At 68.0% G+C, this 86,655-nt stretch carries 83 protein-coding genes, 2 pseudogenes and 1 riboswitch (1 of these 86 running past the window's edge); of the genes and pseudogenes, 42 read left to right on the top strand and 43 right to left on the bottom strand.

From position 1 onward, the window contains the following. The 7 genes from BLU62_RS26150 to BLU62_RS26130 all read right to left on the bottom strand — a co-directional run. A partial coding sequence (locus BLU62_RS26150) for a DUF7304 family protein (protein ID WP_425284594.1) occupies positions 1-260 on the bottom strand: 260 nt, incomplete at its 3' end. A gap of 101 nt (positions 261-361) precedes the next feature. Further along, entirely contained in the window at positions 362-694 is a 333-nt protein-coding gene (locus BLU62_RS34035; RefSeq protein WP_244278341.1) for a hypothetical protein, read from the bottom strand. Positions 695-743: 49 nt separating this feature from the next. Next, positions 744-986: a hypothetical protein gene (locus BLU62_RS34030; protein WP_244278340.1), complete on the bottom strand. Its 243-nt coding sequence runs from the start codon at positions 984-986 to the stop codon at positions 744-746. A gap of 331 nt (positions 987-1,317) precedes the next feature. Next, positions 1,318-1,575 carry a hypothetical protein gene (locus BLU62_RS26140; RefSeq protein ID WP_074852701.1) on the bottom strand — a complete coding sequence of 86 codons (258 nt, stop codon included), beginning with the start codon at positions 1,573-1,575 and terminating at the stop codon, positions 1,318-1,320. A gap of 32 nt (positions 1,576-1,607) precedes the next feature. Next, positions 1,608-1,958, bottom strand: coding sequence for a hypothetical protein (locus BLU62_RS26135; RefSeq protein WP_074852700.1), 351 nt, complete (start codon positions 1,956-1,958; stop codon positions 1,608-1,610). Further along, positions 1,955-2,134 (bottom strand): DUF7324 family protein, encoded by a 180-nt coding sequence (locus tag BLU62_RS34985; RefSeq protein WP_425284520.1) that lies wholly within the window; start codon positions 2,132-2,134, stop codon positions 1,955-1,957. Before BLU62_RS34985 ends, BLU62_RS26135 begins: the two co-directional genes overlap by 4 nt. Continuing rightward, positions 2,131-2,385, bottom strand: a complete 255-nt coding sequence (locus tag BLU62_RS26130) for a helix-turn-helix domain-containing protein (RefSeq protein WP_074847921.1) — start codon at positions 2,383-2,385, stop codon at positions 2,131-2,133. The genes BLU62_RS34985 and BLU62_RS26130 overlap by 4 nt, the downstream gene beginning before the upstream one ends. Positions 2,386-2,656: 271 nt before the next feature. Here BLU62_RS26130 and BLU62_RS26125 point away from each other — a divergent pair, with 271 nt between their 5' ends. The 4 genes from BLU62_RS26125 to BLU62_RS26110 are packed head-to-tail and all read left to right on the top strand — an operon-like array spanning position 2,657 to position 4,499. Beyond that, positions 2,657-3,418, top strand: coding sequence for a hypothetical protein (locus BLU62_RS26125; RefSeq protein WP_074847923.1), 762 nt, complete (start codon positions 2,657-2,659; stop codon positions 3,416-3,418). Positions 3,419-3,472: 54 nt separating this feature from the next. Continuing rightward, a complete protein-coding gene (locus BLU62_RS26120) occupies positions 3,473-3,889 on the top strand; it encodes a hypothetical protein (RefSeq protein WP_074847925.1) in 417 nt (138 codons plus the stop codon). After that, entirely contained in the window at positions 3,886-4,074 is a 189-nt protein-coding gene (locus BLU62_RS26115) for a DUF3263 domain-containing protein (RefSeq protein ID WP_074847949.1), read from the top strand. The genes BLU62_RS26120 and BLU62_RS26115 overlap by 4 nt, the downstream gene beginning before the upstream one ends. A gap of 20 nt (positions 4,075-4,094) precedes the next feature. After that, the gene (locus BLU62_RS26110; protein WP_074847958.1) at positions 4,095-4,499 is read left to right on the top strand and encodes a hypothetical protein; all 405 of its coding nucleotides are present in this window, start codon (positions 4,095-4,097) and stop codon (positions 4,497-4,499) included. Here the strand turns inward: BLU62_RS26110 and BLU62_RS26105 are convergent. The 3 genes from BLU62_RS26105 to BLU62_RS26095 all read right to left on the bottom strand — a co-directional run bounded on the left by BLU62_RS26105 (position 4,496) and on the right by BLU62_RS26095 (position 6,852). Continuing rightward, complete coding sequence (locus tag BLU62_RS26105; protein ID WP_244278062.1) at positions 4,496-5,719, bottom strand: tyrosine-type recombinase/integrase; 1,224 nt, start codon at positions 5,717-5,719, stop codon at positions 4,496-4,498. The two genes, BLU62_RS26110 and BLU62_RS26105, sit on opposite strands and share 4 nt — an antisense overlap. A 192-nt stretch (positions 5,720-5,911) precedes the next feature. Beyond that, a complete protein-coding gene (locus BLU62_RS34025; RefSeq protein WP_244278338.1) occupies positions 5,912-6,124 on the bottom strand; it encodes an alpha/beta fold hydrolase in 213 nt (70 codons plus the stop codon). A gap of 8 nt (positions 6,125-6,132) precedes the next feature. Continuing rightward, a complete protein-coding gene (locus BLU62_RS26095; RefSeq protein ID WP_074852698.1) occupies positions 6,133-6,852 on the bottom strand; it encodes an alpha/beta hydrolase in 720 nt (239 codons plus the stop codon). Between the two features lie 268 nt (positions 6,853-7,120). On the opposite strand from BLU62_RS26095, the gene BLU62_RS26090 reads away from it, so the two are divergent. Beyond that, on the top strand, positions 7,121-7,837 hold the full coding sequence (locus tag BLU62_RS26090; protein ID WP_074852697.1) for an endonuclease/exonuclease/phosphatase family protein: 717 nt from the start codon (positions 7,121-7,123) through the stop codon (positions 7,835-7,837). A 61-nt stretch (positions 7,838-7,898) separates the two neighbouring features. Then, positions 7,899-8,624, top strand: a complete 726-nt coding sequence (locus tag BLU62_RS26085; RefSeq protein WP_074852696.1) for an NADPH-dependent F420 reductase — start codon at positions 7,899-7,901, stop codon at positions 8,622-8,624. Positions 8,625-8,741: 117 nt separating this feature from the next. Here BLU62_RS26085 and BLU62_RS34980 read toward each other — a convergent pair whose 3' ends face one another. The 3 genes from BLU62_RS34980 to BLU62_RS26070 form a co-directional block, all read right to left on the bottom strand. Beyond that, on the bottom strand, positions 8,742-8,879 hold the full coding sequence (locus tag BLU62_RS34980; RefSeq protein WP_425284613.1) for a hypothetical protein: 138 nt from the start codon (positions 8,877-8,879) through the stop codon (positions 8,742-8,744). A 141-nt stretch (positions 8,880-9,020) separates the two neighbouring features. Further along, complete coding sequence (locus tag BLU62_RS26075; RefSeq protein WP_139180076.1) at positions 9,021-9,506, bottom strand: hypothetical protein; 486 nt, start codon at positions 9,504-9,506, stop codon at positions 9,021-9,023. A gap of 87 nt (positions 9,507-9,593) precedes the next feature. Then, on the bottom strand, positions 9,594-10,490 hold the full coding sequence (locus BLU62_RS26070; protein WP_074852694.1) for a LysR substrate-binding domain-containing protein: 897 nt from the start codon (positions 10,488-10,490) through the stop codon (positions 9,594-9,596). Positions 10,491-10,531: 41 nt separating this feature from the next. Between BLU62_RS26070 and BLU62_RS26065 the strand changes: the two genes are divergently transcribed. Then, positions 10,532-10,927, top strand: a complete 396-nt coding sequence (locus BLU62_RS26065; RefSeq protein ID WP_074853322.1) for a DUF5997 family protein — start codon at positions 10,532-10,534, stop codon at positions 10,925-10,927. Between the two features lie 9 nt (positions 10,928-10,936). Here the strand turns inward: BLU62_RS26065 and BLU62_RS26060 are convergent, their stop codons facing one another. From BLU62_RS26060 to BLU62_RS34020, 4 genes are read right to left on the bottom strand one after another with little or no spacing between them, the layout of a single operon-like run. Then, a complete protein-coding gene (locus tag BLU62_RS26060; RefSeq protein ID WP_074852693.1) occupies positions 10,937-11,617 on the bottom strand; it encodes a response regulator in 681 nt (226 codons plus the stop codon). After that, positions 11,550-12,629, bottom strand: coding sequence for a sensor histidine kinase (locus BLU62_RS31950; RefSeq protein WP_244278329.1), 1,080 nt, complete (start codon positions 12,627-12,629; stop codon positions 11,550-11,552). Before BLU62_RS31950 ends, BLU62_RS26060 begins: the two co-directional genes overlap by 68 nt. Next, positions 12,605-13,099 (bottom strand): MMPL family transporter, encoded by a 495-nt coding sequence (locus BLU62_RS31945; protein WP_074852692.1) that lies wholly within the window; start codon positions 13,097-13,099, stop codon positions 12,605-12,607. The genes BLU62_RS31950 and BLU62_RS31945 overlap by 25 nt, the downstream gene beginning before the upstream one ends. Then, positions 13,096-13,317 carry a hypothetical protein gene (locus tag BLU62_RS34020; RefSeq protein ID WP_074852691.1) on the bottom strand — a complete coding sequence of 74 codons (222 nt, stop codon included), beginning with the start codon at positions 13,315-13,317 and terminating at the stop codon, positions 13,096-13,098. Before BLU62_RS34020 ends, BLU62_RS31945 begins: the two co-directional genes overlap by 4 nt. Positions 13,318-13,705: 388 nt before the next feature. Between BLU62_RS34020 and BLU62_RS26040 the strand changes: the two genes are divergently transcribed. Beyond that, complete coding sequence (locus BLU62_RS26040) at positions 13,706-15,613, top strand: Vgb family protein (RefSeq protein ID WP_074852690.1); 1,908 nt, start codon at positions 13,706-13,708, stop codon at positions 15,611-15,613. Between the two features lie 84 nt (positions 15,614-15,697). On the opposite strand, the gene BLU62_RS26035 is transcribed toward BLU62_RS26040, so the two are convergent. The 3 genes from BLU62_RS26035 to BLU62_RS26025 all read right to left on the bottom strand — a co-directional run bounded on the left by BLU62_RS26035 (position 15,698) and on the right by BLU62_RS26025 (position 18,682). Next, a complete protein-coding gene (locus BLU62_RS26035) occupies positions 15,698-17,005 on the bottom strand; it encodes an amidohydrolase family protein (protein WP_244278328.1) in 1,308 nt (435 codons plus the stop codon). Continuing rightward, positions 17,002-17,997: a PDR/VanB family oxidoreductase gene (locus BLU62_RS26030; protein ID WP_084811892.1), complete on the bottom strand. Its 996-nt coding sequence runs from the start codon at positions 17,995-17,997 to the stop codon at positions 17,002-17,004. The genes BLU62_RS26035 and BLU62_RS26030 overlap by 4 nt, the downstream gene beginning before the upstream one ends. Positions 17,998-18,085: 88 nt before the next feature. Next, positions 18,086-18,682: a helix-turn-helix domain-containing protein gene (locus BLU62_RS26025; RefSeq protein WP_074852689.1), complete on the bottom strand. Its 597-nt coding sequence runs from the start codon at positions 18,680-18,682 to the stop codon at positions 18,086-18,088. Positions 18,683-18,938: 256 nt separating this feature from the next. Here BLU62_RS26025 and BLU62_RS26020 point away from each other — a divergent pair, with 256 nt between their 5' ends. From BLU62_RS26020 to BLU62_RS25935, 18 genes and pseudogenes are all read left to right on the top strand, one after another. Further along, a complete protein-coding gene (locus BLU62_RS26020; RefSeq protein ID WP_074852688.1) occupies positions 18,939-20,264 on the top strand; it encodes an amidohydrolase family protein in 1,326 nt (441 codons plus the stop codon). Continuing rightward, positions 20,261-21,040 (top strand): ABC transporter ATP-binding protein, encoded by a 780-nt coding sequence (locus BLU62_RS26015; protein WP_074852687.1) that lies wholly within the window; start codon positions 20,261-20,263, stop codon positions 21,038-21,040. The genes BLU62_RS26020 and BLU62_RS26015 overlap by 4 nt, the downstream gene beginning before the upstream one ends. Continuing rightward, on the top strand, positions 21,037-21,915 hold the full coding sequence (locus BLU62_RS26010) for an ABC transporter permease (RefSeq protein WP_074852686.1): 879 nt from the start codon (positions 21,037-21,039) through the stop codon (positions 21,913-21,915). Before BLU62_RS26015 ends, BLU62_RS26010 begins: the two co-directional genes overlap by 4 nt. 74 nt (positions 21,916-21,989) lie before the next feature. Next, entirely contained in the window at positions 21,990-23,165 is a 1,176-nt protein-coding gene (locus BLU62_RS26005) for a substrate-binding domain-containing protein (RefSeq protein ID WP_074852685.1), read from the top strand. Then, positions 23,162-24,492: pseudogene (locus tag BLU62_RS26000) on the top strand (FAD-binding oxidoreductase). The gene BLU62_RS26005 and the pseudogene BLU62_RS26000 overlap by 4 nt, the downstream one beginning before the upstream one ends. Beyond that, positions 24,489-25,268, top strand: coding sequence for a creatininase family protein (locus tag BLU62_RS25995; protein ID WP_074852684.1), 780 nt, complete (start codon positions 24,489-24,491; stop codon positions 25,266-25,268). Before BLU62_RS26000 ends, BLU62_RS25995 begins: the two are co-directional and overlap by 4 nt. A 62-nt stretch (positions 25,269-25,330) precedes the next feature. Beyond that, the gene (locus BLU62_RS25990; protein WP_342028653.1) at positions 25,331-25,876 is read left to right on the top strand and encodes a pyridoxamine 5'-phosphate oxidase family protein; all 546 of its coding nucleotides are present in this window, start codon (positions 25,331-25,333) and stop codon (positions 25,874-25,876) included. After that, positions 25,873-27,246, top strand: coding sequence for an amidohydrolase family protein (locus BLU62_RS25985; RefSeq protein WP_074852682.1), 1,374 nt, complete (start codon positions 25,873-25,875; stop codon positions 27,244-27,246). The genes BLU62_RS25990 and BLU62_RS25985 overlap by 4 nt, the downstream gene beginning before the upstream one ends. Before the next feature lie 272 nt (positions 27,247-27,518). Continuing rightward, positions 27,519-29,735: an MMPL family transporter gene (locus tag BLU62_RS25980; RefSeq protein ID WP_074852681.1), complete on the top strand. Its 2,217-nt coding sequence runs from the start codon at positions 27,519-27,521 to the stop codon at positions 29,733-29,735. A gap of 2 nt (positions 29,736-29,737) precedes the next feature. Next, positions 29,738-30,373: a TetR family transcriptional regulator gene (locus tag BLU62_RS25975; RefSeq protein ID WP_074852680.1), complete on the top strand. Its 636-nt coding sequence runs from the start codon at positions 29,738-29,740 to the stop codon at positions 30,371-30,373. A gap of 183 nt (positions 30,374-30,556) precedes the next feature. Continuing rightward, on the top strand, positions 30,557-31,840 hold the full coding sequence (locus tag BLU62_RS25970; protein WP_084811891.1) for a hypothetical protein: 1,284 nt from the start codon (positions 30,557-30,559) through the stop codon (positions 31,838-31,840). Positions 31,841-31,969: 129 nt separating this feature from the next. Further along, on the top strand, positions 31,970-33,133 hold the full coding sequence (locus tag BLU62_RS25965) for a phosphatase PAP2 family protein (protein ID WP_074853315.1): 1,164 nt from the start codon (positions 31,970-31,972) through the stop codon (positions 33,131-33,133). A 343-nt stretch (positions 33,134-33,476) separates the two neighbouring features. Further along, positions 33,477-34,745: an ABC transporter substrate-binding protein gene (locus BLU62_RS25960; RefSeq protein WP_084811890.1), complete on the top strand. Its 1,269-nt coding sequence runs from the start codon at positions 33,477-33,479 to the stop codon at positions 34,743-34,745. A 161-nt stretch (positions 34,746-34,906) separates the two neighbouring features. Further along, complete coding sequence (locus tag BLU62_RS25955) at positions 34,907-36,913, top strand: ABC transporter permease (protein ID WP_074852678.1); 2,007 nt, start codon at positions 34,907-34,909, stop codon at positions 36,911-36,913. Further along, a complete protein-coding gene (locus tag BLU62_RS25950) occupies positions 36,906-37,760 on the top strand; it encodes an ABC transporter ATP-binding protein (RefSeq protein WP_074853313.1) in 855 nt (284 codons plus the stop codon). Before BLU62_RS25955 ends, BLU62_RS25950 begins: the two co-directional genes overlap by 8 nt. Continuing rightward, positions 37,757-38,506, top strand: coding sequence for an ABC transporter ATP-binding protein (locus tag BLU62_RS25945; protein WP_074852677.1), 750 nt, complete (start codon positions 37,757-37,759; stop codon positions 38,504-38,506). Before BLU62_RS25950 ends, BLU62_RS25945 begins: the two co-directional genes overlap by 4 nt. A gap of 43 nt (positions 38,507-38,549) precedes the next feature. Further along, positions 38,550-39,248: a TetR/AcrR family transcriptional regulator gene (locus BLU62_RS25940; RefSeq protein WP_074852676.1), complete on the top strand. Its 699-nt coding sequence runs from the start codon at positions 38,550-38,552 to the stop codon at positions 39,246-39,248. 140 nt (positions 39,249-39,388) lie between these two features. Then, complete coding sequence (locus tag BLU62_RS25935) at positions 39,389-40,012, top strand: pyridine nucleotide-disulfide oxidoreductase (protein WP_074852675.1); 624 nt, start codon at positions 39,389-39,391, stop codon at positions 40,010-40,012. Here BLU62_RS25935 and BLU62_RS25930 read toward each other — a convergent pair. Then, positions 39,964-41,226 carry an oxygenase MpaB family protein gene (locus tag BLU62_RS25930; protein WP_074852674.1) on the bottom strand — a complete coding sequence of 421 codons (1,263 nt, stop codon included), beginning with the start codon at positions 41,224-41,226 and terminating at the stop codon, positions 39,964-39,966. The two genes, BLU62_RS25935 and BLU62_RS25930, sit on opposite strands and share 49 nt — an antisense overlap. A 120-nt stretch (positions 41,227-41,346) precedes the next feature. Here BLU62_RS25930 and BLU62_RS25925 point away from each other — a divergent pair, with 120 nt between their 5' ends. Further along, complete coding sequence (locus BLU62_RS25925) at positions 41,347-41,916, top strand: TetR/AcrR family transcriptional regulator (RefSeq protein WP_074852673.1); 570 nt, start codon at positions 41,347-41,349, stop codon at positions 41,914-41,916. 69 nt (positions 41,917-41,985) lie between these two features. Here BLU62_RS25925 and BLU62_RS25920 read toward each other — a convergent pair whose 3' ends face one another. The 3 genes from BLU62_RS25920 to BLU62_RS25910 all read right to left on the bottom strand — a co-directional run bounded on the left by BLU62_RS25920 (position 41,986) and on the right by BLU62_RS25910 (position 45,219). Then, positions 41,986-43,566: an MFS transporter gene (locus BLU62_RS25920; RefSeq protein WP_074852672.1), complete on the bottom strand. Its 1,581-nt coding sequence runs from the start codon at positions 43,564-43,566 to the stop codon at positions 41,986-41,988. Positions 43,567-43,676: 110 nt separating this feature from the next. Next, on the bottom strand, positions 43,677-43,880 hold the full coding sequence (locus tag BLU62_RS25915; protein ID WP_074852671.1) for a hypothetical protein: 204 nt from the start codon (positions 43,878-43,880) through the stop codon (positions 43,677-43,679). Between the two features lie 154 nt (positions 43,881-44,034). After that, positions 44,035-45,219: an ATP-grasp domain-containing protein gene (locus BLU62_RS25910; protein WP_074852670.1), complete on the bottom strand. Its 1,185-nt coding sequence runs from the start codon at positions 45,217-45,219 to the stop codon at positions 44,035-44,037. Between the two features lie 233 nt (positions 45,220-45,452). Here BLU62_RS25910 and BLU62_RS25905 point away from each other — a divergent pair, with 233 nt between their 5' ends. From BLU62_RS25905 to BLU62_RS25890, 4 genes are read left to right on the top strand one after another with little or no spacing between them, the layout of a single operon-like run. Further along, positions 45,453-46,541 carry a hypothetical protein gene (locus BLU62_RS25905; RefSeq protein WP_074852669.1) on the top strand — a complete coding sequence of 363 codons (1,089 nt, stop codon included), beginning with the start codon at positions 45,453-45,455 and terminating at the stop codon, positions 46,539-46,541. Positions 46,542-46,601: 60 nt separating this feature from the next. Beyond that, positions 46,602-47,468 (top strand): SCO6745 family protein, encoded by an 867-nt coding sequence (locus BLU62_RS25900; RefSeq protein ID WP_074852668.1) that lies wholly within the window; start codon positions 46,602-46,604, stop codon positions 47,466-47,468. Then, entirely contained in the window at positions 47,465-47,926 is a 462-nt protein-coding gene (locus tag BLU62_RS25895; RefSeq protein WP_074852667.1) for a nuclear transport factor 2 family protein, read from the top strand. Before BLU62_RS25900 ends, BLU62_RS25895 begins: the two co-directional genes overlap by 4 nt. A 9-nt stretch (positions 47,927-47,935) precedes the next feature. Continuing rightward, positions 47,936-48,604 carry a phosphoribosyltransferase gene (locus BLU62_RS25890; protein ID WP_074852666.1) on the top strand — a complete coding sequence of 223 codons (669 nt, stop codon included), beginning with the start codon at positions 47,936-47,938 and terminating at the stop codon, positions 48,602-48,604. On the opposite strand, the gene BLU62_RS25885 is transcribed toward BLU62_RS25890, so the two are convergent. The 6 genes from BLU62_RS25885 to thiO all read right to left on the bottom strand — a co-directional run bounded on the left by BLU62_RS25885 (position 48,546) and on the right by thiO (position 55,293). Beyond that, on the bottom strand, positions 48,546-51,185 hold the full coding sequence (locus BLU62_RS25885; RefSeq protein WP_074852665.1) for a LuxR C-terminal-related transcriptional regulator: 2,640 nt from the start codon (positions 51,183-51,185) through the stop codon (positions 48,546-48,548). The two genes, BLU62_RS25890 and BLU62_RS25885, sit on opposite strands and share 59 nt — an antisense overlap. 129 nt (positions 51,186-51,314) lie before the next feature. Beyond that, positions 51,315-52,073, bottom strand: a complete 759-nt coding sequence (locus tag BLU62_RS25880) for an ABC transporter permease (RefSeq protein WP_074852664.1) — start codon at positions 52,071-52,073, stop codon at positions 51,315-51,317. Beyond that, positions 52,070-53,038, bottom strand: a complete 969-nt coding sequence (locus BLU62_RS25875; RefSeq protein ID WP_074852663.1) for an ABC transporter ATP-binding protein — start codon at positions 53,036-53,038, stop codon at positions 52,070-52,072. Before BLU62_RS25875 ends, BLU62_RS25880 begins: the two co-directional genes overlap by 4 nt. Positions 53,039-53,217: 179 nt before the next feature. Then, positions 53,218-54,039 (bottom strand): thiazole synthase, encoded by an 822-nt coding sequence (thiG, locus tag BLU62_RS25870; RefSeq protein ID WP_074852662.1) that lies wholly within the window; start codon positions 54,037-54,039, stop codon positions 53,218-53,220. After that, positions 54,032-54,232: a sulfur carrier protein ThiS gene (thiS, locus tag BLU62_RS25865; protein ID WP_074852661.1), complete on the bottom strand. Its 201-nt coding sequence runs from the start codon at positions 54,230-54,232 to the stop codon at positions 54,032-54,034. The genes thiG and thiS overlap by 8 nt, the downstream gene beginning before the upstream one ends. Further along, complete coding sequence (gene thiO / locus BLU62_RS25860) at positions 54,229-55,293, bottom strand: glycine oxidase ThiO (protein ID WP_074852660.1); 1,065 nt, start codon at positions 55,291-55,293, stop codon at positions 54,229-54,231. Before thiO ends, thiS begins: the two co-directional genes overlap by 4 nt. Continuing rightward, positions 55,287-55,396, bottom strand: a riboswitch (TPP riboswitch). Its footprint overlaps the gene before it by 7 nt. Before the next feature lie 47 nt (positions 55,397-55,443). Here thiO and thiE point away from each other — a divergent pair. Next, a complete protein-coding gene (gene thiE, locus BLU62_RS25855) occupies positions 55,444-56,130 on the top strand; it encodes a thiamine phosphate synthase (protein WP_244278325.1) in 687 nt (228 codons plus the stop codon). Between the two features lie 418 nt (positions 56,131-56,548). Continuing rightward, a complete protein-coding gene (locus BLU62_RS25850; protein ID WP_074852659.1) occupies positions 56,549-56,926 on the top strand; it encodes a hypothetical protein in 378 nt (125 codons plus the stop codon). Between the two features lie 9 nt (positions 56,927-56,935). Here BLU62_RS25850 and BLU62_RS25845 read toward each other — a convergent pair whose 3' ends face one another. Both BLU62_RS25845 and BLU62_RS25840 read right to left on the bottom strand, forming a co-directional pair. Further along, a complete protein-coding gene (locus BLU62_RS25845; RefSeq protein ID WP_074853309.1) occupies positions 56,936-57,418 on the bottom strand; it encodes an NUDIX hydrolase in 483 nt (160 codons plus the stop codon). Between the two features lie 631 nt (positions 57,419-58,049). Beyond that, positions 58,050-58,361: a putative quinol monooxygenase gene (locus BLU62_RS25840; protein ID WP_003941073.1), complete on the bottom strand. Its 312-nt coding sequence runs from the start codon at positions 58,359-58,361 to the stop codon at positions 58,050-58,052. A 108-nt stretch (positions 58,362-58,469) separates the two neighbouring features. Between BLU62_RS25840 and BLU62_RS25835 the strand changes: the two genes are divergently transcribed. The 4 genes and pseudogenes from BLU62_RS25835 (at position 58,470) to BLU62_RS25815 (ending at position 65,080) form a co-directional block, all read left to right on the top strand. Further along, complete coding sequence (locus tag BLU62_RS25835; RefSeq protein ID WP_074852658.1) at positions 58,470-59,411, top strand: GlxA family transcriptional regulator; 942 nt, start codon at positions 58,470-58,472, stop codon at positions 59,409-59,411. Between the two features lie 617 nt (positions 59,412-60,028). Then, complete coding sequence (locus tag BLU62_RS25825; protein WP_074852657.1) at positions 60,029-61,474, top strand: hypothetical protein; 1,446 nt, start codon at positions 60,029-60,031, stop codon at positions 61,472-61,474. Then, a pseudogene (locus BLU62_RS25820) lies at positions 61,471-62,486 on the top strand (glutamate ABC transporter substrate-binding protein). Before BLU62_RS25825 ends, BLU62_RS25820 begins: the two are co-directional and overlap by 4 nt. Continuing rightward, entirely contained in the window at positions 62,486-65,080 is a 2,595-nt protein-coding gene (locus BLU62_RS25815; protein ID WP_074852656.1) for a serine/threonine-protein kinase, read from the top strand. Before BLU62_RS25820 ends, BLU62_RS25815 begins: the two are co-directional and overlap by 1 nt. Before the next feature lie 735 nt (positions 65,081-65,815). On the opposite strand, the gene BLU62_RS25810 is transcribed toward BLU62_RS25815, so the two are convergent. The 5 genes from BLU62_RS25810 to BLU62_RS25790 form a co-directional block, all read right to left on the bottom strand. Further along, positions 65,816-67,027 (bottom strand): acetate kinase, encoded by a 1,212-nt coding sequence (locus tag BLU62_RS25810; protein ID WP_074852655.1) that lies wholly within the window; start codon positions 67,025-67,027, stop codon positions 65,816-65,818. Continuing rightward, the gene (gene pta, locus BLU62_RS25805) at positions 67,024-69,234 is read right to left on the bottom strand and encodes a phosphate acetyltransferase (protein ID WP_074852654.1); all 2,211 of its coding nucleotides are present in this window, start codon (positions 69,232-69,234) and stop codon (positions 67,024-67,026) included. The genes BLU62_RS25810 and pta overlap by 4 nt, the downstream gene beginning before the upstream one ends. A gap of 31 nt (positions 69,235-69,265) precedes the next feature. Next, positions 69,266-70,873: an FAD-binding oxidoreductase gene (locus BLU62_RS25800; protein WP_074852653.1), complete on the bottom strand. Its 1,608-nt coding sequence runs from the start codon at positions 70,871-70,873 to the stop codon at positions 69,266-69,268. A 7-nt stretch (positions 70,874-70,880) separates the two neighbouring features. Further along, positions 70,881-71,438 (bottom strand): TetR/AcrR family transcriptional regulator, encoded by a 558-nt coding sequence (locus BLU62_RS25795; protein ID WP_074852652.1) that lies wholly within the window; start codon positions 71,436-71,438, stop codon positions 70,881-70,883. Positions 71,439-71,617: 179 nt separating this feature from the next. Beyond that, complete coding sequence (locus BLU62_RS25790) at positions 71,618-72,649, bottom strand: DMT family transporter (protein WP_074852651.1); 1,032 nt, start codon at positions 72,647-72,649, stop codon at positions 71,618-71,620. Between the two features lie 83 nt (positions 72,650-72,732). On the opposite strand from BLU62_RS25790, the gene BLU62_RS25785 reads away from it, so the two are divergent. Further along, positions 72,733-73,665, top strand: a complete 933-nt coding sequence (locus BLU62_RS25785; RefSeq protein WP_074852650.1) for a LysR family transcriptional regulator — start codon at positions 72,733-72,735, stop codon at positions 73,663-73,665. A 455-nt stretch (positions 73,666-74,120) separates the two neighbouring features. On the opposite strand, the gene fgd is transcribed toward BLU62_RS25785, so the two are convergent. Next, positions 74,121-75,131 (bottom strand): glucose-6-phosphate dehydrogenase (coenzyme-F420), encoded by a 1,011-nt coding sequence (fgd, locus tag BLU62_RS25780; RefSeq protein ID WP_074852649.1) that lies wholly within the window; start codon positions 75,129-75,131, stop codon positions 74,121-74,123. A gap of 187 nt (positions 75,132-75,318) precedes the next feature. Here fgd and BLU62_RS25775 point away from each other — a divergent pair, with 187 nt between their 5' ends. Continuing rightward, complete coding sequence (locus BLU62_RS25775) at positions 75,319-77,238, top strand: ABC transporter ATP-binding protein (protein WP_074852648.1); 1,920 nt, start codon at positions 75,319-75,321, stop codon at positions 77,236-77,238. Between the two features lie 228 nt (positions 77,239-77,466). Here BLU62_RS25775 and BLU62_RS25770 read toward each other — a convergent pair whose 3' ends face one another. From BLU62_RS25770 to BLU62_RS25760, 3 genes are read right to left on the bottom strand one after another with little or no spacing between them, the layout of a single operon-like run. Beyond that, the gene (locus tag BLU62_RS25770; RefSeq protein WP_074852647.1) at positions 77,467-77,751 is read right to left on the bottom strand and encodes a hypothetical protein; all 285 of its coding nucleotides are present in this window, start codon (positions 77,749-77,751) and stop codon (positions 77,467-77,469) included. A gap of 47 nt (positions 77,752-77,798) precedes the next feature. After that, positions 77,799-78,191, bottom strand: coding sequence for a YidH family protein (locus tag BLU62_RS25765; protein WP_074852646.1), 393 nt, complete (start codon positions 78,189-78,191; stop codon positions 77,799-77,801). 4 nt (positions 78,192-78,195) lie between these two features. Then, on the bottom strand, positions 78,196-79,170 hold the full coding sequence (locus BLU62_RS25760; RefSeq protein ID WP_074852645.1) for an alpha/beta hydrolase: 975 nt from the start codon (positions 79,168-79,170) through the stop codon (positions 78,196-78,198). 142 nt (positions 79,171-79,312) lie between these two features. Between BLU62_RS25760 and BLU62_RS25755 the strand changes: the two genes are divergently transcribed. Beyond that, positions 79,313-83,194 (top strand): Pls/PosA family non-ribosomal peptide synthetase, encoded by a 3,882-nt coding sequence (locus BLU62_RS25755; protein ID WP_074852644.1) that lies wholly within the window; start codon positions 79,313-79,315, stop codon positions 83,192-83,194. An 83-nt stretch (positions 83,195-83,277) separates the two neighbouring features. Here the strand turns inward: BLU62_RS25755 and BLU62_RS25750 are convergent, their stop codons facing one another. After that, the gene (locus BLU62_RS25750; RefSeq protein ID WP_074852643.1) at positions 83,278-83,859 is read right to left on the bottom strand and encodes an HdeD family acid-resistance protein; all 582 of its coding nucleotides are present in this window, start codon (positions 83,857-83,859) and stop codon (positions 83,278-83,280) included. 89 nt (positions 83,860-83,948) lie between these two features. Between BLU62_RS25750 and BLU62_RS25745 the strand changes: the two genes are divergently transcribed. Continuing rightward, positions 83,949-84,815 carry a thioesterase family protein gene (locus tag BLU62_RS25745; RefSeq protein WP_074852642.1) on the top strand — a complete coding sequence of 289 codons (867 nt, stop codon included), beginning with the start codon at positions 83,949-83,951 and terminating at the stop codon, positions 84,813-84,815. A gap of 70 nt (positions 84,816-84,885) precedes the next feature. Continuing rightward, on the top strand, positions 84,886-85,950 hold the full coding sequence (locus BLU62_RS25740; protein WP_074852641.1) for a glycoside hydrolase family 183 protein: 1,065 nt from the start codon (positions 84,886-84,888) through the stop codon (positions 85,948-85,950). Between the two features lie 65 nt (positions 85,951-86,015). Here BLU62_RS25740 and BLU62_RS25735 read toward each other — a convergent pair whose 3' ends face one another. After that, a protein-coding gene (locus tag BLU62_RS25735; protein WP_074852640.1) for a DUF305 domain-containing protein crosses the window boundary here: on the bottom strand, positions 86,016-86,655 show its 3' portion. Its footprint extends 50 nt past the window's final position; 640 of the gene's 690 nt are visible here — the last part of the coding sequence; its start codon lies off the right edge, out of view; the stop codon is at positions 86,016-86,018.

Below are 86,655 nucleotides of genomic sequence, written 5' to 3'. Positions count from 1 at the left end.
CCTTCGGGATAGCTCGTGATCGCAACTCGGTAGAGGTAGTAGCCGCCGCTGGGCTCACGCCAGTCCGGATCGGCCTCCTGCATTGCTCTGTACACGTCGCGTAGCTCGGCGAGCGTGAGAACCACTTCACCCCGGCCGGACGGGGACTCAACCGACAGGTACGCCAGGTCGAGGCCGCTCACCTCACCGAGCGATACGTGGACCTTCCTGTTTTCATCTGCTACTACAGGGACTGGATCTGCGTAGTGCGAGAAGGACATGAGTCAGACCGCCTCGGGGAAGGACTCGCGCGTCCAGGCCCCGCCTCTGGGCATCTGCAGCTTGGACGTGTTCCCACCACGGCGCCAGTGGTTCCAGGCCATCACGAAGTAACCAATGAGATCACGGTCGCTGACGTTGACTTTGCCTTCGCGGATACGATCGAGTCGGTCACGCAGGGCGAGAATGGGATTGCCGGACTGGAGCCCGGCGCCTGAGTAGAGTCCTTCGCTGAACTCGCGAGCCGCTTCGCCGCGATCAGTCGGAACTGCAGCAGCACTGCAAGGGTCACGCTGGGTCGGCACTTGACGCGCCGGAGACGCTGACTGGCAAGGTCCTGAAGGATGGCCATCTCGACCGGGTGCTCGGCGGCCCAGGCGACTACCTCCGGGTTGCTGATCTTGCTTGCGACCTTCTGATCGCCGAAGAACGCCATACGCTGCCACTCCAGGTAGACCCGGATGCCGCCTGCGACGATCCTCGAATCAGTCGAACCAAGAAGCCCTTCGAGACCAGTTGGTCGCCGGCCGTCCGGGTTGTCCCTTGATCCATCGTGCTTTGTGTGTCTGCGGGAGCCCGCGTACAACCAGGAAAGGAATGGCCGGAAAGTTGTCGTCCATCCGGGCGAGTGCAGTCAGCCGGTGCTGCCCATCGAGGAGGACATCATCGATCGACCACTTGATGGCTTCTCCGTTGTACTTCCAGCGTCCGGAAGTCATCTCGGCCATGAGACGCACTACCTGTGACTCTTTGATCGGTCGGTTGTGTGTGTTCTTCGCGAGTACACGACGCGCCATCGCCGGTCGACGAAGATGGTCGACGCCGACGGCTTCTGCGGTGTCACACCGACGGACGCGAGATGCTGGCTCTTACGGTGGAAGTCGCCTTCGGAAGTTTTCTGCCAGTTCGACATGGGCTATCCTTCTAGTTGTGTGATGACGCTGTTGAGTGCGTCGCGGACGCGGATCAGATCGCTGAGGTTGGACGCCTTGATCTGGTCCTTGTTCCTTTTCAGGCGGTCGTCGGCGGCGAGCCGGTTGACCGATTCGACAGCGCGCTTCAGGTTGAAAGTCGCGGAGTCGAAAGCATCTGTGATGGGCCGACGCTTCGGCGTGGCCGGTTGTGCCGGTGCGGGGTCGGCGTGGGAGCGTTGAGTTCAGCGAGGGCGGCATCGGTGAAGCCGGGGGCGATCTCGACCGGCTCGGCCTCAACCTCGGCATCGATGTCGGGTTCCGGATCGATCCGGCGGCTGCCGATCTCGCTACGGATCGCCGCCGCGGTCGGCCTACCCCCGGTGGCCTCGTTGACCTTCGCCATAACATCCACGGCTTCAGCGGGGTCAAGGCCTGTCAGCTCCCGCGCCTGCCCTCATTGGCCGGAAGTGCCGGTGTGTCACCAATTGGTGACGTCGCCATCTCCAGGGCGGCTTCCATGCCGTCAACAACGGTCGCCGCACTCATGAGGTCATAGGCCCGCTTACGGCTAAGGTTCCACCGGCTCTGGCAGTACACCTCGAACGACGCATACTCGTGCCGATAAAGGCGATCGTCACGGATCTTCGCCAGGGCGCGGCCTATCTCGATGAACGACTCGAGACCTCGCTCGATGACAGACTCTTGCTGCTCGAGGTCATCTCTCAGTGCTGACAACTGATCGGCAGCGGCGACCGGCTCGCCGGGCAGATAGCTCGGGTAGCTCATCGGTTCACTCCCTCTACTGGTTTGGTGACCGGGGCGGCTCCCCCCGCCCCGGCCTGCGCGGGCTCCTGCGAGAGGGAGGGGGCCTGCGCGCTCCCGCACCGGCAGCGGTCAGCACGGGAGTGATCTACGAAGTCGGCAACGAGTGCTCGGACAACCGACCGCGGGTGCTCGATCACGCGACCACCCGCCGTTGATTGCTATTACGTCCATTGCTAGCGGATGCGTGCTCCACGAAAAGGAGATGCAGAGGCACGTCGAGAGCCTCCGCGATGCGTTCGGCCAACTGCGGTGTGCACGTGGTCTTGTTCTCGGCGCAGAGGTGCCCAATGAAGCTCTTTGAGCATCCGGCATACCGCCCAAGCCTGGCCATCGAAAATCCGCGCTGGTTCATCAGTGCTCGGAGAGTGTCCCCGGATGTGAGTTTCATCCAACTGCCTTTCGGCCATCGTTTGTATGACGCCACTTCATCCTCCATGGTCAACGGGTTGGTGTCAACTGTCGATGGATAAAACATACGACACTGGTAGACGCTTACGCAAGTAATCACAGCGTTGTAGTTCCGCAGCCAGCGGATATGATGGCGTCCAACACTGGATGAAACGGTCAACGGCAAAACGCCAATTCCGGCCGTTGTGGGGTAGACGGATGGGTGAGCGAATGACTAGCGACGTTCATACTCGGACGGCAGGCTCTGAGTCGTGAGCAAATTGTGGGAGTTCGTCCAGGCCCACCTGGACAGGACGGGAGCATCCGAGGCGGCGTTCGCACGCCAGATCGGTAGCATCCCGCAGACTGTCAACTCGTGGAAGAAGCGCGGGTTGAAGCAGCTCCCCGAAGTCGCCACTCTCCGTGCGATCTCAGAGATCACCGGCGCCAACTACGCGGACATCATTTCGGCCGTACTAACTGACATCGGGTACATCGAGGACGGCGAGCTGCCTACGGAGGCGATTACACCGAACGACCATCGGCAGATCGCTTTAGCAGCTCACCTACTTGTCGAGGCGGTTCCGAATATCGACGAACTTGATATCCCATTCGAGGACGTCTTTACGTTCGTTGGACTGGTCGAGCAGTCCGCGGGACTTCTTGGGCGCACTGGTCTCCATCAGGTAGATGACGCGACGGCGCAGGAGATTGTGGCCGAAGCCCGGAAAGCCGCGAGCAAGTATCGGCGGCTAGCACGGAGGGTGGCGGCTTCGCTCACAGGTGATGACGCGTCGGCAGATCGCCGACCGTCCGAGAGCCTGGAGGATTCCGATGCCCTACCAACTGATTCGCCCGCGTCGCCGGGAGCACCGGGCGAAGCGAGTGAAGAGCAGAAGACCACAGCCGGCGGCAAGGTCACAGCCTTGCCTTCCCGGAATCAAGTCCCCAAACCTGAGCGGCCCGAGGATGCGAAGGCCGCCCGCAAGCGGAACCCACGGTTCAAACCCCAAGACCCTGACGAATCTCATTGATGTTATTCGAGGTCAGGGCCGTTTCTGTCAGAGGTGCATGTTCCTATTTCGGACATGAACTGGCATCCCTGGCGGTCAGCCCGCGATGACTACCCGCACATCGCGATCGACTGCACACAGCGACTCTCACCCGGAACGATGGGGCTCAACGGCGAGCGCACCATCTGGATTCACCGCGGCCTCACCCAAGCGGAGAGACGGTGCACCCTCACCCACGAGCTGCTGCACCGGGAGATGCCTGACGCTGATGAGGACACGATTGAGCGTGAGACGGCTCGCCGGCTGATCACACTCCCGCAGTTGGTGGACGCCTTCCGTTGGCTTCGTCACCCGTCACTGCCTGAGCTCGCTGAGCATCTGTGGGTGGACGAGCAGACGGCGTGGACGCGGATGCAACACCTGGACCCGATCGAGGTCGCCGAGATCGAAGCGGCGACCGAGGGTGACTGGTCGTGGAGTGACGTCGCATGACGGACGAAGAGAAGGCGATGCTCGACCTGGCCGGGCGGAGATGGAACTACGCCGGCAACCTCGAGCAGAAGGTGCGAGACGAGTTCGGCATCAGCCTCACCCGGTTCTGGCAGATTGTGAACCGCCTCCTGGACACTCAGGAAGCTTTAAGCTACTCACCGCAGGTGGTGAACCGTCTGCGGTGATTACGAACCCGGAGAACCCCATGAAACGCGCCATCGCCCTGGCAGCAGCAGCCCTCTTCACCACCACCCTCGGCGCAGGAGTAGCCGACGCCGCACCCCGCGACATCACCCCGACCATCGCCTTCCCCGGCGAACACGTCCGCTACTTCTTCTCCTCCGACACCCCACGCAACGACATCGCCTACTACGCGGCCGGCGGACGTCTCGTCGTCGCCAAAGATGTGGTGTTCCAGCCCACACTGATCAACATCGGGTCCGGGCCGCGCTACCACACCCACCGGGCGTTCACCTCACCCGGCCGTCAGCTCATCGGTTCGTCGATGCAGACGCGTGGATGGTCGGCGCAGTGTCAGGTGCAGTTGGATGGCCGGACTGTCGACTCGGCGTATGTGCCGGGTCGCCGATTCGCCAACGCCAACTGCTAGACGTCGGGAAGCGCGAGTAGTTTCTCGAGTTGCCCGAGGGCGGCGCGGGTGAGGTCGGTGGAGGTGTGCGCGTACTGCCGGTGCGACGTAGTGGTGGTGTGCCCCAAGATGGCCATTCGGGTGGCTTCCTCCACGCCGGCCTCCTGCAGGAGGGTGGCGACAGTGTGGCGGGCGGCGTGCTGATCCGGCGCGTCCTCCACCTTCCCCACTACCGCGGCTTGTACACACAGCTGCTTCCAAGCGAGGGTGTCGTCGCGGGGCTGGATGGCCGCCCCATCGTCCCGGGTGAACACCAACCCCTGCGACGGGTTGCCCTTCTGCTCCCACAATTCGGTGAGCGCAGCAACCACGGGCGGCAGCAAGGGCACCAGCCGACGCGACCCCGACGTCTTCGTGGGCACCAGGCACGCCGTCCAGTGCACCGGGGTGAAGGTGAAGGTGTCGGGGACGTCGAACGCTTCCCGCGGATACACGTCACCTTGCGGGCGAGGGCCTTTCTTCAACTTCAACCGGGCCAACTGCCACGAGATGTCAATGACACCCACACCGAGGTCGACACGATCCCAGGTGAGGCCCAAAGCTTCGGCTTGGCGGGCACCGGTCAGTAGGGCCAATGACCAGCGGGCTGCGTCTGTTGCGTCACGTGACGCCACATGCAGAAGCACTGCCCGTGCCTGCTCCACAGTGAGGGGAACGCGCTCCTCGGAGCGGGCCTGGGGGCGGTCCATACGCTCGCACGGGTTGTTGCCGATCTTCCCGTCTTTCACTGCATCCCCCAACGCTTTCGCCAACACTGAGTAGGCGGCTTGGGCGGTGCGGGTGGTGTGTGCGTCGGCGACGTGGTTGACCATGCGGCGAACATCAGTGGGGGTGAGCTTCCCCAGCTTCTTCGACCCGACATGCGGGATGAGTTGGTGTTTGATGGTGGACCGGTAGGTGGCGAGGGTGCGGGGTTTCAGGCGTGGCGCGGCGATCGTGTCCACCCAGTAGTCCAGCCACTGGGCGACGGTGATCTGGCCGGCGTTGGGGAGGATGCCGTTCGCGAGGTCTTTCCGCATGGCTGCGAGTTCGGCCACGGCGTCGGCGTATTTCTTGCGTCCACGTTGGTAGTACTTGCCGTCGGGGAGGAGGACTTGCGCCATCCACATGCCGTCGGCCCGTTGGTACAGTCCGCCTTCACCTTTCGCCCTACGGCGCTTCTTCGGGGCATATCGGCTCACTTACGTTTGTACTTACGTTTACCCCAGTCTATGCGCTGTCTAGACAAACTCGTGAAAACTTCAGTTACCTGCAGGTATTCGCTCAGCCTTGACAGTAGACCCACCATGAGCATACCCCTAAACACAGCTTCCCAAGCTGAATACGCGGGTTCGATTCCCGTCATCGGCTCCATGATCCGGTCACGCTCAGCCCTAAGCCTGGCCGTCGTCTCGACTCAACACCCGGTTCACCGCATCGACGACCGCGTCAGGTCGTTGCGTCTGGATGTAATGCGTCGTCCCCGGGACAGTGATCAGTTCTGCATCAGGCAAGCCCGCGACGAACGCGGCCTGCGCCCGAGGCTCGGCGTCGTGCAGGGTCTCGAGGTCGGCCGCCGACATGCCGGCCGGCAAATGGTCGGGCAACGGCTCGTTCACCCCGCGAACGAGGGCCACCACCGGCACCGGGGGCAGCGGAGGCCACCCTCGATCTCATCGAAAAGCTCATCCATCGAATAGGTTTCGGCGATGTACCCCTCCGGGTAGCTGCCAGGCGTCAACTGCGGATGGGCCATCAGCTCCCACTGTTCCGGGGTCACGCTGTCGCGCAGCACCGGCATCGGCGCGTCGACCAGGACAAGCCCGGCCACGTCAGACGGGTATGTGGCCGCGAACAGCGCCTGGAGCGGCCCTCCCATCGAATGCCCCACCAACACGTATGGTCCGGTTTCACCGGCCGACTCGAGCAGGTCGTGCAGCTCGTCGACCACCTCAGTCGGGTCCCGCGGCATCGCGACCTCGTCACTGCGACCAGGCGTCGGCTCTTCCGCGTCGACGACCACGCGGTCGCGGACCGTCGTGGTGGCGAGTGAGCCGGGCCGGTCGTAGGCGCACACCCGCGTCGACTCCGCGAGCGCGGGATGCACTGCCAGAGAATCTGATTCGCTCGAACTCCAGATGTCGCCTGCGTTCCCGAACCCGGATTGCAGTACCACAGTGGGACTTCCGGTTCCGCGACAGTCCAGGTACAGGTGGTGTCCGTCGCCGATGTCCACTCGCCCCGGCGTGTCACTGTTCTGGGTGTCCGTGTCGCAGGCACAGATCAGCGCCCCGACCACGAAGCCGACGCCCATACCGCGCCACATACCGATCATCACGCACCTCCGGAGATACCGATCGACCCCCGGACCGTTCTATCCGACCCTAGTCCCCCGCCGTTATGCATTTTTCGGATTCCGTTCGGTTCCGTTCTTCTCTTCAGCCGTGTGGCGGCGCCGCCGGTCGGCTACCGCCCCTGCCGTAGCGCAGGACGATCTCACGATCGCGCGGGTGCGAGCGTTGCTGACGGTGCGCTGATCCGCGGCGGTCACGTGTCGCCCACATGACGAGGTTTCTGCGACACGGCACACCTACACTGCCTATGTGACAACCGAACTGACAGTCGCGACGTGGAACGTCATGTGGGCCACCAGATCAAGTGCCCGTGGCCGGCGAGTCCGGAACATACTGCGTGAGGTCGACGCCGATCTGCTGATCGTCACCGAGGGCCAACGCGATCTGCTTCCCAAAGGTGGTCACATCGTCGACGCCGGGTCCGATTGGGGTTACGACATCACCAAGAGCCCGGAGCGTCGCAAGACGATGCTGTGGTCGCGCAAGCCACTCACCGACGTCACCACCGTGCCCAGCGGTGCTGGGGCAGGCCGCGCCCTCGTCGCACACACCGACACACCACTCGGTCAGGTCCGCGTCCTGGCAGTGTGCATCCCCTGGGCGAGTGCTCATGTGAGCACTGGTCGCCGCGACGCGTCGAACTGGTCCGAGCATCTCGAATGCTGCGACCACATCGAGGTGTTGACGGCAGGGTTCGACCCACGGATACCCACCATCGTGGCCGGAGACTTCAACCAGCGGCTACCGCGGGTGCGGCAGCCGATCCGGGTCCATGAGCGCCTCCTGGAAGTGCTGGATCGCTGGACCCTACATACCGCAGGCGACGTCCGGTACGGGCCGCTCATCGATCACATCGCCTCCGACCTGAGCTGCATCAACTTGCGAACCTGGTCCGGCACCGACGACGTGGGAAGGTTGAGCGATCACTCGGGAGTGACATGCACTCTTGTGCGCCGTGACAGTTAGCCCACGAGCCTGCCCTTCGTGACATATCACCCACTCCGTCCTAGAACCCCACCCCGGGGGAATGCACGTACCTCGACCACCGTTGCGCGAAGAGTCCACGAGATCATCGAAGAAGAGGTACAGCATGAAGATCGGGATCATCGGAGCAGGATTCATCGGCGGAACGCTGACCCGTCGGCTCACCGAACTGGGGCATGACGTCCGCGTATCCAATTCACGAGCACCCGAGACGCTTTCGGAGCTGGCCGCGGAGACCGGCGCCACGGCGGTGTGGGCCGACGAGGCCGCCCGGGACGCCGACCTCGTCATCGTGTCCATCCCGCAGAAGAACACCCCTGACCTGGCCGCGGGCATCGTCGACGCACGTAAACCGGGCGCGCCGGTCATCGAGACCAACAACTACTACCCGCAGCAGCGGGACGGGAAGATCGAGGCGATCGAGAACGGTACCCCGGAAAGCGTCTGGGTGTCCGAACACATCGGTGCGCCCGTGTACAAGGTCTTCAACGGGATCTACTGGAAGCACCTGCTCAAGAAGGGTGTCCCCGCCGGAGCCGAAGGTCGGATCGCACTGCCGGTCGCAGGCGACGACGCGGACGGCAAGAAGATCGTGTTCGGCATCGTCGACGAACTCGGTTTCGACCCGGTCGACGCCGGCCCGCTCGCCGAATCTTGGCGCCAGCAGCCGGGAACACCGGTGTACGGCAAGGACTTCGGCGTCGACGACACCCTCGCGGCACTCAAGGAGGCCTCGCCGGAACGAACGCCGGAGTGGCGCGCCGCCTGAATCCCTTACCGCGCAGGCGTCCACAACGCACGGGCGAGGGCCGGACGCATCTCGCGTCCGGCCACCTCGCCGTTTACGAGATCACCACGGCCCGAACGCCATCTCGGGCGTGAGCCATCAGTCGCGGAGCAACCCGTCGACGATCGCGCGCGCAGTCTCCAGAGCGGATTCATCACCGAAACGAGCGCCCGTGTTTGCCGCAGCGACGACGGCATCGAGTTGGAACGCGAGGCTGTGCGCATCACGCCCGGCCAGTTGCCCCTCATCCTGCGCACGCCGGATCTGGCTGAGCGCCGACCGGATTCACCTGACGAGGGCCGGCCACGCGGTGGTCGCCACCGAGGTCACCAGGATGCTGGGCCAGTTCATCCGAACACCGCACCCCCGGCAGCCAACTCAGTAGACGCGCAACACCTTCCGCTCCAGCACATGCGGCCGATCCGTGGTCAGCATGAATTCGACGGGGCCAGAGCCGGTCCGGACAACCCTGGACACCATCTCCTGCGGCGCAGGCGGAACGAGATTCCCGCTCGTCAACCCCGCGACGACCCCGGAGGCACCAGTCCACAGATTCCGCCAGCGCACCGTCGCCGTGACCCGGCAAGGCCGCCCGGGATGATCCGACACGCCGACGAAACCACCACCGGCGCTGATGTACACGACGCCACGACTGTCCTGCGCGGGAAGTCCCGGACCCGGATACGACACCCGCGTCGACACCATCTGTGCGAACACCTGGCCGACGCACGCCGGACCGTATGCGACGGTGGCCGTTCGCAGTTCGGCACGTCGTGGCCCGTCGGCGTTCGCCACTCCCGCCTGCACGCTTGTCGCGGCGGCCGCCGCCAATGTGACTGCTCCCGCAGTCCGTATCCAGCGCATGATGTTCCCCCGAACGTCGAGTGAGACCTCGTCGGCTCACCGGGATCATCGTTTCGGGCCGGCCGTGGGGTTACATCCGTCCGGCCGTCAGCGCCGCTTCGGACGTACCCCGGGCTTCTTCCGCGAACTCTTTCCCGGGATCTTGCCCGCCGCCTCGCGCGCGGCTCGTTTCGCCGCGGCCTTCTCCTTGGCCGATCGTTTCGGTGCCGGTTCGGACTGTCCCCGCGACGAAGTCGCCTTGCGACCGCGCACGATTCCGATGAACTCGTCGGCCAGTTCGGTGGTCGGAGCGGGCCACAACAGACCGACAGTGCCGGTCGGCGCGTCGGTCACCGGACGGAAGACGAGGTCCTTGCGGTGATGCAACCGCGCCAGAGACTGGGGAACGAGCAGGACACCTGTGCCGGCGGCCACGAGTTCGATTGCATCGCCGGTGGTTTCCGGGCGGTGCTCGACGGCGGTGCCGGGGTGACCTCGATACGCGGCGTCCTCGCTACGCTCGGCCGGCGCTACTCGGCCAGCAGAACCACCCACACCCTCACCCAACTCGGTCGGCGCTACTCGGCCAGCAGAACCACCCACACCCTCAGCAGGAGCGTCGAAGCCGGTGACCGGCTTGTCGAGCGGCCACAGGAACTGCTCGTCGGCGAGGTCGGCCAGGGTCAGCTCGTCACCCGCGGTGAGCACGTGATCCTTGGGGACCACGACGACGGTGGTCTCCTCGTAGAGCTCGATCGTGTGGTGCGGACCGGCGTCGCCGTGGCTCAGGGCGTCCGGCAGACGGGTGATCGCCACCTGCACGTCTCCCTGCCTGATGGCGTCCGCGCACTCGGCGACCTCGAGGGCCACGAGTTCCAGCGAGACGTCGGGCTGCCGCTCCTCCCAGATGCGGACCCACTTGCTCGGGGTCACACCGGGGACGTACGCCAGACGGAACGTCGAAGCCCGAAAATCGCCTGCGCGGTCGGGTGTGGTCACGACCAAAGGCTACCGCCCGATACCCTGGGGTGATGAGCTCGCAGTCGATGAAACCGGCAACCGCCGCCAAGAAGCTGGACGTGTACCTGCCGGCAACCCCCGCGGAGTTCCGCGACGGTTCCATCACCCGCGCCGAGCTCGCCGCCCTGCAGGCCGATCCGCCGGAGTGGTTGAAGACCCTTCGCGCCGAGGGACCGCACCCGAAGAACCTGGTCGCGGCCAAGCTCGGCGTCTCCAACTCCGCCCTGGTCCGCAACGGGATCACCGAGGCGCTGACCACCGCGCAGATCAACGAACTGCTGGCCGAGATGCCCGAGTGGCTGGTCGCCGAACGCGCCACCCAGGTGGAGGTCCGTCGCGAGGAGCGTCGCGTCAAGTCCCTGCACGAGGACCGTCGCCGGGACCGCGAGGAATCCGAGACCGCAGAGGACTCCGACTCCTGACCTTCCGGGTCACGGCACCGGACGCCGCCCCGGCACCACCAGTCCGCACTCATACGCGGCCACGACGAGCTGCGACCGGTCGCGCGCACCGAACTTCGTCATCGCCCTGTTCACATGGGTTTTCGCGGTCAGCACACTGATCTGCAGGCGGTCGGCGATCTCGGCGTTGCCGAATCCCTCGGCCACCAGCACCACGACCTCGCGTTCCCGCGGGGTCAGCGTCCCGACGACCGCCGACTCCACGCCCGGACCGGCCGACGGTCGGGACAGGAAGTGACTCACCAGCATCTGGGTGGCTGCCGGGGACATCAACGTATCCCCCTGCGCCACTGCGCGTATCGCGTCCAGCAGTTCCTGCGGGGAGGCGTCCTTGCCGATGAAACCGCTTGCGCCCGCGCGTAACGCGGCGGCGACGTTGTCGTCGTACTCGAAGGTCGTCAGCACCATGACCCGGGTCCCGCGCAGCAGCGGGTCGGACGTGATGGAGCGGGTGGCGGCGATGCCGTCGATCCCGGGCATCTGGAGATCGGCGACCACGACGTCGGGATGGAACCGGCGGGCCGCACGAACGGCCTCGCCGCCGTTGGTCGCCTCGGCGACCACCTCGAGGTCGGGTTCGGTGTCAACGAGTAACCGCAGGGTGCTGCGGAACAGCCCCTGGTCGTCGGCCAGCACGATCCGGATGGTCATCGACATCTCCTCTCGCGGTGAGCTCGCAGTCATCCGATTCGCCACCGGTCGGCAGGACGGCGTCGACGACGAACAGGTCGTCGACCCAGCGGACATCGAGAGTCCCGCCCACCGCGACGACCCGCTCGCGCATGCCGATCATCCCGAGTCCGTGGAGGCGCTGTTCATCCGCTCCGGCCCCGTCGTCGATCACGCGTTCACCGGACCGCACCCGGTTCTCGACGACGATCGCGACGGCACCGTCGTCGTAGTGGCATCGCACCGCGACCGGCATCCCCGGCGCATGCCGGACCGCGTTGGTGAGCGACTCCTGGATGACCCGGTAGGCAACCTGATCCACGTCGCCGGGCAGCGACCGCTGCTCACCGGCAACCGTCACGACGATGGACGCGCCGGCATTGCGGTACACCTCGACCATGCCCGGCATGCTCGACATCCCGGCGCCGGGTTCGGGCACCGTCAGGGAGTCGCGGCGGAGCATCCCCACCGTCGCCTTCACCTCGCTCAGCGCGGCACCGGCGATGTCGTGCATCTGCGCCAGCATCTGTTCGGCCACCTCCGGACGCGTGTGCACCAGTCGCTGCGCGGTCCCGATCTGCAGATTGATGGCGGTGAGATGGTGCGCCACCGCGTCGTGGATGTCGCGGGCGACGCGCATCCGCTCTGCGAGCACCGCCTGGGTGGCCTCCGCCTCCCGCTGCGATTCGGCCGCCTCGGCGCGTGCCTCCATCGCCTCCACGTACCCGCTGCGCGCCCGGCCGAGTGCCCCGATGCACGTGCCGAGCAAGAGCCAGCCGACGGCGGCGATCCGCTCGACGGGTAGCCAGTTGTCTCCCCAGATGAACGACGCCGCCAGGATCGACCCGGCCGCCGACACCGTCACGACCATCGCCCGGCGCATCGGGTACCGGCCGGCGATGGCGCACAGCGCGATCAGCGGGGGCAGGCTCAGCGCGGAGTTGAACGAACCGGTCGCGACGATGTAGATCACCGCTCCCGCAGTCGTGCCCACCACAGAGATCCCAGCTTGGCCAGCGACAGCACCGCGAACGCGCCGACGACGGTCAGCGCCGACGAGGCGACGACCTCGCCGACGATGGTCGTGGACCGTCCGATCGCGTCCCGGGGTTCGCGGCCGGCCCGCAGCTCCTCGCGATATCGGAAGAGCAGGAAGACGATGTAGTCGGTGCCCACGCCGAACAGGACGACGACCAGGATGGCGTCGAGCGATGAACTCACCTGGAAGTCGAAGAGCCCTGCGGCCGTGGCGGTCAGCCCGCGGGCGGCGGTGTAGACGATCCCGATGAGGAGAAGCGGCAGGACCGCGATGTCCGCGAGCTTGCCGTCCTTCGAGAGCGACTGAGGCCCGATGGTCGCCGACGACACCCCGGGTACCGATCCGTCGCCGAGATCGGCCGCCAGCTGTTGCGCCTGCTGCTGGTCGGACTGACCGAGCGGGGCGCCGTCGGACCGGGAGGTCACCAGGCTCCCCGACGCGCCGCTGTTCTGGGGAAGGCCTCGGTACCGATGGCCTGCGCCGACACCGACTCGAAGTCGTGGGGCAGGAACGACGCCTGGTTGCCGGTCGAGTAGTCGTCGAGATCCGGTGTCGCCATGATGATCACACCCATCGCGACCACCCAGGCCGCCAGGACGTACCACGGTTTCCCGAGTACGACACGCGAGATCGCAGCGAACATGGCGACACCCTCCCGGTAGCTCGTCCGTACCCCCGGCAAGCCACGTTCTGCCGGGCCCGGCGAAGTGTATGGACCGTGTCCACCGGGCGCCACAGCCGCGTGCGCGCCTCCCCTGGTCAGGCGAAGCACGACCACGCCGACCCGTCTCGGTCTCCTACACACCCACTAGCCGGAATTACGGCAATTGCGACATATGCGGTACCGGCCGCGTACTACGAACGCAGTAGGACACGACCGTTACCAGTCCAAACGGCCCCGGCATGCCGAGGCGGCGGACCACGACGGGCCGGACGGCACCCGATTGCGGATACGCTCCTCCGAGCGTCCCCGACCCCGGTGACACCACGGCCCGCAATTCGGCAGGTCTCGCTTCCCACAAGGAGTTTCCGTGCAACTTCGAAGGATTCCGGTCTCCCTTCTGGCGACGGTGGGCGCGGTCGCCTCGTTGTGCGTCGTGGGCGTCGCCGATGCCACGGCCGCGCCCGCAGGCGTCACCGGCACGGTCTCCACCGCGGGCCCCGACCGGGCCTGGGACGTGCGCGCCTGGATCACGGGCACCGACTCCTCGCCGGTACGCAGCGCCGGTGTCGCGCGGACGGACCGCGCGGGCCGATTCACCCTCCGGCCCACCTCGCAGCCCGGCGGCAACGAGGCCTTCTACGTGACGGCAACCCCGGTGGGACAACCGAACTCCTCCTTCACCACCCTCGCCGCGATCTCGCCGACCCTGCCCGGCCGTCTGACCGTGAACGAGCTGACCACCGTGGCAACGGGTTACGGGATGGCGCAGTTCGTCGACGGCCCGCGGATCAGTGGGCGCGCGCCGGGCGTGCGCAACGCGGCGTCGATGGCGGGCAACCTGGCCGACCCGAGCAGCGGCCGGATCGGTTCCACCCTGGCCTCCGCCCCGAACGGCGCACAGACGTCCACGCAGGCCGCATTCATCTCACTGACCGATGCGCTCGCCGCCTGCACGTCATCGGCCGACGGTTGCGCCGCATTGCGTTCGGCGACCACGACGCCGCTGAGCGGCCGGCCGTCGAACATGGTCGAGGCGATGGCGAACATGGCCAAGAGCCCGGAGCACAACCCGGCCGGGGTCTTCGGTGTCGCCCTGCGACGCCCCGCCCGCGCCGGCGGACTCCCCGTCCCGCCCGCCGCGTGGACCCTCGCCCTCCGATTCGACGGCGGTGGTGGGCTACTCGCCGGCCCCGGCAACTTCGTCATCGGCGACGGCGGCGACATCTGGGTCAACGCGAACTACGAGTACAACGCCGACCCGCGAACCCCGGTGTGCGGCAGCAAGTATCTCTTCCGCTTCGGGCCCGACGGCAAGCTCCGCGGCGGCCGCCCGATGACCGGCGGCGGCCTGTCGGGCGCCGGATACGGCATCACCCGCGATCGTTCGGGCAGCATCTGGGTGGCCAACTTCGGCTTCGCGGCCCCGGAACCCGGTTGCCCCGCCGACCGGCAGCCGCCACACAACTCGATGTCGAAGTTCAGTCCGCAAGGCGAAGCACTCTCGCCCGCACAAGGATTCACCCAGGGCGCGATGGACTGGCCGCAGGGCATGACCACCGACCGCACGGGATCGATCTGGACCGCCAACTGCGGCTCGGACTCCCTGACCGTCTACCCCGACAGCGACCCGAGCCGGGCCCGCAACATCAAGGTGGGCGTCAAGCAGCCGTTCCACCTCGTCGACAACGGCCGCGCGCTGTTCGTCAGCGGCGTCGAATCCAGTTCGATCGCGATGCTCGACCTGTCCGGCCGCCCGATCCGCACTCCGATCACCGGACCGCACGTCGACAATCCGCTCGGCCTGGCCACCGATGTCCGCGGCAACGTGTGGATCGCAAACTCCGGTGTCATCACAATGCCCTGCCCCGACCGCCCCAGCGGGACCGGCTCCTTCGGCTCGGTGTCGGCACTCGACCCGACGGGCAAGACCCTCGTCGGCCCGCTGCGCGGCGGCGGCATCACGATCCCGTGGGGAATCACGACCGACGGCGACGGCAACGTCTGGGTGGGCAACTTCGCCGGTAAGCGCGTCTCGAAGTTCTGTGGCGCGAACGCGTCGGCCTGCCCGCCTGGCAAGCGCACCGGCGACGCCATCTCCCCGGACGTCACCGGCTACTTCTTCGACGGACTGGCACGCAGCACCGGCATCATCGTCGACCCCGCCGGCAACGTGTGGACGACCAACAACTGGAAAGAGGTTCCGCTCCAGACCAATCCGGGCGGACTCCACATCGTCGCGCTCGTGGGTGCCGCGGCTCCGGTCCCGGTGCGCTGACCTCGATACGCGGCGTCCTCGCTGCGCTCGGTCGTCGCTACTCGGCCGACGGGGGCTTACCGGCACCCAGTCATGGTCCGCAGGTCAATTCGACAACCGTTGCCCGAGGATCGTCGTGAGGTCACGCGCCAACGCTCGGGAGTCCGCGGTCACCAGCGCCCCGTCGCGGACGACCCAGCGCCCGCCGACCATCACGTCGCGGGGTCGTCTGCCCGGCCCCGCCCAGAGCAGCCCGTCGAGTGCGTCCGGGACGCCCGCGTCGAAGACGTCGGAGCAGGCCCAGACGCAGAGATCCGCAGCCGCACCCGGACGTAGGTGTCCGAGCTCGGGGCGGCCGAGGCCGGTGGCGGACCCCTCGGTCGCCATCGCGAGACAGTCGCGGGCCGAGACGGGGTCGCCGATCAGTCCGGAGACCTGCATCGCCAGGCGTGCGTCCGCGAGGAGATGTCCGGCGTCGTTGCTACCGCCCCCGCTCGTACCGAGCCCGACGCGCGCACCGGCGCGGGCGAGGGCGGCCACCCGGGCGACACCCCAGCCCATCGGCACATCGCATCCGGGTGCGTGGGTGGCGTGGGCGCCCGACCGCGCCACCAGATCGACCTCGTCATCGGTGATCTCGCACAGGTGCGCGACGGTGACGTCCGGGGCCAGCCAGCCCCAGTCGTCCAGCAGTTCCAGAGGGCGCCGGCCGTACCTCTGGGCGGCGATCTCGACGTCGATCTGTTCGTTGGCCTGGGTCCGTCGACGCAGGCCGAGGCGCGCGGCGACGTCGGAGAGGGCTGCGAAGGTCTCCGGCCCGTCGGCGTGGACGCCCGACGGACCGACGGCGAGTTGGGTGAGGCCGTCGGGTGACACACCGTCGGTCGCCCCGGCCAGGTGAGCGTCGTGGATGTCGACGACCGACTGCGCGGCGGCATCCGGGTCGTCTCGGGCGGTGCCGCGTACGAACACGAGTCGTCCGCCCACGCGGCGGGCCGCGCCGATGGTCGCGCCCGCCATCGCGACCGGGTCCTGATCGCGCGGCCAGGTGAGATGGTGGTCGGCGACGGTGGTCACCCCGCACAACAGGGATTCCGCGACTCCGACCGCGGCAGCGGCGGCGGCCAGCTCAGGGTCCACCTCCGCGTCGGCGTAACGCTGCGCCATCCTGGCGAGCCATTCCCGCATCGGCAGGAACCGCCCGTCCGGACGGGACCGGAAGGCGCTCTGCAGCAGGTGATGGTGGGCGTTGACGAGGCCCGGCGTGATCACGCATCCCGAGGTGTCGACGACCTCGGCATCGGGTGACGGACCCGACGCGATCACCGCACCGTCGACGGCCACCGGGCCGCGCGTCACGGTACTGCCGTCCACCATCACCGCCCAGGCGCCGGCGAGGACCGTCCGCGTCACAGTTCGAGCACCAGACGACCACTGGTACAACGTGATACACAGATCATCATCGACTCGTTCTCGGAACGTTCCTCCGGGGAGAGCACCGCGTCCCGATGGTCGACCTCGCCGCTCACCACCCCGGTCTCGCAGGTGCCGCACATCCCTTCGCGACACGACGACGGCGCCACCACCCCGGCCCCGTCGAGAGCCTCGAGGATCGTGCGGTCCTCCGGAACCGTCAGCGTCACACCGGACATCGCCAGTGAGAGCTCGAATTCCTCACTGGGGACGCGGTCCGCGATCGCAGCCGTGAATCTCTCGGTGAACGAGTCCACCGCGGGCTGCGGTGCACAGGCATCGGCAACCGCGTCGAGCATCGTGGCCGGACCGCAGGCGTACACCGCCGTCCCCCGGGGCAGTCCAGCCAGCGCCTCACCCAGATTCAGCCGGCCCGACACCCGCGATTCATGCACGGTCACGTGATCGGGGTGGGCCGCGGCGAGTTCGTCCGCGTAGGCCATCTCGGCACGCGACCGCCCGATGTAGAGCAACCGCCACGGCCGGCCCGCAGCTCGCGCCTCGTCGATCAGAGCGAGTATCGGGGTGATGCCGATCCCGCCGGCGACGAACACGTATCCGAGAGCCCGGGTGAGCGCGAAATGATTCCGCGGCACACTGATCCACGCCTCGTCGGCGACCGCGAGATCATCGTGCACCGACATCGATCCGCCCCGGCCGTCGGCTCGGCGCTCGACGACGACACGGTAGGAGCCGGCGCCGGCCGGACACAACGAGTACTGGCGGACCACACCCGACGGCGCGACGAGGTCGACATGGGAACCCGCCGACCAGGCGGGCAACGGTTCACCGGACGCGGAGCTCAGGACGAACTCGTCGACACGGTCGGCGACCGGCCTGCGGGCGGTCACCCGCACACGGACCGGTTGCGCGATCGCAGGGGATGACTGTGCAACATCATCGGAAGACAGGGGCTCGGAAGACAGGGACATGGGGGTGTGGACTCCTCGATTCGGCGAGGCCCGTCCGGCTCCCAGCCACAGGAACCACCCCTCGCCGGCGCGGCCACGCGGACCACCGCTACAGCGACGCCTGCACCACGATCAGGTGCGCGACATCAGGGCCGACGAGTCGCCACCGATGAGGAATGCCGCCAGCGTAGTAAAGGCTGTCGCCGGTCCGCAATTCGACGATGCGCCCGTCGGACAGGTCGACCTCGATCTCGCCGGAGACGACGTGCAACCACTCATCCTGCTCATGACGGTAGAAATCGCCGAATTCCCTTGTGCCCAGGGCATGCTCTTGCGGGTAGAACGCCGCGTCGCCGTTCACCAGCAGACGGGCATGCCCGGCGTCGTCTCCCGATTGCGGGAGCACGGCGCCCTGATCGGCCCGCACGATCTGCGCGCCCGGGGGCGCGTCGGTCGGAGCGTCGGCAGCCCGTCCGGGGTCGGCGGCGAGCATGAGACTCACCTGCGTCGTTCCCAGTGCGCGAGCTATCTTCTCCAGCGTCGTCATACTCGGCCGGGCGTAACCGCGTTCCAACTGCGACAGAAACGAGTGCGAGATTCCCGCCTGCGCAGCGAGATTCGCGAGAGTCGTGTCCAGCTGTTTGCGTCGCCGCCGGATCTCGGCACCCAGCGACACCTGCGCGGCATCCGGTTCCTCCAGTGCCATCCGAAGCACCTTTCACACTCGGGTGTTGGTTACACATTTGCAGCCGTGGTTAACAGCGAGGCAACAACACGTTCCTATATTCAGGGCTGTTGACGTGGTCAACAAATATCACGAACACACCGACTCCCGCCGACCCCAGCCCCGGCGGAACCACCGCTCGGCGCGACGAGGCGCCGGATTCGATCCCTGCCGCACAGCCCACGGGTGCAACGTCGCATTCGCGTCCAGAATCACCGGCCGCCAACGGAGTTCATTCATGCAGGACACGCCGCACCGACCCGTGCACGGCATCACCGCGTCGTCGACCGACGGGACGCCCACCGACGTCGAGCTGTCATCCGGTCCCGACGGGGTGGTGCGCGTGGCCTCGATCGCGCCCGTCTCCGCACGGAACACCGGCGATCACGCCGCACGATCCGGCGATCGGTGGCTCGACCTGCGCGGATTCGTCCTCACCGCGGCCGCTGCCGAACCGCACGCCCACCTGGACAAGGCCTTCTCGTGGACGGAGCTGAACCCGCCGCTCGGCGATCTCGGTGCGGCGATCACGGCCTGGCGGGCGGGGAGCGTCCGGCTCGACGAGGAATCCTTCCGCCGGCGTGCAACCCGCGCGATCACAGCCCTGCTCCGCAACGGGATCACCTCCGTCCGAACACATGTCGACGTACCCCCCGGCGCAGACCCGGTCCGGGCCACACGAGCACTCGCCGATGTCCGAGACGCCATGCGGGGCCTGGTCACGGTGCAGATCGTGGCGCTCGCGAACCCGCTCACCCCGACCGAGGTCATCGTCGAGGCGCTCGACGCCGGAGCCGACCTCGTCGGTGGAGCACCGCACATCGCCGACGACCCGCGCGCCGAGGTGACCCGGCTGGTCGATCTGGCCGAATCCCGCGGAGTCGGCATCGATCTGCACACCGACGAGTTCCTCGACGGCGACCACCACAGCATCGAGTACTTCGCCGACCGCGTCGCCGACTGGCCCGCCGATCGGCTCCGGACCGCCGGCCACTGTTGCCGGCTCGACACCATGCCCCTCGACGAACTGGAACAGGTCGCCGCCGCCCTCGCGCGAGCGTCGGTGTCGGTGATCGCCCTGCCGATCACGAATCTCTATCTCCAGGGCCGCGACGGCACCTCGAAGGGACGGCGCGGTATCACCGCCATCGACGTGCTCCGCGATCACGGCGTACTCGTGGCGGCGGGCGCCGACAACATCCGCGATCCCTTCAACCCGGTGGGACGCGCCGACCCGCTGGAGACGGCGTCACTGCTGATCACCGCCGGGCATCAAAGCCCCTACACGGCAATGTCGCTGGTCACCGACGACGCCCGCACCGCTCTGGGGCTCCCCGCTGCCGGACCCGTCGTCGGGGCACGCGCGGACTTCCTCGCCGTCCGGGGCGCCGACGTACTCGACACCATCGCGACCGCTCCCGCGGACCGGGTGGTCCTCGTCAACGGTTCGATCGTGGCCCGCACCGAAAGCACCACCTGGACCGCCACACCGGCCGAGTCACGCGCCGGCACCACCGCCCACGCCACGGCCACACCGGCTCCCTACGCCCTGGAGACGACATGACCCCATCAGTACCGACCGCCTCGGCCACACCACCAGACCTCGGTCATCCGCTCGTCGGTTTCGAACATGCCGAACTCACCTACCCCGACGGCACCCACGCCCTGAGCGACGTGAACCTGACCGTTCGCGAAGGCGAGTTCGTCAGCGTCGTCGGCCCATCCGGATGCGGTAAGTCGACCCTCCTCCGACTGTCCTCCGGTCTGGAGACGATCACCGACGGATACATGCAATGCGGTGCGGACCGGATCGGCTACGTGTTCCAGGACGCCACTCTCCTGCCCTGGCGGACGGTCGCCGACAACGTCGCCCTGCTCGGCGAACTCGACGGTGTGCCGAAGGCCGAGCGTCGGCGGCGAATCGCCGCCGCGCTGGAGACCGTGGGCCTCAACGGTTTCGAGAATCATCTGCCGCACATGCTCTCCGGCGGCATGCGCATGCGCGTATCGCTCGCCCGGTCACTCACCCTCGATCCCGACCTCTTCCTCTTCGACGAGCCGTTCGCCGCGCTCGACGAGCTGACCCGGGAACGTCTCGGGGTCGAGCTCACCGAACTGTTCGCCGTCAAACGCTTCGCCGGACTGTTCATCACGCACTCGGTCGCCGAGGCCGCCTTCCTGTCCACCCGCGTGCTCGTGATGTCCGGGCGCCCCGGCACCATCGTCGACGAGATCGAGATCCCGTTCTCCTTTCCACGCTCTCCGGACCTGCGCTTCGAACCGGAGTTCGCGTCGATCGCCGGACGCATCTCCCGCTCGCTGAGGGAGGCACACTCATGACCGTCCCCACGGGCACCACCCCCGACGCCGGGACCCCGGATTCCGTCGAGTCGGGTTCGACCACCGAGCTCACCGTCGCCGTTGCGCGCAAGGGCGGCCGCAAGCCCCGGTCGCTGCTGTCGATCGCGGCGCCACTCGTCGTGCTGGGCATCGTGATCGGCCTCTGGTATCTCGTGACCTACGCGATCCTCGACGAAGGCCGGCGGTTCCTCATGCCGGCACCGCATCGGGTGGTCATCGACGGCCTGTTCGGCAAGGCCGCGCCGTCGATGGTCGAAGCCCTCGGCCGGACGACGACGGTCGCACTCACCGGCCTCGCCATCGCAGCCGTCATCGGCATCGTGTGGGCGGTGGTGATGTCACAGTCACGGATGATGGAGTCCGCGCTGTTCCCCTATGCGGTGGTGCTGCAGTGCATCCCGATCCTGGCACTGGTTCCACTGGTCGGCTTCTGGTTCGGATTCGGTTTCAGCGCACGCGTTTTCGTGTGTGTGCTCATCGCACTGTTCCCGATCGTGTCCAACACCCTGTTCGGCCTGCGGTCGGTGGACCGGCAGATGCGCGATCTGTTCGCCCTGCATCATCCGAGCCGGATCACCGTGCTGCGCAAACTGGAGTTCCCGGCTGCGATGCCCGCCATCTTCGCCGGACTCCGAATCTCCGCCGGCTTGTCCGTCGTCGGTGCGATCGTCGGCGACTTCTTCTTCAAACAGGGAAACCCCGGCATCGGCATCCTCATCGACAACTACCGGTCGCGCCTCCAGTCCGAAGAGCTGTTCGCCTCCATCGTCCTCGCGTCGTTGCTCGGCGTCGTCGTCTTCTGGTTCTTCGGCTGGCTCGGCAACCGGATCGTGGGCCGCTGGTACCAGCGCTGACACCGGCACGCCCCGCCCTTCTCACCCACCTGTCCGTCCCCCCGACCGTAATCGGCTCTACCGAAAAGGAAGTCATGAACACACACGTCTGGCGTCGCCTGTCCAAGGCCACCGGGGTCGTGGCCGTCGCCACGGCCGTCGCCCTCACCGCGGCCTGCGGTTCCGACGACACCACCGAGGCCTCCGGCTACTCCGGTCCGATCGGTCCGGTCGACCTGAGCGCCAACTGCCCGGAGAAGGTCGTCATCCAGACCGACTGGAACCCCGAGGCCGAGCACGGACATCTCTATCAGCTACTGGGACCGGACCCGGTGATCAACGCCGGCAACAAGCGAGTGTCGGGACCGCTGTTCGACCGCGGCGAGTACACCGGCGTCGACGTCGAGATCCGTGCCGGCGGACCGGCGATCGGCTTCCAGTCCGTCACCTCGCAGATGTACTCCGACCCCGGGATCCTGCTCGGCTACGTCGACACCGACCAGGGAATCCAGAACTCCGAGTCGAATCCGACGGTGGCCGTCATGGCGCCGCTGGACATCAGCCCGCAGATGATCATGTGGGACCCGGCCACCTACCCACAGGCGAAGGGCATCGGCGATCTCAAGCCGGTCGACGCGCGCGTGCTCTACTTCGACGGTGCCACCTACATGGACTATCTGACCGGTTCCGGGGTCCTGTCGCCGGATCAGGTGGACGGCAGCTACGACGGCACCCCCGCGAACTTCGTCGCCGCGGGCGGCAAGACCGCCCAGCAGGGCTACGCGAGTTCCGAGCCGCAGCTCTACGAGGAGGAAGTCGAGGGCTGGAAGAAGCCGGTCTCGTACCAGCTCGTCCACGACGTGGGCTTCCCCACGTACAAGTCCGCAATGGCCGTCCGGGCCGGCGCACTGGAGGAGAACACCGCCTGCCTCGAGCAGCTCGTCCCGGTCCTCCAGCGCGGCGTCGTCGACTACCTCGCGTCGCCGGACACCGCCAACAAGGTCATCCTCGACGCGGTCGAGCAGTACGACACCGGGTGGGTGTACACCCAGCGCAACGCCGACTACGCCCTGGAGACCATGGCGCAGCTGAAGCTCATCGGCAACGGCCCGAACGGCACGGTCGGCGACTTCGACACCGCACGCGTGCAGCGGGTGATCGACGTGACCACACCGATCTTCGACAAGCAGGGCACCCCCGTGGTCGAGGGCATCACCCCGGACACGGTCGCGACCAACCGCTTCATCGACACCTCCGTGGGGTTGCCGTGACCTCACCGGTGATCGCGGTCGGCACCGACGACGGACGACCCGATTTCGGGCCCGGCGACGTCGACGCGCTGGCCGACGACCTCCTGTCGCTCCTCGGTCCGCGCGGGATCAGCACGCTGCCACGTGCCCTGGAACGCGCGGGCCGGGACGGATCGGGGATGAGCCCGATCCTGTCGGCCCAGGATCTCGGGACCCCGATCTGGTCTGCTATCCCCGCACGGCGGAGGTGGTGCCCGCGATCGTCCGCGCGGCGGTCGCGCGGGGCGTCCCGATCACCACCCGCGGGAAGGGCACCGGCAACTACGGCCAGGTGATCCCCCGGTTCGGCGGCCTCGTCCTGGACATGACCTCTCTCACCGGGATTCACGAGATCACCGATCAGACGATCACCGCGCAGGCCGGTGCGCGGATGATCAACCTGGAGCAGACGGCCTGGGGTTCCGGAAGCCAGCTGTGGATGTACCCGTCGACCGTGCAGTCGACGCTCGGCGGCTTCCTGGGCGGCGGGTCGGCCGGCACCGGCACCATCGTGCACGGCCGCAATCACGAGGGATTCGTCACGGCGCTCGACGTCGTGTACGGCACCGAGGACGCCGAACTGGTCCACCTCGAAGGTGAGGACGCACAACCCTTCGTGCACACATACGGGGTGGCGGGCGTCATCGTGCGCGCCGCGGTGCGGGTCGAGCCGTTGCAGGAATGGCGTTGTCTTCACGCCAGTTTCGGTTCGACCCGGGAAGCCTTCAACGCCGCGTACCGTCTGTCGTCGATCGAACCGCGGCCACGACTGCTGTCGGCGGACGGTCCGACGATCGTCGAGGCGCTGCCCGCCGACCCCGCCTTCGTGCGGGGTCGCGCGAACGTGCGCGGGATCATCGACGCGCGGGCGCTGGAAGAATCCACCGACCTGATCACGAGCGCCGGAGGTCGGGTGGAGGCTGTCCGCGAGGGCCTGGCCGAGACGATCAAGCTGTCCACGCTGTCGTACAACCATCCGACGTGGTGGCTGCAGAAGGCACAGCCGGACAGATGGTTTCACATGGAGGTCCGCGGGGACGCCCTGGTCACCCGCCTCGAGGAGGTCGAGAAGGTCTACGAAGGCGGCATGCTCCACCTCGAGGTCGGCAACGGGATGATGTTCGGGATGCTCAACGGGGTCTACCGGAATCCCCAGCAGGTCATCGACGGGGTTGCCGCCCTCGAGGAGCTCGGGGTCGGCGTCCACTCACCCCACCAGTGGTACGTCGATCTCGATGCCGAACGCGTCCAGGCACTCGCCGCCCGGACCGACCCGAAAGGTCTTCTGAATCCCGGGAGGTGGATGTGACCGCAGCGTTCGGGTCCCGCCGCTACGCCGAGCTCACCACCGCCGAGATCGACACCGCGCTCTCCCGGGACTCCATCCTCGTCCTGCCGACCGGCGCCATCGAACCGCATGGGCCGCATCTCCCGCTGGCGACCGACCTCATCGTCGCCGAAGCGGTGTCGGCCGCCGTCGTCGAACGCGGAGCCGCCGCCGGACACGACGTCTGGCTGCTCCCTGCCCTCGGCTACACCAAGTCCGACGAACACGCCGCGCTGCCGGGCACGATGTGGCTGCGACCATCCACCCTGTTCGAGACGATCGTCGACATCGGGGCCTCCATCTCCGGGACCCCGGCCCGGCGATTGCTGTTCCTCAATGCCCACGGCGGCAATTCGGCCCTGATCGAGGTGGCGGCACGTGAACTGCGCCGACGCTTCGACCTGCAGACGTTCTTCACCTCCGGCCCCGGCCGGGCCGGTCCCACCGAACGCGGACTCGGCATTCATGCGGGCTGGGCCGAGACGTCGATGATGTTGCACCTGAGACCAAATCTCGTCCAGATGGACAAGGCCGTCGCCGCGGTGGCCGACGCCGTCGCCGATTCGACTCACGTCGGGTTCACCAAGGCCGTCAAGTTCGGCTGGCTGTCCACCGATTTCGCCGAGTCGGGGGTCATCGGCGACCCCACCGGGGCAGACGCCACGATCGGAGCCGAGCTCTTCGAGGAGCGCGTCGGAGCCCTGCTGGATGCGCTCGCCGACATCGCGACCTTCGACCCCGGACGGGTGCGGCGATGATCACCAGCGGGGTGGAGTTCGGAAGTGATTGTCCACCCGAGGAATACCGCACAATCGACCCGATGTCGCTGTTGCGACGCTGGCTTCCGCCCGCCGACGCCGCACCCGCTCTCATGGCACTGTCGACACTCGGGCGCGACGGGTATCCGCGCGTACGTCACGTGCTCCTCAGCGACGCCGACGACACCGCGGTGTACTTCCACACCGACAGCCGGTCGTCGAAGGTGGCCGAGCTGACCGAACTGCCTCGCGCCGGTATCGCGGTGGCCTGGCCGCAGTCGGGACGTCAGGTGGTGGCCGACGGCACCGTGCGCCGGCCGTCGGAAGAATCTCTCCGCGAGTCGTTCTCGCGCCGCACCCGGTATCTGCAGCTACTCGCCTGGTGTAACGACCACGAGATGTCGGCGCTGTCACCCGACGAACGTCATCGTCGATGGGCGGAGTTCGACGCCGCTCATCCCGTATTGGGTCCGCCCGACACGTGGACGGGTTTCGCGATCGACATCCGCGAGATCACCTTCTGGCGCGGCGATCCGGACGGCCCGTCGCAGCGGATCCGCTTCGCCCGCAACGACACCTCATGGACATCGGAGGCCCTCCCCGGATGACGGGTACGACTTTTCACAACGCGCTGATCCTGCCGGTCTCGGGCGACAGGCCGTGGTTTCGGGGGTGGCTGACCGTGGACCCCGCCGGGCGCATCTCCGGCATCGGCGAAGGCACCCCGCCCGCGGACGCGCCGGGAGTATCGCACGACCTCGACGGGTGTTTCCTCGCACCGGGTTTCGTGTCCGGACACAGCCACATCTACACCGGCGGGATGCGCGGCGTGGCCGCCGACAGCCCGCTCTACGAATGGGTGTCCCAGAACAGTCGGATGCTTCTCGGCGCCGATGCTGAGGACCTCTACTGGATGACCCTGGCCGGCGGTCTGGACCACCTGTCGTCGGGCATCACCTCGGTGTACAACTTCACCCAGTCACGGGTGATCGCGCTGTTCGACTACGAGAAGTCGGTGCTCCGCGCCGAACGGATCCACCCCGCGGAGTTCGTCAACCGCCAGGTCGACGGGCTCGCCGCGTCGGGAATCCGGTTCGTCACCAGCGTGCGACTCGACGACGAACAACTCACCGAGGACGAGGCCTTCGGCGGCTTCGACGAGGTGATGCGGCATCTCGACACCGTCGATCCCGCGCTGAACCTGGGCGGCTCGGTCTACGGTTCCGTCCAATGGTCTTCCGCCCCGGTGACCGCGGAACGCGAACGCGCACTGATGGATCGGTATCGCATCACCAATCAGGCGCACTTCGTCGAGACCGCCGAGCAGATCGACATCCAACAGTCCAAGTTCGACTGGTACGACGCGGCCGGCGTCCTCGGTCCCGACTTCGCGTTCGGCCACTTCGTACATCCGACGGACCGGATGGTCACACGGGTGCGCGAGACCGGTTCGTCCGTGGTGTGGCAACCGATGTCCAACGGGCGGCTCGGCTCCGGCATCGCCGACATCCCCCGCCTCCTGCGGGATGCGGTCACGGTCGGGATGGGTGTCGACGACCAGTCCTGCACAGACGTGTCGGACCCGTTCGAGAACATGCGGACCGGGCTGTTCCTGCAGCGCGGGTTGCGCAGCGATGCCGCGGTGCTGTCCCCGGCGGATGTCCTCACCTTGCACACCCTCGGCTCGGCCACGGCCATCGGTGTTGCCGACCGGGTCGGTTCCCTCGAGGTCGGGAAGTTCGCGGATCTGGTCGTCGTCGATCCGCGCTCACCGCACACCGGGCCCGTCTGGGATCCGGTGGCGACCTACGTGCTCGGATGCGGACTACGAAATCTGCGCGAGGTCTTCGTCGGCGGCCGGTCGGTGTGGTCGCGCGATGCCCCGGACCCGTTCCGGGCGGAGGCCGATCTCCAACTCACCGAGCGGATGATCCGTTCTGCGGCCCGCTCGGGGATCCACCCAGCCGTTGCGCTCTGAACATTTCACAGATCGCGCGCGTTGGTGACCTAGACCACCGCCGATTGACCGTTTTGCCGAAATTGTCACAAAATTCGCCCTGATTCGCGTGACTAACGGAAGAGCGGAGGTCACGCTTGTCTACGCGCCGGAACCGGGGGCCTGTGCGAAAGTGGTACTCAGTCACTACTGTTAGTCACTAACACTTGGGGCGGCTGCGTTCGCATGTCGCCCGACCGGTCGGCACAGTCGTCGACCCCCTGCGTTCGAAAACCGAAAGGGTTCACCACGCCATGGCGTTGTATCTGTTCAAGCTCGGAAGGTTCTCCTTCCGGCACAAATGGGCCGTCATCGCGGTCTGGCTGATCGCGATGATCGCGGTCGTCTCGCTCGTCGGCGTCCTGAAGCCGAAGTTCGCCCAGGACTTCAGCCTTCCGGGCACCGACTCCGGCACCGCGACCGAGCAGGTCCAGGAATACTTCCCGCAGGTCATGAAGGAGCAGGAACGGGCTTCGACCAGCATCCTGGTCGCCGCCGACGACGGCCTGCAGAACCACACGGAACAGATCAACAAGCTGGCCGAGGATCTCCGCACGCTGCCGGACGTCATCGCCCCGGAGACCGTGGTGAACCCGCTGGTGGCCGCCGCCGTCGACCCGGCCATCGCGCCGTCGGTCCTCGGCGACAACGGTCGCGTCGGCCTGATGCAGGTCCGTCAGAACATCACGATCATGGATCTGACAACCGCGGACAAGGAACAGCTCGTCAAGATCCTCGACGAGAACCGCGGCGACGGGCTGCAGGTCGAGGCCACCGGCTCGCTCATGCAGGTGATGGAGGCAGGCGGCGCCGCCGAGCTGATCGGCTTCGCCATCGCGTTCGTGGTGATGATCGTCGCCTTCGGCGCCCTCATCGCCGCGTTCATCCCGCTCGTGACCGCCATCGTCGGTGTCGCGATCACCATCATGCTGCTCACGCTGTCGGCCGAACTCCTCTCGATCAACCAGTCGGCGACCGCCATCGTCACGATGCTCGGCATCGCCGTGTCCATCGACTACGCGCTGTTCATCGTGTCCCGCTACCGGGCCGAACTGAACCGAGGCGGTGAGCCGGCCGATGCCGCCGGCCGCGCGGTCGGAACAGCGGGGTCGGCAGTCGTGTTCGCCGGCCTGACGGTCATCATCGCGGTCGTCGCCCTCGTGGTCATCGGCATCCCGATCATCACCCAGATGGGCGCCGGCGCCGCCGTCGCAGTCCTGATCGCGGTCCTCGCCGCACTCACGCTCATCCCCGCCATCCTCGGCGCGTTCGGCCGCCACGCCTTCCGCCCGAAGATCCCGTGGATCAAGCACGCCGAGCAGACCGAGGACAGCGACACCCTGGGCGTTCGCCTCGGCCGCGCCGTCGTCAAGGCCCCGATCCCGTTCATCGTCATCGGACTCCTCGCGCTCGCGGCCGCCGCGATCCCGGCAACGAAGATGGAACTGGGCCTGTCACTGTCCACCGAGGACGAGGCACCGGCACAGGCCCTGCTGGCCAAGGGCTTCGGCGAGGGCATCAACGGCCCGCTGCTCGTCGTCCTGCATGACGACGACGCCCCGATCGCGCCCGTCGCGAACGAGGCGGTCAAGCACATCGCGTCGCTGAAGGACGTCGCCAACCCGGCGGCGATCACCTGGATCGGCAACGAGGGCGGACAGAACGGCAACACCGCGCTCATCACCGTGACGCCGCAGAGCGCGCCGTCCTCGCCGGCGACCCACACGCTGATGGAGAACATCCGCGCGTACTCGCCGACCGTCGACAAGCAGGGCGCAGAACTGCACGTCGGTGGACAGACCGCGATCATGTCGGACCTCTCGCAGAAGCTCGACGACGCGCTGATCCCCTACCTGATCGTCGTGGTCGGCCTGGCCTTCCTCATCATGATCGGCGTCTTCCGCTCCCTGTGGGTGCCGCTGATCGGCACGATCGGCTTCATCTTCTCCGTGCTCGCGACCTTCGGCATCACCGTCGCGATCTTCCAGGAGGGCTGGTTCGGGATCATCTCGCACACCCAGCCGATCATCTCGTTCCTGCCGATCTTCCTGATCGGTGTGGTGTTCGGCCTCGCGATGGACTACCAGGTGTTCCTCGTGACCCGAATGCGCGAGGAATACATACACGGCATGACCGCCAAGGAGGCCATCGTCGCGGGCTACCGCCACGGCGCCCGCGTGGTGACCTCGGCGGCGATCATCATGATCAGCGTCTTCGCCGCGTTCATGCTGTCGCCGGAGACGACGGCCAAGATGATGGGCTTCGCCCTCGCCTCGGCAGTCCTCTTCGACGCCTTCGTGATCCGCATGCTGGTGGTCCCGGCCGTCATCGCCCTCCTCGGCGACCGCGCCTGGACGCTGCCCAAGTGGCTCGACAAGCTCGTCATCAACTTCGACATCGAAGGCGAGTCGGTCCGTCACCGCGGACTCACCGATCCCGACGAGACGAAGACGCCGGTACCGGCGAGCTGATCGTGTCCGCAGCTCCATCCACCACCGATGCCCCGGGCAACAGCCCGGGGCGTCGGCCCGGGTTGCGCGAGCAGCAGAAGGCACGCACCCGCAATGCGATTCGCGAAGCAGCCCTGCGTCTCATCTCCGAACAGGGCTACGCGAAGACGACCGTCGAGCAGATCGCCGAGACTGCCGGCGTCTCCCACATGACCTTCTTCCGGTACTTCCCCACCAAAGAGCAGGTGGTGGTCGGCGGGGAGTATTTCGAGACCGAGTCCCGCGCCATCGTGGAGTCGATGCCACCCGGGCTCAACCACTTCGACCTCATCCGCCGGCTCTTCACCGAGCTCAACCGCCTCACCGCCGACGACCCGTGGGTCGGCAATCCCCTGAGGATGCAGCTGATCCGGTCGGAACCGTTGCTGCAGAAAACCTTTCAGGCCGAGTCCGAGCGGATGATGGCGGGGATGCGGCAACTCATCGCCGACTACCTCGGCCGCGACGCCGACGACTTCGCCCTCGGCGTGTTCCTCGACGCGGTGGCGGGCGTGACCTTCCGCCTGGCGACCGAGACCGAGGACAGCCACCTGCAGCCGCAGATCGAGACCACCCTGCACGCCATCGATCTCCTGGAGCAGGGCCTGCCGCTCGACTGAGCGCCAACGCTGAAATCCGCCCCTGGAGAACGCCCTTCACAGCGGCACCGATGACATGGTGTCGCCGGCTGCCCTCCGGAGGGTGCATCACAGGGGCGCATTTCAGGAACGGGTTTCCGAATGTCGCAGTGCGCCGGTGTCACCCGGCCTACCATGAGCTGATCCGTGCAGGAGGGATCAGCCATGCAGCTCACTCGACGCCTCCACATCCGGCTTGCGCCACGCGCTCTCGCGGTCTCCGCACTGACGCTGGCCCTCGCCGCGACATCGCTGATCGCGGCCTCACCGCCGACGGCCCGAGGATTCGCCGAGGACATCTGCTACACGCCCGGCGCACCGCCCCACAGTTGCGGCCCCCTGCCCGTCATCTGCCCACCGGACAACCCGAACGATCCGCTCTGCGGGGCGCGCGCATTCCTCCGGTACGCCTACACACTTCGTCAGCCGCTCGGCGGACGCAGCCTGGTGCACACCGACTCCACCTACATCATCGCGCGCAAGGTCGGATTCTCCGTGCAGGACGCCTATTGGATCGCCGCCTACAGCGAGGCGACCGACCTGGGCACCTTCGTTCCCCGGGACATGCGCGGCAACCCCTTCCGGAACGCGAAAGCACTGACCACCAAGGACATCGGCGGCCTCGTCCGCACCCACTTCGCGACCGGCGGTTTCCTGTTCCACTTCCTGCCGACGATGCGCGGACCCCGCTCGCCCATGCCGAACGGGTTGCGGCCCGACGTGAACGATCCGCGGCACGAGGTGATGCTCACCCACATCCGCAAATGGGCGATGGACGGCCCGGGCAGCGCCGCACCGCTGTGTACCGGCGGATTCACGAACCGCACCGCCGCCGGTGACTACGCCACCGGCGCAACGTGTTACGGCGACAAGCAGCCCGTCCCGATCAACGGCCAGTACAGCCTCGTCGACCCGATCGACCTCCCCTTCCAGAACATGACCGGGCGTCAGATCATCTCCGGCAACGTGACGTCGGACCGCTTCGACCCCTACATCGGAAGCCAATCCGCCAACGCTCGCACCGGCATCTACATCCACGCACTCGGCGACCGAATCTCGCATCACGTGTGCACCGACGAGGGCCGTATCACGCCCCCGACGCCGCGCAACCGGGCCTTCGACATCGACCTGCTCGTCCCGGGCTGCGACCAGGGCCCGCACGCAGTGCGCCATGAGTTCGAGACCGGGGTGCACTTCGACGAGCTCGCGCCTCAGGACCGCACCACTGCGGCAACACTGTCGATGGTCTACGACGAGCTGGTGAACTTCGCGCGCCTGCGCGGCACCCTGAACCCGGCCGCGACCACCCCGGCCGCGAAGGCCGCAGTCGTCACCAACGGACTCCTGCCCGCCCTCCAGCGCCGCAACCCCGATACCCGCCTCCGTGCCGTGACCTCCGTCGGCTGCCGCCTCGGCGTGCCGGCGTTCCCCGGCAGCCCGGCCTGCTGACGGACGCGGCCGTTCGTCCGGCGAAAGAACATCTACGATCGTGAGGTGATCTCGGACAGCGACGACCGGCCCCGCACGACTCCCGCACGTCGGCCACGGCGGCGCGCCCTCGCCCGGCTGATCACACCGGTGATCGCGACCGCTGCCGCCGTCGCCGCCACCGCCGCGCTCGTCGCGCCCACACAGGCGGCCCCGGCCAAGCCGACGCCGTCACCGTTCCCGATCGGCGACCTCGTGCGGCTCTACCCGTCGGATGTCTCCTCGTTCCCGGGCGGCATCTATCTGCAGCCGATCGAGACCTTCAGCGCGCTCCGCCGGGATCACCCGGAGATCATCGCGCAGAACCTCGACAAGGTCGTGGCGATCAACCAGGCCGCGGCCGGCGATCCCGCCCTGCAGCGGCGCGCACTCGCCGACGCCCACGACGATCCTCTGGTGACGATGTCCGACGCGTTCGGGCAGCAGCTCGGAGGTCACTTCCGCAACGCGCTCGCCGCAGGCCGGCTGCCCAAGACCAAGGCGATCTTCAGCGACTACCTGGCGCGCGGCGGCGGCCTCGCCAACACGACGCTGGTCGAGAAGTACGTGTTCGACAACGACCGCCCGTTCATCGTCGCCCCCACCCGTATCCGGCAGTACACGCGCGCCGGCGCAAGCGAGTACGACGCACTCGGGACCAACCCGTCGTTCCCGTCCGGACACGCGGGCATGTTCTTCTGGCGCGGCACCCTGCTCGCGATGATGCTTCCCGAGTTCGCCCCGCAGTTCCTCACCCGCGCATCCGAGGGCGGGTACCACCGCGTCGTACTCGGCGTGCACTACCCGCTCGACGTGATCGGTGGGGCAATGGTCGGCCAGGCCTCGGCCGCCGACCGGTGGAACGACCCGGACTTCAAGAGACTGCTCCGCGCCTCCGCGGCAGAGATCCGAGCCGAGCTCGAATGGCGTTGTGGCGCTGCACTGTCCACTTGCATCGAGAACGACACCCCGTATCTGACCGACGCCGAGGCGCAGCGCATCTACACCGATCGCCTCACCTACGGCTTCGGGCGCGTCGCCTCACCCGCTCATCGGATGGTGGTCTCGCAGCAGGCCGTCGACATGATCGCGCCGGCCTTCCCGTCGCTGTCCGACGCGCAACGGCGTCAGATCCTCGTCGCGACCGCGCATCCCGCCGGGTACCCGCTCGACGACCAGCGTCCGGGCCGCGCCTCCTGGCAGCGCCTCGACCTCGTGCGGGCTTACACCGCCCGGGTGACCGTCGACCACGACGGCGACGTCACCGTTCACTGATGACCCGGACGACTTTTCCTTACTGAATCGTTTGTCCAACTGCGCGTTGCGAACTCATCGCACGCGCCATCTCGGCGCGCCTTTTGGTCCAGTGTGTGTCCAGTTTCCCTGAACAGCTTGACACCAGCGTAAGGATACGGCTAATTTTCGGGTGGTCCACGTCACATCCGACGGGGACTCACCGCCCGTGACCAGGGCGGACGGTGCCGAATCTCGGACCCAGTCCGACGACTGGGTTAACGAACTCAATCACCTTCAAGCCCCGCCGGGGCGATGCGGTCATGCCCTCTCCTCAGGGCTGCTTCGTCGTGCCCGGAGATCATCGCCGAAAGGCAGTCGAAACATGCGTTTGTCGAACTCTCGAAGAGCCGGACGGTTGGCGGCGGTCGCCGTTGCCGCGGCGTGCATCTTCTCCGTCGTGTCGTGTAGCAGCGACGACGGCGGATCGGACGGCTCCGCCGCGGATTCCAGCGGCACCAAGGCCTCCGGCGAAGCGATCAAGGTGGGGTTGTTCAACCCCTCCAAGGGTCCGGCCACCCAGCCCGGCGTCACCACCGGCAAGCAGGCGGCCGTGGACTACATCAACAACCAGATCGGCGGCCTCAACGGCCGGCCCATCGAGATCATCGACTGCGGCATCGACCAGACCGCACCCGAGTCGACGGTGTCGTGCGCCAACCAGTTCGTCGAGGCCGGCGTCGTCGCCGCGATCGATGGATTCAACGCCGAATCCGCTGCCGCCGTGCCGATTCTGACCGCCGCGAAGATCCCGCTGGTCGGCCAGATCCCGTTCAGCACCATCACCGGCGCCTCCGCGGACAACCGCGTGTACTTCGGACCGCCGCCGGCCGCGTTCCTCGTCGGCTTCATGCAGCAGCTCAAGGCCGACGGCAAGAACTCCCTCACGCTCGCGAATGCCGATCTGCCCCAGGCACATCAGGTCTTCGACGGCCTCATGAAGCCGCTCGGCGCACAGCTCGGCATCGAGGTCAAGTCGGTCTACTACCCGCCGGCCGGACCCAACTTCACCCAGCTGGCGACCCAGCTCGCCGAGGGCAACCCCGCCGCAGCCGGACTCATGACCGCGCCGAACGACAACGTCTGCACCAAGCTGGCGCAGTCGCTGCGCTCGGTGAAGTACGAGGGCACCATCTTCCTCGCCGCCTGCACCGACTTCATCGACACCCTCGGCCAGCAGGCCGTCGGCGCCCAGACGTACTCGCCGTTCTGGCAGACGCCGGCACTCGACGTCACCCCGGCCGAGGTCAAGGGCAACCTCGAGACCGCACAGAAGTTCATCGACGATCAGAGCGGCACCGCCGGCTTCTACGCCTACGGCACCTTCTCGATCCTCGCCGACTTCGCGACCACCGTCGGCAACGCGAAGCTCACCGAGTACACCGGGCCGAACGTCCTCAGCACGCTGAAGGCGGTCAAGGACTACCAGTCCTTCATCGGACCGAAGCTCAACTGCGGTAAGCCGACCAGCCCGAACTGCACCACCGAGATGCTGCTGTTCAACGTCGTCGGTGACAAGAAGACCGAACCCGCCACCGGCGGATTCATCACCCCGCTCCCGGCTGCGCTCGCGCTCATCCCGGGCGCCGCGTAAGCGGATCGTCGACCGGTGGGATGGGCTCCCCTCGGGGCCCATCCCACCCGATCCGCTCTCCTCATCTGATCCTCTCGATCCGACCGCCGGGTGGGACACCCACCCGTCCGCGCAATCCGTCCGCGTGAGATGTCCACGCGCCGAACGAATGAGTACGCCACATGGGCCAGTTTCTCCAGTTCGCCTTCCTCGGGCTAGCCGCCGGTGCCATCTATTCGGTACTCGCGTCGTCGCTGGTGGGCATCTACGCCGCCACCGGCATCATCAACTTCGCGCAGGGCGCCATCGGCCTCTACTCGGTCTACGTCGTCGCGGCGTTGCGCACCGACGGCAATCTCGTACTTCCCATCGGCACACTGAGTCTCGGCAGTGAGGACAACCCGACGTCGATGGAGCTCGCGCTCCTCCTCGGTGTCGTCAGTGCGGTGATCTGGGCCCTGTTGGCACACGTCCTCGTCTTCCGCCCCCTGCGGCAGGCACCCGTCCTCGCCCAGGTCGTCGCGTCGGTCGGTCTCATGCTGTTCCTGCAGGCGCTCGTCCAGCTGCGCTTCGACACGGAAAACCTCTTCGCCCAATCGATCCTGCCGGAGAGCACCGTCGAGATCGCCGGTGCGGTCGTCAACGTCTCCGACCTGATCCTCGCGGGTGTCGCCATCGCGGTGTCCCTGCTGCTGTGGGCCTACTTCCGGCTCACCACCCTCGGTGTCGCGACCCGCGCCGGTTCGGAAGACGAACTGGCCGCCCGACTGTCCGGCTACTCCCCCGACCGCCTCGCCGCGGTGGTCTGGGTGATCACCGGCGCGGCGACCGGCCTCATCGTCATCCTGGCCTCGTTCACCATCGGCCTGACGGTCACCAGCTACACCTTCTTCGTCATCCCCGCACTCGCGGTCGCCCTCGTCGGCCGGTTGACATCCTTCGGAATCGCCTGTGCTGCAGGTCTTGTACTGGGCGCCTTCCAGTCGGTCATCTCGTGGCTCGCCACCAAGACCTGGTGGCCGGAGTGGGCGCAGTCCGGACTCGGCGAGGCCGTGCCGTTCGTCATCGTCGTCGTGGCGCTGTTCCTCCTCGGCGGCCGCATCCCGTCGCGCGGATCGCTCGGCGAGGTACGCATGCCCGCGGTGCGCATCCCGCGCATCCGGATCATCCCGGCCGTGGCGATCATCGCGGTGGTCGTCGTCGCGATCCTGCTCACCTCCGGCACCTGGCGTTTCGGCGTGGTCACCTCGGTGATCCTCTCGCTCATCGCACTCTCGCTGGTTCTGCTGACCGGTTACCTCGGCCAGATCTCGCTGGCGTCCATGGCCTTTGCCGGTGCCGCCGGATTCGCGCTCTCCAAGCTGACGACCAATTGGAGTGTGCCGTTCCCGTTCAGCATGCTGTTCGCGGCACTCATCGCGACCGGTCTCGGCGTGTTGGTCGGGGTCCCGGCCCTCCGCATCCGCGGCGCTCAGCTCGCCGTGGTGACCCTCGCCGCGGCGCTGGCGATCCAGAGTTTCGTGTTCAACAACCCCGCCATCACGGCGTTCGAGGGCAACATGATCGCCGACCCGACGATCTTCGGCATCGACCTCGGGGTGCGCGACGGCACCAACCTCGTCACGCTGCGTTTCGCACTGATGGTCCTCGTCGTCGTCGCGATCGCCACCCTCATCGTCCTGAGGTTCATGAGCGGCTCCACCGGCCGGGCCTTCCTCGCGGTCCGCTCCAACGAACGCGCGGCGGCCTCGGTCGGAATCAACGTCGCCGCAACCAAACTCCTGGGCTTCGCACTCTCGGCCTTCCTGGCCGGCATCGGTGGCTGCCTGATCGGATACAGCCGCGGCCAGCTCTCGGCCGGATCGTTCACGGTCATGATCGGCCTGACGCTGCTCGCGATGACCTACGTCGGCGGCATCACCTCGTTCGCCGGTGCCGTCATCGCCGGCATCATCGGCCCGCTCGGCGTCGGCTACGTGTTCCTCAACCAGACCCTCAGTCTCGGTGAGTACTACGAACTCATCGCCGCCGGCAGCCTGCTGCTGATGGCCGTGCTCAACCCCGTCGGCGTGGCCGGCGCGATGTCGGAACTGGGCGAGAAGATCAAATCCCTGAGACACCGAGAGTCATCTCCGAAACCCGAGGCGCCCGGCGCGGCGCAGAGCACACAGGCAGGTGCCCATGTCTGAGTCGACCACACCCGAACCGACCGCGGCCGGGACAGCAGTGCTGGGACAGACCGCGCTGCTCCAGACCGGCGGGCTCTCCGTCCGATACGGCGGCGTCAGCGCCAACTCCGACGTCGACATCGCGGTCGGCGCCGGCGAGATCGTCGGACTCATCGGCCCCAACGGCGCGGGCAAGACCACCTTCGTCGACGCCGTCACCGGGTTCACCAAGGCCACCGGCACGGTCACGCTGGCCGGGGAGCGGCTGGAGAAGGCCTCGCCGCACCGTCGACGCCGCGCCGGTATGGCACGAACCTGGCAGGCCGGCGAGCTGTTCACCGACCTCACGGTCGCGCAGAATCTGGCTGTCGCCGTTCAGCCGGTCGGCCTGCGGGCGTTGCTGTCCGATGTCATCAACGGTTCGCGCCCGCCCGCCGAGACCATCGAACGCGCACTCGATCTGGTCGGTCTGCGCGACGCCGCCGACCAGTTCCCCGGGGAACTGACCCTGGGACAACAGAAACTGGTGGGCGTCGCCCGCGCACTGGTCGGCGGGACACGACTCGTCCTCCTCGACGAGCCGGCCGCCGGCCTCGACACCCACGAGAGCCGCGACTTCGGTGCCGAACTGCGCCGCATCGCGGCCACCGGTATCGGCATCCTCCTCATCGACCACGACATGTCGCTGGTTCTCGACGTCTGTGACCGGCTCTACGTCCTCGACTTCGGCAAGGTCATCGCGAGCGGCTCGCCCGCCGCCATCCAGGACGACCCGGCGGTGATCTCGGCGTATCTGGGCAGCCCCGAGGTGGACCCGGATGCCGGCACCGAATCCTCCACACCCGACGCGCCCGAGGAGACCCGATGAGCACGCAATCCGACGCCGCGTCCGCGGTGGGCCCGGTCCTCGAACTCGACGACATCACCGTCGGTTACGGCGGCGTGCCGGCGGTGCGCGGCCTGAGTGCCGCTGTCCGCCCCGGGGAGATCCTCGCGCTGCTCGGACCCAACGGTGCCGGCAAGACGACGACCCTGCTCGCCTCCGTCGGTGCCCTGCCACTGATGTCGGGCACCGTGACCGCGCTCGGCGAACCGATCGACCACCACGTCGAACGCAATGCCCGACGCGGCGTGACCCTGGTCCCCGACACCCGCGGCCTGTTCCACAAGTTGTCCGTCTCGGACAACCTGCGGCTCGCCAAGCGCAAGTACGGCACCGACCTCGACACCGTCTTCGGGTACTTCCCGAAGCTGAAGACCATGCGGTCGCGGCAGTGCGGCAACCTCTCCGGCGGCGAACAGCAGATGCTCGCCCTCGCCAAGGCTCTGCTCGCGCGTCCGCGCGTCCTGCTCATCGACGAGATGAGTCTGGGTCTGTCACCGGTGGCCGTGCAGGATCTGCTGCCGCGGCTCCGGTCGTTCGCCGACGAACACCAGATGGCGGTGGTCCTCGTCGAACAGCACATCGATCTCGCGCTCGGCATCGCGGACTCGGCCGTCGTCCTGCATCACGGCCGGGTCGCCCTGTCGGCGAGCGCCGCCGAGCTGCGCAGCCGGCGGGACATGGTGGAGGCCGCATACTTCGGCCGCACCATCTCCGACCAGGCCTCCTGAGACCGGTCACGACGACAGACACCACTACGAATCCGGGGACGACGTGGTCACCGCCGACGATCCGAACGCGAAGGGGACCGAGAGGTCGTCCCGCCGGCGCGGCGGGCATGAGCGCCCGCCGCGCAGCACACGCAACCGTCCCACGGACGAACAGCTGCTCGACGCCGCCTGCGAGGTGATCGCCGAGGTGGGGGCCGATCGCGCGACGATGACCTCGATCGCCGAACGCGGCGGCACCACGCGGGTGACCCTCTACGCGCACTTCGGGTCCCGCGATGAACTCGTCTCGCGCGTCATCGCGCGGGAACTCGACATCTTCACCTCGTTCATGTTCCGGGTCTACGACGAGAGCGAGGACATGCCGTACGGCGCCCGCGCGCGCCATTCGGTGCAGTGCCTGTTCGACTACGCCCGCAACCACCCCGCGGGTCTCCGGGTGCTGATGGGACACAGCGAGGGTGGCGGCAGCAACCGCCGGTTGTACGCCGCCCTGGAACCACGGATCTCGGCCCGTCTCCGGAAGAACTACGCGGAGGGGGGAACCCGCATCGCCGCGAGCGCGGACACGCTCGCGTCACTGCTGTTGGGGATGAGCCTCGACGTCGCGCATCGAGCGCTCATCGTCGACGGCGCCGGCATCGACGAGGCCTGCGATCTCGCGATCACCGCCACCATGGCCGTTCTCCGGGACGTCCGGCCGGAACAGCTCCAGGCGCTCGACGCCTCGCTCGAGCAGCGCTGACGCGCCCATTCAAGAGGGTCCAAGACCCGGACAAGTCGACCCCAAGTTTCCCGCAAGCGGGCCGGGCGATTCTCTCTCCTGTCACGAGAACCCCCGCGGTCGAACCTCCCCGGAACACGGCCGCCCAGGAGAGGAACACCATGTCCCGCCAGCAGAACGTCCAGACCGACACCGACCACATCGAGACCGGCCCGATCCCCGGCCCGCGCCGGCCCCTGCGGCATATCGGCCGTCGTGCCACCGTCATCGTGGCCTGTATGGGCTTCAGCGCCCTCGCGGCGTGCAGCTTCAGCGTCGGCACCCAGACGGTCGAGGAGGCCTCCGACATCGATGTCGGCGAATGCCTGCAGATCGGCGACGAGGCCGGCGAGGGCAAGGTCGCCGCCACCAAGGAGAACTGCGAGGGCACCGAGGGCCTGACCTTCTACGCCGCCGACAAGGTGAGCACCGGTGCGGAGTGCGCCGCCGACTACACGTCGAGCCTCACTTTCTCCGGAGGTGATCAGAAGCTCTGCATGACACCGAATTTCGCCACCGACACCTGCTACCAGATTCCGCTCAACGGCGGCAGGCTCGCCGACTATCGCGAGGTCGACTGCAGCACATCGCCCGTGGAGAACACCATCGTCGCCAAGACCGTCAGCCGCGGCGACGGTTCGATCAGCTGCCCCGACGATCAGACGAGGTGGACCTTCACGCAGCCGGCGTCGATCGGTTACTGCCTGACCGAGGACGTCACCGCCGCAGGCGCATTCGGCGGCTGAGTCGCCGAGTCGGCAACCGGCGGCTGGCCCGATGACGCCGAGTTCGCGGCGGCGTCGACGAGGCCGTGGGTGACCCGGTAGTCCGATCGCATGCGAGCCATCTCCGCGTCGCGCACGCGATAGGCCTCCTCGATCCGGGCACGCGCACGACGGGCGCCGCCCAGGCGCTGCGCCGAGCCGGCCAGTGCGAGAGCCGGACCGACCCGGCCGAGGACGTGCTTGATCCTGCCGTCCGGGATTCCGAGCGCGTCCGCGTCGTGGTCGCCGATGAACACCCGCTGGAGCCCGTACATGACGTCGGTGGCCAACCGATTTCGCAACGCCCGCGGGCCGGGCAACACGTTGGCGAGCTCCGGTACCAGATAGTCCTCGGTGAGCGCGACGACGAAGTCATGGTCGTCGGGTCCGGGTCCCGGCGACGTCAGCCGGTACAGCTCCTCGATGCGGACATGGTCGGCCTCGCAGCCCGGATTGAGTTCGGGGCTCATCCCGACGACATGGCCGACGTATCGCCAGAGGTGGTAGATGTCGTCGAGCTCGCGGTCGGTGAACCGGACGCCGAGCGTGTGCATGGCGTCGATCGCGATATGCCCGAACTCGGCAACCGTGAAAGCCATGTACGGCTGCGGAATCGGTGCACCCCAGGCGTTCTCGTCCCAGTCACCCCGCTTCCACAGCATCTGCCGCACGTGCGCGTGGATCATGCGGACCCGCACGGTGTACGCGAAACCGTCTCCGTCGCGGCGCATCCCGCCCGGCGTGATGACCTGGCTCAGCCACTCCCCGACCTCCACCGACCGCATCGCCGGCTGCGACACATAGCGTCCGGTGACCGCGAGGGGTTTGGCGGCGATGGTGTTTCCCGCTCCACGCACCAGGGACGCCGCGCCCAGCACGATGCCGAGCGGTGCCGTGTTGACGATGAGCGCATCCGCCGCCCGGGCCATCCGGTCGTGATCGACCCAGTCCGGCTCGTCGTCGAGGAAGGCGAACAACGCCCGCATGGAGTCGGTGGACTCCTCGAGCGAGGAGATCCCGTGCGCGAGTGCGTTCCGGAGCACGGAGGTCGTCGACCCGCCCGGGTGCTCGTCGGCCGCGACCGCGTCGGCGAGCGGGTCGGCGAGCCACATCTGGTCGAGCCAGACCCGTCCGGCCTCTCCGTATCGCTGCACGGCGAGATCGCCATTCACCAGATCAGTCGGGATCCGCTCCATGAATCCATGAGAACACGAGCCATCCTCACTTACCATTCACTTTCTATGAGCCCCTCGACGCCGCCCAGAAAGACGTCTCAGCAGGCACGGAAGGCGCCCCGGCAGCAGCGCAGCCGGGAGATGAGACAGCTACTCCTCACCTCTACCCTCACGTTGTTGGACCGGCATCCGGACCGTCGGCCGACGACCGCCGAACTCGCGGAGGCGGCGCACGTCAGCATCGGCACCGTCTACCGGTACTTCGCCGACATGGATGCGATCGTCGAGGAGCTGCGCCTCGCCGCGGTCCACGACATCACCGCCACCCTGGCGAGCGGGATCGGACGGGCGATGGATCAACGGCCGCTCGACGCGATGATCACCGTCGTCGAGACCCTCGTGGCGTCGTTCGAATCACACGCGTCGGTGCTGCGGGCGTCGCTCGAACTCCAGAACAACGGGTTCGGCGATGCGTGGGCCGAGGTCGAGGGACCGCTGCTCCCGCTGGCCCGCATCCTGCCGTCACGCCTGCGCCCCGACCTCGACGACCGGGCGATCGACGATCTGGTCTTCCTCACCATGGGCGCCACGGCCAGCCTGTGCTTGCGCATCGCACTCCTGCGACCGCCGCAGTCCGACCGCGAGTCACTGATCGCGATGGCGGCCCGAATGTTGCTGGCCGCCTTCGACACACCCACCCTTTCTGCGTGAATCCACCCGCCACGACGGGGGCGCGTCCACGGAAACAGGGTGGGTTTGCTCCGATTCCCGACGCGGGTCTCAGAGACTGCGCTGCTTCGCGTACTCCGCCATCGCCGCGCGCTCACCCTCGTGCTTCGGGTAGAAGAAGAACACGACGGCGGCACCCACCAGCACGATCGCCGCGGCGGCGCCGTAGGCGCGGTTGTCCCCGTGCACGAAGGCGTCCCGGGCGGCGCCGATGATCTGATCGGCGTACTGCGGATAACGCTCGGCCAGCACCTCGGCGCTGGAGAAGGACTTGGTGAGTGCGGCCTCGGTCTCGTGGGATACCTGATCGGCCTGCGGCGACGAGGCGATCGTCTTCTGCAGCTGGCTGGCGTAACCGGCCGTCAGGATGGCGCCGAGCGTCGACTGGAGGATGGCCCCGCCGAGGTCGCGCTGCAGATCCGACATGCTCGACGCCATGCCCGCCCGCTGGACGGGCACCGATCCGGTGAGCGACTGCGACGCCGGGGTGCCGGCCAGACCCACGCCGATGCCGACGAGGACATAGACGAGACCGACGTGCCAGAAGTGGGCGCCCTCGTCCCACGTGAGCATCGCGAACACCAGCCCGAGCACGATGAAGGCGTAACCGGCCAGCAGGGTGAACCGCGATCCCATGCTCTGCACGAGTTTGGCCGACTGCGGCGCCACGATGACCATCGCACCGGCGGCGGGCAGGATCGTCGCGCCCGCGGCGAGGGTCGAGTACCCCAGCACGTTCTGCATGTACTGCTGGCCGATGAACATCGCGCCCATGAGCGTGCCGAAGACGATGAGCCCGCCGAGCGCCGCGACCCAGAAGGTGCGTCGGGACGCGATGCGGAGATCGAAGAGCGGAACACGCACGCGAAGTTGCCGCCACACGAATCCGGCACCGGCGGCGATCGCGATCGCCGCGAGGATGTAGACCTGGAGTCGTTGGTCGCTGTCGGGTGCGAAGTTGATCGCGAGGACCAGGGCGCCGACCATCACGATCGAGACGATGCCGCCGAGGTTGTCGACGACCGCCGCCTCGTCACCGGTGTCGTCGGGCACCAGCCACCATGCCGCCGCCAGCGCGAGAACGGCCAGCGGGAGGGTCACCAGGAACACCGAATGCCAGTCGAAGACCTCCAGCAGCCCACCCGACAGCACCGGGCCGAGAGCGGAGATCGCCCCGCCGAACGCCGACCAGGCGGCGATCGCCCGGGTGCGCCTGGGCCCCGACCACAGCGCGGTGATCACCGCGAGGGTCGTCGGGAAGGCCAGGCCGGCAGCGATGCCGCCGACCAGGCGGGCACCGAAGAGGACTTCGAAGTTGGGTGCGAAGCCGGCCACCAGCGACGCCGGGATCGTCAGGGCCATACCGAAGACGAGCATTCGTTTGCGGCCGTGACGGTCTCCCAGCGCACCGAAGTACAGCACCGATGCGGCGAGGCCCAGCGAGTAACCGACGGCGATCAGGTTCAGCTGCGTCGAGCTGGCGTCGAGGTCCTTGCCGATGTCGGGCAGGGCTACGTTGGCGACCGCGAGGTTGATGTTGGCCACGCCGGCCACGAGGATCAACGCGACGAGAATCGCACGTGCGCGGGCCGGTGCCGTGCCCGTTTCGACTTCGGGCGTCGTCGACGTCATCGGAGAATCGTACGTGCGGTACGACTGTCCGAGCAGGGCTTCCCCGCGTCAGCGGCACGTAATTGTCCCGCCCCGGACACCAACGGTCCCGGGCGTGAGTTGTCGTGTCGTCAGATGCAGATGCTGAACGACAGCGACCCCAGCGGGACACCGAAGCACAACGCCACGGACCCCACCACCGGTTGCGCCTGAACCGGCGGCGCGGTCGCGGGCGCTGCCGGTGCCATCGGCGCACCGGCGGTCCCGAGTGCACCTGCGGCGGCGATCGTCGCGGCTCCGACGGTCAGACGACGAGCGATCTTGGACGTGTTCATGATGAGCCCCCTCGAGCACATTTCCCCCGCACCATGACCTGCTCACGTGACCCATCGCCGCAGGTGGTGCTAGGTTTCGAGTCTACGCCGACGGCGCGGGAGATCGTGTCCCACTTCTGGGGGACACCCGGGTCGGACCGCCCGAGCACCGCACTCAGAGGCTGATGCGCAGGCCGTCCCACTCGTGGTCGTGCATGAACCCCTCGGCCAGGCCGACGCGGTACTTCACACAGCTGCGGAGGATGCCCGCATAGGCGAAGGGCAGCATCACCGCGGGCTTCTGGTCGCCGGGCCGGGTGATCACATCCGACGCCCCGCGGAAGTCGCGGACGAACTGGCGGAAGGACCTGCCGTTGCGGGACGGCGCGCGCCAGCCGTAGAGCATCATCCCCAGACCGATCATCCGGTCGACATCGGGTGCGGGAGCGATGATCTCGGTGTCGGGATCGGAGGTGCCGAGGAAGGCGCGGTCCACGCCGTCGCCCGGCGAGAACATCATGATCCCGCTCGTCGCGCGGGGATTGCACTCGATGCAGAACAGGTCCTTGTCCGGCCCGTCCTCGATGAAGTCGAAACCGATCTGCCCGGTGAAGTTGACCCGCTCGACGATGTCGGCGACCCACGCCTGGATGCGCGGGTGGTCGACCGACCGGAAGTTGAGGCACGAGCTGCCGTCGATGGCGTAGTCGACCGGGTAGGTGGCGTGCGCGTAGATCCGGCCCTCGTGACACACCGAATAGGTGCAGTATTTGTCGCCGGAGATCCATTCCTGGGCGACCCACGGGTTCTGCTCGTCGTGCTCGAGCCAGGTCAGCGGATCTCCCGGCTGCACTTTGTGCACCTTCTGCGAGCCGCGTGAGTAACTCCGTTTGAGTGCGAAGGGCTTGTCGAAATCCAGTGATCCGGCGTCCTCGGGTCCGGCGACCCGCGCGAATTTGCGCGTCGGGATTCCGAGTTCGACGAGCAGTTCCTGGAATTCGTACTTGTGGTGCAGCCGGTTCTCGATGTCGAAATCGGAGAGGAAGAGCCGGCATCTCGGCGGGAACAATTCCGCGAGCATCGCGATGATGTCGGTCTCCTCATGGACCGGGATCACCATGTCGACGTCGTTCTCCTCGACGATGCGTGCAAGTGCACGACAGTATTCGAGCGGTTCGAACTTCGGCGGCGGAACACGGTGGAATCCGCTGACCCCATTGGAGAATCTGCTGATCGCGACGGGTATCGAATCGACGGTCGTCACCCGGTGACCACCCGCCGCCATGAGTCGTGCGAGTTCCAAAGAGAGGAACGACCGACCGAAGGTGATCAGTACATGTGCTCGTCCGGCGCTGTCCACCCGACAGAGTCTAGGGGTACCGGGGGACCCGGATGCGCGTCATCGGTGCCCGCGCGGTGTTGAATGAAATCGGACACCGAGGGAATATTCGGTACCGGTCTGTCGGTTCGTCCTGTTAGTTTGCGCTCGATCGGTGTTGTAGCGGTCGTGAATGCGATGTGTGGGTGGTGGGGGCGGCACTGCGGACCGGGACGTCCCCGAAACGGGATGATCCGGGCCGGGTTGGAGGAGGCATGCAACTGTTCGTGGTCGGCGTCATCGCCGCATGCCTTGCCGCCGTCGCCTACGGGATGTCGACGGTCCTCCGCGCGCTCGGCGCTCGCCGCGTGGCCGAGACCGCCGCCGCAGAGGGCAAGGGCATCACCACCGAGACCGGCGCACCCACCATCTCCTCGACGATGTCCACCTTCGTCGACCCCGCCTTCATTCTCGGCACCACGATGGTCGTCTTCGGATTCGCCGGCGGGGCCTTGGCCGCGCGGTTCCTCCCGCTCTTCCTGTCGCAGACCATCGTCTCGGCGAACCTCGTCGTCACGGCTCTCCTCGGGACGATCATCCTCAACATCGCCCTGCACACCCGCGAATGGGTCGCCATCTGGCTCGTCGTGATGTCGCTGTGCCTACTCGGCGTCTCGTCGTCGCACCACACCGGCGGCGGCGAAGAGGTCGGCTTCCACTGGGGCCTGTTCCTCGCCACCCTCGCGCTGTGTGCCTTCGCGCTCGTCGGCGTCTACAACCTCGGTTCGGCAGCGGGCGCCATCGTCGGCGGCGCCGCGGCCGGTCTGCTGTTCGGCATCATCGCCATCGCCGTCCGCATTCTCGACGGCGTCGCACCGTTCGATCCCGTAGCCCTCCTGACCGACCCGGCGGCCTGGACCATCGCCGCGGCAGGCGCGGTCGGCTTCTACGTCCAGACCGTCGCCCTGCAACTGGGCGCGGTCAACGGGGTGACCGCCGTGCTGGTGGTCGGCGAGACCGCCGGACCGAGCCTCGTCGGTGTCGTGTTCCTCGAGGACACGGCCAAGCCGGGACTCGGCTGGCTGGCCATCCTCGGATTCGTCGGCGCGGTCATCGGCGCGGTGCTGGTGGCCTGGTACGGCTCGGTCGATCCCGACCACCTCGGCGAGGCACCGCCGATGAAGGGCGGCTGGCGCCGCGGACGCGAGGAACCCGAGGACGAGTTCGAAGCCGAGGCGTTCGAAGAAGATCTCCGCCGCGAGGACTTCGGACCCGAAACACGCACCGACATCGCCGAACCGGATGTGGGCGACACCGACTCCGACGATCGTCCAGTCGGGAGTCGGGACTCGCGGCACACCTGATCGCCGGGTCGTCCCCGACAGGTGGTTGACACCTGTTCCACCGGTGGAGAAAGTGGGTTGATGACGCCCACCGCGACGGAGTCGCACGCCCGCCTCGCCTACGAGACCCTCGAACCGTTCCACGTTCTCGCCTACTTCAACCCGGGGCTCGGCCGGGCACAGGAGGACACCGGTCTCGACGGCCACGGCTTCTACGTCGGGGCTCGCGGAGCACCCTTCGGCCCCTGTGCCCCATCGGTCGTCGCCGCCACCTTCTACAACTTCAACCCCGACCTGATCGCCAAGTCCTGGAGCGCCGCGGTCGGCGCCGGGCTCGACCGCATCCACGAACGCCGTCACGCGATGCTCGACGACTCGCTGCGTGAGATCCTCGGCGACTCCGCCGACGACGCCCTTCTCGACGAACTCGCCTCGGAATACACCGAACTCGCCGCCGGCCTGCCACTCGGCGGTCGTCCGCTGGCGGCCGCGTGGGCGTCGGCGCCGATCCCCGACACACCACGCCTACGGCTGTGGCAGGCGACCGCGGTACTGCGGGAATGGCGGGGCGACAACCACATCGCGGCCCTCGTCCTCCACGGGCTGAACGGTTTCGACGCGGCCGTCTTTCACGAGGCCCAGCTCCCCGATCCGACGGTCAAGCGCCGGGTCATGGGCAAGCGCGTCGTGCTCCTCACGCGCGGCTACTCCGAACAGGATTGGGAGGACAGCGTCGACCGTCTGGTCGAGGCCGGCCTGGCCGAACGGGTCGACGACGGCCATCGGCTCACGGCGCAGGGTGCCGCGGTGTACGACGACATCGAGGCGACCACCGACGCCGCGGGTGAATCCCTGTGGGCCGGGACCACCGAGTTGCTCGAGCGGACCCGCCCGATCGTCAAGGCCGTGCTCGACGCCGGCGTCCTGCCCGGAACGAGGCGCAAATGAGCAACAGCACCGGGGACGTCCGCGAGATCGAGAACCTCAAGTACCGGTACCTGAGGGCACTGGACACCAAGGACTGGACGACCTTCGCTTCGACGCTCACCGAGGACGCGACCGGCAACTACGGCGAGAGCCTGTCCTTCGGGAACCGGGACGAGCTCGTCGGGTACATGGAGGCCAACGTCGGTCCGGCGGTCATCACCGAACATCGTGTCACCCACCCCGAGATCGAGATCTCCGGCGACACCGCCCGCGGTCGCTGGTATCTGCAGGACCGGGTGATCGTCGCCGAGTTCTCGTTCATGCTGATCGGCGCCGCCTTCTACGACGACACCTACCGCCGGACCGAGGACGGCTGGCGCATCAGCTCCACCGGCTACGACCGCACCTACGAGGCCAGCCTCGGGCTGGCCGACCTGCCGAGCTTCGCGCTCAAGGTCGGCCCCGCGGTGCGCATCTGAGGCCATGACATGTCCGGGCGCGTCTTCTCCGACCGGGTGGCGGCGGGGCGCGCCCTGGGCACGCGGGTGGCCGAGGTGCTGCGGGCCCGACCCGACACCCGCACGGCGAAGCCGGTGGTGATCGGCCTGGCCCGCGGCGGTGTGCCCGTGGCACGCGAGGTCGCCGATGCGACGGGTGGCGATCTCGACGCCCTCGTCGTGCGCAAGATCGGCGCACCCGGGCATCCGGAGTTCGCGATGGGCGCCCTCACCGCCGGCCATCTGGTGGTCAACGACGACATTCCCCGCCGGCTCGGGGTCTCGCGTGCCGAGTTCGACGCGGTCGCCGGCCGCGAACGCCGCATCCTGCACGACCGCGAGGCGATGTATCGCGGCGGCCGGCCACGCATCGAGATCGACGACCGGGTCGTGGTGCTCGTCGACGACGGACTCGCCACCGGCTCCACGATGGCGGTGGCCATCGACGCGGTGGATGCGGCCGGTGCGTCGCGACTGATCGTGGCCGTTCCGACGGCACCGTCGGATTGCATCGGACGTCTCATCGATCGCGGCGTCGACGAGGTCGTCGTACTCACCACGCCCGAACCCTTCGAGGCGGTCGGACTCTCCTACGAGGACTTCAGTCAGGTCGACGACGATGAGGTGATCGCCTGTCTGGATCGCGATCACCGTCCTTGAGCAGCAGCTTGGCGATTCCCTCACGATCGGTGACGTCCAGCTTGGTGGACGCACGATAGATGTGGCCCTCGACGGTGCGCACCGAGACCGTGAGTCGCTGCGCGATCTCCTTGTTGGACAGTCCTGCTGCGACGAGATTGGCGATCTCCCGCTCGCGGGAGGTCAGCGGGAGCGGTTGTGCCGCAGCGATCAACGCGGGCGTGCGCAAACCGCCGCATTCCGAGGCGAGGCGATTGGCCACCGCCGCCGAGGCCACGGTCGCCGACCGGCTGCCCGCCGAATCGTGCAGGACACTCGCCTGTGCCGCGGCGTCGGCCGCCGACAGCCGCACCCCCAGTGCCTCGAAATCGGCTGAGCACAAGTCGAGTTCGACGGCGTCGCCGGCGGCGAGCGCACCGGCGTGCCGCGCGTAGAGCGGGGCCAACGGACCGTCGACGAGTCCCGCGAGTTCGGCGAGACGGTCGGCCGCGGTGGTGTCACCGAACCGGGCCGCGGAGTGCAGGGCCTCCGCCTCGATCGCGAGTTGCCCTGATTCCCGTGCCTCCGAGGCGGTCCGGTGGAGCAGCGCGACGGCCGGAGTGATGGTTCCGGTGGCCGCCGACTGCCAGGCCTCGGCGATGGCGAGCATCGGACCGAAGACCGCCACGTGCTTGCCGTACCGCGCGCGGGCCTTCTCGAGGACCTCGGCGGCACGGTCGGCCTGACCGAGCGCACTCAGCGCCTGGATCAGGAAGATGTGCGCGGGGAAGTTCCACGACTCGGAGAACTTGCCGCTGTCCAGGATCGCGAGCGTCTGCTCCATCCGCCGGGTCACCGACGCGCATGCCCCGCGCGAGAGTTCCACTGCGGCGACGAGGATCTCCGACAGCGCCCAGCCCAGGTACTGCGCGGTCTGCGCAGCGGTCACGAACCGTCTGGTGGCCGTATCCGCGTCGTCGAGCCGTCCCGTCAGCGTGAGTGCGAGAATCTCGCCGAACCCGGTCGGGAAGCGGAGCAGGCCGTCGACCTCGACCTCGCGACAATGTGCTGCCAGCTTCCGGACCTCGTCGCCGCGCCCCGCGACAGCTCGGGCGAGCCCGCCGCCGAACACAGCCCATTCGATCGCCCACGGAAGCTGCCATTTCTCGGCGAAGACGCTGTCCGACAGCGAGATCGCGTCACCGATACGATTCTCGAACAGCGCGCACGCCGACGCGGTCGCGGAAACCACCGGAACGAGGTGGGGCGCGGTGACCCTCTCCCGCAGCATGTGCAGGAGTTCATCGGCCCGGTCCGCATCGCCGAGTGCCCAGAACGCATTGCCGATGAACAGGCAGCCCCACAGCAGGAGCTGCCCCTCGTCGAGATCGTCCGGGGAGAAACGAGACAGGATCTCCTCGGCCTCGTCCGGGTGGCCCTGCCACATCCGTGCACGTGCGAGGAGCTCGGCCACCTCGAGTCCGGCCCCCTCCTCGAGCGCCGCCCGCGCGAAACGCTCCCCCAGCGAGGTCTGCGCGAGCTCGAGCGCATCGTGTGCCGCACTGCTGACCAGTGCCAGGTCGATCTCGACGTCGCTCTCGATGGCGAGGTCGGCGAGCCGGATCCGCTGGGCGGGTGTGCTGGTCGGACGCGACTTCAGCGCTTCCACGAGGTTGCCGCGCAACCTCCGCGACGAGACGAGACCGAGTCGGCGGCGGATCACCTCGCCGAACAACGGGTGGTGGAAGGCGACATTCAGGGTGCGGCCGTCACGCGTGATCCGGACGAGGCCGGCGATCTCGGCCTCCTCCACCGCCTCCTCGCCGGCGAGTTCGGCCAGTACGTCTATGTCGAGCGGTTCGCACAGACTCAGATACTTGAGGGCGTTGAGGACCGAGGCGTCGAGTTGTTCGATCCGCCCCTCGAGCAGCGAGGCGAGTTCGGAGGTGATCGCCGCGCGGCCGCGCAGTTGCCAGACCCCGTTGACCTGCCGCAGTGTGTTCGCCTGTCGGGCGCCGTCCACGAGGTGTCTCAGGAACAGTGCGTTGCCGCCGGACGCCTCCCACATCTGAGACGCCGAATGTTCCTCGAGCTGCCCGCCGAGAACCGATTCGATCAGTTCGACGCTCTGCTGTTTGGTGAACGGGGACAACGTGATACGTGTGAGATGGTTGTCCTTCCACAACGACGTCACGGCATCCGGTACCGTTTCGCCGCTGCGGACGGTCGCCACGATGTGCACCGCACGATCGATGGCGAGCTGGTGCAGCAGCGTCGCGGACAACTCGTCGAGCAGGTGCGCGTCGTCGACGCCGATGACGACATCGCCGTCGGACAGCAGCGATTCGCGGGCCGCCGCCAGGTAGGTAACCGGATCGCTCGACGTCGCCGGACCGACGAGATGGGCGAAGACGCCGAGCGGAATCGACCGCGCCGACTCGGTACCGGCGACCCAGCGCACGCCGGTCGGCAGTTCGGCGGTGACGTGCCGCGCCAGGGTCGTCTTGCCCACCCCCGAATCACCGGTGAGCACGACGCCGCATCCGTTCGTCTTGCCGCTGAGCGCAGCGAGGATCGTGCGGAACTCACGCTCACGCTCGACCAGCGGCCAATTGGTGGACATGACAGGAAATTTTAGTCCGCACCGACGCTCCGCGGGCTGCCCGAACGATCATAGATGTGGCATCAAGACTCGCAATGTCACATTCCTGCCGTCCATATGGAGGACGGGTCTTTCCCCCGAGTCCGCGAACTACGCATCCCGGGCACTGGTGACGAAAATCGCGACCGCCAGCAGGATTACGGTTACCACTGCGAAGTATCCCAACGAGCCGTACGCATTCCAGTGAAAGGTGTCGGACCCACCGGACAAGAAGTTCCAGCCGTTGAGGAACGGCAGGAACGGCGTGATGTCCTCTCCGATGCGCGGGAGCACCGAGAGGATGCGTTCGAACGCGAACATCCAGCCCAGCACGATCGCCACCGCCCCGGCGGAATGCCGGACGAGAGCACCCACCGACAGCCCGATCAACGCACACAGGGTCGCGAAAACCGGCGTGCCCCAGAGCTGTCGTACGGTGTCCGGTCCCCCGAGCGCGATGCCGTTGCCGGTGAGCGCCTGACCCAGGCCCACCCCGACCAGACTCACGATCGCGGCCACCACGAAGGTGAGCCCGCCGAACACCACGGTCTTCGCGATGATCACCAGCGGCCGGCGGGGAACCGCCGCGAAGGAGGAGCGGATGGTGCCGAACCGGTACTCGGTGGTGATACCCAGGACGGCCATGATCGCGAAGATCGCGACGCCAAATTGATTCACGCCGACCAGGTAGTCGATCGTCCGCGTGTCGACCGACGCACGATCGGCGTAACCACCGGACAGCAGCCAACCGAGCAGCACGGCAACACCCACACCGAACACGACCACCATCGCCAGGCACCAGTACGGGGTCCGGGTGCTGGTCAGTTTGATGCGTTCGGCGTCGACGGCAGCGAGGGCGGGCCCGATCATCGCCGACCCCCTTCCGAGGCGCTCGGACCGGGTCCGACGGGTAGGAAACCGTCGCCTCCGTGATAGTCGACGGCGTGTGCGGTCATCGACATGAACACCTCCTCCAGCGAGGCCGATTCGGCGGCGAGCTCGTGCAGCGTCACGCCGGCCGCCGCGGCGATGTCACCGACCCGGTCGGTCGTCGTGTCGGGCACCCGCATCACCGGCCGCCCGTCGGCGTCGGGCGCACCGGGCGCCGGCGCGAGACCGGCCTCCACCAGCGCGGCGTGCAACTTCTCGAGCTCGGGCCCGCGGACCCGCACCGACTGGCGGGCTCGTCCGGTGAACTCGCTGACCGAACAGTCCGCGATCAGGCGCCCGCGGCCGATCACCACGAGATGGTCTGCGGTGAGCGACATCTCGGTCAGCAGGTGGCTGGAGACGAGCACGGTGCGACCTTCCGCGGCCAACTGCCGCATGAATCCGCGTATCCAGACGATGCCCTCGGGATCGAGGCCGTTGACCGGTTCGTCGAACAGCAGGGTGTGCGGGTCACCCAGCAACGCGCCCGCGAGTCCGAGCCGCTGCGACATGCCGAGCGAGAATCCGCCGGCCCGTTTGCGGGCCACCGAGGCCAGCCCGACGGTCTCGAGCACCTCGTCCACCCGGGACACCGGGATGCGGTTGCTCGCCGCCAGCCAACGCAGATGAGAACGCGCACTGCGATTGGGGTGGACCCAGTGCGCATCGAGCAATGCGCCCACCTGTCGCAGCGGATGGTCGAGGTCGCGATACTGCACGCCACCGATGGTCGCGGTCCCCGAGGTGGGGCGATCGAGACCCAGCATCATGCGCATCGTCGTCGACTTGCCTGCGCCGTTGGGTCCCAGAAAGCCGGTGACCCGTCCCGGCCCGACCTCGAACGTGAGGTCGTCGACCGCTCGCTGACTCCCGAAGTCCTTGGTCAGATTCGTTACCCGCAACACGACTCGACCATAGTCGCCGACAGCCCTTCGAGACGCGTCCTTCGCAAGCTCCGGACGCTCCTCAGGGAGCAGTGGGTTGCCGCCTTCGCAAGCTCCGGACGCTCCTCAGGGAGCAGTGGGTTGCCGCCTTCGCAAGCTCCGGACGCTCCTCAGGGAGCAGTTCGAGACGCCGGTGTCGATCAGGTGTGATCGGGCATCGGCGACGACGCCTGCGCCCAGAACCGTTTGGGGATTCGACCCGCCCGCGCGGCGAGCCGGCCGGCGATCACCGCATGCCGCATCGCCGACGCCATCCGTTCGGGGTTCTCCGCACGCGTGACCGCGGTCGCGAGAAGCACTCCGTCGCAACCGAGTTCCATGGCATGGGCCGCGTCGCTGGCGGTGCCGATGCCGGCGTCGAGGATCACCGGGAGCGGATCGTCGAATGCGGTGGAGCAGTGGTCGACGATCATCTCGATGTTGTGCGGGTTGAGGATTCCGAGTCCCGTGCCGATCGGCGAACCGAGCGGCATCACCGCGGCGACACCGAGATCGGCGAGTCGCGCGGCGAGCACCGGATCGTCGTTGGTGTAGGCGAGCACCACGAAGCCGTCGGCCACCAATGCGGCTGCGGCGTCGACGAGTTCGACGGCATCCGGCATCAGCGTGCGTTCGTCGGCCACCACCTCGAGCTTCACCCAGTCGGTGTCGAACGCCTCGCGGGCCAGCTGCGCGGTGAGGACCGCCTCGGCGGTGGTGTGGCATCCGGCGGTGTTGGGCAGGACCGCGATGCCGAGCCGACGCAGCAGGTCGAACACCCCTGTCCCGGAAGCGGCGTCGACGCGACGCACCGCAACGGTCGTCAGTTCGGTGCCCGACGCGACCAGGGCACGCTCCAGTGTCGCGAGGTTCGTCGCGCCACCGGTCCCGGTGATGAGGCGGGAGGAGAACTCGCGCCCGGCGATCCGGAGCGGGTCCGTCTCGGAACCGTCGGCGACGTCGACAACCAGGGACTCAGCCACCCTGCACCGCCGTCACGATCTCGACGACGGCGCCGGCGGCCATCGTGTGCTCCGACCAGCGTCCACGCGGGACGACCGCGCCGTCGACGGCCACCGCGATCCCCCGGTCGGGCAGGCCGAGCCGCGCGACGACATCTCGCACCGACACGTCGTCGCCGATGTCGAGGTTCTCTCCGTTCACGGTGATGGTCACTCCGATACTCCTTCCAGAATCCCCAGCACCCTGTCCGCGGTGCCCGGGGCGAGAACGATGCCGTTGCGGCCGTGCCCGGTCGCGACCAGCGTGCGGTCGTCGACCCGTTTCACGATCGGCAATCCGTCAGCGGTGCACGGGCGGAGTCCGGCACCCGCTTCGATGAGTTCGTAGGTGCGCAGACCCGGCATGACCTCGATAGCGTCGGCGAGCAGATCCGCGACCCCACCCGCCTGCGGAATGCGGTCACCGAAATCGCCGGCCTCGTATTGCGTTGCGCCGACCACGATCCCGTCCTCCCGCGGCACCAGATACACGGCTCGGCCATGGAGGCGGGCACGGACCACGTGCCCCGGGGTCGGTACCGACCACCGCGTGCGCCGCAGTCGCAGGATCTCTCCCTTCGCCGCATGCAGCGGCACGTCGGGAAGCAGTTCGGCGGTGCCGAGCCCGGCAGCGAGAAGGATCTGATCGCGCAGGCCGGCGAGTTCGTGGACATCGGCCAGGCCGCGCGCCCGGGCATCGGTGTACCGCACCCCGGCAGCGGCCCCGGCACGGCGCAAGGTGCCCAGCAGGCGCCTGTTGTCGATCGACCACTCCCCGACCGCCCGGTAACCACCGACCAGCCGCGAACTCAACGACGGCTCCAGAGAACGGATCTCGCGACCGGTGACCGTGCTGAGCGTCGCGTCGGTCCTCGGCTGGTTGGCCCAGACGAAGTCCGCGAGGTGACGGAGGTACTCGGCGTCGGCGGCCGAAGCGGCGACGAACAGGGAATCGGTGGCCGTCACGATCGCAGGATCATCGAGCCGTTTCACCAGCCCCGGCCAGCGCCGCACCGACTCCACCGACGCGGCCAGCGCGGCCTCCTCGCCCGGATGACCCTCGCCGAGCGAACCGAGCATGCCGCCCGCCACCCACGACGCCCGCCCGTCGTGACCGGCGTCGACGACCAGGACCTGCCAGCCGGCATCGGCAGCGACGAGCGCACAGGTCAGCCCGATGACGCCACCGCCGACGACGGTCAGCGCTCGGTCGGGCTGCTTCGAAACATGGCTCACGCCAGATCACCTTCCTTCGCCGGAATGACCCGGATCAGGTTCGACGGTCAGCGGAGGGGCCCGCACTCTCAGCCCGCCTGCCCGGGCTCCCGTGTGTTCTCGCGGTCCACCCTACGCCCGGCCATTGCGCGCGGGGCTAGCCTGGTCGCCGTGACAAGTGCCTCCGAATCGCGCCGCCGCCTGGACACCGCCAGGCTCTACCTGTGCACCGACGCACGACGCGAGCGCGGCGACCTGCTCGAATTCGTCGGCGCGGCTCTCGCCGGCGGCGTCGACATCGTGCAGCTCCGGGACAAGGGGTCCGCCGGGGAGAAGCAGTTCGGCACCCTCGAGGCCCGCGAGGAGCTCGAGATCCTCACCGCGCTACGGAGCGTCGTCGACGCGCACGGCGCATTGCTCGCGGTCAACGACCGCGCCGACATCGCCGCGCTCTCGGGTGCCGATGTCCTCCACGTCGGACAGGGCGACCTGCCGCCGCGCCTCGCTCGCCGGGTCGTCGGCCCCGACACGGTCATCGGTGTGTCCACACACGACCCCGAGCAGGCGGCCGCCGCGGCCGCGGACCCCGACGTCGACTACTTCTGCGTCGGCCCGTGCTGGACCACCCCCACCAAGCCGGGGCGTACCGCCGCCGGACTGGACCTGGTGACGACGACCGCCGCCGCGATGTCCGCTCCCGGGGTTCCGGACAAGCCGTGGTTCGCCATCGGCGGCATCGACGCCCCGAGAGCGCCGGAGGTGACCGCCGCAGGCGCTCGCCGCATCGTCGTGGTCCGCGCGATCACCGCCGCCGACGATCCGGCCGCCGCGGCCACCGACCTCCTCGGCCGGTTGTAGGGCCGGGCGACTGGAACCGCCCCCGCAACCACCCGCTGGGCCGGTACCGCGCCGCGCATATATATCGTCGTCGGTGAACCTGTGGAGGGCGTTTTCCAGGGGCGTTTTCCAGGGGCGGAATCCATTTGCCGCTCCGCACACAGAGGTCTAGGCTGGACCGACCATGATGTGCATCGATCGAGCGCTCGTAACCCGCCGCAGCGGGGTCTGATTCTGACCGACCCCCCGCTGCGGGTCGGTTGCGCTCTTCTTGTCGGTCATCCGTTCTTCGACCGAAATCGGCTTTCGAGATGCATCTTCTTCATCTGCCTCATCCATCCTTCTCACGACACGGGCACACGACCGCGCCGTCGGCTGATCCCATAGCCGAACACTTCGGCCGTCCGCTGCCCGCGGGCATGCGGGAGGAGACCATGGGATGACGTGGCAACGATTCACCGACGAGTACGCCGCCGGCGGTGCCATCCGGCTCGGATCGTGGTCCGTCGCACCGGCCCGGCAGGACCTCGTCGAATGCCGGGCGACCATCGCGATCGCCGACCGCATCATGTCGTGCAGCGCGGTCGCCGCCGGGCCTCTCGGCGCGATGACCTCGATCCTGTACGACCTCGGCGCGCCCGTTCAGATCCTGCGGCTGCACCAGCGTGAGGTCGACGGCGCGATCGCCACGTTCCTGCTGTGCGAGAACAACGGCAGGCAGGCGTGGGCCTTCGGCGAGGGCAGCACCGGCGACGAGGCGAACATCGCGGCACTGATCTCCGGCGCGAACCGGCTACTCGGACCCGCCGCAGGATGAGGTGCGACGTTACGCCTGCGGGTCGAGTGCCGCGATCCGCTCGCGCAACGTCGGCCAGGCCAGGCCGAATGCCGGATGCAGCGGAAGCTGGTCGACGTGCTGTTCGGAGACCCAGCGCAGTTCCGTCGACTCGAAGTTGGCCACCGTCTGCACCGGCTCGTCGGTCTCGGCGATGACCGTCGTGTAGGTCCATCCGCCGGGTGCTTCGTGGGTGACGACCGCGGCGAGGACCCGCAGTTCGTCGCCGCTGATGCCGGCTTCCTCCTCGGCCTCGCGGATCGCGGTGTCGATGGCCCCCTCATGCGAGTCCCGGGCGCCGCCGGGCAGCGCCCAGGTACCGCCCTGATGGGACCACGCGGCGCGATGCTGGAGCAGAACGCCTGTCGCGCCGTCGGCCAACGGCGCCCGGAGCAACAGACCCGCCGCGCCGTGAACACCCCAATACCGTGAACCGTCGGGATCGGTCACCCAGCCGTCGCCGTCTCCGCGCACCACGCCTCCTTGCAGACCCGACGAGCCGATCATCGGATTCCTCCACCGTAAGTGAGACACGCGCGACCTGCCAGGGCGATCCGCCGAATCAGTGAGAGGTATGGCTGAATCGTCTTCGACGACGACGGGACCGGCGAGGAGGAGGGCGCGGTGAGCCAAAGGAATGGAGCTTGCTCGGCTTCGACGCCGCCGCAAGCTCCGGTGAAACGGTCGGTACTGGTCGGTCGTCGTCGGTCACCGCCGGATGGCGGCGTCCCCCACGCTCGGCGTTTGCGCAGGTCAGCGGCTCGTTCGCCCAGTGGGCGCATCAAGCGATAGACGCAAAGCCGACGTGATTAGGTCGTCGGTTCGATTCCGACAGGCGGCTCCGGCGAACAGCCCCTGACCTGCGGAAACGCAGGGCAGGGGCGGTTCGGTTCTGGTGGTCGCGCGATGCGCTGGCCTCACGGCTCTGCCCGACACCGACGTCGCTCTCCTCTGCGACGGACCCCTCGCCGGCTGAGCGCTCGCGGCCGGCATCCTGTCCGTGTGCCGATAGGCCTCGCACCGCTCGGCAACGCAGCGTGGCATTGCGTTGCGTCGCGACCTGGCGACGGCTCGGCGGGGCGCGATCGTCTCGTGCGTTGGCGGACTACGGGAGCTTGGACGCGAGGACGTCGGCCGCCAGGATCTCGGGTGCTGCGCCCAGGAGGTGCTGGTTGGCCATCAGGGCTGCGACGATGGCGCCGTTGGCGTGGGCGTCGCGAGCGGCCTCGTCGGGGAATGCATCGAAGATCCAGAAGGTGTCGGCGTGGGTCCTGACCGCGAACCAGACAATCGTTCCTACTTCTTCGTTGGCGAGCGCGACAGCGCCGGCGAGCAGATCGGCGAGCGCGTCGTGCTGTCCATCGGCCGCGACGATCTTGGCGACGAAGGCATACGGAAGTGATGCGGGTGTGGACATGAGGGGTTCTCCTAGGTGTCGAGGTTTCTTGGTGAAGCGAGTTCAGCGTATGACGAGCAAGGGCATGTGAGAAGTGGCGTATACGGCAGTATTGCTATTGTTTACGTCATGCGTATCGGACTGATCGCGATCGACGGCTGCTTCGGTTCGGCTGTCGCGTCGATCATCGACATCGTGCGGGTGGCCGACGGAGCCCGCGGCGATGTCGACCCGCGGATCGACCCGATCGAACTCGCCATCCTCGGACCGAAACGGCGAGTGACCACGACGGCATCGATGACCCTGTCGGTGGACCACCCGCTGTCGGAGTCCGCAGAGTTCGACGTGGTCGTCGTCCCTGCGCTTGGAACCCTTACGGCCGCCGCTACCAACGACGTCCTCCAGAGCCGAGATGCTCGTTCGGTCATCGCCTCGCTCGGGCGCCTCGACGAGGCGACCACCCGGATCGCCGCGGCGTGCACCGGCGTGTTCGCTGTCGCCGAGACCGGACGGATGCATCATCGGCGGGCGACGACCAGCTGGTTCCTGGGGCCGGAGTTCCTGAAGCGCTATCCGACCGTCGCCCTCGATCTCGACACCATGGTCGTGGTCGACGGGAACCTCGTCACCGCCGGCGCCGCGTTCGCTCACATCGACCTCGCGCTCTCACTCGTGCGATCGATCAGCCCCGACCTGGCCCAACATGTCGCCAAGCTCCTCATCATCGACGAGCGTCCGTCGCAGGCGGCCTTCGTCGCCTACGAACATCTCCGGCACGAGGACCCGATCGTCGTCGAGTTCGAACGCTTCGTGCGCGCCCGCCTGGACGAACCGTTCAACGTCGCCTTCGTCGCGCAGTCGCTCGGCACCAGCCGGCGCACCCTCGAACGACGAGTCCGTGCGGCGCTCAACCTCACTCCGCTCGGCTTCGTCCAACGGCTTCGCATCGAACGAGCTCGGCACCTCTCAGCAACCACGGACTTCACCTCCGCCGAGATCGCGCTACGGGTCGGCTACGCGAACGCCGAGACTCTGCGCTCCCTCCTGCGTAGGGAGCGACGCCGTTCCTGACCTATCGCCATGCCTGTAGCCGGTGTCCTAGTGCTCGACTGGAACCACCTCTCAGCACGTCGCGTCGACGCTCCTGCGTCGCCCCTGGACGACCCACTCGACACGCCCGCAGCACAGCCATGTGACGTGTCCCGGCTTCCCGGACGGTCGGGGTTGGGTGGCTGTGATGTCGCTGCGTTCTCGTCGAGGGGGTCAGCAGACTCGATCAGGGTCGATTGGGATGAGACGCGAAGGCGGTCAGGTCAGGGCGGCCGAAGCCGGCCGGCGGGGTAGCGTCGGTCACGTCGAGGTCTTTCGGATGGATGGCGTAGGAACCTCCATCGTCGGGAGACCTCGACGTCTACCTGCGGACCGACGCGCCCGGCCGACCTACACCCTCATCTGGGAAGAGCCGGTATGGCGCTCCGGGGCCGACGACGGGCCGGACGTAGGTGTGCGACGTGCGACCGCGATGCCCGGAGGAACCCTCACCGATGGCATAGGCTGAAACACGCACGACCCGGTGAGCGATGACCCCCATGAGTCATTTCTTCGACAGGTCGCGAGAGCCGGAACGGGGCCGGCGACCGAGCGGCCGCACCGGAGACGATCCAGCGTTCGAGAAGGGGATCAGCTAGGTGACCGGCGATGCGTCCTCCGTGCGGACGGCACTCACCCGTGGCGGTCGCACGATCCGTCCGGCCCAGTCGTCGACGCCGATCCGCCAGGTCCTCGCCGATCGTCGAGAGCTCGTCGCGACCGCACGCGAACGTGCGCAGTCACCGTTCCAGACGCTCCGGCACTATTCGGTCACCACACCCGGCAAGCTGATCATCATCTGCGTCATCCTCGTCCTCGGCTGCCTGACCACCGGCTGGTACGCATCGACCGTGCTCGAGGACCGCACGCAGACCCTGCAGCGACTGATCGAACGCACCGAACCGCTCGCCGAGGCCGCGCAGGTCCTCTACAGCTCCCTGTCGATCGCCGACGCATCCGCGAACGCCGCGTTCATCTCGGGCGGCCTGGAGACCCCGGACCTGCGGCAACGCTATTCCGATGCCCTGGCGACGGCCGCGTCGTCGTTGATCCTCGCGACCGGTACGTCCAGCGAGCCGGGACCGGGGATGACCGAGGACGCGACCGAGCGGGCGCTGTCGTCGGACCTCGACACCCTCTCGACGTCGATCCCGGTGTACAGCGGACTGATCGAGACCGCGCGCACCAACAACCGACTGGGCAATCCGGTCGGGTCGGCGTACCTGGGCCAGGCGTCGTCGCTGATGCAGGACAAGATCCTGCCGGCCGCGCAGCGCCTCTATGAACGGCGTTCGATGGCGATCGCCGACCCGCAGCACTCACTGACCCGCCCGCCGTGGACCGTCTACATCCCGCTGTTGCTGCTGCTCACGGCGATGGTGCTGACGTCCCGGTATCTCGCGCGCAGGACCCGCCGTCGATTCAACGTCGGAATGGTCGCCGCGATCGGCGCGCTCACGCTGGGGACGGTGTGGCTGCTGGCCTCGGGACTGATGTCGGTCGCCGCGACCAGCAACGCCCGTACCGACGGCGCCGACCCGCTGCGCGAGCTGACCGCCGCGCGCATCCTGACCCAGCAGGCGAGATCCGCCGAGACCCTGGCGCTCATCCGCCGCGGCGACCAGGGCGGACTGGAACGTACCTTCGCCGCGACGACCGCCAAGATCGACGGCATCGTCGACGACGTCCGGAGCACTGACGAGGCCGGATCGGTGTCCGCGCAGCAGCTCGACCAGGTGAGCTCGGCGCTCGCCGAATGGAAGCGCACCGACGCCGCCGTCCGCCGGTACATCCAGACCGGGAACTTCGACCGCGCCCGGCAGCTCACCGTCGGGGACGGCCTCAACAGCTCGGCCCGCGCCTACACCGCCGTCGACACCGCCCTGGTCGACGCGATCACCACCGCGCGGACCTCGTTCCGCGACGACATCAACACCGCCCAGCGCGTGCTCGGCTTCACCGGGACCGGGATTCTCCTACTCGCGGTTCTCGCCGCGATCGCGATCGTCGGTGGACTCTTCCCCCGAATACGGGAGTACCGATGACCCTCCCCCGCCTTCTCCGCCCCGGCCACGCGCGTCCGCGCCGCCTGCCGGCCGCGGTCGTCCTGCTCCTCGTGGCGTTCGTCGCGACCGGCTGTGTCCGGTTCCCCGCCGCCGAGGCGCCGCCCCCGACCGCGACCGCCGTCCCGCTGGTTCTCCCCGGGGTCCAGACCGACGTGCCGGTCGAACCCCCACCGAGTTCGGAGGCGTGCAACGCGACACTCACCCTGCGTCCGCCGGCACAGATGCCCGAGCCCGGGAAGATGCCCCGAATTCGACGATGGCCGGGATCTTCGAACGTGGTCGGCTCATCGTCGGACTCGACATCGGCTCCAACCTGTTCAGCTTCCGCGACCCCATCTCCGGTGACATCCAGGGCTTCGACGTCGACATCGCCCACGAGATCGCGGGCGCGATCTTCGGCGATCCGCAGCGCGTCGAGTTCCAGGTGCTCAGCTCGGCGCAACGGATCGACGCACTGCGCGACAAGACCGTCGACGTGGTGATCAAGACGATGAGCATCACCTGCGACCGGCTGCGCGACATCAGCTTCTCGGCCCCGTATTACGTGGCGTCGCAACGCATCCTGTCGTTCCGTAACTCGAACATCGCCGGACCTTCTCAGCTCGCCGACAAGCGGGTCTGCGGGGCGCGGGGCACCACCTCGATCGGCCGGATGCAGTCCATCCAGCCGCGGGTCCGGATGGTCAGCACCACCACGTGGGCCGATTGTCTCGTGCTGCTGCAACAGGGTCAGGTCGATGCGGTCACCAGCGACGACGCCATTCTCGCCGGACTCGCCGCGCAGGACCCGTGGGTCCGGGTCGTCGGCCCGAGCCTCGGCGAGGAGTTCTACGGAGTGGGCATCCCCAAGGGTGAGGACGACATGATCCGCTTCGTCAACGGGGTGCTCGAACGTATCCGGGCGACCGGCCGCTGGCAGCAGATCCGCGACCGCTGGTTGTCCATCCTCGACAGTGGATTCGGCGCACCGCAGCCGTACTACCGGGACTGATGCCCATGAGCTATGCCGGCGAACCATCACACGCCGACCCACACGGTCCCGAGAAGCGGGACGGGGCGGCTGCCGACGCACCCGAGGAGGTCGGCACCCAGCGCGTCTCACTCGCCGACCTGATGGGCGACGACGAGCCGGACACCGACCGGAACGCACCGGACGAGAGCACGACCGACGAGGTCGCCGAGGTCGGCACGCAGAAGGTCGATCTCGACGACCTGATGGCCGAGTCCGACGACACCACCGAACCGCGCCGGGTATCCGATCCCGATGTCGGAACGCAGGCGGCCGCACCCGCTTTCACCGTCGGTATCGCGCCGCCGGACCGGTTCGACAGCCAGACCGACCGGGTCGTCCGAACCCGGGCGACACAACACCCCGAGCCGGATTCGGGTCCGCTCGGACGGCGACTCGTCCCGCGCCGACGCCCCCCGGTCCACGAACGTCGTCTCGGCAGCGGCCTGGTCGAGATGCCGAAGATCACCGACATCGAACCCGAGGACGCGGTCATCGACGACCCGGTGATCGCCGAGAACAAGCGATTCTGTTGGCGCTGCGGCAAACCCGTCGGAAGACTCGAAGGAGAGGGTCAGGGTCCGCCCACCGGCGACTGCACCAACTGCGGTGCGCGGTATTCGTTTGTACCGGGACTCGCCCAGGGGACTCTGGTCGCCGATCAGTACGAGATCGCCGGCGCGATCGCCCACGGCGGACTCGGCTGGATCTACCTGGCCATCGACCGCAACGTGAGTGACCGCCCCGTCGTTCTCAAAGGGCTTCTGAATTCCTCGGATTCGGAGGCGCAGCGAGTCGCGGTGGCCGAACGCCAGTTCCTGGCGTCGGTGAACCACCCCGGCATCGTCAAGATCTACAACTTCGTCGAACACGTCGACGACGACGATCGCTTCGGCTACATCGTCATGGAGTACATCGGCGGTCAGACGCTCAAGCAGATCACCTCGGGTGACCCCGAGAAGTCGCTGCTGTCCGTCGAACAGGGCCTCGCCTACATCCTCGAGGTGTTGCTGGCCGTCGGCTACCTGCATTCGGTGGGCCTGGTCTACAACGACGTCAAACCCGAGAACATCATGGTCGGCAGCGACGAGGTCAAGCTCATCGACCTGGGTGCCGTCTCGCCGATCAACGGCTACGGACACCTCTATGGCACACCGGGTTTCCAGGCACCGGAGATCGTCAAGACCGGGCCGCAGGTCGCCACCGACATCTACAGCGTCGGACGCACTCTCGCGGTGCTGACCGTGCCGATGGAGATGCGCAACGGCCGCTACGTCGACGGCCTGCCGTCCCCCACCGAGACCGCCGTCTTCCGCGACAACCCGTCGTTCTACCTTCTGCTGCAACGTGCCACGGCTCCCGACCCGGCCGACCGGTTCGCCTCCGCCGAGGAGATGAGCACCCAGGTGCTCAACGTGCTCCGCGAGACGGTCGCCGTGCACACCGGCGTGCCCCGGCCCTCGTTGTCGACGGTCTTCACCCCGCAGCGCTCGACCTTCGGCACCGATCTGATGCTCGCCCCGGTCGACGGCTTCTTCGACCCCGACCAGGCCGCGTTCTACGATCCGGTCGACATCGCCACCGCGCTCCCCCTGCCTCTCGTGAATCCGTTGGATCCTGCCGCGAGCCTGCTGACCTCGGCCGCCCTCTCTGACCCTCGGCAGACCCTCGACTCGATCAACACCGCACGCGCAGAAGGTTTCGCATCGCTGTTCGGCGGACGCCCGGTGAAGAACGCCCATCCCTCGCTGGAGATCGACCTCGCCGAGGCGCGCGCCCACCTCCAGCTCGACGACGTCGACACCGCCCTCGCACTGCTCCGCGATGTCCGTGAGCACCACGGCGATTCGTGGCGGGTGGAGTGGTACATGGGTATCTGCGCCCTGATGAACGACGAACCCGAGCTGGCCTACGAACGGTTCGACGAGGTCCTGGGCGCGATGCCCGGCGAGGTCGCACCGAAACTCGCGGTGGCCGGCACCGCCGAACTGATCGGCCGGTGGCTCGCCGACGAGGACGGGCCGTCGAAATCCGCCGACCGGATCGCCCGGTTGTACGACGTCGCGCAGCACCACTACCACGATCTGTGGCTGACCGACCACAGCATCGTGACCGCCGCCTTCGGCCTGGCCCGCCTCGCCGTGGCGGCCGGAGACTTCGACGGCGCGATCCGCCCTCTCGACGAAGTACCCGCCACCAGTAGGCATTTCAACACCGCGCGGGCGACCGCGATCATCGCCCTGGTGCACGGCCGACCCACCTCACAGGTCACGCGTAACCAGATCGTCGAGGCCGCACGACGACTCGAGCAGATCCCCGACACCGAACCCCGCAAGTCACGCATGCTCCTGATCGTGCTCGGTACCGCGCTCGGCTGGATCCACGACAACCCGGAGGACGAGGGCTCCGACAAGGAACCCTCGACGCTACTGGGCTTCCCGTTCACCGAATACGGAATCCGCACCGGCACCGAGAGATCCCTGCGCCAGCTCGCACGCCAGACGCGCAACAACCGCGAGCACCGCTTCATGCTCGTCGATCTCGCGAACTACGTGCGGCCCAACACGCTGTTCTGACCTCGATACGCGGCGTCCTCGCTGCGGCGACGAGGTCGATGGCTGCGGCGCACCCCTCCGCTCCCTGAGGTGCGAGGAGCGTTAGCCGCCGGGCTGAGTGAGCGACGAAGGAGCGTATCGACGTCGACGAGCCCCGAAGGCTTCGTGACACACCGTCGTTCACCCAACCACCGATCGACCTCAACCCGACCCACAGACGTCGATCGACATCTGCCGGTCGAGTTGAGGTTCGGCAGTCGGCATGCGGGCTCCTCGAGGATCAGAGACGACGGGTCCTCCACCGGAACCGGGTCTCTTGTGCTCGACGATCGCCGGGGAACCGCGACGATCGCGTCCCCGTGAGCACCGGCGGAGGGCACATTCCCCTCGGACGCCACTGAGCGGGACGCGAATGTCGACCCACCCGGCGCGGTGTGCCGCAGTCACCCCGCCGGCTCGGTGCACGACACCCGTATCAACATCGCACGCGACATCAATCCGTGAGAACGACCTCGGTCGAGCTCGCAGCGCCGGAGCGATGTCGCATGCGCCGTGGTTCCGCGTTGATGCGGTGATCCGATCGCGCGTGCACCCGGGAAAACCCGGCCTCCCTCGGACACCGGCGAGGCCTTTCCTCCTCCACGACGGCCAGCCGGCCGAGGGCACCGAGGCGCGAGGAGCGATAGCCGACGGGCTGAGTAGCGACGAAGGAGCGTATCGAAGTCGACGAGCCACGAAGACCTGCCCCGGGCCAGGTCAGTCAGACTCGGCGACGAGCGCGGCCGACTGCCGGGCGATGGCGAGCTCCTCGTTCGTCGGGACCACCAGTACGTCGACGGCGCTGGCGTCGGCGGAGATCCGACGCGCCGACCGGTCCGCTGCTGCGTTGCGTTCCGGGTCGAGGACGATCCCGAATCGCTCCAGCCCCTCGAGCGCGTCCGCCCGGACGCGCGCCGAGTTCTCGCCGACACCGGCGGTGAAGGTGATCGCGTCGAGCTTGTCGAGCTCGAAGGCGTACGCACCGAGGTAATGCCGCAACCGGTGGATGTAGACGTCGTAGGCGCGGCGGGCGTCCTCGTCGCCGGCGTCGACCAGTTCGGTGATGGAACGGAAGTCGTTCTCGCCGCACAGGCCTCGGAGTCCCGATCGCTGGTTGAGCAGCGTGTCGATCTCGTCGACGGACAGGTGGGCCACCCGGTTGAGATGTAGCACCAGGCCGGGGTCGATGTCGCCGCTGCGGGTTCCCATCACCAGCCCCTCCAGCGGGGTCATGCCCATGCTGGTGTCGACGGGTTTTCCGCCAGAGATGGCCGAGGCCGACGCGCCGTTGCCGAGATGCAGCACGATCTGATCGAGCTCGGTCACGTCCTTCCCGAGAAACTCGGCCACGCGGCCCGACACGTACTCGTGGCTGGTGCCGTGGAATCCGTACCTACGGATGGCGTGTTCGGCCGCCACCTCCCGATCGATGGCGTAGGTCGCTGCCGCGGAGGGCAATCCGTGGAAGAAGGCGGTGTCGAACACCGCGACCGACGGCACGTCGGGAAGCAGGGTGCGGGCCGCCTCGATGCCCACCAGGTTGGCCGGATTGTGCAACGGCGCCAGGGGCGAGATCCGCTTGATCTCCGAGATCACCCAGGAGTCCACGAGTGTCGGCTCGTAGAACGACCGGCCGCCGTGCACCACGCGGTGCCCGACCGCCGCCAGGTCCGCGTGCACGAGATCGGTGCCGTTGTCGGCGAAGAACCGTTCGGCACGACGGACCGCCGTCAGGTGATCGGGCAGCGACACCGACTCGGTGACGGTCTCCCCGTTCTGTTCGTGCGTGATCGACGACCCGGCGTCGCCGATGCGCTCGGCGATCCCGTCCGCGATGACGACGCCGGTGTCGGGTTGGACGAGTTGATATTTCAGCGACGACGAGCCCGCGTTGAAGACGAGGACCGCGCCGGCGGTGTCGGCGCTCACCGCGCGTCTCCGGTGGCGGTCTCGTCGCTGCCGGTCTCGTCTGGGACGATCTCGTCGGAGTCCACGTGTTGCGCCTGGATCGCGGTGATGGCGACCGTGTTGACGATGTCGGACACGAGTGCGCCACGGCTGAGGTCGTTGATCGGCTTGTTCAGGCCCTGGAGCACCGGGCCGATCGCGACGGCCCCGGCGCTGCGCTGCACCGCCTTGTACGTGTTGTTGCCGGTGTTGAGGTCTGGGAAGATGAGGACCGTCGCCCGCCCGGCGACCGGGGAGTCGGGCATCTTGGTCTCGGCAACCGACGGTTCGACCGCCGCGTCGTACTGGATGGGCCCCTCGACGAGCAGCTCCGGCGCGCGTTGCCGCACCAGTTCGGTTGCGGTCTTGACCTTTTCGACGTCGGCGCCCGTGCCGGACGTCCCGGTGGAGTAGGACAGCAGCGCCACGCGCGGATCGATACCGAAGGCGGCTGAGGTCTGCGCCGAGGAGATGGCGATGTCGGCGAGTTGCTCGTCGGTCGGGTCGGGGACGATCGCACAGTCGCCGTAGGCGAGCACCTTGTCCGCCAGGCACATGAAGAACACGCTCGACACCGTCGAGACGCCCGGCTTGGTCTTGATGATCTCGAACGCCGGCCGGATGGTGTGGGCGGTCGTGTGCGCCGCCCCCGACACCATCCCGTCGGCCCGACCGGTATGCACCATCATGGTGCCGAAGTAGGAGACGTCGAGCATCTTCTCCCGCGCACGGTCGAACTCCATGCCCTTGTGCTTGCGGAGATCTGTGTAGATCCGGGCGAACTCGTCGAGGTACTCCGAGGTGGCCGGGTCGATGACGGCGACCCCGGCGAGGTCGAGACCCAGCTCGTTTGCCCTCTCCTGCACGGCATCCTGGTCACCGAGCAGCGTGAGGTCGGCGACCCCGCGGCGGAGAAGACGGCTCGCCGCGCGCAGGATGCGGTCGTCGCCGCCCTCGGGGAGCACGATGTGCTTACGCTGCGCCCGCGCACGGGAGATGAGCCGGTACTCGAACATCTGCGGGGTCACGACGGACGGGACGTCGACGTTGAGGTTGCGCATGACGACCTCGGGATCGACGTAGGTCTCCATGAGCGACAACGCCGCCTCGATCTTGCGCGCCGATCCGGCGTTGAGCCGGCCGCGGGTGTGGGCCGCGGTTCGCGCGGTGTCGTAGGTGCCGTGCGGACAGCTGATGATCGGCAGCGTCGGTTTGAGTCCGCTCACCAGCGCCTCGATCATCGGATGCGGCTTGAGCCCGCCGTTGAGGATGATGCCCGACAGTCGCGGGAAACCCTGCGCCGTATTGGCGTTCACGAGCGCGAGGAGCACGTCGGACCGGTCGGCGGGCGTGATCACGACCGTGCCGTCGGTGAGACGCTCCAGGATGTGTTCGACGGTCATCCCGCCCACCATCACCCGTAGCGCCTCGTGGTCGAGGAACTCCTCGTCGCCGCTGTACATGGTGGCGCCGAGCGCCTCCTTCAGCTCGGCCATGGTGGGGGCGAACAGGATCGGCTCCTCCGGGAGACACAGACTCGGAACCCCGGTGCGGCGCAGCGTCGCCCGGATCTCGTCGAGCCGGTCGGGGTCGCACCGGTTCGCAACGAGGGCGATCGGTGTCGCATGGGCGGTGCCGACCTCGGCGAGCAGTCCTTCGGCGAGATCGGCGATCGCCTCGGGTGATCTGCCGTCGGCCTTCAGCGCGAGCACCATCGGGGCCGACAGGTTGGCGGCGATGCGCGCGTTGAAGCTCAGCTCCGACGGGGTGCCGACGTCGGTGTAGTCCGAGCCGACGATCACCACGCGATCGCAGTGGGTTGCCAGCGCATGGAACCGGGCGACGATCTCCCCGATCGCGGCCTCGGGGTCGTCGTGGACCTGCTCGTAGGTCACGCCCAGGCAGTCCTCGTAGGGCACGTCCACCGAGTCATAGTCGATGAGGAGGTCGAGCAGCGGGTCCCGGTTGTCGCCGTCGGCGCGGGTGATCGGGCGGAAGACCCCGACCCGACCTCCGGTTGCCGCGAGCAGGGCCAACAGGCCCAGCGCCACGACGGATTTCCCGGTCTCCCCCTCGGCCGAGGCGAGATAGATGCTGGTCGTCGACTCGCCGGCACCTCGATCCCCGGCGACTCGATCTCCAGCGGTGGGGTCGGTAACGGCAGCGTCGGTGGCCATGCGCCCCAGCATAGTGGCGCCCGAGGGGTCCAACCGGACGAGCTCAGATCAGGATGCCGGGATTGCAGACGCCGTCGGGATCGAGGGTCGCCTTGACCGCCCGCAGGGCCTCGAGCGCCAGCGGACCGATCTCCTCGTGGTAGGCGTCGCGATGGTCGCGGCCGACGGCGTGATGGTGGGTGATGCTCGCGCCGGCTGCCCGGATCGCGTCGTTCGCGGCGGTTTTCGCGGCCGCCCACTCGGTGATCGGGTCAGCGCCGAACGGCGCGACCACGGTGAAGTACAACGACGCACCGGCGGCGTAGACGTGGCTGACATGGCACATGACCAGCGGGGGTGTACCGGAGGCGGTGAGCGTGTCGGTGATCGCGGCGGTGACCGCGGCGCGCAGCTCGTGCAACTTCGACCAATAGGTGACGGTCTCCAGGGTCTCGACCAGCACACCGGCGTCGAGCAGCGGGTCGCGCAGGTAGGGGCCGGCGAAACGTCCTGTGCGCCAGGACTCCCCGGGGCCGGACCCGAGCGCCGTGCCACCGGCGTCGACGAGCACCTCGGATGCGGCGTCGCGGCGCCGGAGCACCTCGCGCTCCTCACCCTCGTATCCGGTGACGACGAGGCATCCCGACGAGTCGCCGCCGAGCTGTGCCGGATCGGCGAGGTTGATCGCGGTCTCGACCTCGTCGGACAGGCGGATCACGGTGGGCAGCGGGCCGTCCTGCGCGAGTCGTCGCAGGGCGGTGGCGCCGTCGGCGAAGGATGCGAAGCGCCAGCCGTCGAAGAGCCGGGTGGCCGGGGCCGGATGGACGCGGAGGCGAACGCTGGTGATGACGCCGAAGGCGCCCTCGGAGCCGAGGAACAGCTGGCGGAGGTCGGGCCCCGCCGCGGACCGGGGCGCCGTCCCCACGTCGACGGTGCCGCGGGGGGTGGCGAGGACGAGTCCCTCCACCATCTCGTCGAAGCGGCCGTACCCCGCCGACGACTGACCGGCCGACCGGGTGGCCGCGTAGCCGCCGATCCCGGCGCCCTCGTAGGACTGGGGGAAGTGTCCGAGCGTCCAGCCCCGATCACGCAGAAGCGCTTCGGCGGCACTCCCCCGGAGACCGGCCTGCAGGGTGGCGATGCGGGAGATCTCGTCGATCTCGACGAGACGGTCGAGGCGCCGGAGGTCGACGCTGACCACGCCGGCGAACCCCGCGCGGTCGGGGGCGAGCCCGCCCACCACCGAGGTGCCGCCGGTGAACGGCACGACCGCGACCTTCGCGGCGGCGCAGACCTGCAGTATTCGCACGACGTCGTCGTGATCGGCCGGATAGACGACCAGGTCGGGGGCATCGGCGGCGTCGCCCGCGCGCATTCGCAGCAGGTCGGGCGTCGAGTAGCCGCGGGTGTGCTGGACCCGCGCGTCGTCGGAGCCGACGACGTGTTCGGCGCCGACGACGGCCTCGAGGTCGGCGCGGACGGCCGCCGGCACGCGCGAGTCGCCGGGCGTGACCGACTCGGGAGCGATACCCCGGTCCTCGGTGGCGTCGCCGGCCAGCGCGGCCGCGGCGGCGGGCAACTCGGTGACGCGGCCGGGGTCGCCCCAGCGCGGCCGGCGCATCTCGACGACCGGGATCGCGGTCTCGTCTGCGGTCCGCTCGCCACCGGTCATCGTCGGGTCACTCCTCGTTCTTGACGACCGCCCGCACGACGAGGTCGGCGATCTGCTCGTCGGTGAGCGAACTGTCCGGGATGAGCATCAGCGAGTAGATCGTCCGCACCAGGAACTCCGCGGCCCCACGCGGATCCGGGACGAGCTGATCCCCGATCTGCGGCTCGAGATCGGGCAGCGTCTGATCGACGATCAGCTGGATGAGGCTGGGACCCGACGAGTCGCTGGTCGCGACCAGCGCCCGCACGATCTCCTCGGGTTCCTTGCGCAGCACATATTGCAGCGCCTCGTGCTCGCGGATGTAGGGCAGCACGTTCACGACCTGCGCGCGGACCTTCCCGGCCGCATCGGGCGCGGAGGCCGACCATTCCCGCAGCTTGATCCGCAGCAGGGACACCTCGCGGTCGACGATTGCCGCGACCAGCGCATTCCGACCGCCGAACATGCGGTAAGCAGTTGCCCGGGCGACTCCTGCGTGACGCGCCACGGACGTCAGACTCAACGTCTTGGCGCCGAAGCGGGAGACGAGTCCCACTCCGACGTCCACCATGCGGTCACGATCCATGCGAAAAACTTATCGAATCAGGGTGTCCGCACGTGCGGGCACCTCCGCCTAGGCTACCGCCCATCGGCGCCCCGATCGGATGTGCTGAACGGGCCGGGCGAGCTACGAGGACGCAGAATCTCCACTTTCGGACCAGGTTCGCGTGCTGTAAACGGCGCTGCAACCGAGGTGGCGATTCCTCAGGTGGCAGTGGGCGAACCTTCCGGTACGCGAGGCTCCGGGGCGGTCTGCGCCGGCCGGGTCTCGGGTCGCGCCCGCCGGGTACGCGGTGGCAGCAGTCGACGCGCGATCGCCACCCCGCCGATGCACAGCACGCCGCCGACGATCCCGACGCCGGTCGGCAGTTCGTCGAGAAGCGCCCAGGACATCACGATCACGATCGCGGGAACCACGAGCGTCGTCGCCGCCATCGCGCCGGCATCGGTGCGCGCGAGGGCATACGCCCAGGTCGAGAAGGCGATCGCGGTGGGCCCGACGCCCAGGTAGATCACCGCGGCGATCGCGGATGCGTCGGCGTCCGCGAGCTCCGAGATCGCGGCGGGCGCGAAGGGCAGGGTCGCAACGAGACCGGCGAGGGCACCGAGCCAGGTCGCGGTCAGCGCGTCCACCGTGCGGAGTGCGGACTTCTGGATGAGCACGCCGGTCGCGTAGAGCACCGCGGCAGCGATTCCGAGGAGCACTCCCAGCCAATCGGCATGGGCGTCAGCGGTGGCCGAGCCACCGGCCGCGATGAGCACGACCCCGGCGAAGGCGATGGTCATACCGATCACCAGATGTCGCGGAAAGCCCTCTCCCAGAAAGAGTCCCGCGGCGATCGCGACGAGGATCGGGGCCAGGTTCACCAGCAGGGACGCGGTGCCGGCATCCAGGTGCTGCTCGGCCCAGTTCAGCAGGATCGTGTAGCCGGCGAACCAGGCGACGCCGTAGGCGATCACCAGCCCCAACGCCCGTCCCCGCGGGAACCAGGTGGGGGCCGGACCGTCGTGGACACCGCGAGGGCTCCGCCTCCGCAGCCGCACCACGAGCACGATGACCGTCAGCGGGATGACCGCCGCCAGGAGCCGCAGGAACGCCATCGAGCCCGGCGAGAACGAGTCCCCCAACGCCCGGATGCCGACGAACGCCGACGCCCACAGCACGACGGTGGTGAGCGCGGCCAGGGCCGGCAGGGAGACGCCGAGAACTGCGGGCGACGAGGAGCGCGGGGTCATACCTCCCAGCGTCGGCCATCGAGTTCTTCAGGACAAGTGAAATTTTCTATCGGTCTGTTAAGTCCAGCTGTATTGTCGAATCCATGGTCGACATCCACCGACTCCGGGTCCTGCGGTCCGTCATCGGCGAGCGATCCATCGGCGGCGCCGCCACCGCTCTGGGGTACACGCCGTCGGCGGTCAGCCAGCACATCGCCACCCTGCAGCGAGAAACCGGACTGACACTCATCGAGCGCGACGGCCGGGGCATCGTGCCCACCGAGGCCGGCACTATCCTGGCCGCCGAATCCGAGCCGGTCTTCGAACAGCTGGCGCGCGTGGACGGCCTCATCTCCGAACTCCGCGACGGACGCCTGGGGCAACTCCGGATCAACTACTTCGCATCGGCAGGGGCCACGTGGATCCCGCCGATCGTCGCGGCCCTGACGCGCGAATTCCCCGGCCTGAGACTCGACCTCCGGCTGATCGAACTCGCGGACCCCTCCGCCGCCTCCCCCGACGTCGAGATCTACGTCGCCGACACCGACCACCCCGCCGGCGATTCCGGCGGCTACACCAGCCGCCCCCTCACCAGCGACCCGTATCACGCAGTGGTACCGCATGAGTCGCACTGGGCCGGTCGCGAGTCGGTGACCCTGCGTGAGCTGTCCCCGGTGCCGTGGGTCGACAACGACGTCGCCCGGGGCCCGTGCCGGCAGGCACTCCTGAACGCCTGCACCTCAGTCGGTTTCACACCGGACTTCAGCATCGAGACACAGGACTACCCGACCGCGATCCGCTTCGTCGCCGCCGGCGTCGGACTCACCGTGGTCCCACAACTCGCGCTCACCCACCTACCCGCCGGGGTGGTGGCGATCCCCATCGTCGACCCCACACCCGTCCGCGCGATCCGGGTGCGCGTACGACAGAGCGCTCAGGACCTGCCGCCGGTACAGCGAGTACTGGAACTGCTCGACGCCGCTGTGCTGCAGCCGATTCACAGGCTTCGACAAGCTCAGCCAGCGGGGCCGCGCTGAGCGCGGTTTCGAGCCATGAATCGGGACTGGCTGTACTAGCTGTATTGACCCGCCAGGTTGGGTACCGGGTAGCGCTGCAATTCGCTGGTGCTGCGGAGCCAGGGTCGGGTCAACAGCGTTGCGCCCGCCCGGCATGAGTGTTCCGCGGAACACTCATCACACGGTGCCCTGCGGAACTGTCGGTGGCGCTGCGGTCCACATGCCGAATTGTTCGGTGATCAGGCCTTCGTCGCGGCCTGACGTCCGGCAAACCCACCCTTTTTGGGCAAACCCACCACCCCCGGGGGTGGTGGGTTTGCCCAAAAAGGGTGGGGCTGTCACTATTCGGCGGTCAGCTTGATGATCGGGCGCTGCCGGTCGGTCTTCTGTTGGTGCCCACCGAACTGCGGATCGGCGCCGACCTGTTTCCACGCTGACTCGCCGAAGGACGTACCCGACGTCCCGGGTCAGTACAACTAGCCGAGCTTGCGCAGGCGCGGTTCCAGGTCGCGCTGGAAGTTCTCCAGGAAACGACGCTGATCGTGGCCGGGCGCATGGAAGACGAGGTGGTTCAGTCCGGCGTCGGTGTAGAACTTGACCTTCTCGACGGCCTCGTCGGGGTCGGAGGCGACGATCCAGCGCTTGGCGACCTGCTCGATGGGCAGTTCGTCGGCGAGACGTTCCATCTCGGTGGAGCTGTTGACGCTGTGCTTCTGCTCCGGGGTCAGCGACAGGGGCGCCCAGAATCGTGTGTTCTCCAGCGCCAGTTCGGGATCGGGATCGTAGGAGATCTTGATCTCGATCATCTTGTCGATGGCGTCGAAGTCGCGTTCGGCCTTCTCCGCACCTTCTTTCACCGCAGGGAGAAGCTTCTCGGTGTAGAGCTCGGCACCCTTGCCCGAGGTGCAGATGAAGCCGTCGCCGGCGCGTCCCGCATACCGGGCGACGACCGGTCCACCGGCGGCGACGTACACCGGGATCGGTTGTTCCGGAACGTCATACATGTACGCACCCTGCGTGTGGTAGTACTCGCCGTCGAAGTTGACCTCTTCACCGGTCCACAGTTCACGCATGAGCTTGATCGACTCGCGCAGGCGGGCGAAGCGCTCCTTGAACTCGGGCCACTCGCCCTGGAAGCCGGTGGCGTACTCGTTGAGCGCCTCGCCGGTGCCGACGCCGAGCATGATGCGACCCGGGTACATGCATCCCATCGACGCGAAGGCCTGGGCGATGACCGCCGGGTTGTAACGGAAGGTGGGGGTCATGACCGACGTGCCGATCTGGACGCGCTTGGTGCGCTCACCGACGGCCGCCATCCACGCGAGCGAGAAGGGGGCGTGGCCGCCGTTGTGCCGCCACGGCTGGAAGTGGTCGCTGACCGCGACCGAGTCCAGTCCGTGCTCTTCGGCTGCGACCGCGATCTCCACCAACTCGCGCGGATCGAACTGCTCCGCCGACGCCTTGTATCCGAGCCTGAGTTCTGCCATTGAGCCTCGCCCCTAACCGTCGGCCGTGCCGACCTCACATTCCGTGGCCGATCCACTGATCGTGATCGCCGTTGTGACCGCAAATACCAAACTAGAGCATTGGTGACGGTGCGACTCTCCCCGTCCACCAGGGGGCCGCCGCGCCCGATTGGACCTCAAGTGAACTTTAAGTTCTACCCTGGGCGACATGAGCATGGAGTCGGTCGCCTGGGACATGATGTACAAGTCGTCGACCTCGCCGGACGGTAAGCGGTTGCGGGGAGATCGACGTGCGACGCTGCGCCGGATCGGCGGGTTCGCGAGCCCCCATCGGCGCCGGATCGGGCTGTTCCTGGTGCTGTCGGTGTTCACCGCGGTCCTCACCGTGGTGACGCCGCTGCTCGCCGGACGAGTCGTCAACCTCATCACCGCCAGTGGGTCCGAGGCGATGATCGTCGGAATCGCGGTGGCGATCGCCCTGATCGCCGTCGCCGAGGCGGCGGCCGGAATCGGGGTGCGGTGGCTGTCGTCGAACATCGGTGAGGGCCTCATCCTCGACCTGCGTCGCGCAGTCTTCGACCATGTCCAGCGGATGCCGGTCGCCTTCTTCACCCGGACCAGGACCGGCGCCCTGGTGAGCCGGCTCAACAACGACGTCATCGGCGCGCAGCGCGCCTTCAGCGACACACTCTCCGGTGTCGTCTCGAACATTGTGACACTCACGCTGACCCTGGGCGTGATGATCTACATCAGCTGGCAGATCACGCTGCTCGCCCTCATCCTGTTGCCGATCTTCGTGGTCCCGGCGCGTCGGATGGGACGCCGGATGGCTTCTCTCTCTCGGGAGGCCGCGGAGCACAACGCGCGCATGTCGACCCAGATGACGGAACGGTTCTCCGCACCCGGTGCCACCCTGGTCAAGCTGTTCGGCCGCCCCGACCTGGAATCACGCGAGTTCGCCGACCGTGCGGATCGTGTGCGCGACATCGGTGTTCGACGCGCGATGCTCCAGGCCTACTTCTTCACCGCGTTGACACTGGTCTCCGCGCTCGCGCTCGCCCTGGTCTACGGGCTCGGGGGATGGCTCGCGGTGAACGAGCATCTGTCGGCGGGTGCGGTCGTCTCGCTCGCCCTCCTCCTCACCCGCATGTACGCCCCGCTCACCGCGCTGGCGAACGCCCGTGTCGAGATCATGAGCGCGCTGGTCAGTTTCGAGCGCGTCTTCGAGGTCCTCGACCTGACACCGCTGATCACCGACGCCCCGGACGCACGACCGGTCCCCGGCACCGAGAGCGGCCGGCCGGTCCCGGTGTCGGTGCACTTCGACAACGTCTCCTTCGCCTACCCCGCGGCCGACAAGGTCTCGCTGGCATCGCTGGAAGAGGTTGCGCAGCTCGATAACCGGGCGGGTGCAACCGTCCTGCACCACGTCGACCTCGACGTCCCCGCCGGCAGCATGGTGGCCCTGGTCGGCAGTTCGGGTGCGGGCAAGTCGACGATCGCGAGCCTCGCCACCCGGCTCTACGACGTCGACGAGGGCTCGGTCCGACTGTCCGACGTCGACATCCGCGACCTGCAGACCGCGTCGGTGCATCGCACCGTCGGGCTGGTCACGCAGGACGGCCATCTCTTCCACGACAGCATTCGCGCCAATCTCGTTCTGGCCCGGCCCGAGACCTCCGACGACGAGATCTGGCACGCGCTGCGCCGGGCCCGCCTCGAGGAGTTGGTGGCGTCCTTGCCCGACGGCCTCGACACCATCGTCGGCGAACGCGGGTACCGCCTGTCCGGCGGTGAGCGCCAGCGGATGACCATCGCGCGACTGTTGCTCGCGCAGCCGTCGGTGGTGATCCTCGACGAGGCGACCGCACATCTGGATTCGACGTCGGAGGCCGCGGTTCAGGAAGCGTTGGGCGAGGCCCTCGAAGGACGGACCTCGATCGTCATCGCGCACCGGCTCTCGACGGTCCGCGCGGCCGACGAGATCGTGGTGCTCGAAGCGGGGCGCGTCGTCGAACGCGGAGACCACCCGACGCTTCTGGCACGCAACGGACGCTACGCCGAGCTGTATCGCACGCAGTTCGCCGACGACGGTGGGGACCCCGAGGACGGGACGCTCACGGCGTAGGGCTGCGAGGTCATCTCACGAGGCCTTCGAGGCTCGTCGCTAACGCTCCTCGCACCTCAGGCAGCGAGGGGGGTGAGTCGCGCTCTTTCGGATCAGGCAGCAGTGGCTCCCTGAGGAGGCCCGGAGCTTGCGGAGGGCCGTCACCACCCGCTCCCTGAGGAGGCCCGGAGCTTGCGGAGGGCCGTCACCACCCGCTCCCTGAGGAGGCCCGGAGCTTGCGGAGGGCCGTCACGAAGGGCCGTCGTCGAGGTCGTCGAAGTTGTCGATCAGCGGACGCCGGGGGCGCTTCGGGCCCTTCGCGCGTTCCGCGCGGCGGCGGCGGACCTGCATCACGATCAGCACGATGTTGACCACGATGATGGCGATGCCGACGGCCACCCAGAACCAGCGGCCGTCGCGCCACCAGTCGACGGTCAGCCAGCCCAGGCAGATGATGAGGATGGTCGCGCCGATGGTGGTCATCGTCGTCGACAGGGTCTGCGCGCCGCGTGCGAAGTCGGGGCCGGTACTCACGAGAACTCCTGGTTGGAACGGTTGCTGGCGATCAGGACTGGACTCGATCACGTCTGGACTACGACGACAACCGCGATCAGGATGGCCACCACCACTATCGCAGTGACGACGAACAGGATCTGGGCCGGGCCCGGCATCTCGCCGCCGCTCTGGAGCACGCGCATCGTGCGCCGCCACCGCCACGCACCGATCAGGGCGAGGCAACATCCCAGCGCCACGAGGACGAGACCCAGGATCAGTTCGAGTACCGGACTGTCGATGTCGGGGGCGAGGTAGACGATCGCCATACCCGCGGCCATGAATCCCAGCGCGGTACGCACCCACGCGAGGAGCGTGCGTTCGGCGGCGAGGGTGAACCGCGCATCGATCGCACCCGGCGGGCCGGCCGGGGCCGGGGGAACCGGGTTCGGGGCGGCGTTCGCATCGGAGCCCCCACCCACACCGTCAGCCGGCTCGTTGGCCCTCTCGGTCGTCAGTGCCCTTGCCCTCTCGTATTGCCTGCTTCGCGAATGCCGCGGTCGTCTCGATCGCGTGGATGGTCTCCGGGTGATGGGTGGTCAGCACCGGGAACGCATGTACCTGCCAAGCGTAGCTGTGTGCGAGGGCTTCGACCCCGGCCTCGTCGAGGGTCTCGATCAGGTCGATGACATCGGGTTCCAGCATCTCGCCGTCGGCGGTCACCATGACCGTCGGCGGGAACTCGGCGGGGTCGAGATCGGCGATGCGGCGTACCCCGGTCAACGGCACGGGACCGCGGTCGAACTCGGGCGCCAGCTTCGCCATCTTCGACTTCGGCAGGTAGGCGTCGGAGCGACTGGACCGGTCCGGGTTGGTGCCCAGGTCGACGTCGAGCAGCGGCGAGAATCCGATGAGCGCCGCGGGGGCCGGGAGTCCCCGTTCGATGGCGGCCTCGATGACCTTGGCCGCGAGGAACCCGCCCGCGGAGTCGCCGGCGACGATGACTCGCCGATAGTGACGCTCGCGGATCAGTTCGGCGTACGCGTCGACGGCGTCGGCCACCGATGCGCCCACCCCGGCCGCCGGAAGCTGCCGGTACTCGAGCGAGAACACCGGCATCTCGCAGGCACGGGCCAGACGGGCGGCGATCGACCGATGAGTACCGAGACCGCACACGACGAAGGCACCGCCGTGCAGGTAGAGCATCGCCGTGTCACTGTCCCGACGCGACGGTCCGGCCGGCATGATCAGCTCCGTGGAGCGCCCCGCGAGCGTCAACTGCTCGCGGACCACCCCGCGGGGCTTGGGACCCACCGCCACCAACCGGTCGATGAGGAACAGGCCCGCGAGACCGGCCTTGTTGACCGGCCAGAGCGCGAGCGCCGGTTTCAGCAGCACGCGAGAGCCGAGCCACAGCGGATACGACAGGAGACTCGGCCGCCGGTGATGGACGATGGGCATGAGGTTCCTCCTGGTCTGAGCCGAAGCTACACCCTCGGCACCCCCGTATATCCGGTAAACGCCGCGGAAAACATTCACCGAGTCGCCGTCTGCCGGTCACCTGGGTCCGCTATATTCTCGAACTCGTGACAAGACGGTTGCTGTGACACAGGTACAGATCCATCCGCAGTTCCTGCTGTCCGCGCAGGCAGACGACCCGCGGACCCTGTGCGACGTCCTCACCGAGACCGCACGGGCGAATCCCGATGCCGCCGCCATCGACGACGGCGACGTCACCCTCACCTACGGCCAACTGCTGGCATTGATCCGACGCACCGTCGCGCGTTTCGCCGAGGTCGGCGTCGGGCGCGGCAGCCGCGTCGGCATCCGGATGCCGTCCGGTTCGCGCGATCTGTACGTCGCCATCCTGGCCACCCTCTACGCCGGTGCCGCCTACGTCCCCGTCGACGCCGACGATCCCGACGAGCGCGCCGAACTCGTCTTCACCGAAGCCGCGGTCGATGCCATCGTCGACGCCGACGGCCCGCGGTCGACGAAACCCGCGGGCACCACCGCCGCTGCCCCGGCACGTCCCACACCCGACGACGACGCGTGGATCATCTTCACCTCGGGTTCCACCGGGACACCGAAGGGAGTCGCGGTCACCCACCGCAACGCCGCCGCCTTCGTCGACGCCGAGGCACACATCTTCCTCGCCGACGAACCGATCGGACCGGGTGACCGTGTCCTCGCCGGACTCTCGGTCGCCTTCGACGCGTCGTGCGAGGAGATGTGGCTGGCGTGGCGCAACGGCGCCTGCCTGGTGCCCGCACCGCGATCGCTGGTGCGCAGCGGCATGGACCTGGGCCCGTGGCTGGTGGCGCGCGACATCACGGTGGTCTCGACCGTGCCGACGCTGGCCTCGCTGTGGCCCCCGGAGGCCCTGGAAGCGGTGCGGCTGCTGATCTTCGGCGGCGAGGCCTGTCCGCCGGAGCTCGCCGACCGGCTCGCCGTACCCGGCCGCGAGGTGTGGAACACCTACGGACCCACCGAGGCGACGGTCGTCGCCTGCGCCGCCCCGCTCGGCGGCCCCGGCCCGGTGCGCATCGGATTACCGCTGCGCGGTTGGGATCTCGCGGTCGTCGACGCAGAGAGTCAGCCGGTCGCAGAGGGCGAGGTCGGTGAACTGGTCATCGGCGGCGTCGGCCTGGCCCGTTACCTCGACCCGGCCAAGGACGCCGAGAAGTACGCCCCGATGCCATCCCTGGGCTGGGAACGCGCCTACCGCAGTGGCGATCTCGTCCGGCTCGATCCCGCGGGCCTGATCTTCATGGGCCGCGCCGACGACCAGGTGAAGGTCGGCGGGCGACGCATCGAACTCGGCGAGATCGACAACGCGCTGCAGCATCTGCCCGGGGTGAGCGGCGCCGCCGCCGCCGTCCGCAAGTCCGCGGCCGGCAACAGCCTGCTCGTCGGATACCTGGTCTCCCCGGATCCCGACTTCGACGTCTCCGCGGCACATGCCGAGCTCACCCGCCACCTGCCCGCCGCGATGGTCCCGACCCTCGCCCTCGTAGACGAATTGCCCACGCGCACTTCGGGAAAGGTTGATCGCGATGCGCTGCCCTGGCCCCTGCCGGGCAGCAGCAGACCAGTGGATGACGATGTGGAACTCGGTGAGACCGAGTTGTGGCTGGCGCAGTTGTGGACCGATGTGCTCGGAATCCGGATCTCCCATCCCGATGTGGACTTCTTCGCGGAGGGCGGTGGTTCGCTGGCGGCAGCGCAGCTGGTGACGGCGATCCGCGGACGCCACCCCGACATCTCGGTCGCCGACCTCTACGACCATCCGCGTCTCGGGTCCATGGCGGAGATGCTCGACGCGCGCAGACCGATGACGAGCATCGTCGAACGCCATGTGGCGCCGACACCGCGCGCAACCGGGCTCGCCCAGCTCGCACTGACCGTCCCGCTGACGACCCTGACCGGCCTGCAGTGGGCGACCTGGCTCGGCGTCGTGAACAACCTCGGCGTCGTCGTCGCCGACCGGCTGGACCGGTCGGTGCCCTGGCTCGTCGAGGTGAACTGGTGGGTCCTGCTCGCCGCCTTCCTGGTCTTCATCACCCCGCCCGGCCGGATGTGTATCGCGGCGATCGGTTCCCGGCTGCTTCTCTCCGGGGTCACGCCGGGCGAGTATCCCCGCGGCGGCAGCGTGCACGTGCGTCTGTGGGTGGCCGAACGGCTCCTCGACGCGAGCGGCGCGGCCAACCTGTCGGGCGCACCGTGGATGATCTACCTCGCCCGCGCGCTCGGGGCGCAGATCGGCCGGGGCGTCGACCTGCACACCATCCCGCCCGTCACCGGACTGCTGACCGTCGGGGAGGGCGCGTCGGTCGAACCGGAGGTCGACCTCGCCGGCTGGTGGATCGACGGCGACGTCGTCCACATCGGCGAGGTCGCGATCAAACGCGGCGCGTCGATCGGTGCGCGTTCGACGCTCATGCCGGGCGCGGTGGTCGGTCGGGACGCCGTCGTCGCGCCGGGTTCGGCGGTCTTCGGTCGGGTGAAAGCGCGCCAGCACTGGGCCGGTTCACCCGCGATCAAGGTCGGCAAGGCCGCACATCCGTGGCCCGACCATCGCCCGCCGCGCGCGAGCGTATGGGTCCCCGTCTACGGGTTGTCCTCGCTGGTGCTGGCCGCGATCCCGCTGATCTCGCTCGCCGCCGGACTCGCCGTCATCGGCACCTGGGCTCTTTCCGCAGACCGGTTGCGCGACGTCGCGATCCGCGCGCTCATCCTCCTACCTGCGGCGACCCTGACCAGCCTCGTGGTCTTCGCCGCGATCACCGCAGCGCTCGTCCGCCTGGCCTCACTGGGGTTGAGTACCGGCTACCACCCGGTGCGCTCGCGGGTCGGGTGGCAGGTCTGGCTCACCGAACGTCTCCTCGACGCCGCCCGCACCTACCTGTTCCCGCTCTACGCCAGCCTGCTGACACCGATCTGGTTCCGGGTGCTGGGGGCCAAGGTCGGCAAGAGCACCGAGATCTCGACCGCACTCGTGCTGCCACGCTTCACCACCATCGGCGACGGCGCCTTCCTGGCCGACGACACGATGGTCGCGTCGTACGAACTCGGCGGCGGGTGGTTGCACATCGACGAGGCGAAGATCGGCAAGCGCTCCTTCCTCGGCAACTCGGGAATGACCGGGCCGGGTCGCAAGGTACCCAAGAACGGCCTGGTCGCCGTGCTGTCCGCGACCCCTGACCGTGCGAAGTCGGGGTCGAGCTGGCTGGGCAGCCCACCGGTCCGGCTGCGCCGCACCGCCGCCGAGACCGACACCTCGCGCACCTTCGATCCGCCGATGAAGCTGAAGGTCGCGCGCTCCGTCATCGAGACCCTGCGCCTCGTCCCGGTGATGGTGTCGTTCGGGCTGGGTGTCGGGATGCTGATCGGGCTGCAGTACGTCGCCGTCCACGTGCACTACGGCGTCGCCGCGCTGGTCAGCGGCCTGTTGCTGCTCGGAGTGGGCGCCATCGCCTGTGGCACCGCGGCCGCCGCGAAATGGCTTGTCGTCGGCCGGATCACGGTGAGCGAACACCCGCTGTGGAGTTCCTTCGTCTGGCGAAACGAGCTGTCCGACGCATTCGTCGAGACCGTGGCCGCGCCGTGGTTCGCCAACGCCGCCACCGGGACACCGATCCTCAACCTCTGGTTGCGTCTGCTCGGCGCCCGGATCGGACGTGGCGTGTGGTGTGAGACCTACTGGCTACCCGAGGCCGATCTGGTCAGCCTCGGCGACGGCGCGACCGTTCAGCGCGGCTGCGTCGTCCAGACCCATCTGTTCCACGACCGCGTCATGGCCATCGATCGCGTCACCCTCGACGCCGGCGCGACCCTGGGACCACACTGTGTCGCCCTCCCCGCGTCGGGGCTGGGCGAATCGGCAACGGTCGGACCGGCATCGCTGGTCATGCGCGGTGACGTGGTGCCCGCGCACACCCGCTGGCAGGGCAACCCCATCGCACCGTGGCCGACGGCAAAGTAGGTTTCGACAAGCTCAACCGGCAGAGAATGATCCGCCGGCCGAGCCGCGACGACCGAGCGCAGCGAGGACGCCGCGTGTCGAGGTCAGACCGCCGGTTCGGCCGGGGCGTCGACCTTCTTGGGAAGCGTCAGCAGCGTCGCGATGGACAGTGCGACCAGCATGATGCCACCGACCCAGGCCAGCACCTGGAGCGAGAAGACCGGCAGGATGATCATCACGATGCCGGCGATCACGGCGATGATGCCCGAGAGGATCAGGAACCAGGTGGGGCTGTGGCCGGACTTGGTGGCCGCGGCGTAGAGGTCGGCGACGCCCTGGAAGATCCAGCCGATACCGATGAAGACCGCGAGCAGCCACACCGCGTCACCGGGGCTGAAGAGCGCGATGATGCCGGCGAGCAGGACGATCACACCGACGACGCCGAGCAGGACACGTACGCCCTTGCTCAGGAACGTCGCCGCGAAAGCCTGGTAGATACGGAAGATTCCGGCGATGATCAGCGAGATCGCGAAGAGGATCGCCACCACGACGATGGTCGGACCGGGCCAGAGGATCACGATGATGCCCAGCACGATGCCGACGATCGACATGACGATCAGCGCGGTACGAACGGCGCCGATCAATTCGTCGGGGAAATGCTTCTGGTACGCCGTCGCAAAAGTCATGGTCGAAGGTTATCCCACTACGACGCGGTAGGTGCCGTCCTTGAGGGGCCATGGCACAAACTGAATGTCGTACCGGTAGTAAGTAATGGATGACCACCATCGCATTCTTCGAGCCGGTCGACGACCCGTCCGGCGAGGCCCGGTACCGGCCCACGCCGTTCGCGGCCAGCGCCTGGGCCGCCGATGCCGTCACCGGTCCGGCGGTGTGCGGGCTGGTGGCACTGGCGGTCGAGGCCGAGTACGGCACGGACGAGTTCCTGCCCGCCCGGTGCACCATCGAGCTGTTCAAGGCCGCGCGCCAGGAGGTCACGTCCACCCGCAACCGGGTCATCCGCTCCGGCGGGCGGATCCGGGTGGTCGACACCGAGATCGTGCAGCATCCCGCCGACGGCGGCGAGGTCGTCGTCGCGCGCGGGACCACGGTGTTCCTGCGGACGTCGGTCAATCCGCCCGGCGAGCGATGGCACCGCCCGGCCGAGACCGTGACCTTCCGACCGCCCACCACGACACCGGACGGCCTCGCTCCCCTCTTCTCGTCCGACTCACCCGACGGTGCGCTCGGCGAGTGGGACCCCACGATGGCCAATCACCAGAACGGCAACCGCAAGCGGATCTGGACCCGCGCGGCCCCGCTCGTCCGCGGCACGGAGCTGACGCCGTTCCAGCGCGCCGTCATCAGCGCCGAATCGGCCAGTCTGATGTCGAATTGGGGAAGCGAGGGCATCGGGTTCATCAACTGCGACCTCACCGTGGCGATCAGCCGTCTACCTCAGGGCGAGCGAATCGGGGTCGAAGCCGACCATCACGTCGAGCACGACGGCGTCTCGGTGAGCACCACCGGGCTCTACGACACCGGCGGGATGTTCGGCACCGCCCTCGTCACGGCGGTGAACAACGCGGCGTCGCAGATCGACTTCACCACCGTGGACACCACCAAGCGTTATCGCGAAGGTTGAGCAAAAAAAGGGTACTTAGCCAGGTAAAATACTTCCCACATGCGCCTCAGGTCTTGATAGGGTCACGCCCATGACACGACGCCTTCATCGGCTTCTCCTGGGTCTCGTCGTCTCGACACTCGCTGTTGCGCTGACGACAACGCTGACCGCCTCACCCGCTCACGCCGCGAACGCCGCGGGTCCGGCGACCATCGTCAATCGCCTCACCGGCCCGTTCGCCATGAACGACACCGTGGGTCGCCACAACATCGTGGGCACCGACCTGGGCGTCATGTGGGACAACGGCCGTGGCGAGATCCTCACCGCCTTCGGCGACACCCAGTCGTTCAACGGCTGGTCACTGCTGTACGGGGAGCTGTACTACTGGCGGTCCAATGTCCTGCTGCGCAGCACCGACCGCAACCTGGCCGACGGCATGACGTTCACCTCGCACGCCGGCCGCCCCGGCCACGCGAAGCGGCTCCTGAAGCCGAATGTCCGCCGCGAGGTCACCATCATCCCGACCGCGGGCGTCGCCGCCAACGGCAAGCAGTACATGACCGTCATGTCGGTCAAACGGTGGGATTCGCCGGGAATCTGGACGACCAACTGGTCGGGCCTCGTGGTGTCCGACGACAACGGCGAGAACTGGCGTGCGCTCAACGCTTTCCGCCCCAACGGCGGCGGCAACAAGAAGTTTCAGATGGTCGCCTTCCTGAAGGTCGGCAAGACCGTCTACTACTACGGCACGCCCGACGGCCGCTGGGGCGGCGTCTATCTCGCCCGGGTGGACGAGAAGGACATCGAGAACCTCGGCAAGTGGGACTACTTCTCCTACGGCCGCTGGGTCCGCAACAACCCCGGCGTCGCCACCCCGGTGATGGGCGCGCCGACCGGCGAGATGTCCGTCGCCTGGAACGACTATCTCGGCAAGTACATCTCGCTGGCCAGCCAGGACATCGGCGTGACCCTCCGGACCGCCGACAACCCTTGGGGCCCTTGGACTTCGGGTGAGCTCGTGGCACCGTCCGCCGACCCGTACACCGGGTATGCGCCGTACATCCACCCGTGGTCGAAGGGCAGCACCCTCTTCTTCACGTACTCGATCTCGATCGGCTACCAGGTCTATCTGATGCGGTTGCCGCTCAAACGCTGACGCAGGATTTCCGACGAGGCGGGGGCGGTTCCGGACTCCGGGACCGCCCCCGCTCCGTCGTCCGCTCAGCCCTGCCCGAGCATCGCCCGCATCTGGTCGATCTCGGCCTGTTGGGTCTTCTTCACCTGCGTGGCGAGGGCTCTGCTCGCCGGATCGATGCCGTGCGCGAGTTCCTCGTCGGCCATCGCGATGGCCCCCTCATGGTGACGGATCATGCCCTCGAGCCAGAGTCGATCGAACTCGGCGCCACTGGCGTTCCGGAGCGCCACCATCTCCGCGGGGGACATCATCCCCGGCATGTCCCCGTGGCCCATTCCGCCGTCACCCCCGGGTCCCATACCCCCGTGATCCATGTCCCCGTCCATGTGCTCCCCCATCGGGACGCCCCATGACCTGAGTCGGGCTGCCATCTGGTCGATCTCGTCTTCCTGAGCGTCCTCGATCGTGTCCGCGAGCTCGATGAGTTCGCGATTCTGTGTCCGACCCTCGACGAGTTCGGCCATCATCACCGCCTGGCGATGATGCGGGATCATCTCGGTGGTGAAGTCGACGTCGGCGTCGTTGTGGGCCGGCGCGGGTGATCGGTCGGGAGCGGACGCGCCCGCCGGTGACGATGTCGCCGGGCGGTCGGCAGTGTTTGTGCCGGAGGGCGATTCGTCGGATGAACAGCCGGCGAGGGCGAGTGCGACGGCTGCTCCCAGGGCG

The sequence above is a fragment of the Gordonia westfalica genome (assembly GCF_900105725.1).
GTDB classification, from domain to species: Bacteria; Actinomycetota; Actinomycetes; order Mycobacteriales; family Mycobacteriaceae; genus Gordonia; species Gordonia westfalica.
Note: the sequence above shows the minus strand (reverse complement) of the source record. Positions and strands in the feature narration are given on the sequence as shown.

Bases quoted from the DNA above. Each gene is read 5' to 3' on its own strand.
- fgd (WP_074852649.1), bottom strand. From the start codon at position 75,131: ATGGCAGAACTCAGGCTCGGATACAAGGCGTCGGCGGAGCAGTTCGAT.
- BLU62_RS26075 (WP_139180076.1), bottom strand. From the start codon at position 9,506: ATGCGCTGGATACGGACTGCGGGAGCAGTCACATTGGCGGCGGCCGCC.
- BLU62_RS26010 (WP_074852686.1), top strand. From the start codon at position 21,037: ATGACCGTCCCCACGGGCACCACCCCCGACGCCGGGACCCCGGATTCC.
- BLU62_RS25895 (WP_074852667.1), top strand. From the start codon at position 47,465: ATGAGCAACAGCACCGGGGACGTCCGCGAGATCGAGAACCTCAAGTAC.
- BLU62_RS25885 (WP_074852665.1), bottom strand. From the start codon at position 51,185: ATGTCCACCAATTGGCCGCTGGTCGAGCGTGAGCGTGAGTTCCGCACG.
- BLU62_RS26085 (WP_074852696.1), top strand. From the start codon at position 7,899: ATGCACGTACCTCGACCACCGTTGCGCGAAGAGTCCACGAGATCATCG.
- BLU62_RS25880 (WP_074852664.1), bottom strand. From the start codon at position 52,073: ATGATCGGGCCCGCCCTCGCTGCCGTCGACGCCGAACGCATCAAACTG.
- BLU62_RS25795 (WP_074852652.1), bottom strand. From the start codon at position 71,438: ATGGATCGTGACCGCATGGTGGACGTCGGAGTGGGACTCGTCTCCCGC.
- BLU62_RS25955 (WP_074852678.1), top strand. From the start codon at position 34,907: ATGGGCCAGTTTCTCCAGTTCGCCTTCCTCGGGCTAGCCGCCGGTGCC.
- BLU62_RS25950 (WP_074853313.1), top strand. From the start codon at position 36,906: ATGTCTGAGTCGACCACACCCGAACCGACCGCGGCCGGGACAGCAGTG.
- BLU62_RS26140 (WP_074852701.1), bottom strand. From the start codon at position 1,575: ATGGCGAAGGTCAACGAGGCCACCGGGGGTAGGCCGACCGCGGCGGCG.
- BLU62_RS26115 (WP_074847949.1), top strand. From the start codon at position 3,886: ATGACGGACGAAGAGAAGGCGATGCTCGACCTGGCCGGGCGGAGATGG.
- BLU62_RS25750 (WP_074852643.1), bottom strand. From the start codon at position 83,859: ATGACTTTTGCGACGGCGTACCAGAAGCATTTCCCCGACGAATTGATC.
- BLU62_RS25935 (WP_074852675.1), top strand. From the start codon at position 39,389: ATGTCCCGCCAGCAGAACGTCCAGACCGACACCGACCACATCGAGACC.
- BLU62_RS25890 (WP_074852666.1), top strand. From the start codon at position 47,936: ATGTCCGGGCGCGTCTTCTCCGACCGGGTGGCGGCGGGGCGCGCCCTG.
- BLU62_RS34030 (WP_244278340.1), bottom strand. From the start codon at position 986: ATGGCCGAGATGACTTCCGGACGCTGGAAGTACAACGGAGAAGCCATC.
- BLU62_RS34020 (WP_074852691.1), bottom strand. From the start codon at position 13,317: ATGTTCGCTGCGATCTCGCGTGTCGTACTCGGGAAACCGTGGTACGTC.
- BLU62_RS25980 (WP_074852681.1), top strand. From the start codon at position 27,519: ATGGCGTTGTATCTGTTCAAGCTCGGAAGGTTCTCCTTCCGGCACAAA.
- BLU62_RS25920 (WP_074852672.1), bottom strand. From the start codon at position 43,566: ATGACGTCGACGACGCCCGAAGTCGAAACGGGCACGGCACCGGCCCGC.
- BLU62_RS34035 (WP_244278341.1), bottom strand. From the start codon at position 694: ATGGCGTTCTTCGGCGATCAGAAGGTCGCAAGCAAGATCAGCAACCCG.
- BLU62_RS25960 (WP_084811890.1), top strand. From the start codon at position 33,477: ATGCGTTTGTCGAACTCTCGAAGAGCCGGACGGTTGGCGGCGGTCGCC.
- BLU62_RS25785 (WP_074852650.1), top strand. From the start codon at position 72,733: ATGGTCGACATCCACCGACTCCGGGTCCTGCGGTCCGTCATCGGCGAG.
- BLU62_RS25745 (WP_074852642.1), top strand. From the start codon at position 83,949: ATGACCACCATCGCATTCTTCGAGCCGGTCGACGACCCGTCCGGCGAG.
- BLU62_RS26060 (WP_074852693.1), bottom strand. From the start codon at position 11,617: ATGACCATCCGGATCGTGCTGGCCGACGACCAGGGGCTGTTCCGCAGC.
- BLU62_RS25850 (WP_074852659.1), top strand. From the start codon at position 56,549: ATGACGTGGCAACGATTCACCGACGAGTACGCCGCCGGCGGTGCCATC.
- BLU62_RS26110 (WP_074847958.1), top strand. From the start codon at position 4,095: ATGAAACGCGCCATCGCCCTGGCAGCAGCAGCCCTCTTCACCACCACC.
- BLU62_RS25775 (WP_074852648.1), top strand. From the start codon at position 75,319: ATGAGCATGGAGTCGGTCGCCTGGGACATGATGTACAAGTCGTCGACC.
- BLU62_RS25760 (WP_074852645.1), bottom strand. From the start codon at position 79,170: ATGCCCATCGTCCATCACCGGCGGCCGAGTCTCCTGTCGTATCCGCTG.
- BLU62_RS26020 (WP_074852688.1), top strand. From the start codon at position 18,939: ATGCAGGACACGCCGCACCGACCCGTGCACGGCATCACCGCGTCGTCG.
- BLU62_RS25945 (WP_074852677.1), top strand. From the start codon at position 37,757: ATGAGCACGCAATCCGACGCCGCGTCCGCGGTGGGCCCGGTCCTCGAA.
- BLU62_RS25985 (WP_074852682.1), top strand. From the start codon at position 25,873: ATGACGGGTACGACTTTTCACAACGCGCTGATCCTGCCGGTCTCGGGC.
- pta (WP_074852654.1), bottom strand. From the start codon at position 69,234: ATGCTGGGGCGCATGGCCACCGACGCTGCCGTTACCGACCCCACCGCT.
- BLU62_RS25790 (WP_074852651.1), bottom strand. From the start codon at position 72,649: ATGACCCCGCGCTCCTCGTCGCCCGCAGTTCTCGGCGTCTCCCTGCCG.
- BLU62_RS25740 (WP_074852641.1), top strand. From the start codon at position 84,886: ATGACACGACGCCTTCATCGGCTTCTCCTGGGTCTCGTCGTCTCGACA.
- BLU62_RS25970 (WP_084811891.1), top strand. From the start codon at position 30,557: ATGCAGCTCACTCGACGCCTCCACATCCGGCTTGCGCCACGCGCTCTC.
- BLU62_RS25840 (WP_003941073.1), bottom strand. From the start codon at position 58,361: ATGTCCACACCCGCATCACTTCCGTATGCCTTCGTCGCCAAGATCGTC.
- BLU62_RS26135 (WP_074852700.1), bottom strand. From the start codon at position 1,958: ATGAGCTACCCGAGCTATCTGCCCGGCGAGCCGGTCGCCGCTGCCGAT.
- BLU62_RS25815 (WP_074852656.1), top strand. From the start codon at position 62,486: ATGCCCATGAGCTATGCCGGCGAACCATCACACGCCGACCCACACGGT.
- BLU62_RS25930 (WP_074852674.1), bottom strand. From the start codon at position 41,226: ATGGAGCGGATCCCGACTGATCTGGTGAATGGCGATCTCGCCGTGCAG.
- BLU62_RS25900 (WP_074852668.1), top strand. From the start codon at position 46,602: ATGACGCCCACCGCGACGGAGTCGCACGCCCGCCTCGCCTACGAGACC.
- BLU62_RS25835 (WP_074852658.1), top strand. From the start codon at position 58,470: ATGCGTATCGGACTGATCGCGATCGACGGCTGCTTCGGTTCGGCTGTC.
- BLU62_RS26005 (WP_074852685.1), top strand. From the start codon at position 21,990: ATGAACACACACGTCTGGCGTCGCCTGTCCAAGGCCACCGGGGTCGTG.
- BLU62_RS26095 (WP_074852698.1), bottom strand. From the start codon at position 6,852: ATGATCGGTATGTGGCGCGGTATGGGCGTCGGCTTCGTGGTCGGGGCG.
- BLU62_RS25990 (WP_342028653.1), top strand. From the start codon at position 25,331: ATGTCGCTGTTGCGACGCTGGCTTCCGCCCGCCGACGCCGCACCCGCT.
- BLU62_RS25905 (WP_074852669.1), top strand. From the start codon at position 45,453: ATGCAACTGTTCGTGGTCGGCGTCATCGCCGCATGCCTTGCCGCCGTC.
- BLU62_RS25925 (WP_074852673.1), top strand. From the start codon at position 41,347: ATGAGACAGCTACTCCTCACCTCTACCCTCACGTTGTTGGACCGGCAT.
- BLU62_RS26130 (WP_074847921.1), bottom strand. From the start codon at position 2,385: ATGAAACTCACATCCGGGGACACTCTCCGAGCACTGATGAACCAGCGC.
- BLU62_RS26015 (WP_074852687.1), top strand. From the start codon at position 20,261: ATGACCCCATCAGTACCGACCGCCTCGGCCACACCACCAGACCTCGGT.
- BLU62_RS26030 (WP_084811892.1), bottom strand. From the start codon at position 17,997: ATGTCCCTGTCTTCCGAGCCCCTGTCTTCCGATGATGTTGCACAGTCA.
- BLU62_RS26025 (WP_074852689.1), bottom strand. From the start codon at position 18,682: ATGGCACTGGAGGAACCGGATGCCGCGCAGGTGTCGCTGGGTGCCGAG.
- BLU62_RS25915 (WP_074852671.1), bottom strand. From the start codon at position 43,880: ATGAACACGTCCAAGATCGCTCGTCGTCTGACCGTCGGAGCCGCGACG.
- BLU62_RS26065 (WP_074853322.1), top strand. From the start codon at position 10,532: ATGAAACCGGCAACCGCCGCCAAGAAGCTGGACGTGTACCTGCCGGCA.
- BLU62_RS25800 (WP_074852653.1), bottom strand. From the start codon at position 70,873: ATGACCGGTGGCGAGCGGACCGCAGACGAGACCGCGATCCCGGTCGTC.
- BLU62_RS26120 (WP_074847925.1), top strand. From the start codon at position 3,473: ATGAACTGGCATCCCTGGCGGTCAGCCCGCGATGACTACCCGCACATC.